The sequence below is a fragment of the Streptomyces sp. NPDC086766 genome, assembly GCF_044746005.1.
Classification (GTDB): Bacteria; Actinomycetota; Actinomycetes; order Streptomycetales; family Streptomycetaceae; genus Streptomyces.
Genome location: NZ_JBIVBI010000018.1, coordinates 1 through 114,124 on the forward strand (window position 1 = coordinate 1; position 114,124 = coordinate 114,124).

General features: G+C 69.8%; 97 protein-coding genes, 1 tRNA gene and 11 pseudogenes (1 of these 109 cut by a window edge). 56 read left to right on the forward strand and 53 right to left on the reverse strand.

Going from position 1 to position 114,124, the window contains the following annotated elements; genetic code table 11:
* Positions 1–721: 721 nt before the first annotated feature.
* Positions 722–2,746, reverse strand: a complete 2,025-nt coding sequence (locus tag ACIPM1_RS27575; RefSeq protein WP_402439102.1) for an FtsX-like permease family protein — start codon at positions 2,744–2,746, stop codon at positions 722–724.
* A gap of 102 nt (positions 2,747–2,848) precedes the next feature.
* On the opposite strand from ACIPM1_RS27575, the gene ACIPM1_RS27580 reads away from it, so the two are divergent.
* Entirely contained in the window at positions 2,849–3,055 is a 207-nt protein-coding gene (locus ACIPM1_RS27580; protein WP_402439104.1) for a hypothetical protein, read from the forward strand.
* Between the two features lie 23 nt (positions 3,056–3,078).
* On the opposite strand, the gene ACIPM1_RS27585 is transcribed toward ACIPM1_RS27580, so the two are convergent.
* Positions 3,079–3,771: an ABC transporter ATP-binding protein gene (locus ACIPM1_RS27585; RefSeq protein WP_402439106.1), complete on the reverse strand. Its 693-nt coding sequence runs from the start codon at positions 3,769–3,771 to the stop codon at positions 3,079–3,081.
* A 202-nt stretch (positions 3,772–3,973) separates the two neighbouring features.
* Here ACIPM1_RS27585 and ACIPM1_RS27590 point away from each other — a divergent pair, with 202 nt between their 5' ends.
* Together ACIPM1_RS27590 and ACIPM1_RS27595 are read left to right on the forward strand one after the other, a co-directional pair.
* A complete protein-coding gene (locus ACIPM1_RS27590) occupies positions 3,974–5,212 on the forward strand; it encodes a sensor histidine kinase (protein ID WP_402439108.1) in 1,239 nt (412 codons plus the stop codon).
* Positions 5,209–5,925, forward strand: coding sequence for a response regulator (locus tag ACIPM1_RS27595; protein ID WP_402439110.1), 717 nt, complete (start codon positions 5,209–5,211; stop codon positions 5,923–5,925). The genes ACIPM1_RS27590 and ACIPM1_RS27595 overlap by 4 nt, the downstream gene beginning before the upstream one ends.
* A gap of 39 nt (positions 5,926–5,964) precedes the next feature.
* Here the strand turns inward: ACIPM1_RS27595 and ACIPM1_RS27600 are convergent, their stop codons facing one another.
* Positions 5,965–6,183: a hypothetical protein gene (locus ACIPM1_RS27600; protein WP_402439112.1), complete on the reverse strand. Its 219-nt coding sequence runs from the start codon at positions 6,181–6,183 to the stop codon at positions 5,965–5,967.
* 12 nt (positions 6,184–6,195) lie between these two features.
* Positions 6,196–6,279: pseudogene (locus ACIPM1_RS27605) on the reverse strand (IS5/IS1182 family transposase); the annotation flags it as partial.
* A 383-nt stretch (positions 6,280–6,662) separates the two neighbouring features.
* Between ACIPM1_RS27605 and ACIPM1_RS27610 the strand changes: the two are divergent.
* Positions 6,663–7,427: an IS5 family transposase gene (locus ACIPM1_RS27610; protein WP_402439286.1), complete on the forward strand. Its 765-nt coding sequence runs from the start codon at positions 6,663–6,665 to the stop codon at positions 7,425–7,427.
* Here the strand turns inward: ACIPM1_RS27610 and ACIPM1_RS27615 are convergent.
* Both ACIPM1_RS27615 and ACIPM1_RS27620 read right to left on the reverse strand, forming a co-directional pair.
* Positions 7,388–7,657, reverse strand: a pseudogene (locus ACIPM1_RS27615) (hypothetical protein); the annotation flags it as partial. The gene ACIPM1_RS27610 and the pseudogene ACIPM1_RS27615 overlap by 40 nt on opposite strands.
* 774 nt (positions 7,658–8,431) lie before the next feature.
* Positions 8,432–8,935 carry an AAA family ATPase gene (locus ACIPM1_RS27620; RefSeq protein WP_402439114.1) on the reverse strand — a complete coding sequence of 168 codons (504 nt, stop codon included), beginning with the start codon at positions 8,933–8,935 and terminating at the stop codon, positions 8,432–8,434.
* Positions 8,936–9,113: 178 nt separating this feature from the next.
* On the opposite strand from ACIPM1_RS27620, the gene ACIPM1_RS27625 reads away from it, so the two are divergent.
* Positions 9,114–9,581, forward strand: coding sequence for a DinB family protein (locus tag ACIPM1_RS27625; protein WP_402439287.1), 468 nt, complete (start codon positions 9,114–9,116; stop codon positions 9,579–9,581).
* 73 nt (positions 9,582–9,654) lie between these two features.
* A protein-coding gene (locus ACIPM1_RS27630; protein ID WP_402439289.1) for an IS5 family transposase occupies positions 9,655–10,460 on the forward strand; the annotation gives its coding sequence in 2 pieces (ribosomal slippage) (positions 9,655–9,994 and positions 9,994–10,460; 807 coding nt in all).
* 5 nt (positions 10,461–10,465) lie between these two features.
* On the opposite strand, the gene ACIPM1_RS27635 is transcribed toward ACIPM1_RS27630, so the two are convergent.
* Positions 10,466–10,780 carry a hypothetical protein gene (locus ACIPM1_RS27635; protein WP_402439116.1) on the reverse strand — a complete coding sequence of 105 codons (315 nt, stop codon included), beginning with the start codon at positions 10,778–10,780 and terminating at the stop codon, positions 10,466–10,468.
* Between the two features lie 445 nt (positions 10,781–11,225).
* Here ACIPM1_RS27635 and ACIPM1_RS27640 point away from each other — a divergent pair, with 445 nt between their 5' ends.
* Positions 11,226–11,426, forward strand: a complete 201-nt coding sequence (locus tag ACIPM1_RS27640; protein ID WP_402439118.1) for a hypothetical protein — start codon at positions 11,226–11,228, stop codon at positions 11,424–11,426.
* A gap of 88 nt (positions 11,427–11,514) precedes the next feature.
* Positions 11,515–11,679 carry a hypothetical protein gene (locus ACIPM1_RS27645; protein ID WP_402439120.1) on the forward strand — a complete coding sequence of 55 codons (165 nt, stop codon included), beginning with the start codon at positions 11,515–11,517 and terminating at the stop codon, positions 11,677–11,679.
* A gap of 214 nt (positions 11,680–11,893) precedes the next feature.
* Here the strand turns inward: ACIPM1_RS27645 and ACIPM1_RS27650 are convergent.
* The 3 genes and pseudogenes from ACIPM1_RS27650 to ACIPM1_RS27660 all read right to left on the reverse strand — a co-directional run bounded on the left by ACIPM1_RS27650 (position 11,894) and on the right by ACIPM1_RS27660 (position 16,037).
* Positions 11,894–13,140, reverse strand: a protein-coding gene (locus ACIPM1_RS27650) for an IS3 family transposase (RefSeq protein ID WP_402439122.1) whose coding sequence is annotated in 2 segments (ribosomal slippage) — positions 11,894–12,798 and positions 12,798–13,140 — 1,248 coding nt in all. Because the reading frame shifts where the segments join, the coding sequence is not laid out codon by codon here.
* 235 nt (positions 13,141–13,375) lie between these two features.
* Positions 13,376–15,053: pseudogene (locus ACIPM1_RS27655) on the reverse strand (SWIM zinc finger domain-containing protein).
* Positions 15,054–15,119: 66 nt separating this feature from the next.
* On the reverse strand, positions 15,120–16,037 hold the full coding sequence (locus tag ACIPM1_RS27660; protein WP_402439123.1) for an IS982 family transposase: 918 nt from the start codon (positions 16,035–16,037) through the stop codon (positions 15,120–15,122).
* 157 nt (positions 16,038–16,194) lie between these two features.
* On the opposite strand from ACIPM1_RS27660, the gene ACIPM1_RS27665 reads away from it, so the two are divergent.
* Entirely contained in the window at positions 16,195–16,872 is a 678-nt protein-coding gene (locus ACIPM1_RS27665) for an alpha/beta hydrolase (protein ID WP_402439125.1), read from the forward strand.
* Between the two features lie 985 nt (positions 16,873–17,857).
* Here ACIPM1_RS27665 and ACIPM1_RS27670 read toward each other — a convergent pair.
* Both ACIPM1_RS27670 and ACIPM1_RS27675 read right to left on the reverse strand, forming a co-directional pair.
* Positions 17,858–18,067 (reverse strand): hypothetical protein, encoded by a 210-nt coding sequence (locus ACIPM1_RS27670; protein WP_402439127.1) that lies wholly within the window; start codon positions 18,065–18,067, stop codon positions 17,858–17,860.
* 176 nt (positions 18,068–18,243) lie between these two features.
* Positions 18,244–18,483: an antitoxin MazE7 gene (locus ACIPM1_RS27675; RefSeq protein WP_402439129.1), complete on the reverse strand. Its 240-nt coding sequence runs from the start codon at positions 18,481–18,483 to the stop codon at positions 18,244–18,246.
* Between the two features lie 730 nt (positions 18,484–19,213).
* Between ACIPM1_RS27675 and ACIPM1_RS27680 the strand changes: the two genes are divergently transcribed.
* On the forward strand, positions 19,214–19,798 hold the full coding sequence (locus ACIPM1_RS27680) for a GNAT family N-acetyltransferase (protein ID WP_402439131.1): 585 nt from the start codon (positions 19,214–19,216) through the stop codon (positions 19,796–19,798).
* 44 nt (positions 19,799–19,842) lie between these two features.
* Here the strand turns inward: ACIPM1_RS27680 and ACIPM1_RS27685 are convergent, their stop codons facing one another.
* A complete protein-coding gene (locus ACIPM1_RS27685; RefSeq protein ID WP_402439133.1) occupies positions 19,843–20,010 on the reverse strand; it encodes a hypothetical protein in 168 nt (55 codons plus the stop codon).
* A gap of 90 nt (positions 20,011–20,100) precedes the next feature.
* Between ACIPM1_RS27685 and ACIPM1_RS27690 the strand changes: the two genes are divergently transcribed.
* The 3 genes from ACIPM1_RS27690 to ACIPM1_RS27700 all read left to right on the forward strand — a co-directional run bounded on the left by ACIPM1_RS27690 (position 20,101) and on the right by ACIPM1_RS27700 (position 23,774).
* On the forward strand, positions 20,101–20,616 hold the full coding sequence (locus ACIPM1_RS27690; RefSeq protein WP_402439135.1) for a GNAT family N-acetyltransferase: 516 nt from the start codon (positions 20,101–20,103) through the stop codon (positions 20,614–20,616).
* Positions 20,617–21,243: 627 nt separating this feature from the next.
* Positions 21,244–22,161 (forward strand): phosphorothioated DNA-binding restriction endonuclease, encoded by a 918-nt coding sequence (locus tag ACIPM1_RS27695; RefSeq protein WP_402439137.1) that lies wholly within the window; start codon positions 21,244–21,246, stop codon positions 22,159–22,161.
* A gap of 602 nt (positions 22,162–22,763) precedes the next feature.
* Positions 22,764–23,774 (forward strand): questin oxidase family protein, encoded by a 1,011-nt coding sequence (locus ACIPM1_RS27700; protein WP_402439139.1) that lies wholly within the window; start codon positions 22,764–22,766, stop codon positions 23,772–23,774.
* Between the two features lie 49 nt (positions 23,775–23,823).
* Here the strand turns inward: ACIPM1_RS27700 and ACIPM1_RS27705 are convergent, their stop codons facing one another.
* Positions 23,824–24,039: an ATP-binding protein gene (locus ACIPM1_RS27705; protein ID WP_402439291.1), complete on the reverse strand. Its 216-nt coding sequence runs from the start codon at positions 24,037–24,039 to the stop codon at positions 23,824–23,826.
* Positions 24,040–24,050: 11 nt separating this feature from the next.
* Here ACIPM1_RS27705 and ACIPM1_RS27710 point away from each other — a divergent pair.
* The 7 genes and pseudogenes from ACIPM1_RS27710 to ACIPM1_RS27740 all read left to right on the forward strand — a co-directional run.
* A pseudogene (locus tag ACIPM1_RS27710) lies at positions 24,051–25,319 on the forward strand (ATP/GTP-binding protein); the annotation flags it as partial.
* Positions 25,316–26,242: a replication-relaxation family protein gene (locus tag ACIPM1_RS27715; RefSeq protein ID WP_402439141.1), complete on the forward strand. Its 927-nt coding sequence runs from the start codon at positions 25,316–25,318 to the stop codon at positions 26,240–26,242. The pseudogene ACIPM1_RS27710 and the gene ACIPM1_RS27715, both read left to right, overlap by 4 nt.
* A gap of 1,000 nt (positions 26,243–27,242) precedes the next feature.
* Positions 27,243–27,470, forward strand: coding sequence for a hypothetical protein (locus tag ACIPM1_RS27720; protein WP_402439143.1), 228 nt, complete (start codon positions 27,243–27,245; stop codon positions 27,468–27,470).
* A gap of 56 nt (positions 27,471–27,526) precedes the next feature.
* Positions 27,527–28,048, forward strand: coding sequence for a hypothetical protein (locus tag ACIPM1_RS27725; RefSeq protein WP_402439145.1), 522 nt, complete (start codon positions 27,527–27,529; stop codon positions 28,046–28,048).
* A gap of 734 nt (positions 28,049–28,782) precedes the next feature.
* A complete protein-coding gene (locus ACIPM1_RS27730; RefSeq protein ID WP_402439147.1) occupies positions 28,783–30,579 on the forward strand; it encodes a hypothetical protein in 1,797 nt (598 codons plus the stop codon).
* A 113-nt stretch (positions 30,580–30,692) separates the two neighbouring features.
* Positions 30,693–31,370: pseudogene (locus ACIPM1_RS27735) on the forward strand (DUF2637 domain-containing protein); the annotation flags it as partial.
* A 1,469-nt stretch (positions 31,371–32,839) separates the two neighbouring features.
* The gene (locus ACIPM1_RS27740) at positions 32,840–33,124 is read left to right on the forward strand and encodes a hypothetical protein (protein ID WP_402439149.1); all 285 of its coding nucleotides are present in this window, start codon (positions 32,840–32,842) and stop codon (positions 33,122–33,124) included.
* A gap of 116 nt (positions 33,125–33,240) precedes the next feature.
* Here ACIPM1_RS27740 and ACIPM1_RS27745 read toward each other — a convergent pair whose 3' ends face one another.
* Positions 33,241–33,615 (reverse strand): PIN domain-containing protein, encoded by a 375-nt coding sequence (locus ACIPM1_RS27745; RefSeq protein WP_402439151.1) that lies wholly within the window; start codon positions 33,613–33,615, stop codon positions 33,241–33,243.
* Positions 33,612–33,866 (reverse strand): hypothetical protein, encoded by a 255-nt coding sequence (locus tag ACIPM1_RS27750; RefSeq protein WP_356194171.1) that lies wholly within the window; start codon positions 33,864–33,866, stop codon positions 33,612–33,614. Before ACIPM1_RS27750 ends, ACIPM1_RS27745 begins: the two co-directional genes overlap by 4 nt.
* Positions 33,867–34,034: 168 nt before the next feature.
* Between ACIPM1_RS27750 and ACIPM1_RS27755 the strand changes: the two genes are divergently transcribed.
* The gene (locus ACIPM1_RS27755) at positions 34,035–34,529 is read left to right on the forward strand and encodes a MarR family winged helix-turn-helix transcriptional regulator (protein ID WP_402439153.1); all 495 of its coding nucleotides are present in this window, start codon (positions 34,035–34,037) and stop codon (positions 34,527–34,529) included.
* On the forward strand, positions 34,526–34,969 hold the full coding sequence (locus ACIPM1_RS27760) for a MarR family transcriptional regulator (RefSeq protein WP_402439155.1): 444 nt from the start codon (positions 34,526–34,528) through the stop codon (positions 34,967–34,969). The genes ACIPM1_RS27755 and ACIPM1_RS27760 overlap by 4 nt, the downstream gene beginning before the upstream one ends.
* 346 nt (positions 34,970–35,315) lie before the next feature.
* Here ACIPM1_RS27760 and ACIPM1_RS27765 read toward each other — a convergent pair whose 3' ends face one another.
* The 5 genes and pseudogenes from ACIPM1_RS27765 to ACIPM1_RS27785 form a co-directional block, all read right to left on the reverse strand.
* Positions 35,316–35,564: a hypothetical protein gene (locus ACIPM1_RS27765; RefSeq protein ID WP_402439157.1), complete on the reverse strand. Its 249-nt coding sequence runs from the start codon at positions 35,562–35,564 to the stop codon at positions 35,316–35,318.
* Positions 35,543–36,433 (reverse strand): rRNA adenine N-6-methyltransferase family protein, encoded by an 891-nt coding sequence (locus ACIPM1_RS27770; protein ID WP_402439159.1) that lies wholly within the window; start codon positions 36,431–36,433, stop codon positions 35,543–35,545. The genes ACIPM1_RS27765 and ACIPM1_RS27770 overlap by 22 nt, the downstream gene beginning before the upstream one ends.
* Positions 36,430–37,376, reverse strand: a pseudogene (gene tgmB / locus ACIPM1_RS27775) (ATP-grasp ribosomal peptide maturase). Before tgmB ends, ACIPM1_RS27770 begins: the two are co-directional and overlap by 4 nt.
* Before the next feature lie 168 nt (positions 37,377–37,544).
* Positions 37,545–37,772 (reverse strand): annotated as a pseudogene (locus ACIPM1_RS27780) (hypothetical protein); the annotation flags it as partial.
* Positions 37,773–37,947: 175 nt separating this feature from the next.
* Positions 37,948–38,670 carry a uracil-DNA glycosylase gene (locus tag ACIPM1_RS27785; RefSeq protein ID WP_402439161.1) on the reverse strand — a complete coding sequence of 241 codons (723 nt, stop codon included), beginning with the start codon at positions 38,668–38,670 and terminating at the stop codon, positions 37,948–37,950.
* Positions 38,671–38,936: 266 nt separating this feature from the next.
* On the opposite strand from ACIPM1_RS27785, the gene ACIPM1_RS27790 reads away from it, so the two are divergent.
* Together ACIPM1_RS27790 and ACIPM1_RS27795 are read left to right on the forward strand one after the other, a co-directional pair.
* On the forward strand, positions 38,937–39,299 hold the full coding sequence (locus ACIPM1_RS27790; RefSeq protein ID WP_402439163.1) for a DUF488 domain-containing protein: 363 nt from the start codon (positions 38,937–38,939) through the stop codon (positions 39,297–39,299).
* A gap of 36 nt (positions 39,300–39,335) precedes the next feature.
* Positions 39,336–39,740: an STAS domain-containing protein gene (locus ACIPM1_RS27795; RefSeq protein WP_402439165.1), complete on the forward strand. Its 405-nt coding sequence runs from the start codon at positions 39,336–39,338 to the stop codon at positions 39,738–39,740.
* Between the two features lie 139 nt (positions 39,741–39,879).
* On the opposite strand, the gene fdhF is transcribed toward ACIPM1_RS27795, so the two are convergent.
* From fdhF to ACIPM1_RS27820, 5 genes are all read right to left on the reverse strand, one after another.
* Entirely contained in the window at positions 39,880–42,558 is a 2,679-nt protein-coding gene (gene fdhF / locus ACIPM1_RS27800) for a formate dehydrogenase subunit alpha (protein WP_402439167.1), read from the reverse strand.
* Positions 42,558–44,135, reverse strand: a complete 1,578-nt coding sequence (locus ACIPM1_RS27805) for an NAD(P)H-dependent oxidoreductase subunit E (RefSeq protein ID WP_402439293.1) — start codon at positions 44,133–44,135, stop codon at positions 42,558–42,560. Before ACIPM1_RS27805 ends, fdhF begins: the two co-directional genes overlap by 1 nt.
* Before the next feature lie 356 nt (positions 44,136–44,491).
* Positions 44,492–45,235, reverse strand: a complete 744-nt coding sequence (locus ACIPM1_RS27810) for a sulfite exporter TauE/SafE family protein (protein WP_402439169.1) — start codon at positions 45,233–45,235, stop codon at positions 44,492–44,494.
* Positions 45,236–45,588: 353 nt separating this feature from the next.
* The gene (locus ACIPM1_RS27815) at positions 45,589–46,869 is read right to left on the reverse strand and encodes an MFS transporter (protein ID WP_402439173.1); all 1,281 of its coding nucleotides are present in this window, start codon (positions 46,867–46,869) and stop codon (positions 45,589–45,591) included.
* On the reverse strand, positions 46,866–47,321 hold the full coding sequence (locus tag ACIPM1_RS27820; protein ID WP_402439175.1) for a universal stress protein: 456 nt from the start codon (positions 47,319–47,321) through the stop codon (positions 46,866–46,868). Before ACIPM1_RS27820 ends, ACIPM1_RS27815 begins: the two co-directional genes overlap by 4 nt.
* 371 nt (positions 47,322–47,692) lie before the next feature.
* Here ACIPM1_RS27820 and ACIPM1_RS27825 point away from each other — a divergent pair, with 371 nt between their 5' ends.
* Both ACIPM1_RS27825 and ACIPM1_RS27830 read left to right on the forward strand, forming a co-directional pair.
* Positions 47,693–47,992 carry a DUF1540 domain-containing protein gene (locus ACIPM1_RS27825; protein ID WP_402439176.1) on the forward strand — a complete coding sequence of 100 codons (300 nt, stop codon included), beginning with the start codon at positions 47,693–47,695 and terminating at the stop codon, positions 47,990–47,992.
* A 353-nt stretch (positions 47,993–48,345) separates the two neighbouring features.
* A complete protein-coding gene (locus tag ACIPM1_RS27830; protein WP_402439178.1) occupies positions 48,346–48,876 on the forward strand; it encodes a DUF488 family protein in 531 nt (176 codons plus the stop codon).
* Positions 48,877–49,000: 124 nt separating this feature from the next.
* Here the strand turns inward: ACIPM1_RS27830 and ACIPM1_RS27835 are convergent, their stop codons facing one another.
* The 3 genes and pseudogenes from ACIPM1_RS27835 to ACIPM1_RS27845 all read right to left on the reverse strand — a co-directional run bounded on the left by ACIPM1_RS27835 (position 49,001) and on the right by ACIPM1_RS27845 (position 49,758).
* The gene (locus tag ACIPM1_RS27835) at positions 49,001–49,339 is read right to left on the reverse strand and encodes a carboxymuconolactone decarboxylase family protein (protein ID WP_402439180.1); all 339 of its coding nucleotides are present in this window, start codon (positions 49,337–49,339) and stop codon (positions 49,001–49,003) included.
* Positions 49,340–49,351: 12 nt separating this feature from the next.
* Positions 49,352–49,534, reverse strand: a pseudogene (locus ACIPM1_RS27840) (2-oxo acid dehydrogenase subunit E2); the annotation flags it as partial.
* Positions 49,535–49,605: 71 nt separating this feature from the next.
* Entirely contained in the window at positions 49,606–49,758 is a 153-nt protein-coding gene (locus ACIPM1_RS27845; protein ID WP_402439182.1) for a glyceraldehyde 3-phosphate dehydrogenase NAD-binding domain-containing protein, read from the reverse strand.
* A 236-nt stretch (positions 49,759–49,994) separates the two neighbouring features.
* Here ACIPM1_RS27845 and ACIPM1_RS27850 point away from each other — a divergent pair, with 236 nt between their 5' ends.
* From ACIPM1_RS27850 to acnA, 3 genes and pseudogenes are all read left to right on the forward strand, one after another.
* Positions 49,995–50,810 (forward strand): hypothetical protein, encoded by an 816-nt coding sequence (locus ACIPM1_RS27850; protein WP_402439184.1) that lies wholly within the window; start codon positions 49,995–49,997, stop codon positions 50,808–50,810.
* Positions 50,811–50,844: 34 nt separating this feature from the next.
* Positions 50,845–51,612 (forward strand): succinate dehydrogenase/fumarate reductase iron-sulfur subunit, encoded by a 768-nt coding sequence (locus ACIPM1_RS27855; protein ID WP_402439186.1) that lies wholly within the window; start codon positions 50,845–50,847, stop codon positions 51,610–51,612.
* Between the two features lie 98 nt (positions 51,613–51,710).
* Positions 51,711–52,098: pseudogene (gene acnA / locus ACIPM1_RS27860) on the forward strand (aconitate hydratase); the annotation flags it as partial.
* A gap of 63 nt (positions 52,099–52,161) precedes the next feature.
* Here the strand turns inward: acnA and ACIPM1_RS27865 are convergent.
* Together ACIPM1_RS27865 and ACIPM1_RS27870 are read right to left on the reverse strand one after the other, a co-directional pair.
* The gene (locus ACIPM1_RS27865; RefSeq protein WP_402439188.1) at positions 52,162–53,478 is read right to left on the reverse strand and encodes a PP2C family protein-serine/threonine phosphatase; all 1,317 of its coding nucleotides are present in this window, start codon (positions 53,476–53,478) and stop codon (positions 52,162–52,164) included.
* A gap of 165 nt (positions 53,479–53,643) precedes the next feature.
* Positions 53,644–53,988: a universal stress protein gene (locus ACIPM1_RS27870; protein WP_402439190.1), complete on the reverse strand. Its 345-nt coding sequence runs from the start codon at positions 53,986–53,988 to the stop codon at positions 53,644–53,646.
* Between the two features lie 282 nt (positions 53,989–54,270).
* Here ACIPM1_RS27870 and ACIPM1_RS27875 point away from each other — a divergent pair, with 282 nt between their 5' ends.
* Genes ACIPM1_RS27875 through ACIPM1_RS27895 form a run of 5 tightly spaced genes read left to right on the forward strand, consistent with a single transcriptional unit; the run spans position 54,271 to position 61,416 of the window.
* Complete coding sequence (locus ACIPM1_RS27875; RefSeq protein WP_402439295.1) at positions 54,271–57,927, forward strand: nitrate reductase subunit alpha; 3,657 nt, start codon at positions 54,271–54,273, stop codon at positions 57,925–57,927.
* The gene (narH, locus tag ACIPM1_RS27880; RefSeq protein ID WP_402439192.1) at positions 57,927–59,582 is read left to right on the forward strand and encodes a nitrate reductase subunit beta; all 1,656 of its coding nucleotides are present in this window, start codon (positions 57,927–57,929) and stop codon (positions 59,580–59,582) included. Before ACIPM1_RS27875 ends, narH begins: the two co-directional genes overlap by 1 nt.
* Positions 59,579–60,298, forward strand: coding sequence for a nitrate reductase molybdenum cofactor assembly chaperone (gene narJ / locus ACIPM1_RS27885; RefSeq protein WP_402439193.1), 720 nt, complete (start codon positions 59,579–59,581; stop codon positions 60,296–60,298). Before narH ends, narJ begins: the two co-directional genes overlap by 4 nt.
* Complete coding sequence (gene narI / locus ACIPM1_RS27890; RefSeq protein WP_402439195.1) at positions 60,295–61,038, forward strand: respiratory nitrate reductase subunit gamma; 744 nt, start codon at positions 60,295–60,297, stop codon at positions 61,036–61,038. Before narJ ends, narI begins: the two co-directional genes overlap by 4 nt.
* A gap of 45 nt (positions 61,039–61,083) precedes the next feature.
* Entirely contained in the window at positions 61,084–61,416 is a 333-nt protein-coding gene (locus ACIPM1_RS27895; protein WP_402439196.1) for a cupin domain-containing protein, read from the forward strand.
* Between the two features lie 182 nt (positions 61,417–61,598).
* Here ACIPM1_RS27895 and ACIPM1_RS27900 read toward each other — a convergent pair whose 3' ends face one another.
* Complete coding sequence (locus ACIPM1_RS27900) at positions 61,599–62,720, reverse strand: YbhN family protein (RefSeq protein ID WP_402439198.1); 1,122 nt, start codon at positions 62,718–62,720, stop codon at positions 61,599–61,601.
* A 1,040-nt stretch (positions 62,721–63,760) separates the two neighbouring features.
* Here ACIPM1_RS27900 and ACIPM1_RS27905 point away from each other — a divergent pair.
* Both ACIPM1_RS27905 and ACIPM1_RS27910 read left to right on the forward strand, forming a co-directional pair.
* A complete protein-coding gene (locus ACIPM1_RS27905; protein ID WP_356190506.1) occupies positions 63,761–63,997 on the forward strand; it encodes a DUF6186 family protein in 237 nt (78 codons plus the stop codon).
* Between the two features lie 79 nt (positions 63,998–64,076).
* Positions 64,077–64,418 (forward strand): DUF6256 family protein, encoded by a 342-nt coding sequence (locus ACIPM1_RS27910; protein ID WP_402439200.1) that lies wholly within the window; start codon positions 64,077–64,079, stop codon positions 64,416–64,418.
* Between the two features lie 377 nt (positions 64,419–64,795).
* On the opposite strand, the gene ACIPM1_RS27915 is transcribed toward ACIPM1_RS27910, so the two are convergent.
* Positions 64,796–66,070 carry a N,N-dimethylformamidase beta subunit family domain-containing protein gene (locus ACIPM1_RS27915; protein ID WP_402439202.1) on the reverse strand — a complete coding sequence of 425 codons (1,275 nt, stop codon included), beginning with the start codon at positions 66,068–66,070 and terminating at the stop codon, positions 64,796–64,798.
* Between the two features lie 566 nt (positions 66,071–66,636).
* Here ACIPM1_RS27915 and ACIPM1_RS27920 point away from each other — a divergent pair.
* Positions 66,637–66,888, forward strand: a complete 252-nt coding sequence (locus ACIPM1_RS27920; RefSeq protein WP_402439204.1) for an NUDIX hydrolase — start codon at positions 66,637–66,639, stop codon at positions 66,886–66,888.
* Here ACIPM1_RS27920 and ACIPM1_RS27925 read toward each other — a convergent pair.
* Entirely contained in the window at positions 66,840–69,233 is a 2,394-nt protein-coding gene (locus ACIPM1_RS27925; RefSeq protein WP_402439206.1) for an IPT/TIG domain-containing protein, read from the reverse strand. The two genes, ACIPM1_RS27920 and ACIPM1_RS27925, sit on opposite strands and share 49 nt — an antisense overlap.
* Before the next feature lie 418 nt (positions 69,234–69,651).
* Complete coding sequence (locus tag ACIPM1_RS27930; protein ID WP_402439208.1) at positions 69,652–70,626, reverse strand: helix-turn-helix transcriptional regulator; 975 nt, start codon at positions 70,624–70,626, stop codon at positions 69,652–69,654.
* A gap of 79 nt (positions 70,627–70,705) precedes the next feature.
* On the opposite strand from ACIPM1_RS27930, the gene ACIPM1_RS27935 reads away from it, so the two are divergent.
* A complete protein-coding gene (locus ACIPM1_RS27935; RefSeq protein ID WP_402439210.1) occupies positions 70,706–71,440 on the forward strand; it encodes an alpha/beta fold hydrolase in 735 nt (244 codons plus the stop codon).
* A 57-nt stretch (positions 71,441–71,497) separates the two neighbouring features.
* Here the strand turns inward: ACIPM1_RS27935 and ACIPM1_RS27940 are convergent.
* Positions 71,498–71,905, reverse strand: a pseudogene (locus ACIPM1_RS27940) (transposase); the annotation flags it as partial.
* A 207-nt stretch (positions 71,906–72,112) separates the two neighbouring features.
* On the opposite strand from ACIPM1_RS27940, the gene ACIPM1_RS27945 reads away from it, so the two are divergent.
* A complete protein-coding gene (locus ACIPM1_RS27945) occupies positions 72,113–72,373 on the forward strand; it encodes a hypothetical protein (protein ID WP_402439212.1) in 261 nt (86 codons plus the stop codon).
* 266 nt (positions 72,374–72,639) lie between these two features.
* On the opposite strand, the gene ACIPM1_RS27950 is transcribed toward ACIPM1_RS27945, so the two are convergent.
* On the reverse strand, positions 72,640–73,869 hold the full coding sequence (locus ACIPM1_RS27950) for a PucR family transcriptional regulator (RefSeq protein ID WP_402439213.1): 1,230 nt from the start codon (positions 73,867–73,869) through the stop codon (positions 72,640–72,642).
* A gap of 215 nt (positions 73,870–74,084) precedes the next feature.
* Here ACIPM1_RS27950 and ACIPM1_RS27955 point away from each other — a divergent pair, with 215 nt between their 5' ends.
* The 3 genes from ACIPM1_RS27955 (at position 74,085) to ACIPM1_RS27965 (ending at position 78,899) form a co-directional block, all read left to right on the forward strand.
* Positions 74,085–75,536, forward strand: a complete 1,452-nt coding sequence (locus ACIPM1_RS27955; RefSeq protein ID WP_402439215.1) for a class I adenylate-forming enzyme family protein — start codon at positions 74,085–74,087, stop codon at positions 75,534–75,536.
* A gap of 94 nt (positions 75,537–75,630) precedes the next feature.
* Positions 75,631–77,454, forward strand: a complete 1,824-nt coding sequence (locus tag ACIPM1_RS27960; protein WP_402439217.1) for a DUF3556 domain-containing protein — start codon at positions 75,631–75,633, stop codon at positions 77,452–77,454.
* Positions 77,455–77,483: 29 nt separating this feature from the next.
* Positions 77,484–78,899 (forward strand): phytoene desaturase family protein, encoded by a 1,416-nt coding sequence (locus ACIPM1_RS27965; protein WP_402439218.1) that lies wholly within the window; start codon positions 77,484–77,486, stop codon positions 78,897–78,899.
* Between the two features lie 469 nt (positions 78,900–79,368).
* Here ACIPM1_RS27965 and ACIPM1_RS27970 read toward each other — a convergent pair whose 3' ends face one another.
* Positions 79,369–80,109, reverse strand: coding sequence for an acetoacetate decarboxylase (locus ACIPM1_RS27970; protein ID WP_402439220.1), 741 nt, complete (start codon positions 80,107–80,109; stop codon positions 79,369–79,371).
* A 178-nt stretch (positions 80,110–80,287) separates the two neighbouring features.
* Here ACIPM1_RS27970 and ACIPM1_RS27975 point away from each other — a divergent pair, with 178 nt between their 5' ends.
* Both ACIPM1_RS27975 and ACIPM1_RS27980 read left to right on the forward strand, forming a co-directional pair.
* The gene (locus ACIPM1_RS27975) at positions 80,288–81,160 is read left to right on the forward strand and encodes a 3-hydroxyacyl-CoA dehydrogenase family protein (protein ID WP_402439222.1); all 873 of its coding nucleotides are present in this window, start codon (positions 80,288–80,290) and stop codon (positions 81,158–81,160) included.
* Between the two features lie 94 nt (positions 81,161–81,254).
* On the forward strand, positions 81,255–81,878 hold the full coding sequence (locus tag ACIPM1_RS27980; protein WP_402439224.1) for a TetR/AcrR family transcriptional regulator: 624 nt from the start codon (positions 81,255–81,257) through the stop codon (positions 81,876–81,878).
* 355 nt (positions 81,879–82,233) lie between these two features.
* On the opposite strand, the gene ACIPM1_RS27985 is transcribed toward ACIPM1_RS27980, so the two are convergent.
* From ACIPM1_RS27985 to ACIPM1_RS28005, 5 genes are all read right to left on the reverse strand, one after another.
* The gene (locus ACIPM1_RS27985) at positions 82,234–83,298 is read right to left on the reverse strand and encodes a sodium:calcium antiporter (RefSeq protein ID WP_402439226.1); all 1,065 of its coding nucleotides are present in this window, start codon (positions 83,296–83,298) and stop codon (positions 82,234–82,236) included.
* A gap of 249 nt (positions 83,299–83,547) precedes the next feature.
* On the reverse strand, positions 83,548–84,174 hold the full coding sequence (locus ACIPM1_RS27990; RefSeq protein ID WP_356190525.1) for a class I SAM-dependent methyltransferase: 627 nt from the start codon (positions 84,172–84,174) through the stop codon (positions 83,548–83,550).
* 423 nt (positions 84,175–84,597) lie between these two features.
* A complete protein-coding gene (locus tag ACIPM1_RS27995; RefSeq protein WP_402439228.1) occupies positions 84,598–85,377 on the reverse strand; it encodes a D-Ala-D-Ala carboxypeptidase family metallohydrolase in 780 nt (259 codons plus the stop codon).
* A gap of 70 nt (positions 85,378–85,447) precedes the next feature.
* Positions 85,448–86,755: a GH25 family lysozyme gene (locus ACIPM1_RS28000; RefSeq protein WP_402439230.1), complete on the reverse strand. Its 1,308-nt coding sequence runs from the start codon at positions 86,753–86,755 to the stop codon at positions 85,448–85,450.
* 604 nt (positions 86,756–87,359) lie between these two features.
* A complete protein-coding gene (locus tag ACIPM1_RS28005; protein ID WP_402439231.1) occupies positions 87,360–88,124 on the reverse strand; it encodes an MBL fold metallo-hydrolase in 765 nt (254 codons plus the stop codon).
* A 610-nt stretch (positions 88,125–88,734) separates the two neighbouring features.
* Here ACIPM1_RS28005 and ACIPM1_RS28010 point away from each other — a divergent pair.
* Together ACIPM1_RS28010 and ACIPM1_RS28015 are read left to right on the forward strand one after the other, a co-directional pair.
* Positions 88,735–89,295, forward strand: coding sequence for an alpha/beta fold hydrolase (locus ACIPM1_RS28010; RefSeq protein ID WP_402439233.1), 561 nt, complete (start codon positions 88,735–88,737; stop codon positions 89,293–89,295).
* A gap of 184 nt (positions 89,296–89,479) precedes the next feature.
* Positions 89,480–90,811: pseudogene (locus ACIPM1_RS28015) on the forward strand (MFS transporter).
* A 90-nt stretch (positions 90,812–90,901) separates the two neighbouring features.
* On the opposite strand, the gene ACIPM1_RS28020 reads toward ACIPM1_RS28015, so the two are convergent.
* Positions 90,902–91,357 carry a lipocalin-like domain-containing protein gene (locus ACIPM1_RS28020; protein WP_402439235.1) on the reverse strand — a complete coding sequence of 152 codons (456 nt, stop codon included), beginning with the start codon at positions 91,355–91,357 and terminating at the stop codon, positions 90,902–90,904.
* A gap of 571 nt (positions 91,358–91,928) precedes the next feature.
* Between ACIPM1_RS28020 and ACIPM1_RS28025 the strand changes: the two genes are divergently transcribed.
* Positions 91,929–93,680, forward strand: coding sequence for an FUSC family protein (locus ACIPM1_RS28025; RefSeq protein ID WP_402439236.1), 1,752 nt, complete (start codon positions 91,929–91,931; stop codon positions 93,678–93,680).
* Between the two features lie 374 nt (positions 93,681–94,054).
* The gene (locus ACIPM1_RS28030) at positions 94,055–94,627 is read left to right on the forward strand and encodes an NADPH-dependent FMN reductase (protein WP_402439237.1); all 573 of its coding nucleotides are present in this window, start codon (positions 94,055–94,057) and stop codon (positions 94,625–94,627) included.
* 71 nt (positions 94,628–94,698) lie between these two features.
* Here the strand turns inward: ACIPM1_RS28030 and ACIPM1_RS28035 are convergent, their stop codons facing one another.
* Entirely contained in the window at positions 94,699–95,235 is a 537-nt protein-coding gene (locus ACIPM1_RS28035; protein WP_402439239.1) for a GNAT family N-acetyltransferase, read from the reverse strand.
* A gap of 318 nt (positions 95,236–95,553) precedes the next feature.
* Positions 95,554–95,627, reverse strand: a tRNA-Met gene (locus ACIPM1_RS28040).
* A gap of 392 nt (positions 95,628–96,019) precedes the next feature.
* Between ACIPM1_RS28040 and ACIPM1_RS28045 the strand changes: the two genes are divergently transcribed.
* Entirely contained in the window at positions 96,020–97,603 is a 1,584-nt protein-coding gene (locus ACIPM1_RS28045; protein WP_402439240.1) for an FMN-binding glutamate synthase family protein, read from the forward strand.
* Positions 97,604–97,616: 13 nt separating this feature from the next.
* Complete coding sequence (locus tag ACIPM1_RS28050) at positions 97,617–99,380, forward strand: thiamine pyrophosphate-dependent enzyme (RefSeq protein WP_402439241.1); 1,764 nt, start codon at positions 97,617–97,619, stop codon at positions 99,378–99,380.
* Positions 99,381–99,660: 280 nt separating this feature from the next.
* On the opposite strand, the gene ACIPM1_RS28055 is transcribed toward ACIPM1_RS28050, so the two are convergent.
* The 3 genes from ACIPM1_RS28055 to ACIPM1_RS28065 form a co-directional block, all read right to left on the reverse strand.
* Positions 99,661–101,004, reverse strand: coding sequence for a M48 family metallopeptidase (locus tag ACIPM1_RS28055; RefSeq protein WP_402439242.1), 1,344 nt, complete (start codon positions 101,002–101,004; stop codon positions 99,661–99,663).
* Positions 101,005–101,893: 889 nt separating this feature from the next.
* Positions 101,894–102,589: a response regulator transcription factor gene (locus ACIPM1_RS28060; RefSeq protein WP_356190558.1), complete on the reverse strand. Its 696-nt coding sequence runs from the start codon at positions 102,587–102,589 to the stop codon at positions 101,894–101,896.
* Positions 102,561–103,802, reverse strand: coding sequence for a sensor histidine kinase (locus ACIPM1_RS28065; protein ID WP_402439244.1), 1,242 nt, complete (start codon positions 103,800–103,802; stop codon positions 102,561–102,563). Before ACIPM1_RS28065 ends, ACIPM1_RS28060 begins: the two co-directional genes overlap by 29 nt.
* A 357-nt stretch (positions 103,803–104,159) precedes the next feature.
* Between ACIPM1_RS28065 and ACIPM1_RS28070 the strand changes: the two genes are divergently transcribed.
* The gene (locus ACIPM1_RS28070) at positions 104,160–104,537 is read left to right on the forward strand and encodes a hypothetical protein (RefSeq protein WP_402439245.1); all 378 of its coding nucleotides are present in this window, start codon (positions 104,160–104,162) and stop codon (positions 104,535–104,537) included.
* Positions 104,538–104,737: 200 nt separating this feature from the next.
* Here the strand turns inward: ACIPM1_RS28070 and ACIPM1_RS28075 are convergent, their stop codons facing one another.
* The gene (locus tag ACIPM1_RS28075) at positions 104,738–105,295 is read right to left on the reverse strand and encodes a GNAT family N-acetyltransferase (protein WP_402439247.1); all 558 of its coding nucleotides are present in this window, start codon (positions 105,293–105,295) and stop codon (positions 104,738–104,740) included.
* A gap of 238 nt (positions 105,296–105,533) precedes the next feature.
* On the opposite strand from ACIPM1_RS28075, the gene gvpJ reads away from it, so the two are divergent.
* A complete protein-coding gene (gvpJ, locus tag ACIPM1_RS28080) occupies positions 105,534–105,890 on the forward strand; it encodes a gas vesicle protein GvpJ (RefSeq protein ID WP_356190566.1) in 357 nt (118 codons plus the stop codon).
* A 519-nt stretch (positions 105,891–106,409) separates the two neighbouring features.
* Positions 106,410–107,804 (forward strand): Tat pathway signal sequence domain protein, encoded by a 1,395-nt coding sequence (locus tag ACIPM1_RS28085; RefSeq protein WP_402439248.1) that lies wholly within the window; start codon positions 106,410–106,412, stop codon positions 107,802–107,804.
* Positions 107,805–108,183: 379 nt separating this feature from the next.
* Here the strand turns inward: ACIPM1_RS28085 and ACIPM1_RS28090 are convergent, their stop codons facing one another.
* Entirely contained in the window at positions 108,184–108,657 is a 474-nt protein-coding gene (locus tag ACIPM1_RS28090; protein ID WP_402439249.1) for an HAD family hydrolase, read from the reverse strand.
* A 768-nt stretch (positions 108,658–109,425) separates the two neighbouring features.
* Here ACIPM1_RS28090 and ACIPM1_RS28095 point away from each other — a divergent pair.
* Together ACIPM1_RS28095 and ACIPM1_RS28100 are read left to right on the forward strand one after the other, a co-directional pair.
* A complete protein-coding gene (locus ACIPM1_RS28095) occupies positions 109,426–109,833 on the forward strand; it encodes a hypothetical protein (RefSeq protein WP_402439251.1) in 408 nt (135 codons plus the stop codon).
* Positions 109,834–110,830: 997 nt separating this feature from the next.
* Positions 110,831–111,352, forward strand: a complete 522-nt coding sequence (locus tag ACIPM1_RS28100; protein ID WP_402439253.1) for a hypothetical protein — start codon at positions 110,831–110,833, stop codon at positions 111,350–111,352.
* Between the two features lie 122 nt (positions 111,353–111,474).
* Here ACIPM1_RS28100 and ACIPM1_RS28105 read toward each other — a convergent pair whose 3' ends face one another.
* Both ACIPM1_RS28105 and ACIPM1_RS28110 read right to left on the reverse strand, forming a co-directional pair.
* Positions 111,475–112,083 carry a hypothetical protein gene (locus ACIPM1_RS28105; protein ID WP_402439255.1) on the reverse strand — a complete coding sequence of 203 codons (609 nt, stop codon included), beginning with the start codon at positions 112,081–112,083 and terminating at the stop codon, positions 111,475–111,477.
* Positions 112,084–112,167: 84 nt separating this feature from the next.
* Positions 112,168–112,803 carry a hypothetical protein gene (locus tag ACIPM1_RS28110; RefSeq protein ID WP_402439257.1) on the reverse strand — a complete coding sequence of 212 codons (636 nt, stop codon included), beginning with the start codon at positions 112,801–112,803 and terminating at the stop codon, positions 112,168–112,170.
* Positions 112,804–113,166: 363 nt separating this feature from the next.
* Here ACIPM1_RS28110 and ACIPM1_RS28115 point away from each other — a divergent pair, with 363 nt between their 5' ends.
* Positions 113,167–114,124, forward strand: partial view of a NucA/NucB deoxyribonuclease domain-containing protein gene (locus ACIPM1_RS28115; protein WP_402439259.1) — the 5' portion only. Its footprint extends 50 nt past the window's final position; only the first 958 of its 1,008 coding nucleotides appear in the window; it begins with the start codon at positions 113,167–113,169; its stop codon lies beyond the right edge, outside the window.

Below are 114,124 nucleotides of genomic sequence, written 5' to 3' on the forward strand. Positions count from 1 at the left end.
ACCAGCCCGTCATCCACGGCGCCCGTCCCACTCACAGCGGCCTTCCCGGCCTCGGCGTCACTCGTCACGTCAGTCATCAACTGTCGCTTCCAGCTGGGGAGTTACACCACTCACCGTACAGACCCGAGCATGGCCGGGGGGGGAACGCCCTCGCCATTCAGGGGGCAGTAGCCAAGGATCTTTTTCCAAGCCTTCATCCGCGCGAAGGCGTGCTCGAAGCGGGCGAGGCTGTGTGTCTGTCACATCGGGCGCAGCGCTTCACCCGTACGAACTCCAGGGCGAGCCTCTCGTGCACCTGCCCCGGCTCGGCCGGGTCGGGGCACCTCGGCGCGGGCCACCACCACCCTGGCGACGACCGCCCGTCCCGCGCGAGTGAGCCACGGCGCCGACGCGGTAGTACTTCGCGCGCGCGGTCCGAGGGGTGGCCCCGAACCGCAGGTCAAGGGCCGGCCCTCGGACCGTGCGGGTCCGAACCCGTCGTGTTGCGGCCAGTAGGTCCGACTCGTGGTCGGCTCCGTTGCGTCAGACCCGCACGAGTCCGTAAGAGACGGAACCGGCCAGGGTGTAGGTCTTGTCGTAGACGCCGATCTGGCGTGCGTGAGCGGGGTTGGACGTGCGGCGGACGATCGTTTGCCAACGCTCGTCGCGCGGCGCTTCTTGGGTGCTGTCCGCGGATGCCGAGCGGCCACCACGCTGCCTTCTGGTCGTTTTGCCCCGCGCCCTATTCGGTACGCAGGGCGGTGGCGGTGCGAGTGCGGGCGGCCCAGCCAGCGGGCAGGAGTGCGCCCAGGACGGCGATGAGAAGGCCACCGAGCCCAAGTAGGACCAGGTCGGGCGTGTGGTAGACGTCGATGATGGAGGCTGGCATGTTGATTCCGGCGCTGTGTCCCATGGCGGGCACGGTCAACGCCTGCAGAGCCACTCCGGTCGGTACGCCGATGGCGCCGCCGATCAGACCGCTTACGACGACTGAGGAGACGACCATGGCAATGGTCTGCCGGGGGGTCATGCCCAGCGCCTTGTGGACGCCGAGGTCGTGGACGCGGTCGCGGGTATCGAGGACGACGGTATTGAGCACGCCCAGGCCGGCGGTGACGGCGAGCATCAGCGTGAGGATTGCGGTCAGTGTGTCGAGGGCGAGGATCACATCGCTCTTACCGGACTCGTCCGCCTGGACGGTGACGCCCAGGGGGCGCAGCGCAGTGTTCAGGGCGTTGCTGTAGCTGACCACGTCCGTGCCGGGCTTCACCGTGATGGAGTAGGTGAGGGGACGCAGGTCCGGCTCCGCGGTGGCGAGGGTCGAGGCGTCGGTGAGGACTTCCATGGCCTGTGTGTGGGGGTCGAAGACCTCGCCGGTGATCCGGACTGCGACCGCCTTGCCGTGATCGTCCAGGGTGACGGTGTCCCCGATGTGGGTATCGGTGGCAGTCAGGAAGGTGGTCGGCACGACGGCCTGGCCCGGTCCGTGGAACCAGCTTCCCGAGCCCATCCGGTAGCCGGCCCCGGAGGCGTCGCCGGTGAACGCGAAGACCGTGCTGGTACCCCTGACCCCCGCGACGGTCACCGCTGTTGTGGCGGTGCCGTAGTACGCCTTTGTCCCGGCTTGAGCGTTGATCGCCGCGGTGACCGTAGCCGAATCGGCCCGGGTCGCTTGCCGGGTGAGGGCGCCGGGACCACCGCGGGCGGGTTCAGGGCCGATGACGACGTCGGCGGTGTCGTGGTTCTTGGCGGCCTGGACCTGGCTCAAGGAACTGCCGATGCCGATGGCGAAGGTGACGGCGGTGGCGCCGAACACGATCGCTGCGACCATCGCGACCGTGCGGGCGGGGCGGGTGAAGGGGTGGGCCAGGCCGAGACTGACCGGCCGCGGAAGCGGGAGCTTGGCGGTCAGACTGGCTGCCCACTGGCCCCGGCCAGGACGAGGGGTGCGTCCGAATGCGAGCGCGTCAACGGTACGCAAGCGTCCGGCCCGCAGGGCCGCCGCCCATGCGGTCACGCCCGTCAGGCCCAGCGTCCCGGCGATCACCGCGACGTCGACCCACGGAGCCACGCCCGAGGCCGTCGTGCCGTAGACCTGGTTGGTCGTGGACAGCACCGGGATGGCGAGGAGGTTGCCCGCGACGACGCCGACTGCGGCGCCCACCGCCGCCGGAACCAGCGCCTGACTCGCGTAAGCCCGCACGACCTGGGCCGGTGTGAAGCCGATGGCCTTGAGGATGCCGATCCGTCGCACGCTCACACCGACTGCTCCGGCGACGACGTTGCCTACGATGAGCACTGCCATGACCACACCCAAGATGCCGAATGCGATGAGGAACGGCACGAACAGCGCGGTGTTACGGCCGGTGCCCTCTTTGACGTTGAGCCAAGACTGCACCCCGGTCAGCGCTCCCGGCGGGACCGCTGCCCTCACCGCAGCGCGGTCGGTGGCGATCTGCTTGGTGGTGCCGGCCGCGGCAAAGCGGTAGAGCATCTGGTAGCTGCCGGGGGCGCCGGGCGCGGTCAACGACGCGATCTGCGAAGGTGTCACCCAGCCGTCGGCGGTGTCGCTGACCGAGTGGGCCACACCGACCACGGTGAGCGTCGGGCTGCCGGGAAGGCCGGGGACCTCGAAGGTGGCGCCCAGGCGAGTTCCCGGGCCCGAGAAAGACAGCACGATCTGACCCGGGCCAGTGACCCACCTCCCCGCCGTCAAGGTGACGTCGTCGACGGGACCGCCGGGATCGGCCCGGCCGACGACCGTCATCGGCAGCAGGTCGACTCCCGCGAGGGCACCGGCGTTGGGCCCTCCGCGCGGGATGATCACCGACGTAGGGAACGGGCCGGACGCCGCAGTAACGCCTGACGCGTGCGCGGAGGTGGACAGCTGCCCGGCCGTGACCTTGCCCGCATCGAACTGCGCGGCCAGATGGGCCCCGTGCTGCCCGGCGAACGCAGTCTCGAAGGGGGCACCGGAGGCAACCAGCAGCGACCCGCCCAGAACGGACGCGGTCACCGCCATCATCGCGGCAAGAGCGGTCACCAGCGTCTGCACCCGGCGGCGGCCGACGCCTGAGCGAACGACCTTCCCCAGGGCGCTCATCGTGCCGTCTCCATCGGGGAGTCGGCGGCGATCCGGCCGTCGACGAGCTGGATCGTGCGCGTCGCGCAGGCTCGCGCCAACGCAACATCATGGGTGACCAGGACAATGGTCTGCCCGTCGGCGTGTAGGTCGTTGAGCAGCTCCCTGACATCCTCACCGGCCTTGGTGTCCAGTGCGCCGGTCGGCTCGTCCGCCAACAGCAGTGCCGGGCGGTTCATCAGTGCCCTGGCGACCGCGACGCGCTGCCGCTCACCGCCGGACAGTCGGCCTGGGTAGGCGCGGGCAAGCCGGTCGATTCCGAGCGCTTGGAGTAGTTCCGCCGCACGTCTGGCCGCTTCACCGCGCGCCATCCCGGTCAGTTGCGCCGGCAGCACGACATTGTCGGCCACCGTGAGGTCGTCCAGAAGGTTGAAGAACTGGAAGACCATGCCGACACTAGTCCGCCGGTAGCGCGCCGAGCCGGTCTCGCCGAGCTCGTCGACCCGCACACCGTCCACGGTGACCGTGCCCGTGGTCGGCTGGTCGAGTCCGGCGATCAGGTTGAGCAAGGTGGATTTGCCGCTGCCGGACGGACCGAGGATGGCCACCGCCTCTCCGGATGCGACGGTCAATGACACCTCTTGCAAGGCGGGGGGCCCCTCGTCATAGCTGCGGCTCACATCGCACAGTTCGATCAACGGCGTGGTCATGGTCGTCTCCCAGGTGGGCCTGTCTGGCTGGTCGACGCTAGGGTGGCGGCCGGGCATGGTGCGTCGGTCTCAGGAGCCATTCCCGGTACCGTGCCGGGGTGAGGCCCCACCGGTGTCATCCCTGCGATCTAGTCCACGGATGTATCGCAGGTGATCATCCAGGTGGGTGCGCGGGGCTCTTCGCAGCGGTGAGAATGAGCAGATGGTGAACCTGTCGAGCGTGGACCGAGTGCGAGAACTGACCGGCCGTACGGTACGCCCGACCGGTCAGCTGCCCCGGCCCGCTCGGCGCAGCCGGGCATTCGACGCAGCGTTGGCTGTGCTCCTCGCCGCCGACGGCATCCGCTATGTCGCGATCATGAATGAGGGGGCTGGGCCTGCCTCCTGGACCGGCCCAGCGCTCCTCGTGCCGCTCGTCTCGGCGCCCTTGGCCCTCCGTCGCCGGTATCCGCTGGCGGTGCTGTGGACCGTGACGGCGGTGAGTCCGTTGATCATGCGCGATTCCGGGGACATCGCCTTCTACGCCGGCATGGTCTGCCTCGTCGCCGCCTACAGCGCCGCAGCCTATTGCCCCCACCGGGTGCCGACGCTGGTGAGCCTGCCGGTGGCAGCCACGGTCCTGGCGGTCCTGTTCACCGACGCGCAACTGCCCGAGTTCCCGAACGGTGTGATCGCGGTCCTGGTCCTTGTCCCGGTCTTGGCCGCAGCGTACGAGTTTCGCATGTGGCGGCGGCGGGTCGATGAGGGGCGCGCACGCCTGTCCGCACTGGAACGCGAGCAGGTCGCGGCGCTGGACCGGGCGGTCGAGCTGGAACGCGCCCGTATCGCCCGCGAGTTGCACGACGTGGTGACGCACAACGTCAGCGTGATGGTCATTCAGGCCAGCGCCGCACGCAAGGTGATGGACGCGGCCCCCGACCAGGCCCGTGAGGCGCTGCTCGCGGTCGAGAGCGGCGGCCGGGCGGCGATGAGCGAGCTGCGCCAGGTCATGGGGCTGCTCACGACGGACGCCACGGGACCCGACGCGGACGCGTCGGCTGATCTCACGCCACAGCCGGGCCTCAACCGGCTGGAGGCCCTGGTCGCGGGGGTGCGGCAGTCCGGGATGGCGGTTGAGCTGACCTTGACGGGACAGCCCCGCCACGTCCCGCCCGGCGTCGAACTCGCCGTCTACCGGGTGGTGCAGGAAGCACTGACGAACACCGTGAAGCACGCGAGCGGCGCCTCTGCGGCAGTCACCGTCCAATATGCCAGCGACCAACTGCGCGTGGAGATCGTCGACACGGGTGGCCGCCCGAGCGCCGCCGCGACCGCTGGCAACGGGCGCGGACTCATCGGCCTGCGCGAGCGCCTTGCCGTCTACGACGGAACCCTGCACACCGGCCCCCGACCCCGCGGTGGCTTCCGCGTCACCGCACTGGTCCCCCTGGAGGCACCGTGACCGAGCCGCTGCGTGTGGTGGTCGCCGACGACCAGACGCTGGTGCGTACCGGCTTCAGGATGATCCTGGCGTCCGAGGGCATCGAAGTGGTTGCCGAAGCGGACAACGGTGTTGAGGCCGTCGACGCGGTCAGGCGCACCTTGCCCGACGTGGTCTTGATGGACATCCGAATGCCGGAAATGGACGGCCTCGAGGCCACCCGGCGCATCCTCAGAGGCACCGAGACGGGCGCGGACGGCCTGCGCGTGATCATCCTGACCACCTTCGACCTCGACCGGTACGTCTACGCCGCGCTGTCCGCCGGAGCCAGCGGCTTCCTCCTCAAGGACGTCAGCCCCGAACACCTCACAGCCGCCGTCCGCATGGTACGTACTGGCGACGCACTGCTGGCCCCTGCGATTACCCGGCGCTTGGTCGAGCGGTTCGCCCGCCGAGACTCCACTGCCTCGACGGTCCACCGAGACCTTGCCGCGCTCACCCCGCGCGAACTGGAAGTGATGCGCCTGCTCGCCCGGGGGCTGAGTAACTCCGAGCTCGCCGACCGCCTCCGTCTCTCCGAGGCAACGGTCAAGACCCACGTCTCCCGCATCCTCGCCAAGCTCGGACTCCGCGATCGCGCTCAAGTTGTCGTCGTCGCCTACGAAACGGGCCTGGTCAGCGTCGGCGGAACCGGGTCCGCTTCGCCGCCGCCCACCGATCGGCAGCAAATGTGACCACCTGCCGCACCGCGTCCGGACGCCCTCAGGGCTGTGTCACATGCCCATACGATCCCCAGCAGGTCTGTTGTTCGTCTCTTCCGCCGCACGAGGTCCGGGCACCGTCATGGAAGGAAGGTTCAGGCGGGCGGCCATGGCGAGGTTTGCCTCACCGTACGGGCGCACCGGCAACCAGAACAGCGGGGTCAGGCCGAGCTGGTCGGCGGGCGTGAGGAAGTCGACCCACTCCGGTCCGCCCAGGATGTCCTGGAGCATCAAGGAGCCTTTTCAGCGTTGCCTCTCCAGGGTGAGGACGGCCTTGGTGATGACGGTCATGCGGTTGGGACTGATGCGGGCTCTGCGGAAGATCTGCCCTGGTTCCGGACAACGGCGCAACCGCGCGGGAAGAGCGGTCAGACCTGTGACGATGCCGAAGCAAAGCCCCTATGCGGACACGGTCTCCTGCCCGGCGGCAGCCAGACAACGCCGCCCCGGAGCGCAGCCGGCAGATCGCACTCAGGGCATCGACACAGCGAGCCAGGCAGGATATGGGCCAGGCCGCACCCTGGGACGGCAACCCCAATCCTCACAGGCAGGATAGACACCTCAGGCGCTCAACGTGTCAAGCCACTGAGCCTTTTCCAACCTGACCGGATGGGTGGGTAGTTGGGCTGAAGGGGCGGTGTCCGGACGTGAAGAAGCTCCTGGTAGACGGGTTCACGACCAAGATCACCGGCCCCACCAGGAGCTTCCGCGTGCTTGTCTACCCGTCCGGCATCGATGTGTCCACCTCGACCCTGCGTTACCTGTCCGCTCGCCTGCGGGCGCGCCGCCAGGAACGCGGAACGCGGTGGCGTCGCGTGAGCGTGGGCCGCCAGGCCCTGCTCGTCCTCGCGCACCTGCGCTCCGGCCATACCTACGCACAGCTCGCCGCCGGGTTCGGCGTCGGCACCACCACCGCCTACCGGTACATCGCCGAGGCCATCGATGTCCTGGCCGCTCTCGCACCTACTCTCGCCGAGGCGATGAAGACCGCCTCCACCAAGGCATTCGTGATCCTGGACGGCACACTGCTGCCGATCGACCGGATCGCCGCCGACCGGCCCTTCTACTCCGGAAAGCACAAGAGGCACGGCATGAACGTGCAGGTGATCACCGATCCTGCGGGACGGCTGCTGTGGGCATCGCCTGCACTGCCCGGAGCGGTCCACGACATCAGGGCTGCGCGAACCCACGGCATCATCGACGTCCTGGCCGAAACCGGCGTGGAGTGCTGGGCCGACAAGGGCTACCGGGGCGCCGGCGGCACCATACGGCAGCCCTACTGGGGCCGCTGGGAGACGCTCTCCGCAGGACAGCAGGCCGTCAACCGCTCGCACGCGAAGATCCGAGCGCTCGTCGAGCAAGCCATGGCCACCCTCAAGACCTGGCGGCTCCTACGCAAGCTCCGCTGCAGCACCACCCGCATCACCAACCTGGTTCAGGCCGTCCTCGTCCTGCACCTGACCTGCGCAAACTGAGGTTGGAAACAGCTCACTGTGGCAAGTTCCGCGGGGAACGCAGTGCGCTCGTCGGACAGCGTGTGGTGTTTGAGGCAGCGATAGAGCTGGCCGATCATGCGGTTGAAGAGGTTCCGCTGGGCAGCCGCGTGCCAGTCCCCGTGCTCGTCGCGGCGCCGACAGTAGTGGGCTTTGGCGCCGGATGAGGCAGTGATCGCGGAGAACGCCCAGAGATATCCGACGTGGTTGAGCGACGACACTCCACCGCGTATCCGTTCGATAGCCGCGTAGCACTCACAGTCGGTTCAACCCCGCTCTTCCCGTGGCGCGTGCGCTCGGAGGCCGATAGAGGTTTCGTCACTTCCGGGTGGGGCGGCGTGGAGGTGTACGGTGCGGTCCCGGAGTCTCTCATTCAACCGGTCGGAATTGCCTGCAACACCAACCCGCAAACGCCCCTCCCGCAAGAGGGGCCACTACGAGGCAAGCGGCGAAAATCCCTGGGACGACGATCTCTTCCCAGTGGGGCGAGTGAACACTCGGGTCACCGAAGACCGCGAAGGCGAGAATCCAGAGCCACGGCCCCAGCGCGGCGCACACTCCCAGCACTTCGCAGGCGCGTGCACGCCCGAGACGAATCCCCAACAAGAGGGACGGGACAGAGCCGAAAGCCAGCATACTCAGCACGACGCTCATGCCCGACAGGTCTGTCACGTCCAGCGCGCGAGGGATCCACGGGCTGACAACGACCAGCACCGCCCACCACAAGGACGCCACGAAGAGCCCGCTCACGGGGAGCCTCCCCTTCGGTCTGCCTACCTGACGCACCGTCTTGTCGCCCATCCTCGCCCTCCCGCCCCCACCAGGATGCCCCCATCATTCTTGAACGCGTTCAACTATCAGGTGTCGTCCACTTGACCTCCGGGCAGCAGGCAACTCGCCAGCCCACCTGCGAGCGCGCCCGCCTTCGGAGCGAGATGGGCATCCGCTGGGGTGGGCGCCCCTCCCTTCCGCACGACAGCAGGTCCTCAGGTCGAGGACTGTATGACGACCTGCTCGCCCTCTCCGTGCGGTTCCTCGAATTTGGCCAGGTAGCGGTCGAGCAACGCCTCATCCACGGTGACGGAGTTGGCACCTTCCTCGCCGTTCCGCACCTCAAGGCGACGCTCCAGCGTCTTCCGGTCGGTCTTGAGGTGGACCAATTCCCAGCGACAGCCGTGCTTCTCAATCAGCGCCTTGTAATCTTCGCGGGCAGCGCGACTCCAGAAGCTGTAGTCCACCACCACATCGCGCCCGGCCAGCATCAGGTCCACCAGTTCCTGCCGCTGCTCGCGGCGGACCTCTTCCTTGAGCTGGTCAAACGCCTCCGCCTCCAGCACCAGGCCAGCGTCGCGCTGCCCAAGTCGTTGCCAGACCACCTCGTCAATCGAGAGCCGAAGGTAGCCGCGTCGCACCAGCTCCATCGCGTACGTGGTCTTGCCCGCCCCCGGAAGACCGCACATCAGCACCACCGTACTCAATTGCTGCGTCACGAAGCCAGGTTAGGGCCTGTCCGACGGATCTTGCCGGACGGCCGTACCCAAGGCGGATGAGGTGGTACTCGACGGGTTCCCGCTCATTAATCACTAGACCGTCCCTCCGACCTGCGAGAAACTCCCCTCGATGACGTAACGAACTGATACGCCTCCCACCTGGGACGAGCGCGCGCAGCTGATCACCTTCCTGGACTACGCCCGTGACACGGCGCGAGCCAAGTGCGAGGGCGTGCCCGCGGAAGACACCCGCAGAGCTCCGCTTCCGAACTCACCGCTGATGACCCTGTGCGGGCTGATCAGCCATCTGCGGTGGGTCGAGTACCACTGGGTCCAAGTGATGTTCCTGGGGGAGGAACCCGCGGGGCCACTCACGCAGGCGAGCGACGACGACCCCGACCCCGAGATGCGGACAGCGGTCGACACCCCGTTGCCCCAGCTTCTCGCCGAATATGAGAAGCAGAGCGACCGCTACCGTCGCCTGCTGTCCGACCACCACTTGAGCTCAAGGGCCAAGCGCCCCATCAGCGATGGCCGCCACGTGGACCTCCGCTGGGTGATCCTCCACCTCATCGAAGAGATCTCCCGACACAACGGGCATCTCGACATCGTGCGAGAGCTCGTCGACGGACGGACCGGCGTCTAAGAGGTCCTAACAGAAGTTGTTGATCATGTGACTGTCGGCTTGTTCGTTCGTTGTCTTTGTCGTGGGGAAGAGAGTGCCGCGGCCGTGGATCGTGTCGGATGAACTGTGGTCGCTGATCGAGCCGTTGCTGCCAGTGCCGGGGCCGAAGCTGGTGGCGGGGCGGCCGCGGGTGCCGGACCGGCAGGCCCTGTGCGGGATCCTGTTCGTGTTGCACACCGGCATCCAGTGGGAGTACCTGCCCAAGGAGCTGGGGTTCGGCTCGGGCATGACCTGCTGGCGGCGCCTGGCCGCCTGGAACGAGGCCGGCGTGTGGGACGCACTGCACCTCGTGCTGCTGAAGAAGCTGCGCTCGGCGAAGAAGCTGGACTGGTCGCGGGCGGTGATCGACTCCTCCCACGTCCGGGCGGCCCGCAGGGGCCCAAAAGCGGTCCGAGCCCGGTTGACCGCGCACATCCGGGCAGCAAGCACCACGTCCTCACCGATGGCCAGGGCATCCCGCTCGCGGTGTCGCTGACCGGCGGAAACCGCAACGATGTCACCCAGCTGATCCCGCTGGTGGACAAGGTCCCCGCAGTGTCCGGTCTTGTCGGGCGGCCCCGCAAGCGCCCGGACATGGTCTTCCCGGACCGTGGCTACGACCACGACAAGTACCGGCGGCTGTTGTGGCAGCGAGGCATCCGGCCCGTGATCGCCGAGCGCGGGCAGCCCCACGGCTCGGGTCTGGGCGACTTCCGCTGGGTTGTCGAACGCACCATCTCCTGGCTGCACGGCTTCCGCCGCTTGCGCATCCGCTGGGAAAGACGCGACGACATCCACGAGGCCTTCCTCGGCCTCACCACCTGCCTCATCACACACCGACACGTCCAACAGCTTTGTTAGGACCTCTAAGGCGTGCCGTTGCCCTCTCGATTACCACCCGCGAGCTGGCCCACCGTCATTACGATGATGCCGACCAACAGAATCACGCTGCCGGTCAAGGTGCCCCACAGCCGGGTATCCGAGTCGCTGATCACCAGCCCGAAGACCGCCTGCCAGCACAGCGCGAAGGCCACCACCAGCTGGCCCCAGCCATAGAGGTGAGGGCCGCGAACGTGGCGACGGTTCATGGGGAGCACCCAGCCACGGGCAACCGCCGCCACGCCGGAGGCGGCGATGAGCAACGCCAGCAGAACAAGAGGTATGGCGAGGTAAAGCTTCATGATCCCTCCCCTGCGCGCCAGGCCCACGCCGGACGCCAGCGTGATCATGCTACCCGCCGCGCCGCCCGTCCATGGTTTTCCCCGCGTGCCTCATGATCGACCGGACAAGTCCCCGTACGCTGTGTCGGATTTGTCAAGAGCGCCCCTCTTCACTGACACCAGTACCTGACACCAACAGGGCCGGACAGCGACGGACACCGCCGAACGACGACGGACAGCCAGTCGAGGCGCGAGACGAGTTGACCGACGTTCCAAGGGCCCCGTGATCGACCTGATAAAGATGAGGCCACACCTCAAAAGTCTGCGTTCGGGGCGGAGCACCGTCAGCAAGTAATAAACGACGAGCCACACCATGCCGGCCACGCTAGGGTCCCGGCCATGCCCTTCGTTGCGCCCGATCCCGACCCCTTTCAGGAAGTCATGACGCGAGAGTCCCTCGTTTGCCATGATCTACGACCATTGCGAGGACTTTCAGCGGCGAGGCGAGGAGTGGGAGAACGACACCGTAGAGGACTACCTCGGTGCGCTCGCCTCGTGGATCACGGACTCGCCCGGCTCGTACCGTCACCTCGGCGAAGAGATGCCGCCGAACGGCGACTGGACGTTCTTTGCGCGGGCCCTCAGCGCGGCCGTCATCTACGAGTAGCCGAAGCCACGCTCCTGCCGTACCCACCCGCACCGTAGCGTGACGTCATGGAGAACCCCGAATCAAGGTGTTTGGCTCAGCCACCGAGATGACCATTGCGGCCAACGCAGCCGGACTGCGGGAGCTTGCAGAGCGGCTCATTGGTCTCGCTGATCCTGAGCTCCGCGATGGCTACCACGAACATCTTGAGGGTGGCATCAATCTTGAGAGCGGGTCGATCAGCCTGATCTTGGAGCGGGACGACAAGGTGTAGAAGTCCCGTACAGCAGCGGAGTACAGCAACCACGACACCCGGTCCCGTCCCGTAGCGTCCTTCTGGAACCAGAGCACGGCTTGTTTGACCGTCACTGAACCTCTTTCATCTTGAATAGTCGCAGGTCAGCAGTGTGTGGACGGCCTGGATGATGGTGCCGATGCGGCGGGTGGAGATGGGCCTTCCCCCGTGAAGGTGGACACGCGTTCGTGTGTCATGCGGCCAGCGTGAGCTTAGCCGTGTGGTGCCGGCGTTCGTAGTCGTCGGGGCTGAGGTGGCCATTGGCGGACTGCCGGCGGCGGGTGTTGTAGCGGGTCAGCCAGCGGAAGACGGTCATCCTGCAGGCGGCGGCGTCACCGTAGTCGCGGGCGCCCTGGAGGGGCTCGCGTTTCAGGGACGCGTGGAAGCTCTCGCAGGCCGCGTTGTCCGCGCTGCTGCCGACTGCGCCCATCGACCGGGTGACCCCCAGCTGGTCGCAGAGGTCGGCGAACTGCCGGGAGGCGTATTGCGACCCGTGGTCGGAGTGGAAGACGGCCCCGTCGAGGCCGCCGCGGGTACCAGCCGCCATCCGCAGGGCGTCGGCGACCAGGTCGGTGCGCATGTGTGCGGCGATCGACCAGCCCACGACCTTGCGGCTGAAGCAGTCCAGCACGGTCGCCAGGTAGAGGAACTCTCCGTTCGCCAGAGGGAGATAGGTGATGTCGCCCATGTACTTCAGCCCGGGTTCGGGTGCGGTGAAGTCCCTGCGGAACAGGTCCGGAACCTGCGAGGCGGCCGGTTCGGGGACGGTGGTGCGGACCCGTCTGGGCAGGCGGATCCCCGTGATCGCATACCTTCGCATCACCCGCGCGACCCGCTTCTCGTTGACCCGCAGGCCCCTCTCCCGCAGCTCGGCGGTCACCCGCGGCGAGCCGTAGGTGCCCCCGGAGTGCCGGTGGATGACACGGATCTTCTCCCCCAGCAGCCGGTCGTCCTCCTCGCGGGCGGTGCGGGCCTCGGCCCCGGTCCGCCACTTGTAGTAGCTGGACCGGTTCAGGCCCATCACCTGGCACAGCCGCTTCACCTCGAAGGCGTCCCGGTGGTCCTCGACGAACTGGAAGCGACTCACCAACTCGTCTCACCGGCGAAATACTTGGCGGCCTTGCGCAGGATGTCCTGCTCACTGGCCAGCTTGCGTTCGCTCGCCTCCAACTCGCGCACCCTGGCTTCCAGCTGCCGGATCCGCTCGTCCGGGTCAGCGGCCGGGGCCGTCCGCCCGGCCCGGGCCGGTGCCCTTCCGCCCGCCGGCGGGGCGGCCGGGTCGACACCACGGCGTTCACGGTCCCGCAGCACCCACAGACGCAAAGTGGCCCTGTTGATGCCCAGGTCGGCGGCGATGCTCTTGTACGTCGCCCCGGGCGTGGACTCGTACAAGGCCACGGCATCGGCCCGGAACTCGTCCGAGTAGTCCTTCATCGCCATCGGCGGTCTTTCTCGCTTCCTCCGGATCAAGCAGATCCAGTATCAGCGTGTCCACCACTCAGGGGGAGGCCCCGGCCGCCGAGAGGCGGGCAGGCAGCCCCTCGACATTCCCGTGTGCCGCGGGTAGCAGCCACTGGACCTGGGCTGCATCCCGCGCGTGTAGCGGGCCGTCCGGTGCCAAGGGTGCGAGGGCAGCGTGAGGTGGGTGGACCGCATTGCTACGAGACGCCGTCCGTCAAAGACCGTGTTCGTCCCTCAGGCGCATCAGGTTCCGCTTGCGCTTTTGGGCGGTGCGCAGGGCGGAGACGTGCACGGCGAACTCGTCCTGTGTGCCCAGGCGGCTGTGGCAGTCGCGGATGCTCAACTGCAGGGCGACGAGCTGCTCGTAGACCCCGTTGCCGGTCTGCTTGGTCAACGGCTCGGCCAGACGCAGGTAGACGCCGAGCGCGTCTGCAGGACGGTCGGCGCGCGCCTGGTCGGCGAGGGTGAGCCACTGCCTGTCATCGGCGCCGGTGCGGGTAGCGGCCTGCCAGGCGGCGTCGACGTCCTTGTCGTCGAGCAATGCGTCGACCAGGACCGGGCCGCCGTACCAGCTCTGTTGCCGCTGCTCCGCGTCGGCCTGCAGTAGGGAAAGGGCTCCCCTGCGTTCGGCCAGCCAGCAGTCCGCGGCCCGCGCGGGAGCGCGCAACTGCTGGTACGCGGCCAGGGTGCGGGAGGCGCGGAAGTACTCGCGGCGCACATCGACGGTATCCGGCAGTCGGCCCGCCTGGGCGTAGCGGTCGCAGAGGTAGTCGATAAGAGCGGCGTCGACGCCGGCGAGATCCCGGGCTTCCCGGACGCCACGTTCGGCCCAACCCAGAGCCTCGTCGGAACGCCGGGCGGTGTCCAGTTCGCGGGCGATGACGAGATGCGTGCGGCCGTCCGGTGAGAGATCGGCCGCGTGCACGGCGATCAGCGCTTCGATATCGCCGCCCGCCTTGGCCAGACGCTCCATCAGTTGCTTCTCCGCCCAGCCGCGACGGTTGCCCCGCCACGCCTCGACCGCCGACTTCCGCAGCACGGCCACCCCCTCTTCGCCGAGGACATCCTCGTAATCGAGCGGATCGATGTCGGTCAGGCCGTCGTCGATGTCGCCTAGCGCATGGTCGACCAGCCAGCGTGCGAGCTCCGCGGGGTCGGGGCGTGCCGCGTGGCACGCGGCGAGGTGGGCGTCGGCGAGGTCTGCTCCGATCTGCCCGAGCCTGCCGTCCGAGTCGTCGACGCTCTCCACCGCCGCGGCCAGCTGGCGCATCATCTCCCGCGCCAGGGTGATCGCGTCGGCGGCCCGGCCGGAGCCGGTAAGCGCCCTAATCGCGGACACCGCCGTCGCTGCCTGGTCGGCGTAGGCGCGGGCATCGGCGTACTCGACGTACCCGTACTGCGCGAAGGGGCCGATGTCGAGCAGGTCGCGGACACGGGCCCGGACTGCGGCGAGGTCACCGCGGGCGCTCGCGGCCCGCACTTCCAGGCGCCGCCGCAGCTGCCGGTCCTCGGCCACCTGCTCCCGCAGCAGAGCGAGCAACTCGTCCTTGGATTGGCTGGACAGCCATCCGTCGAGATCCTGCGCCCGTTCCCGCGCTGCCTCCCGTTGTCGCGGCAGGCTGTCCCGCTGGGCGAGCACCCATAGGCTGAGGGCGACCAGGTGCTTGCAGAAGTTTCCCTCCCAGGCCGTAGGGGCAGTCGCATGTGCCGGCCAGGCCGCCCGGCCCGTCCAGGGTCAGCTGGACCTCGTACCCCTCCGTGCCGTGAACGGTCGCGGTGACCCAACCATCACCGACCTCGACCCCGAACACCGCATCCGCATACCCGAGGGCGCGCTCGAAGGAACGGGCACCGGCCAGCGCCCTGAGATTCGCCTCGGTGAGACTGCCCATGATCTCCGCCTGCTCCGGGGTGCGCACTGACCAGTCCGCCAGCCTAGATGATCGATTCCAAGGGGTTCAGTGGTCGTAGGCGGTCAATGCCCGCATGACCGGCTGTCCGGTGCGGTCGTTGTGCCACATGGCGGCAGTCAGTGCGAGGATGCGCTGCAGAACACGGACCATCACCCCGCCGGGGGTGCGGCCCCGGTGGCGTTCGAGGTCGAGCTGGCCCTTGAAGGTCTCGTTGATCGACTCGATGACCTGCCGCAGCGGCTTGAACAGTTGCGCACCGGCCCGCTCGGCCTCACCCTTGCGGGCCGGCCGCAGCAGCTGGATGTGCAAGTCTCTCGCGAGGTGGCCCTCGAAGTCCCGTCCGAAGTAGTTTTTGTCGCCGATCAACGTCTGACCGGGCCGATCTGCGAGCAGCTCGGGCTCGACCTCGAACATGGCCAGCAGCGTCTCGCGCTCGTCGGCCTTGGCCCCGGTCAGCGCGAACGCGACCGGCAGGCCGTGCAGAGTGCACACCAGGTGCAGCCGCAGCCCCCAAAAGAAGCGTGAGTGGCTGGCGCAGTAGCCGTATTCGGCCCAACCGGCCAAGTCGGAGCGTTTGACGGTCTCGCGGGAGCGCCCGCATTCCACCGGGGTGGAGTCGACCACCCAGACGTCGTCGTTCCATAGCGTGGTGTCGACCGCCAGCAGGCGTGTGACCTGCTGAATCAGCCCGGCGGCCTTGCGCAGCCGCTTGTTGTAGCCGGGCTGTTTCGGCAGGTACGGGAACAGATGCCGCAGGTTGCTGCGCGCGTAGCGGATCCAGCGGGCCTCGGAGGTGAAGCCGAGCAGTGCCGGCATGACCGAGAGCGTGACCAGTTCTGCGTCGCTCAGCCGCGGCCCTATGCCGACGTCGGGTCGGTACGGGGCCAGATGCGGCGATGTCTTTAGCACGTCGTCAGTCTTCACATAGAGTGCGGTCGCGAGGGTATCCAGATTGTTCGTCACACAATGATCATGGATGCCCTCGCCTTATCAACGCGTGGAACACCTCCCGAGCGCGGGACAACTCTGGCCCGGCAGTGGGGTGTTAGCTCGCCGCGCCTCGGATGGGCAGCGCGACGGCGTTGAGGCACCATGTTCGCTACCGAGGGGGTCACTGACGATGGCTACGTATGTGTTGATTCCCGGTGCCGCGTCCGGCCCGTGGTACTGGCACCTACTGGAGGCCGAGCTGCGTGGGCGGGGCCATGACGTGGTGACGGTGGACCTGCCCTGCGACGAGGACTCGGCCGGGCTGGCCGAGTACGCCGACACCGTGGTCGACGCCATCGGTGATCGCACCGGCCTGATCTTGGTGGCCCATTCCTTCGGCGGGTTCACCGCGCCGTTGGTGTGCGACCGCGTGCCGGTGGACCTGCTGGTGATGCTGCAGGCGCAGATCCCAGCAACGGGCGAGAGCCCGGGCCAGTGGTGGGCCAACACCGGCTACGAGCAGGCCAGGCGCGAACAAGACGAGCGCGACGGCAGGGATCCCGACGACGACACTGCCCTGTTCCACCACGACACCCCGCCGGCACTGGCCGCCAAGGCCAAGAAGCACACGCGCACGCAATCGGCCACACCGTTCATGAAGCCATGGCAACTGGCCGCGTGGCCGGATGTGCCCACGAAGTTCCTCCTGTCCAGGGACGACCGTTTCTTCCCCGCCGAGTACATGCGCCGGATCGTGCGGGAACGCCTGGGCATTACACCCGACGAGATGCCCGGTGACCACTGCCCCATGCTCGGTCACCCCATGGAACTGGCCGACCACCTGGAGGCATACCGCCCCGGGGCGTAACAGTTACACAGCTACACGCCCGTCTGACGCGTCAGCGCCGACATCACCCCTTGGAATAGATCATCTAGTCGGACCTGGTCACATTGCTATCAGGTTGCGGCGGCCCGCGGGCAGGGCGCCGGCCCAGAGAGTGAGGGGTGCCCGTAGTTCACGGCCTGCCTGATAAAGGCCGAGACCGGCGCCGTGTCCCCCTGAGGAGCGGGCCATGCGCCAGAGGGTGTGCAGAAGGCAGGGACGGCGGAGACGAGGCTGACGCGTCGGTGCCGGCCATTGAGGTGCGTCCTTCGAACAAAGCTTGGCCCAGGGCCCATTGCATCTTTTGGTAGTTGTGCTCGACGCACCGACGGAACCTGGCCAGCCCCACCAACGACGGCAGCGGCATGGGAGATAGCAGGCTCGATAGCTGGAAATCGCACCGGCTCCGCCCCTGTGGCGGGCCCCTCGACCAGCAGCCACCGCTCGCAGAACTCCGTACCTTCCGGGGCGATCGCGCCTTCGGCGGGACGTACACGCAAGGCGACGAAACGCGAGTACATGCGCTTCAGGCCGCTGCGGCCTGTGCCCGGCCGGGAGCGCTCGCGCCAGCACACAAGCCGTGGGCACGCCGGCGCCGGCCTCCATGACCAGGTTCGTCACCAGCATGAGCCTATCCGGGTACTGCGCCACCGGTGGACGGCCCGTGCCCTGATAGGAGGGGTGACTGGCCGGGCATAGACGGGATGAGCAGTGAGCTGGGAAGAGACCCCGACCGCGTAGGGCAGTCTCCGTCCTCCAGTCCCCGGCGGGGGGCTCTGGCATCGCCACAGCCGGCGTCCGCGACGACCAGAGGGACGCCCGCGGTCTCACAACTGGGTTTCATCGATCATGCCCAGTGCCAGTGGCCATTCCTCTCCGTGGCCGAGCGAGCGAGATGATCCCGCAACGATACCGGCGGGCAAAATCATCGGCGGCTGCACGATGGAGGGCGCTGGAAACCGGCCAGGGGTCATGCAGCTCGCCAGGAGCGCAGCCGGTCGGCGATCTGGTACGAGTCCAGAGCCAAGGCACGGGTGTCCTTGATCAGATCGAGCCAGAGCTCGAACTTCGTATCGACGCGCACCCCTGAGATCTCCAGGTATGCGATGGCCAGACCGTATCCGAAGAGCTCGTTGCGGGCCGGGAGCGGACGCAGCAGAACGCATTCCTCCAGGAACACCGCGGCACGCCAGAAGTCATCCGGGTGGTGCTGGTCGTGGCGCGGCGGTCGACCTTGTGGCGGGCCGCCATGCCTACCAGGATGGAGAAATCGTCGACGGTCAGGTCCTCCGGCAATAGCTCTTCCTGGCGCTCCAGGAACCACCGGTAGTCGACGTAGTACTCGCCCGACACAGGTCAGGCCGCCCGCGGGGCGTGCTTGGCCGACCTGGGGCCGCCGAACTCGGCGTCGAAAGCTACCATGGTGGCCGGGTCACCGGTGACCCGGCGGAATGTCTCGGCCCCGGCGTTCAGAGCCCGCTCGCGCTGCTTTTCTTCGGCGACCCTGGCGAGGTAGTCCTCCAGGGACACTCCTTCGGTGTCGGCGAGATCCTGCAGCGCGGCCCTGGTGGGGTCGTCGATCTCGATGTCGGCCATGCTCCGAGTATGCCGTGCAACGCGTCACCAAGACCACCTTCTCCAGAAGTAGCCGGTGAGCTGGTCTTTTACAGCTCTGCTTCCCGGCCCTCGAAGCGGCCGAAACACGGAACGGCGTCCAGCGGGTCCTTCTACGAGACGCCCACGGTGTCGTCGGGTCTGGCGTACGCGGTGTCGGCGAAGGCAGAGCGGACCGCCCCCTCCCTGGCCTGGTCGCGCTCGGAGAGCCAGACGCTTGCGCACGTCATGCAGGCCCGGAACGCAGACAGCGGCTGGTGACATGGGGCGTGTGGACAGCGAGCGTCACGCTCCGCGGCGGCGACGGAAGCGCTGGACATATCCGGGGGCTTCGCTGGGGATCACAGTCTCGGGACCGATCCGAGGCGCCTCAGGCAGCGGCCGCCATTGGTCGGCCGCTGCGGGCGCGGGCATTCCAGAGCTGGACGAGCAGACGCATGACGAGCGCCTCGATCACGGCAACCGCCACCTTGGTGAGCAGCGAGGTCAACAGATGCGGCGCGGGATGACACCTTTCGAGTGAATGCTTGACGTACGTTGCCTTTGTCCGCTGCCGTGACGTCGCATGGACGGATCCCAGGTCTGAGCAATCGCGGCGGAGTGAGGCGATCGCAGCTCGATCCGGTTTACCTGCATCCCATCAGACGTGCCAAGATCCCGACCTGGCACAAAATGCCTGATCACACAGGGGGCGGGTGTTACCGTCCCTCGCATGGCTGAACTGATCGCTCCCACGGGACAGCTGCATTCCTCGTGGCTCGCGGCGCGTGACGAGTGGCAGCCTGGTGCTCACCAGGCTGGGACTGGCCTGCGTCTGGCCGGTGACGATGACCTCGACAGCCCGGAAGGGTTCGCCTCATGGATCCAGCGGCTGCGACGGCAATCGGACCGTTCACTGCCTGTCGCGGAAGGACGCGTCCACGCCACCCACTGGTGGATCGTCGATGGCGAGAGCTACCTCGGGGCCATCGACCTTCGGCACTATCTGAACGCCTTCCTATTGGAAGGCGGCGGACATATCGGCTACAGCGTTCGGCCTTCTGCCAGGAGACGCGGACTGGCCTCGTGGACGCTGGGAGCGGTCCTACTCAAGGCGCCGGCGCTCGGTCTGGACCAGGTCCTCCTCACCTGTGACGATGGCAACGTCGGCTCAGCGCGCACCATCGAGAGCCATGGTGGCGTCCTCGAAGATGTGCGCAGCACCGAAACCGGGGTCAAGCGCCGCTACTGGATCACTCTCGACCACACTCGTCACAGCCACTCAGCCAGGGCCGCGACGCGGACGGTCCCCGCGTAGCGGACCGCGAGCTTGTCCACCTCGTGGCCACAGCGTGGTGTCTTTTACGGGGAGCCCACGCGCTGCCCGGCGGTGATCACGATGGACATGGGTTTCTGCCCCTGCTCGACGCCCACGTGCAACTTGCTGGCCAGCCCGCCGCGCGACCGTCCGATCCCGTGGTCGTCCGGCTCAACGGCGACGCTCGAGTCCGCCCAAAACTGGTGGCCCACGGTGAACAGACCCTAGCTCATCGCCCTCGTCCAGGCCGGCGCCCGCTGCGAACAAGGCACGCTCGTCGAACGTTCCCATCCGGAGGCAACGTGACCACTCTCAAGCCGGAAACCATCCGCACCGACCGACTCTCTCTACTTCCCTTGCAGGTCGGCCACGCCGACGAGATGGCCCCGGTGCTGTCCGACCCCGACCTGCACGCCTTCATCGGAGGCGCTCCGGAGAGCGCCCAGACCCTGCGCGCCCGCTACGAACGCTGGGCCGACGGCTCGCCAGACCCCTCACAGGCCTGGTGCAACTGGGTGATCCAGCTCCGCGACGCGGCCTGCCTGACGGGCACGCTCCAGGCGACGATCACAGCCGACGGTCACAAAGCCGCCGCGGAGATCGCCTGGGTGGTGGGAACTCCATGGCAGCGGCGCGGCATCGCCACCGAGGCAGCCCAAGGCCTCGTCGCCTGGCTCCGGGAACACGCCGTGCTCACGGTCACCGCCCACATCCACCCGGACCACAAGGCATCCGCCGCCGTCGCCACCGCAGCCGGGCTCACTCCCACCGACCAGTGGCGCGACGGAGAAATCAGGTGGCAGCTGACAACCGGCTGACCGTGCATCGAAATTTCTTGACGCTTACGCTTCGCCGCAGTTCGAGACGGTCCTGGAAGCGATCCGGGTGCCCCGCATCGGTCCTGGTCGACCCCGCAAGCACCCGGTCCGGGGGCGAGCCGACACGGCGTACAGCTCCCGCCACAACCAGGCCTACCTGCGGGGACACGGAATGAAGGCACCCCATCCACTCCCGGCGGACAGGATCCGCAACCGCCAGCAACTCGGCTCCCGAAGCGGTCGACCACAGAAGTCCGACAAGACCGACTACCGCGAACGACATGCCATCCAGTGAGCGATCAATCGCCTCGAACGCCACCGTGCCGCAGCCACGCAATGGGACAGTCTCGCCCTCCGCTACGAGGTGACCGTGCTGAGCGCAGGCCTCAACGAGTGGCGGTGACCAGCGCTGTCCCCACAGAGCTTGACGGTCGGGGAGACCCCGCGGGGTCAGGGGTGCACCGTGGCGCGCCTACCACAGCACCAAGCGGTCTGACTCACCACAGGGTCGTCTGCGGGAACTGCGAGTCCGAACCAGGCAGACCAGGAGCCTTCCACGCCCCACTCCTCCACAGCAATGCCGTCCAGGCGGCCTGGCATTCCGGGAGCCGTGACAGAGTGTGGGGCGTGAGTCCGGAAGATCTGATGTCGCATATGACGCGGCTTCGGCGCGCGCAGATAGGCCTGCGCAGGGCCCCGCACAAGCCCTTGCTGCTGCTGTGGCTGCTCGCCCGCTTCCACATCCGCGGCACGAGCGCGGTCTCGTACGAGGAGGCCGAAGAGCCGGTCAGCCGGCTCATCAATGACTTCGGGCCCACCCTCGCCAGCCCGTCCCGGGCCCGGGAACGTGCTGCAATGCCCTTCGTGCATCTCGAGCGCGCCCTGTGGGAACTGCACGACAGCGCCGGCAACACGCTGGGCCCGGATGTGCCCGAGCGTGGTGCCCGGCTCTGCGCGGCAGGCGCCCACGGCAGGTTGCAGCCCGACATTGAAAGGCTGCTGACGGATCCCGCCACGCTGGCCGCAGCCGTGCGACTGCTGCTGGATCAGCACTTCACGCCCAACCTGCAGCCATCTCTATGTGCTGCCCTCGGCTTGGAGCCGACCCTGCTCGACAGCGCGGCAAGCCGCCCGGTCACCCCGGCGCGCCGTGCCCGGCGAGCGGGTTTCACCGAGGAGGTCTTGCGCGCCTACGCCTACGCGTGCGCGTTCTGCGGGTACGACGGCATGCTCGGCCGCAACCCAGTCGGCCTGGAAGCCGCGCACATCCGCTGGCACGGCCAAGACGGACCCGACACCATCACCAACGCGCTCGCCCTGTGCGCCCTGCACCACACCCTTTTCGACCTCGGCGTCCTAGGCCTGACAGACGACCTGCGCATCAGCGTCTCCCGACTGTACGTCGCCCGCAGCCACGCTGGAGGCACCGTTGACGCTCTGCACCAGCACCCCCTCACTGCGCCGCGCCCCGGCCACCCCGCCCCCGGCCCGGAGTACATCCGCTGGCATCACGACCAGGTGTTCAAGCACACCAGCACAGCGTGAGCGGGATGCCTTGAGCCCTGCATCTCTTCCCGCGGGAGCCGGCCAGCGCGCCGAGCGCCGCAGGCATCAGAGGCTGCCGTCTGCGCGCTCAGCCCGCTGCGGATGTGGAAGTCGCAGTGCCTCGAGCCAGGCGGGCACCCCTCCTGCGCGCCCGCCCGGCAGACAGCCGCAGCAGTTGGGGCAGCGGGATACCGTCTTGGGCCCACTGACCAAGCCGGTCCCGGTCGACCCAGTGAACATGGTGACTGTTTTCGGCGGGATGCATGAGAGCCAGTGGGACGGCGGTTTCGAGAGCCACGTTGGGCCGTCTGTGAGGGGGATGGACAACGGCACGACATCATGATCGGCGGCGGAAACGGGAGCCGCCCCTATCGGGTGACTTCGGCCAGCCTGGCTTGGATGCGGGAGTGTCGGTGGCGGGGGTGTGGCCTCGGGCCGGTAGCTTGTGGGTCCTGGGCCCTGTCGGTCCGTGTCCCTGACAGGCGCGGTCGGGGAGGGCCCGGCCTCTTTGTGCGGTGGCGAGTGATGGGTCGGAGGTCCTAGGCCGGGCTTACGTCTCCAGCCCGTTACGTCGCCGTGGCGTCCTGCCTACTGTCCATGCCATGGATACGACAGGGACTCTGGACGAGGCGCTTGAGCGACTGCACAACTCGGGGCCCGAGCGGCTTGGGCGGCTCACCAATCACGCGCCGATGGCCGTCGAGGCCCTCGCTGCTCGCGGACAGACACGTTCGGTGCACCGCTGGCTCGACCTGTACGCACGCAAGCTTGAGGAGTTCCCGTCCCGTGTCGAGCCGGTCACGGACGACAGTTGGTCTTCCGCGCTTGGCGATCCGCGCCGCGCGGCCGACTGGATCGGCTACTTCGAGCGCGAGGTCGCCGAGCGTCCGTGGCGCGAGGTGCTCACTCAGTGGTGGCCCCGTCTTCTGCCCGGCATGTACGGCGGCTCGACGCATCCGGTGATCCGGGTGGGCCACGCCGTGCGCATGCTCCTGTCCGGTGAGATCACCGAACCTCGTCTGGCTGAACTTGCTCACGGTCTCGGCTACTGGGCCGCGCGCCACCGGCCCGTCGCGGACCTTGGCCCGCTGCCCGGCGCCGACAGCGCAGCCGCCGCTCTTGAGATGGTGCCGCCCATCGCCATGCAGGACGGCGGCTTCTCCGCCCGGCTCGACCGGGTCAGGACCCTGCCGGTGTGGGCGGCCGCGGTAACGGAACCGAGCGACGCGTACTACCGCCTCGCCGAACTGGTGCGGGCGGCAACCCACCGGTATGCCACCCACGGCCACGGCGAGGAGACGATGCTGGTACACGCGGCCACGGCTCCCAACGCTGTCCTGCGCACCCTGCCCGCGCTCCCGCACGCCCTGTGGCTATCGAGCCTGCGGGCAGCCTGGACGGCCTCCGCGGCAGTGACCGCGATGTACGTACCGGCCAGCCCGGTTGCATACGCCCCGCCCGGCACCTTCACTCCCGAAGAGGTTTTTGAACGGGCCTTGGCGCACGGCGATGAACACGTCATCAAGCTGACGGATACAGCCCTCGATGTCGGCGATGAACCGGCCCTTGCGGCGGCTCTGCGCTCCATGGAGCTGAGCGCCCCGTTGGGATGAGGCACATCCACAGCTGAACCGCGTGCGGGGGTGCGACGCGCCACGGGCGTCACTGCTTCTTGCCCTGGCGTTCGTCCCGGGTGGCCTGGTAGCGGTAGGAGTCGGTGCCGGTCTGGATGAGGGTGCAGCGGAAGGTGATCCGGTCGGCGATGGCCGCGCAAAGCCTGGGGTCGCCGAAGGTCTTGTCCCACTCGGCGAACGGCGAGTTCGTGGCCACCTCGGTCGCCTTGCACTCCTCACGCTCGGTGAAAATCTGGAACAGCAGCTTCGCGCCCTTCTATCGGCTGGGCCCACGCCGGCGGCGCCCTGATGTTCATCGACCCCCACCAAGACTCCTGGCCCCGCGCCGCCCCCTTCCTCGCCCACGAGCCGCTGATGCGGCGCATCGCACTGATCGACCTCAACGCCCGTGGCCCCACCCCCCAGCTGAGTGCGTGGAACCCGCTGGACATGCACCAGGGTCCGGCCGCCCACGAGGTGGTCGAGGCAGTCACCGACGCCTTCGCCTCCGTGCTGGGCTGGGACGACGCCGGCGCGCCGCGGGCCATCACCATCCTCACGTCCTGCCTGACCGTGCTGGCAGCCGTCAACGAGGCCGCCTGCGCCGCCCAGCGCCCCCAGGACCAGGCCACCGTCTTCCAGGTGCGCGCCCTGCTCGCCGACCCCGCCTTCCGGCACGCAGCCCTGCACGCGGTGGCCGACCGGCTCGACCCGGACACGGCAGGCTGGTGGCGCACCGTGTTCCCCACCCTGCCGGCCGACGCGTTCGCCGTCGTGCTCAACCCTCTGGCCCGGCTGGCCGCCCACCCCATCACCCGCGCCTTCCTCGGCCAGGGCCGAAGCGTCTACGACAGCCGCACCGCCATGGACAGCGGCCTCATCGTGTGGGTGTGCCCGGGCGGGACCGGACCCACCGACCGCCTGATCACCGCGCTCATCGCCCGCGACCTGCTGCGCGCCGTACGCTCACGCCGCGACACCCCCGAACAGCAGCGACGGCCCTACCGGCTGTACTTCGACGAACTGATCACCCTCACCGGCGCGGCACCGGAGACCATCGCCGCCATGTTCGAAGACTTCCGCAAATACCGGGTCACCGTCCACGGCATGACCCAACTGTTGGGCCGCCTGCCCGCTCCCGTGCGGATGTCCCTGCTGCAAAACGCCTCCACCCTCGCCACCACCACCGGCTCCCAGTCCGCGATCGCCGCTGTCACCGCCGAATGGGGCAACCAGTGCGGCCCAGACCAAGTCACCGCTCTGAACCGGTTCGAGCACTACATGTCACTGACCGTCCACGGTCGCCGGATCGGCCCCGTGAAGATCACCGGACCCCACCTCGACGACGTGTTCGCCGACCACGCCCGCCCCCGCCAGGTGCCCGCCCTGCAGCGCGCCGCCTGCGCCACCGCCCGCACCCAGCCGCTGGCCGAACTGACCCGCCGGGCCGGAAGCCAAAACGAGCGCGTTCACGCCTTCCTCGCCCACCACACCGCCGGCCGCGCAACCGCCGCAGAGCACACCCACCCCAAGGGATACCAATGACCCCCACCCGCCCCTCCCCCGTATCGCCCACCGCCCGGTTCACCCCCCGTCCGAGCGAACCGCTGCCCCATCAGATCCTGCTCGCCCTTGCCCAGCACCGGATGGCCACCACCGGCCAACTCCAGACCCTGCTGCGCCCCGATGCGAGCCGGCAGGCCCTCTCCCACCCCCTCAACCGGCTCCGCCAGCGCCACCTCGTCCACTACACCGTGCTGGCCCAATCCCACCGCACCCGCGCTTGGTACCTCACCGCGGACGGGGCCCGCCTCACCCGCGACCATCCCGCTCTGCGCGGACGCCCCCCGTATCCGATCACCTCAGCCACCGCCGCCTCCCTGAAGACCCCGCACACCCTCACCGTCCTGCGAACCCACCTCGCCTTCGTCACCGACGCCCGCCGTCTGGGCCACGAACACGGCCACCTCGACTGGACCCCGGAGGTCTCCCACCCCATCGGTGAGGGCCAGCGCATCACGGCCGACGCCCTCATGCACTACACCGTCACCGACCGCCAACAGCGGCGCAAGCTGCGCGCCTTCGTCGAAGTCGACCGCGCCACCATGAGCAGCGAACGCCTCGCCGTGAAACTCATCGACTACGCCCGCCTGTGGACCTACCAGCCACCCACCACCGGCCGCCGGACGGCCCCGTCCCGCGACGCCGACGGCGGCCTGCCCTGGCTGCGCTGGTACCCGGTCTTCCCGCGCATCCTGTTCGTCCTCACCGGCGCCGGCCGGACCACCCTGCAGCACCGCATCGACGACCTGCAGGCCATGACGGCCCAACATCCCCTCGTCGGCGCGCTCGCCCGCCAGGTGCCCCTGGGGGCCGCCGTCCTCGAGGACCTCGAACACCACGGTGCCGCCCAGCCCGTGTGGGTGTCCCTGGCCGGCGGCGGACGGCGCCCGTGGACCGAACTATGACGACGCGGAACGGCACTCCGACACCGGCTCGAACCGTTCTGCAGCAAGTGTCGGGCCGGGCCCAAGGCGCTGCCTGCACCGGCCCCCTTTCGGCGGCCCAGAAGGGAAGGCGCGGTCGAGGGCCGCGTCCACCGGATCACCATGCCCAAGCGCCGGATGGTCCGCCGCACCGGTCTCGTGCTCCTGCGCGCGCAGCTCGAGAACAGCCCGCGAGTACGGAAGCCGGTAGCTCCCACTCGACGGGCGCAGTAGCCCGAGGGAGCCTCGCCACTGCACGTGCGGGGCACGTCGGCTGCCGCACCGTTGCAGCCCGTGGGCCGCCGCTCATTGGCAGAAGAGCTCCCTCGACCCCGCCCGCCCTACGATCCTCAGGAAAGCGCATCACAGGGTGCGAGCCCCCACACGCGCCATCACTCTGCGTCCCTTCAGCGACACCTCGGGTACATCGCTGGATCGGGGGGCGGTCCCCCTTCTCCTGCTACATCCCCCTGGAGGGCTGCACTCCCCACGTCCCGTCGTGCAGCCGAGCTCGGTGCCGGGTAGCTCGCGCGGTCCCGACGAGGAGAGCAGCACAGACGGAGGCCACCGGCCTTTCACCTGAAGGCCTACCACCGCTTCCGGCACCGTCGTCGGGCATACCACCAGCGCGGCCCCGGAACAGGGCCGGCGGCGCACAGGGCAGGGCACCCGTCAAGCCGGTGTGCAGACGCCTGGCAAGCGGGCAACGAACACCCCTGCGTGACCAGTTCTCCTGCCTTCCCGCTCGGGGGTACGCGGACGCCGTCCGCGCCGGTCAGAGTGCCGGGCGAGTCACTCCTGATCTGCCGCGCGCCGCATCCCCGCCGCCGGACGCCGGCCCGCAGGGCCTGGATTGTCACAGGACGCCCACACACCTCAACCACCCCTTGAAATTTGCTGACGCGAACAACTAGGTTCGAAGCGCAAGCCCTCACAAATGCGACCTTAGAAGCCTCTAAAACACCTGTCGAGGAGTCAGTCCATGCTCAACTGGACCGCCGAAATTCGCATAGTAGAAGAGTTACCGCGGATGGTGCTTCCCGCGGGCACCCAGACGCTTTCCTGCACGGGTGACGCCTGCGTACTCACCGCCACCGAAGACTTCACCCACCAAGACCTGAATCTGATCCGCCGTCAGTTCCCCCATCGGCACGTCACCCTCGACGGCGACGTGATCACCGTGTGGCCCCGCCCGAAGGAGGAGCAGTGACGGCTTCGGACAGGCGCAGTCCCCACCCTGCAGGGCGGGCGGCCCGAACGCTCCCCGTGCTCCTGGCCACCGCCGCCGTCCTCGCCGGAACGGCCGGCTGCACCTATCGGGAGGACGCGGCCGCGGCCCAACACACCCGCCCCGCGCCCGACCGTTCCGCCCCACCGCAGCCCTCTCAAAGGCCACTGGCCACGCTCAAGGGACAGCACCGACTGGTCCTCACCCTCACCTCCGCCCGCCGAGATCCGGGCGGTTCCCTCACCGTCCGCGGCACGCTCACCAACGAGGCGAACGAGTCGACCGTCGTGTCCGCCCAGCTGGAAGGCAACGAAAGCGACATCGTCAAGAACGGGCCCTCCCTCGGCGGAGCAACGCTCGTCGACCTCCGCGAGGCAAAGCGCTACTACGTACTGCGCGACACCGACGGACGCCCCCTGACTACCACCGGCCTGTCCACCCTCGCCCCCCACGAACGCGCCTCGGTCTACATGCAGTTCCCCGCCCCGCCGGCCAGCACGAGAAAGGTGGACTTCCACCTCCCGCAGTTCGACACCGCGACCATCACCGTCACCGGGTAAACCCCATGACCTCCACCCACCCCCGCACCATCCGACACGCAACGGCACACCTGCTGGCCGCCCTCACCGCAATACTCCTGCTCACCCTTGCCCAGCCGGCCTCCCCCGCCCACGCCGCACCCAGCCCGCCGCCGGCCGACACCGCCAGCTCGAAACCGGCCGGCACCGCAGGCGACACACCTGCCTCCGGCCTGCTGCTGCCAGTCGGCCGGACTCTCGCCCCCGCCAAAGTCCTGCCCCTCGAAAAACCCCGCCTCGGCCTCAATCAGGCCATCGCCACCAGCTCCGCAGCGCCCCGCCCGCAGCCCTTTGCCCCCCGACCACCGGCAGGTCCTGCACCCGCACGGAGCCACGGCACATCCCCGGCAGGGACACACTCCCCCTCCGCGGCACGCCCGAGCAGTACTCGCTCCCCCACCGGCAGGTCCACCTCGGCAACACCGGCGCACCACTTCGCGCGGCTGCGGGCAGTCGCGGGATACGCAGCACTCGCGGCAGCAGCCGCCCTCGCCGTGGCCGCCGGGCGCCGCCTGCTCCAACGCCGCCGCGCCCACAGCAGCCACACCCCACCAGCACCCGTCCCCGGCCGATCCCAGGCGAAGGCAGAAGCCGGCCCCGGCGACCGGGACGCCCTCGCCAGGCTAGACCTGGCGCTGCGCGCCCTGGCGCACACCGCAGCACACAACCACGCAGCACCACCCCGGCTGCGGGCCGCACGCCTCAACGCCCAAAGTGTGCGCATACTTGCCGACACCCCCGGCCTCGCCCCGCAGCCGCCCTTCACCCCCACCCCCTCCGGCTGGTGGCAACTGCCCGCCCACACCCCACTGGCCGAAGCGGAACGGCCCCACGACATCGCCCCGCCCTACCCCGGCCTTCTCCCCCTCGGCACCACCGACGACGACGGCGACGAGGCCCTGCTGATGCTCAACCTCGCCCCTCACCGCGCACTCCTGCTGGACGGAGACCCCGCATCCGTCGCCGAAGTGGTGACCGAACTAGCCCTCAAAGCTGCGGCGACCTTCTGGGCCGACCACCTGGAAATCATCACCGTCGGCCTCACAAGAGATCTTCCCGCACTGCCGCCGGGCGGCCAGCACACCCCGTTGCGCCAGGGTGCCCAGGCCCTACACCACCTCAGCCAACGACTCCTCGAAGACCACCAGCACCCCGGCCCGGCGGCCGGCCCGTACCGCCTGGTTCTGGCCGCCACCCCTCTGCACGACAGCGTCGCCGGCCAGTTCGCCCGGCTCCTCGCCCAGAGCGCTACGGCATCCGCCACGCTCATCGCGCCCGCCGACACCCTAGCCCCGCACTTCCCCCACGCCCCCGTCCTCGACGCCTCCACCTCCAGGCCACAGCGCCTGCCCGGCCTGGACCACCCCATCACCCTCCTACGCCCCCACCCCGACACCGGTTACGGCAATTGCCCCGCCACCGACCACACCGACCTCCTGGCCGACCAGCCCGCAGACACCCCCAGCGATACAACCGACAACAGCCACCGGTCCGAACCCGACGGAGAGCACACCACCCGCCCTGCCACGGCCACCTCCAGCACGACGGGCATCGACGCCTTCCCCGCCCTCACGGACGCTCACCGCCGCACCCAACAGCCGTCACGCCCGCAACCATCCTCAGCGACGCAGCCAGGCACCCAACCCGATCCGGGCCCCACCGACCCCGCCGATGCGCTCACCGGCGCATGCTCAGCCGATGCTTGCCCGGCGGCCCACCGCAAGCCAGCCAACGCCGCACCCCCCACCGGGCATGACGGGCGGGCACCGGAAATCCGGGTCCTCGGCCCCATCGAAGTCGACGGCCTCGGCCACACCGGCCACGGACCCCGCACCGCCCAACTCGCCGCCCTGCTCTACTTCCGCCCCGGCCGCACCGCCGATGCCCTGTGCACCGCCATGGACCCCACCACCCCCTGGACCACCACCACCCTCAACGCCCGCGTCCAAGGATTGCGCCGCGCCCTCGGCAACGACCCCACCGGCCACCTCTACGTCCCCCGCCGCCACAGCGGCGACGACCCCTACCGCCTGCACCCCGCCGTGCGCTGCGACTGGACCACCTTCCAGCGCCTCACCCAAGACGCCCTGCACCAAGGGCCCTCAGGCCTACCCGACCTGGAAAAAGCGCTCAGCCTGGTACGAGGCCGGCCTTTCGCAGACCAGCCACCCCTCTGGGCCGAACCCCACCAACAAGAAATGATCACCGCCATCGTCGACGTCGCCCACACCGTCGCCACTCACCGCACCCCACCAGGACCTCACCACAACCTGCGCACAGCCCGCCACGCCGTCACCGTCGGCCTCGACATCGACGACACCTCCGAACTCCTCTACCGCGACTGGCTCACCATCGAAGCCGCAGCGGGCAACCGACCGGGACTCCACACGGCCCTCACCCGCCTGCAACACCTCAACCGCACCCTCAACGCCCCTCTGGAAGAGGAAACCGAACAACTCATCGCCCACCTCCTCACCCCCCACCCCGGCCACGCCGAACCACCAAGCCGATGACCACCCCTCACCCCAGCACCCGCACGGCAGTCCGCCGCCCGCAACCACCACTCACCAGCCGACACGCCCCCGAACGCGCTCCGGCCCCGCCATCCCTCAGCCAGGGACAGCGAATCCTCGCCGCGACAACGGTCACCTGCGCCCTCATCCTCGCGGGCATCGGCTTCACCGGCTCCTATACGGCCCTCCGCGACCTCGCCACCCGAAAAGGCTTCGGAGCCTTCGCCTGCCTCTTCCCCCTCGGCATCGACGCCGGCATCTGCATCACACTCGCCCTGGACCTGCTCCTCACCTGGATCCGCATCCCCTTCCCCCTGCTACGCCCCACGGCCTGGCTGCTGACTGCGGCCACCATCGCCTTCAACGCCGCCGTCGCCTGGCCCGACCCGGTCGGTACCGGCATGCACGCCGTGCTCCCCCTCCTGTTCATCATCTGCGTGGAAGCCTCCCGCCACGCCATCGGCCGCATCGCCGACATCACCGCCGACACGCACATGCAGAGCATTCGCCCCATCCGGTGGCTGCTCTCCCCCCTGCCGACCCTCCTGCTGTGGCGCCGCATGAAACTCTGGGAACTGCGCTCCTACCACCAAGCCATCAAGTGTGAGCAGGAACGCCTCGTCTACCAGGCCCGCTTGCACAACCGCTACGGCCGCGCATGGCGCAGAAGAGCACCAGCCGAATCCCTCACGCCACTCAAACTCGCCCGCTACGGCATACCCCTCAGCCACACCGTGCCAGCGGGCCTAGCAGCAGCGGGCATCAAACCCACCTCGCTGCCACTCGCTCCACGGCACATCACCGATCCAACCGCCGATCCCACTCCTCCCGTCAGGGCGGTCCAAGCTCCGGAAGGCGCCGCAAAGACCACCCTCACCGCCCCCCGCCAGACGCAGGCACCCATCGAAGAACAACCCCGCAGTCATCCAACCCAGCCCGGCACTGGCACTGGCACTGGCAACTCGGCGCACGACCACCAACTCCCGCGCGAGCGGAGCCACGGCCACCCAACACAAGGCGGAGAACGGCCGAACCCGCAGCCCTCCAGAACAGCAGCCATTGGACATCCACAGCCGGCCAACGACATCAGCAGCCCCCCGGGAGCGGCCCCTGCGCACCGCACCCGTCCCACCGAGCAGATGGAAGGCACTCCGCCCCACACACGGCAGAAGCCGCGCCACACAATTGACAGGCCCAGCCACCACTGGCACCCGCCCACACCTCCCACCGACGCGGACCCACCCCCGCACACCTCACATGACCGCCCCCAAACCCGGCCGCCCGACACAGCGCGCACACCCGCAAAGAGGCCACCCCGACCAGCGCGGCAGACAACAGTGGATCGCTACTACCAGGTCTGGCACGACTTCCTCCGCCACCACGGACGAGAACCCACCGCGACCGAACTCTCCACCCACCTCGCCCATCACGGAACCCTCGGCAAAGACGGCCAGCCACTCAAACCCAAGACACTCGCCCGCTACCTGCTCAACTTCCGCATCTACACCATCTGGGCCACACACCGCGCCCACACGACATCCCCCGACTCCCACCGGATCCTCGAAGACCTCGCCGACCACGGCATCACCACCCAATACAACAAGCCCCTCGAAGAAGCCGACCTCAACCGACATCAGTACGATTACGAACGACGCTGGCACGCGCTCACCCACATCCGACACACCCCACGCATCAGCGACGCGCTCCCGCATCGCAGTCACCGGCCAAAAGGTGCGCCCGGAAATGCCGCGACCCCGCCAGCCCAGAAGACGCCGATGCCACGCCCGCCGGGTGCGGGGGAACGCCTGAGCAAAACGGAAACCAACAAGGCAAGCGGCTGACCGTGATGACCGTGGCACCGCAGCAGGGCGGGGGGCGGAGGCTCAGCGGCCTCTACGAAGTCCGGGAGCTCATTTGGTCGTGAAGCTGGATCTCCAACACCAAGCGCCGCCGCGACAAGCTCACCCTCGAACAGCGCACCACGCTCGCCGGTCTGGGCGTCGAATGGGCGTGACACTCCCGCCGACGGGGCGTCGAACAGGCCGAATATTCCAGAGAACAAGCGTCTGCTTCCGCAGTATCGACCGCCACACCGCACACGCTCGCGGCGGCCCCGGCACCCGCCTACACCCGCAGCGACAATGCCCAGCCCACCGTCGACGAATGGGTCGCCTCCCGCATACCTGCCACACCCGCAGAGAAAGCAGCCGCCCAGCGGCTGATCAACGACACAGCCTCCATCCTCAAAGGGAAGAACTACATGGGTGACGACGTCGTCGTCACCTTCAACCCCCGAGCACAGACCATGTTCGTCACCTTCGGCCCCGGAACCTTCCCCGAAGGCCAGGGCTACCAGGACGACCCCAACTGGACCGACATCCTCCGCGGGCTGATGTTCGCCAGCTGCTCCGAAGCACGGCAAAGCTTCCACGACGACACCACCTGGCCCTACGGCCGCGCCGTCGTCGTCTACCGCGAGTCCATGGCCAGCCCGCTCATCGCCGACTTCCGCGACGTCACCCACATCGACAGCTGCCGCGTCTGACCGACCCGTCGCCTCCGGCGACACCTGGCCCCGGCCTGTTCGCCCCTGACCGAGGACTGGGCCCGCTGTCCCCCAGGGCGTGGATGGTGCAGGGGGCCGATGGACATCAGCGCCGCTCAGGTGGGGTTGAGCGGAGTAATACCCGTCCCGGTGTAAAGCTCCGGTTCAGTGGAGAGGACGGTGAGCGGCTCACCGGATTTGGCTGCCTGCCACGCGATGGCGGCCGGATGCACTGCGGGCCACTGAGTACTGGGCCAGGCCATGGCATCCCGCGCGTGATCGGTGGTGAAGGGGACGCTCTCCGCGAAGCGGAGTGCCGCGGCGTGCATGCCGGCGCCCGGAGTCTGGCGCTCGGCGGCCAGGACCGACAGGGAGGGGATCAGGAGCCGCCCGGTGCCACGTGAGGCCTCGATGTACAAGCCGGTGAAGAAGACATCCGCCTCATAGAGGGCGGCCAGAGCTGTGTGGTCCAGGATGGCAGTCAGGTTCATGCAGCCGCGCCGCCCTGATGGGCGCGGATCTTCTCCCAGGCGTCCTTCCCCGCCTGCTGGACGTGCGCGGTGTATTCGACGCCGAGCTCACGGGCAGCCTCGATGGCACGCTGTTCACGCTCAGCGTCCGTAAGCTCCTGGGCGGCCAGGTCTTCCACGAGTTCAGTGATGGTCATGCCGCGCTCGGCTGCGAGGGTCCGCAGCCGGTCACGCACCGCCTCGGTGGTCTTGATGCTCGTCGGCTTGCTCATGCCGTCGATTCTACCGCCGGTAGAATCGGGCGTCTTGGCGAGGGACGGCCCGAGCGAGCGTAGTGCTCCACGGAGCCGGTTGCTCCTGCCGCCCTGTCTGCCCGCGGGTTCTCGCGTAGCCACAGGAAACAGTAGCCATGTACATAATAGCCATGTAATCTATTCGATATGAGCAAGGATTCTCCGGGTCCCACACCCGGTTTCCTGGTGTGGCGGCTCGCCAACAAGTGGCGCGTCGCGGTTGATCGCGCGGTGGCACCGTTGGGCCTCACCCACGCCCAGTACGTGCTGGTCGCGTCACTGCACGGCATGCAGCGCGTGGGCGAGAGACCCAGTCAGCGCCGAATCGCCGACCACACCGGCCTGGAGGCGCTGTACGTCTCGAAGCTGGCGCGCGCCCTGGAGTCCGCCGGCCTGATCGAACGCACCCGCGATCCCCGCGACCCGCGGGCCGTACAGCTCGCCCTCACCGAGCAGGGCCAGGCCGTCGTGCGGCAGGCCATCGTGGTGGTCCAGGAACTGCTTCAGCAGCTGCTGGAGCCGCTCGGCGGGCGGGACGCCCCTAGGACGCGCGCGTTCACCGACGAGCTGACGACCCTGCTCGACACACCTCTCGCTCCATCCGTACCGAACGACGAGAGCACTCAAGGGGCAACACCATGACCACCACCGCACCCGTCGCCGACGCACGTGCCCTCGGCTTGGCCCACTACGCCGCCCGCGGCGTCCTGGAGCACGTCCTGGCCCGGCACGGGAGCACGTTCCAGCAGCAGATTCTCCTGCGCGCCGCCGTCACCACCAAGGCCCCGCAGACGCCGGACGATCTCATCGCCCAGGCCCAGGGCTCCCTCAAGGCCGATCCGGTCGACATCCGCTCCACTCTGGACGAGCTGCTCGCCAAGCAACTGCTCGCTGCGGACGGCGCGCACCTTCGCCCCACCAATGCAGGACGTGAACTACTCGCCGCCGTCGGCGCGGAGACCGCCCCCATCAGCACCCGCATCTGGGGCGGGATACCTGCCGAGGACCTGGCCGCCGCCGGCCGCGTCCTCGCCCTGGTCACCGAGCGCGCCAACGCGGAGCTTGCGAAGCTGGCCGTCTGACCGCAGCGTTGCATGGTTCCCAGCGGCGCTAGTTGACCTGGCGGACAGTCCGGAGTGCTTCAGTTGGCGTGTGCCGCCAACTGAAGCACTCCGTCACAAGCGATCAACGGAACGCTGCTCCATGCACGGAAAAGATCACCACCTTGCGGCTGCCCCGGTGGGCGGCGAGGCTCACGATCTTCGAGGTGATCTCGACCTCGCGGCCGCCATCCCTACGTGCGCGAGGTGCTGCTTCTTTCTCCGCCGCCAGCTGGCTGGACGCTCGTCGTAAAACGCCCGCATACAGCGGAAGGCCCCGCCCGTCCGCCACGGGGGAGACAAGACGAGCGGGGCCGGTCGTTGGGCTCTACCAGTGAAGGCTTTGGGCCTCTGCGGTGACGCGAACGGTAGCGCCCTCCACCGCTGGTGTCCCGGCGGCATGCCAGCGGCCGAGGTGCTCCTCGACCGCATCCCAGAGGGGTTCGGGACCGTCCTGCCGGACGATCCAACGGCCGCCCTCTTCGTACAGCGCGGCCCACGAGCCGGTCTCGACGTCGACCAGGACGTCCTCTTCGTGCTGGCCCTGTTGCAGCTTCAGGTGCTGCGCGGCCGGCACGGCGAACTGCGCGACGAACCGGGTCGTCCAGTCGTCCAGGACGTCGGCACCGATGACGGCCTCGCGCTCCTTGCCCGCGCCGAGGTCGGGAAGCAGCCGAGCGGCGACGGCAGATGAGGGCAGGCGAGCATGAAACTGACGTGCCCGCCCAGCACCGGCCCGGACGCCGCGCCGTCCTCGTGGATCCTCAGGCGGACCAGCTCCGATGCGTTGAGCCAGCCGCCGATGGTGGTCAGGATCTGCCCACCAGGGCGGCTCTGCTCGAGCCAGGCCGCGGGCACCGTGCGTACGGCACAGGTGGCGATGATCCGGTCATACGGTGCGCCTTCGTCAGCGCCGAGAAGGCCGTCTCCCGTCAGCAGGGCGGGGAACGTGCCGAGCCGACCGAGGGCTTCCCGAGCGCGCTGGGGCACTCCTTCGTCGTACTCGATCGAGGTCACGTTCTCGTCGCCCAGGCGCGCGCAGAGGACCGCGGTCGAGTAGCCGGTTCCGGTGCCGATCTCCAGCACGTTCATGTCCGTTTCCACGTGCAGGTCCTCGAGCATGCGCAGCACGAGCGAGGGGAGCGTGCTGGAGCTGGTCGGCTCCCGCATGATCTCGCCGCGGATGTCCGTCGGCTTGATCGTGCCCGCGATCTGCGTCACCAGGGATTCGTCGGCGTAGCAGGCTGCAAGCCAACCCTCCCCGCCCTGCGGGATCGGGGCCCAGGCGGTAGGCGATGAGCCGGGCACCACGCGAAAGAACCCGCTGCGGAGGAACTCGTGCCGGGGCACTGCCGCAGCGGCGTGCTTCCACGGTTCCGTGCGCAGGGAGCCGCTGGCCGTCATGCTGTCGATGAGCTGCCGCAGCAGCTGTTCGTGGTCGCTCACGGCTTCCTTTGCAGTAGATCGGTCAGAGCTGCACACATCGGCAGACCGGTCTCGGTTTCCAGCCAGTACCACTGACCCGAGGGGTTGCTTTCCAGGAACCACCATCGCCCTTCGGCGTCGACGGCAAAGTCGAAAGCGCCGAAGAGGAGCCCAAAGCGGTCCAGGTACTCATGGAGCGCCGGCTCGATCTCCGGTGGCGGCGTTACGGGGGTGTAGCTCAGGCGGCTGTAGTCGGTCCGCCAGTCCAGGAGGTCGGAATCGATCCGGACGCAGAACGTCCGGGGCCCGATGACGGTCACCCGGATGTCCGCCGTCTTCGGCACGAGCTTCTGGAACAGGTGCACAGTGCCGGCGACGCGGTCGTCGATGTCCTCGGCGGCCACCTCGGCGATCTTTACGACGGAGGAGACGTCGTCGACCCGATACACGGGGTTGTGCAGGGGCTTGTAGATCACGGGGCCGTGCCGCTTGATGAAGGCTCTGGCGGCGTCGGGACTCGACGTGATGAGCGTGGGCGGCACCTGGAGGCCTGCCTGCGCTGCGGCGGCGAGCCCGGACGGCTTGAACTCTGCGTCGCCGATGCAGTGCGGATGGTTCACATACAGGCAGCCGGGAAGCGACGCGATCACGCCTCCGAGGCCGTACCGGGGCTGGGTCATGGCGAACCGCGCGTCCTGCTCGTCGAGGTGCGGGAAGACGAAGCCGGTCGGGCGGCGGTAGTAAGCGCACGGACGCCTGCCAGGTCGGCCGTGCGGGACGGGGTGTCCAGGCGCCCCCGGATGCCGTCCTGGGTGATCTCTGCCTCCACCGACAGTGATGCGGGGAAGTCCCCCGAGTCGAACCGCACGACCGGGACGCCCCGGTCGTGCAGCTCGCCGATCACCACGTCGGCGGTGGGGTCGTACAGGCTGGTGACGACCAACACCGGACGCGGATCACTCACTGGTCGTTGTCGCTCCCCGTGTCGCTGTCCTGGGTGCTGCCGTTCCCGTCGGGGCTGGTTCCCGTGGAAGGGCTGGTGCGGTGCTGGTGCCGTGGCCGGGCATCTCCAGCACCTGACCAGAGCCGTCGAGAACACGGCGGTCTGGGTGTCCGGGTTCAGCTCGACCCGGGCGTGGGTGGGGGCCATCGTCGGGTACGGCGCCATGCGGCCGATGCCCCACGGCGTCGGGGTCATTGCTTGCCGGTCCATACGTGCTGGCGGCCTCAGCGGGCGTGGGGGCCGCAGCCCGCTGCCGTTCGTGGGGCACCATGCCGCCGACGCTAGTGGGTGCCACGCCCGGTAGGGCGGCGATCCGGCGGACCGTGTAGACCTCCTGGCGGTCGATCTGGTCGGCATAGTCGGCCAGGGGGGACGCTCTCAGCGCCGCTTCTCCGTTGCCGCTCTGGCCTGCTTCAAGCAGGGCGAACGCTCACGCTGATCTATCGGCCCATGCGGCACGTCGATCACAAACGCGGCGGCAGACCCTGTTTCACCTGGACCGACAACCGCGACCTGCTCATCGCGCGCGGGCCTACGGGTGCTGCCGCTTGCATGGGAGCCCGGCGACAACGGCACCCCGATGCAGCACGTTGCGGAGCATGGCGGGGGTCAGGGTGCGGGTGGACATGTTGCGCTGGCTGGGGTGGTATCCGCCGACCAGGTACACCTGCTGTTCACCGCTTGCGTCGGTGAGGAGGGCCTCGGCGCCGTGCCGGAAGGCCGGGCGAGGGCGCGGCAGCTGCCAGCCGGCGTCGGTCAGCACGGGCAGCAGTGCCTGCCAGGCGAAGCCGCCGAGCACCATGATGGCTCGCAGGGTGGGGCGCAGAAGGTCCAGTTCGCGGGCGAGCCACGGGCGGCAGGCGTCGCGCTCGCCGGTGGTGGGCCGGTTGTCGGGCGGTGCGCAGTGCACAGGTACCGTGATCCGCACCCCGTACAGCTCCAGCCCGTCGCCCCGGTGGGTGGCAACCGGCTGGGAGGCCAGCCCGATGTCGTACAGCGCGGCATACAGCGCGTCGCCGGACGGGTCGCCGGTGAAGATCCGCCCGGTGCGGTTCCCGCCGTGCGCGGCCGGGGCCAGACCGACGATGGCCAGCGCCGCGTCCGGCGGGCCGAACCCGGGCACGGGACGCGCCCAGTACTCCCAGTCCCGAAACGCCCTGCGCCTGACGCGTGCGGCCTCCTCCCTCCAGGCCACCAGGCGCGGACACGCCCGGCAGGTGGCCACCACCGCGTCCAATTCGCTCGCAGAACCCACCCGGGGAGCCGTTCGCGCGGGGAAATCCGGTGACTCGGGCGGAAGACGTCGGACGGGCACACCCTGCTCCTCGTCGATACGCCGTACGGGACGCCGGCACTCCGCACCCGGGCGCCGGTGGGGCTGACCCAGCGGAATCCTGACCGGTTCGCACGAGCCGACCCCGATAAAATAGGCGAGTCGGGACCATCCGCTGCGCAGCAGGGCACGGAGTTGTCCACCCCAATCGACGCCGGGGTGGCCGGCCGATCTGGAAGGGCACCATCATGGCCAAACAGATCACCTATCGCAGAGTTTACGAGGAGACCGCGCCGAAGGACGGCAAGCGCGTGCTGGTCGACCGGGTGTGGCCCCGGGGCATGCGCAAGGAGGACGCGCATCTGGACGAGTGGCTGCGCGATGTCGCCCCTTCCAGCGAACTGCGCAAGTGGTACGGCCACGAGCCCAGCCGCTTCACCGAATTCCGACGGCGCTATCTGGCGGAGCTGCGCGACGCCGGGCACCGCGAAGCGGCCGAACACCTGCGTGACCTCGCGTCGCACGACAGACTCATGCTGCTGACCGCGACCAAGGACGTGGACCACAGCCAGGCCGCCGTTCTCGCCGAGTGGCTGACCAAGAACCGGTGACCGATGCGCCGTCCAGAGATGTGAAGAGGGATGGCAATGCGAACGAACATCATCCGGCACGAGACCATGATGGTCAGCTACGACGTGGTCAACGGCTGGACCGTTGTCGAGGCCGACGGTGATGTGGACGCCCACACCGCCCCCATGATCCGGGAAGGCGTGATCAAACTCCTCGAGGAGGGACACCGCCACTTCGTCCTGGATCTGGGCTTCGTCACCTTCATGGACTCGATGGGTCTGGGTGTGATCGTGGCGATCACCAAACGCATCCGTGAACGCGAAGGCTCACTGCGCATCGCTTCCGTCTCCGGCCGGATACTGAGGATCTTCGACCTGAGCGGCCTGCGCGAGAGCTACGAGATCTACCCCTCGACAGCGGAAGCGACGGGGTCGGCTCCCTCGCCCGGCAGCCTCGCGCACTGGCCCCGTCCCCCCGTCTGAGAACCGCTGCCGCCTGGCCGAGTTCTCGCTCGGCTCTCCGTCCGGCAGCGGCCGTCGCCTTCACCGCCACGCTCACCCGGTGCGCCCGGTGATACGCCGCGATGGACAGGGTCGGACTGGCGGCGCTGCAGTCCTTGATTCAGGGCGCCAGGCGCACCGCGGTGACTTTGTACTCCGGGCACGAGGTGATGGTGTCGGCGTGGTCGGAGGTGAGGGCGTTCACGCCGCTGGCGGGAAAGTGGAAGGCGCAGAAGACCTGGCCCGGTGACGTCTGCGCGGTGATGTGGATGGTGAGGCGGGCCTGGCCGTGGCGGCTTTCCACGGTGACGATCTGAGCATCGCGCAGTTGGTGTCGGGCGGCGTCGTCGGGGTGGATGTCGAGGTGGTCGGTGGGGTCCAGGCGGAGGTTGTCGGTGCGGCGGGTCATGCTGCCGGAGTTGTAGTGGGCCAGGCGGCGGCCGGTGACCAGGATCAGCGGGTAGGTGTCGTCGGGCTGCTCGCCGGGCGGCAGGTAGGGGGCGGCGGCCAGGTGGGCGCGGCCGTCACGGGTGGCGAAGCGGTCGGTGTAGAGCTTGGCCCGGCCAGGGCGGTCCGGGTAGGGACAGGGCCAGCACAACGCGCCCTGGCGATCCAGGCGCTGGTGCGAGAGACCGGCGAAGTGCGGGCTGACGCGGGCGCATTCGTCCAGAGCGCCGGCCGGCGTGGGACAGCCCAGGTCGGCCCCGAGCGCGGCGGCGACGGCGTGGACGATGTCGAAGTCGGATCTGGCCTGACCGGGTGGATCCGCGGCGGGCCGGACGCGCTGGAAGCGGCGGTCGAAGTTGACGAACGTGCCGTCCTTCTCCAGCCACGAAGCGGCGGGCAGAACCACGTCCGCGCGGCTCGCGGTGGCCGACAGGAAGAGGTCCTGGCTGACGACGAGAGGGCAGGCATCCAGAGCCGCAGCCACCTGGCGGGAGTTGGGGTCGGTGGAGCAGATGTCCTCGCCGATCACCCACAGGGCACGCAGCCGCCCCTCGCGGGCGGCGGCGAACATCTGCGGGATGCGCATGCCGGGCCGCTCGGGGACGGGCACGCCCCACACACGCTCGGCGCGGGCGCGGGCGGCCGGGTCGGTGACCTTGTGGTAACCGGGGAGAGAGTCGGGGAGGGCTCCCATGTCGGAGGCGCCCTGGACGTTGTTCTGGCCTCGTAGCGGGTACAGGCCCAGGCCGCGGGCGGTGCCGACGGCGCCGCGCAGGATGGCGAGGTTGGCCAGCGCTCGCACTCCGTCGGTGCCATGCAGGTGCTCGGTGACGCCGAGCCCGTAGACGATCGCGGGACACCGTGCACGCCCGTACAGCCGGGCGGCCTGCACGATCCCGGCCGCGGGCACGCCGGTGACGGCCGCGGCCGCCTCGGGCGGGTACTCCTCGAGCAGGGCGGTCAGTTCGGGCAGTCCTGCGGCTCGCTCGCGCAGGAACGCGTCATCGATCAGCCCCTCGTCGAGCAGGACGTGGGCGATGCCGTGGCACAGGGCGACGTTGGTGCCCGGGCGTGGCCGCAGGTGGACGTCCGCGTGGCCGGCCAGTCCGACTGCGCGCGGGTCGGCGACGATCAGCGTGGCTCCGCGCAGGGCGCGTTGGAGGAGCCGGGCGCCGACGACCGGGTGGGCCTCGAGGGGGTTGGCGCCGACCACGAGGAGGCAGTCGGCCCGGTCGATGTCGTCGAAGGAGTCGGTGCCGCCCGGCAGGCCGAAGGAGGCGGTGAGTCCGGCGGCGGACGGGGAGTGGCACAGCCGTGAGCAGTTGTCGATGTTGTTCGTGCCGATCACCGTGCGCATGAACTTCTGGACGAGGTAGTTCTCCTCGTTGGTGGCGCGCGCCGAGGAGATCGCCGCGACCGCGTCCGGGCCGCCGGCGGCGACCGCGGCCCGCAGCCCGCGCGCGACATGGTCGAGCGCGTCGCTCCAGCTGGCGGGCTCCAGGCGTCCGTTGCGGCGCAGCAGGGGCTGAGTGAGGCGTTCGGGCGAGCGTTGGAAGCCGTGGGCAAAGCGGCCCTTGACACAGGCGTGCCCGCGGTTGACCGGCCCGTCACGGTCCGGCAGGACGGCCGTGACCTGGCCGTCTTCGGTGACCACGTCCAGTGAGCAGCCCACTCCGCAGTAGCCGCAGGTGGTGCGCGTGGTCGTGCTCGTGGCGGGCAGCCGGCGCGAGGCGGCGCCGCCGGGCGGCAGACCCGGCTGGAAGATCGCGCCGGTGGGGCAGGTGTCCACGCATCCGCCGCAGGCCACGCAGTCGGAGTCCGCCCACGCCCCGCCGGTGCCGGGCGCGACGACCGTGTCAGCGCCCCGGCCGGTCAGGGTGAGCGCGAACGTGCCCTGTACCTCGGCGCAGATGCGTACGCAGCGCCCGCAGGCGATGCACAGGTCGGGGTCGAGGTGGACGTACGGGTGGGAGTCGTCCGTGCCGCGCCCGCGCGTGCCCTGAGCCGTGGATGCGCCGATGCCCAGCCTTTGGCAGACGGCGGCCAGTTCGCTGTGCGTCGCCTCGACAGCATGCCGCGGCAGAGCGGAGACCAGCAGTTCCACCGCATCACGCCGCAACGCCTCCAACTCCTCACCGGCCGTCGTGACGGGAGTGTGTTCGCCGGCCGGGGTGACGCAGGCCGCCGCGATGTTCCCGCCTGCTCTCACCAGGCAGGTGCGGCAGGAGCCGACCGCGGACAACCGGTCGTCGTGGCACAGCGTGGGAAGCCACACGCCGGCCGCACGGACCGCGTCCAGTACCGAGGCCCCCTCCCCCACCTCGACGTCGCGCCCGTCGACCGAGACCCGCATCACGCCTCCCAGCTCGCCAGCCGGTCGCCACAGGCGCGGACCAGGCTGCGCACCGCGGGTGGGATGCGGCGGCCGAACGCGCACAGGCTCGCCTCTTCCATCACCCGCATCCACCGCCGGTAGCCAGGATCGGGAGGTCCGCCCGTCGCCGCCAGCCGCAGGCCGCGCCGCGACCCCACCCGGCACGGCGAGCACGCCCCGCAGCTCTCCGCGTCAGCGAACTCCCACAGGTGCCGCAGCACGTCCTCCGGCTCGACGCCGTCGTCGAAGGCGACCAGACCGGCGTGGCCGAGTGCCGCCCCGCGCGTCCTCAGATCCTGCTCGGTCAGCGGCACATCCAGCCCGCCGGCGGGCAGGAATCCGCCCAGCGGGCCGCCGACCTGCAGCACCGCCAGCCGCGCACCATGGCGCAGGCCGCCGCCGAGCTCATGGACGATCCGTTCCAGGCTGGTGCCGAACTCCACCTCGTAGCAGCCGGGCCGGGTGAACCGCTCCGCCAGGCACACCAGTTTCGTTCCCGTCTGCCCCGGTACGCCGCGCCGGGCGTAGGCGGCGCCGCCGTGCCTCACGATCCAGGGCAGGGCGGCCAGTGTCTCGACGTTGTTGACCACGGTCGGCGCACCCCACAGCCCCGCGTCGGTCGGATACGGAGGGCGGGCCCGGGAACACCCCCGCCCGCCCTCCAGTCCCGCGATCAGCGCCGTCTCCTCACCGGCCACATAGGACCCGGCTCCGGCCGCCACCCGTATGTCCAGCGTCACCTCGCTGCCGTGCACCCGCGCCCCCAGATGCCGATCCGTGTAGGCGCGCTCCACCGCAGCCCGCATCCGCGCAAGCGCCCTGGGGTACTCCGACCGCACCAGGACCACCCCCTCGCGGGCTCCACAGGCCAGACAGGCCAGCGCCAGCCCCTCCAGCACCCGGTCCGGGTCCTCCTCCATCAACAGCCGGTCGGCGAACGACCCCGGATCCCCCTCGTCCCCGTTGGCGACGACCACCACCCCTGGGCGGCCCCGGACCGCCGCCCATTTCGCCGCCACCAGGAAGCCCGCCCCACCACGCCCGCACAGCAGGGAGGCTTCCACTTCCGCCTGGATCTCGTCGGCCGTGCGCGCCGCCACGGCCTGCGGCCACGCCTGCCAACCGGGCTCACCCGCCAGCACCCCGCCGAGCAGCACCGGTTCCCCGGTGGCATCCACCACAGGAATGCCGGGATCCTCGCGCTCCTGGCGTCCTGCGATCTGGTCGACGAGCCCGGCACCGGTGCAGGGCAGCTCCCCGTCCAGCGCGGCCGGGCCGGTGTAGCAATAGCCCAGGCAGCGCACGGCCTGCAACGACACGGCCCCATCAGCGCTTACGTCGCCAGCGGGGACACCCAGCTCGCGTTCCACCTCGCTCAGATTCCGTCCGCCACGGGATGCGAAGCACGCCGTCGCCGTACACACCCGCACGTGACGACGGCCGTGCGGCGCCGCCAGGTCGGCGAAGTAGCCGGCGGGCCCCAGACCGGAGGCGTGGGGCAGGTCGAAACGCTCAGCGATCCCCGGTGACCACGCCTGCGGCGGCCCCGCGGTCATCGCGCGCTGCTCGGCCAGCGCATCCAGCAGCCCCTCCCCTACCCGCCCCCGGCGCCCGGCCAGAGCACGGAAAGCATCGAAACGGTCAGCCCTGCTCACCGCCCCATCGTCGCCGCCCCCTCGTCGTGCCGCATCCGGACCGGCCCTCACGACATGAGGAACGCCGCACTCGAACGCGTTGCCGGCGATCAGCCGGGAGACGGACCTGCACCCAGCCGGAGGCGTTCACGGTCCGTAGGTGAATGTGGACCTCACGCGCCGCACGAATACAACCTGCCCTGGGCGCGCGTGGGGCAGGCCACCTGAACTCCCCCCGGCCGAGCCGTCACCATGACGGCTCGGCCAGCAGACAGGGGTCACTTACGGACGATCAAAAGCACGCAGGCCAGGAGGGCGAGGGCAGCACCGTAGATACGGGTGAGCCATTCCGGGTTGGACCGGATCGCAAGACGGGCGCCGAAGTAGGCGGCCGGGGTGGCCGGCGCGGCGTAGGCGAGCACGACCAGCCAGTCGATGTGCCCGAGCGCCCAGTGGGTGACCGTACCCGGTACTGCCAGAGCAGCGGCGACGACCAGCGACGTCGCCAGCGCCCGCTTGATCGGCAAGTGCAATACCACCAGGTAGAGGGGAGCGAGCAGAAAGCCGCCGCTGTTGGCCAGCAGCCCGGAGAAGACCCCCACCACAGCCGCGACCATGACCATCCGCACGCGGAAGGCCCCGGTTTCTTCCGCACGCTCTCTCGGCTCGTGGGGGAACAGGACCAGCCGTACGCCGATGGCCGCGACAACGCCTTCGGTGATCCGTACCAGGAGCGGGCCGCCCAGGTACGGGGTGAGCAGTGCCCCGCCCACTGTGGCAGGAAAGCCGATGGCGACGCTCCACGTCACAACACGCCGGTCGGCGTATCCGCGTTCCCGATAAGCTCCCGAAGCGGCGAGTGCGATCGGAAGGGCGGCCGGGAGGGGCGAGGCCAGGGCCGCGAAGGCCGGTACGCCGGAAGCATGCAGGAGCGGGGTACCCACCGCCGACCCGCCTGCACCGAACAGTCCGGCGAAGAAGCCCACCCCGCAGCCGATCAAGACGATGGCCCACCACGTCACCAGGCAACCTCCTGAACCCCACCCCACGAAGGAGCACCGGCGAGACAAGGGGTGACATTCTTGTATTTTCCCCCGGCCAGACGGGAACGCCCGCTCGTAGCGGGAACGGGTGCCGCCTCGGCGGCGTGCCTGGCCAGCACCGCGAGCGTTCCGGAAGAAGAAGCCCCGGCTGCACCGCAGCGGGGGCTGCGTGCGGGACTTGCCGGCGGACGAGCCCGGCCCGCATGACTGATCACGCCGTGCGGGCACGACGGCCGTCCTCGCCAGTGGTAGCGGGCCGGCGTACACCGCCGCGGTTGCTCCGCACCCTCCCGGGAGCCGTCGGTCCGCGGCGGTTGCCGACCCCGCAGGGATCAGGTGCGGTCGGTCTCGGTGAGGGGCGGCGGGTGGCCTGGTGCGGCCCGGGTTTGCAGGAAACGGTGCTGCGGAGGGACACGGGGCAGGGCGAACAGGCCGAGGACGACGGCGGCCAGGCAGGCCGCGGCGCCGAGGCCGAGCCCGGCACGGGGGCCGAGCTGCTGGGCGACAGCTCCGACGACGGGTCCGCCGACGGGTGTGCTGCCCAGAAAGGTGACCGACCACAGGGCCATGACCCGGCCTCGGAAGACCGGGTCGGCAACCAGTTGGAGGGTTGTGTTCCCGGTCGCCAGGAACACAGTGCTCGCCACACCCACGCACCCCAGTGCCGCCAGTTCGAAGGGCAGCCAGGGGATGACTGCCGCCACGGCGAGAGCGGCGGCGAACCCGGCTGCGGCCCCGACCAGTGGGACGACGCCGGTCTTTCCGTAAGCGGCCACGGCGAGGCCGCCGACCACGGCGCCCACCCCCATGACCGCCGTCATGAACCCGTAGGTGCGTGCATCACCGTCGCCACTAGTACGGGCCAGCAGTGGGATGACCACCTGGAACTCATAGGCCAGCGTGCCGATCAGAGCCATCATGGCCAGCGGCGCCCACAGTCCCGCCATGCCGCGCACGTAGCGCAGCCCCGCGACCAGCTGGCCCGGTTCCCTCATCAGTGCCGGGTGCGGTTGAAGCCGATCGATGCGCATCACGCGCAAGGCCAACAGCACGGCGGCGAAACTGGCGGCGTTGGCCAGGAAGCACACGCCTGTCCCGACGGAGGCGATCAGGATGCCGGCCAGGGCCGGCCCGATCGCCCTCGCCGCGTTGGTCATCACACTGTTGAGGCTGACGGCGTCGCGCAGGAGCTGCGGCCCGACCACCTCGGGTACGAACGTCTGCCGGGTGGGATTGTCCACCGCGTTGACGGTGCCCAGCGCGACCGCGAGGAGTACGACCATCCACAGCCGCACGACGTGGGTGACGGTCAGCAGCCCCAGCAGCAGGGCCAGGACCGCGAGGGCGGCCTGGGTGGCCATCAGCAGACGGCGCTTGTCGGCGCGGTCGGCAAGCAACCCACCGTAGGGGCCCAGGAGCAGCACGGGCAGGAACTGCGCGGCCACCACCAACCCGAGCACCGTGCCCGAGCCGGTCAGCTCGAGCACCAGCCAGGACAGCGCCACGGCCTGCATCCAGGTGCCGACAAGGCTGACGGACTGCCCGGCGAAGTACAGCCGGAAGTTCGCCACCCGTAGCGCGGCGAATACCCCCTCTCCGCCGAGCCGGCTCATTCCGACGTCACGTCGGCGGGGCCGCGGATGACGACGACCGGGCACTCGGCGTGCTGGACGAGGTGCTGGCCGGCCGAGCCCGGCAGCGCCTGGGGGAAGCCGCCGTGCCCGCGGTTGCCCACGGCCAGCAGCTCCGCCCCGCGGCCGGCGTACAGCAGCACGCTCGCCGGGTTCCCGTACACCACCTGGGGCCGGATCTCGACCGGCCGGTGACGGACGCAGGTCTCGTCGATCGCCTGGGTGAGGATCTCCGCCACGTCGTCGGCGCAGTCGGCCCCGGCGGCCACCGGGCCCGCGCCGTACCACGGCGGATCCTGCCAGGCGGTCACCGCCTCGACCACGCCACCCGTCAACGCGGCCTGCCGCACCGCCCACCGCAGGGCGGCCTTGGGCGGGTCGGAGCCGTCGACCCCCACCACGATCCGCCGGGCCGGTTCCGCTTCAGTGTCCACCGCACACCTCCTCATCGGTGCTGCGACCCGCCACGCGACCATCATCGCCGCCTATGACGCGCAGGCCATGGGAAGCCTCTCCCCGCGTACCACCGTCGGGCACCGGCACCGCCGCGCCCCGGCAGCACCCACCCGCGTGAATCAGCCGAGAGCTGCATGCTTATCCGGCCTTCGCACCTGTGAGGGACAAATCTCGCCCGTGCACGGTCCGCGGGACGGCCGACGGGCGCTGCTCCCCTCGTTCGGCGCAAGCCCGCTGGTCGTCGGCGGTGCCTGCGACCACGCTCGACCTGGTGGCCCCATAGTCACCCCCACCGTCTGCCGCTTGCCCGCGGGCAAGCCGGAGAGAGACACCCGAGGAGACCGTCGTCATGGAGATGCCCGCCGTAACCGAGTGCGCGGTCGAAAACTGCGCTTACAACCGTGACCGCGCCTGCCACGCTCTGGCCATCACCGTCGGCGACCCGGCCGGCGTACTCGTCCGGCACGCGCACTGCGACACCTTCACCACCTCCCCGGGCAAGGGCGGCGACCCAGCCGTGACCGGACGGGTCGGCGCCTGCAAGATGTCGGACTGCCGACACAACACCGATCTCGAGTGCCACGCCCCCGGCATCACCGTGGGCTACCAGCAGACCGACGCCGACTGCCTGACCTACGCTCCCGCCTGAGCGCATCGGCAATCAGACGGGAGCCCGGCAGCACCCTGGAGGAGGCACCCCGTACCAGAGGAGGAGCCCGAGGAGGCTGATCGTGGCGGCCCTGCAGATGGCCGGCTTCTTCTCCGTCCTGACTACCGCCGGATGGCACCTCGGCGCCCCTGTCGGCGAGGGAACACCGCTCCACCACGCCCATCCGCAGGCCCTCACGATGAGTTTCCTCGGCATGATCGCAGGCCAGATCGGCACCGCCGCGAGATCGTCTCACTGGAGGCCCTCGAACACAGTCGCGAGGAGTCCACCCTCGCCGCCTCGGCGGCAATCAAGCGCACCCCACACGCGGGATGCACCGCACATCGTCAGGGATGACCCCGGTGACGCTGCTGACGTTCGGGCATGGCACTGCGGGACACGAGCAGTTGGCCGCCCTGCTGCACGGCGCCGGCATACGGGCCGTTGTCGACGTACGGACCGCACCCGGCAGCCGGCACAACCCCGACGTGGGCCGGGAAGCACTCCGACGGTGGCTGCCGCAGGAGGGGATCGACTACCGCTGGGAGCAGCGGCTGGGAGGCTTTCGGAAAGTGGCCCCTGATTCCCCCGATGTCTTCTGGGAGAACGCCTCCTTCCGCGGATACGCGGGTCACACCCGCACCCCGGACTTCCTGACAGCCATGGATGAGTTGCTGCGGCAGGCGGCCGACGTCCGCACCTCCGTCATGTGCGGTGAGTCCCTGTGGTGGCGCTGCCACCGGCGGATCATCGCCGACTTCGCCGTTCTCGCGCGTCACACCCGAGTACTGCACCTGGCCCACGACGGCCGGCTCACCGAGCACCGTCCGACAGCGGGAGCCCGGCTGCGCGCTGACGGACTGCTCGTCTACGACCGCATGTGACCGCCACCCGCGTCGAAGCCCTTGTCGGTCCTGCCGGGCAGGATGAGCATGACCCGTCATGAACCGCGGACGTACAGGGCTGCCCGGTGGGCCACCTCCGCGTCCTGGCCCACTCCTGCGCCTATCAGCGGGGTGCGGCCTCTCCCATCGCGTGCAGGGCGAGCGTGGAATGGGCGTAGGCGCCCCCGGCGCGCATCTCGGCGGCGACCCAGATGGCCTCCATGATCTCTTCCGGGCTGTTGCCCTTGCGCTGCGCGAGGCGTGTGTGCCCTTGAATGCAGTACGGGCACTGCGTGACGTGGGCGACGGCCACGGCGATCAACTGCTTGGTCTTCTCCGGCAGGGCTCCCTCGGCGAACACAGCACGGCTGAAGTTCTCGAACGCCTCGTTGACGGCCGGGGCGAGTTGGGCGCGGCGGGCGCCGATCTCCGGTGTGGCCGGATGGTAGACGGACTCGGTCATGAGTGCCTCCAGTTACACGGCAATGCGCATCGGCTGTTCGAGTAGTGGCTTGAGGTCGGTGAGGAAGACGCCGCCGGGGGCTCCGTCGAGGGGCCGGTGGTCAATGGACAGGGTCAGGGCCATCAGGGTGCCTGCGGCAAGTTCGCCGTCGCGGACGACGGGTTCGGGGTGGGCAGCTCCGACGGCGAGGATGGCTGCCTGCGGGGGATGACGGCGGTGAAGTCAGGTGCACTCCAGGACCACATCGATGCCCAGTTCCTTCCACGTCAGCAGGGCCGGTCGTGCGCCAGCAGGTAGGCGAGATTGTCCACCTGGATGAGGTCGTTGACGGCCGCGACCTCTACGCCGTCCACGTCGTGCAGGATCTTCAGCGCGGCACGGCCGATGCGGCCGGGCCCGTTGACGGCGACCTTCGGCATCCAGAAGTCCCTCCGGTGCTCGCTGATGCCCTCTGCCGTCGTATCACCGCGCGAGTGGCCCCGGCAGGCGGACCTACGCCATCCGCGTGCGGTACCCGCTGTCGCGGCCCTGTCCTACGGCGTAGGGAACGTGCGCTGAAATCGCACGGTCTGCCCTTGTCCGGCAGGCTTGAGCAGAGAAGAAGGCTCCCGGTGACCGGATCGGCAGCCCCAGCACCGCGAAGGGAGGCCGGGCGGTGGGAACAGCAGGCGGCGCCCCAGCGGGGATCCGATCTCCCGGGCGGGCCGCGATCACCGCGCGGACGCTGCGCAGAGACCGCTGGTGGGCCTACCCGCTCGCCTCGTTCACCGTCCTGGCCCTCTTCGTGGCCTACGCGACCTATGCGGCGCTGGCGAACCGGGACTACTACGCCGATCCCTATCTGTCGCCGTTCTACTCGCCGTGCCTGTCCACCCACTGCGGGGCGGTGCCCGGCTCCCACGGGGCACCGCACCTGGGCTGGTTCGGCACCTGGTGGATCATCACCCCGGCTGTGATCATCCTGATCTTCCCGCTCGGATTCCGCCTGACCTGCTACTACTACCGCAAGGCGTACTACCGCTCCTGGTGGCTGGCACCCCCGGCGTGTGCGGTTCCGGAGCCGCACCGCCGCTACAGCGGGGAGACCCGCTTCCCTCTGTTGCTGCAGAACGTCCACCGCTACTTCCTCTACGCGGCCCTCGTCTTCAACGTCATCCTGACCTGGGACGCGGTCATCGCCTTCGACTTCCGCGGACGCGTCGGCATGGGTCTGGGCACCCTGGTCCTGGTCGTCAACGCCGTTCTGCTGTGGCTGTACACCCTCTCGTGCCATTCGTGCCGACACGTGGTCGGCGGACGCCTGAACAACTTCGCCAAGCATCCCGTCCGCTACCGGGCGTGGACCTGGGTGTCGCGGATCAATCCGTACCACGGCCGGTTCGCCTGGGCCTCGCTGATCTGGGTCGCCCTCGCCGACGGCTACGTGCGGCTGGTCGCCAGCGGCGTGATCCACGACCCGCGGTTCTTCTGACCTCCATTCAGCCCGCGGAAAGGGGGCATCGGCCATGGGGCGCGATCTGCTGCTCCGCGTCTGGCGCGGCGACACCTCGGGGGGCTCGCTCGTGGAGTACACCGTGCCGGTCGAGGACGGTGAGGTGGTCCTGGACGCCGTCCTGCGGCTGCAGGCCACACAGGCCACAGACCTCGCGGTGCGCTGGAACTGCAAGGCCGGCAAGTGCGGCTCGTGCAGCGCCGAGATCGAGGGCCGCCCCAAGCTGATGTGCATGGCGCGGCTGTCGACCCTGCCGTCCGACAGCATCACGGTCACACCACTGCGGACCTTTCCCGTCATCCGCGACCTGGTCACCGACGTGGGCTTCAACTACGCCAGGGCCCGGCAGGTTCCCTCCTTCACCCCGCCGCCTCATCTGCGGCCCGGCGAATACCGGATGCGGCAGGAGGCTGTGGAGCGGGCGCAGGAGTTCCGCAAGTGCATCGAATGCTGGCTGTGCCAGGACGTCTGCCATGTCATCCGTGACCATGAGGACAACAAACCGGCCTTCGCCGGGCCACGGTTCTTCATCCGCCACGCCGAACTCGACATGCACCCCCTCGACACCCTGGACCGGCGCGGAATGCTGCGCGAGCAGGACGGGCTGGGGCTGTGCAACGTCACCAAGTGCTGCACCGAGGTCTGCCCCGCCGGAATCAGGATCACCGACAACGCGATCATCCCGATGAAGGAACGCGTCGTCGACCACCGCTATGACCCGCTCGGACGCCTGATCCGCAGCTGGCGGCGCCGCCCGGGACGTACAACCGGCGAGGACTGAGCCATGCCCTGGGCCGGCGTGACGGTGCCGCCGGTAGTCAACACGCATGATCGGCCTCCTCCTTACCGCGTTCATCTGCGCGGAACGGGCGGCCCAGGGTGCTGGTGATCGCCGGAAAGGAGTACGGCTCGGGCTCCTCGCGCGACTGGGCCGCCAAGGGCACCGCCCTGCTGGGCGTGAAGGCCGTACTCGCCGAACCCTACGAGCGCATCCACCGCTCCAACCTCATCGGCCTGGGTGCCCTGCCCCTGAAGTTCGCCCCCGGAGAGAACCCCGCATCACTCGGTCTGACGGGCGAAGAGACCTACACCGTCCGCGGCCTGGCACGCACCGAGGCCGAGGCGCTGCCGCGCGAGGTCACCGTCACCGCCGACGGCCCCAGCCGGCACCATCCGGTTCACCGCGCGGGTACGCATCGACACCCCGACCGAGGCCGACCACTACCGCCACGGCGGCATCCTGTCCTACGCCCTGCGCACTCTCCTGACCGCCCCCGGCCAGGGCGACCGCCCGCGAAGTCCGGCACGTCAAGCGGCCAGGGTGTGTGCCTCACCGTGCTGGACCCTCCGAGGGGGTGCGCAGGGCGAGCAGGGCGACGTCGTCGTCGAACACCTGCCGGCTCCGGCTGATCAGGGTGTCGCACAGTGCTTCCAGCGGGGCTGTGGCCAGGCGGGCGGCCCGCTCGGCCAGGTCGTCCAGTCCCGTGTCGATGTCCTGGTCGCGGCGTTCGACCAGCCCGTCGGTGAACAGCAGCAGGGTGCTGCCGGGCGGGAGGACTTGTTCGTGGCTGAACCTGGGGACGGACGCCTCGATCCCCACCGGGATTCCGTGACGGGCGGGTGCCAGATAGCGGGTGGTGCCGTCCGCGCCGACCAGCAGCGGCGGCAGATGCCCCGCGTTGCTCCAGCCGAACGTGTACTGTCCGGCCTCGCCGCGGCCGGCCTCGATGCGGCCGAACACCAGGGTGGCCGTGGGTGGCTCCTCGAACATCGTCAGGGCGTGGTCCAGCCGGGACACGACCTGGCCGGGCGGCTCGCCCCGGTCGAAGGCGAGCGCCCGCAGCATATTGCGGATCTGTCCCATCAGCGGGGCGGCCTCCACGTCGTGCCCGGTCACGTCGCCCACCACCACACAGGTGGCGCCGTCCGGCAGAGCCAGGGCGTCGTACCAGTCCCCGCCCAGCCGGGGCAGCTCCGAGGCGGGCTCGTAGCGGGCGGCGACCTCAAGCGGCGCAAGATCGGGCAGCACGGGCAGCATGCGGCGCTGGAAGTGCTCGGCAGCACGTCTGAGCTGCTCGTACAGGCGGGCGTTTTCGAGACTGACGCCCGCGGCACTGGCCAAAGCAGTCAGCAGACCCTCGTCGTCGTCATCGAAAGGCGTACCGTCCACTTTGTCGGCGACGTAGAGGTCACCGTAGACCGTGCCGCGCACCATGAGCGGTGCGCCCAGCAGAGTCCGCATGACCGGATGCCCGGGCGGAAAGCCGGCCGCCCGAGGGTGGGCGGCCACATCCGCCACCCGCAACGGCTCCCCGTCGTCCACCATGGTGTGCAGCAGGCCATGGCCCTGCGGCAGGCCCATCGCAGCGCACAACTGCGGATCATCGATACCCACGGTGATCAGGTCGATGACCTTGCCGCTCTCGTCGAGCACGCCCAGCGCCCCGTAGTGCGCGGCAACGAGGTCGGTGGCCGCTTCCACGATGCGGCGCAGCACGGTGCGCGTGTCCATGTCGGTGCTGACCGCCCCGACCGCGTCGAGCAGGTGCCGCAGCCGGTGCCGGTCCAAAGCACGCTGCGGGGGTCGCGCGACCACCCGGCCTCCGGCCTGTCCCCGCCTCCACCACTGCCACGGATTGTGCGCCATGGTGCTTCCTCCCGGCGCCGGGCGCCGTCGTTCTGTCGCCCTGCCCTGTCACATTACGCGCTCACCTGGTCGGAAGCAGGGCGCAGCGGTGCGCCGCCTGCCCCCGTCTCAGGAGGCCGCTGCGTCCGGTTTTCCTCTGTGGCGCCGACCATACGTGGAGCAAGGTCAGGGCCCGATGGCGACGGGGCAGTGCGCGTGGCGGGCCATCCACGCCGGTACAGACCTGATGAGGTGGTGCAGCCGGTGCTCCGGAGCGCCGAGCACGAGTGCGTCGGCCTGGTGTTCATCCATCGGACGGGCCGGCTCCGGGGCCGCATCGCCCATGCAGGCGGCGACATGGACGTCCAGCCCGGCGGGCGTGGCCGCGGGGAGCGTGCCGGCGAGTTCCCTGCGCAGCCAGGCCAGCGCATCGGCTTCCCGCTCCTTCACAGGAACGGCGACCGTCTCCGGGTCGTACTCCATGGATTCCGCGGCGTCGGCTGCGGGCGGCGAGGGAACGGTGCGAGGCAATCCGGTGACCTGGAAGCCGAGATGGAGGTGAGGGCGTGCTCGTACCGACGCCTGGCCTGCACACGGGCCCTCGTACTTCCGTCCTCGAGATTCTGGTCTGCCCTGTATACGGGCTGACGGAGTGTCTGCTCGTTTCGGCACGGCCATCCGCAGAGCATGGTGGCCACCGCCCTCGGGGCCGGTCACGCACCGGGGCGCACACGGCACGAGTAGGCGGCTGCAGCAGCTGAGGAGGCGAATGGTGTGAGCACCGATCGGGTCGATGCCGCGGCCGAGCGGCTGATGCGTACGGCGCAGTACTTCTTCCCCGGCACGCAGTCGCCCGACCGGCGGATGCTGTACCGCGAGGGTGGACGGGCGGCCGAGGAGTTCTACCGAGAGCGGTGGCGCCACGACCGGGAGGTGCGCTCCACGCACGGGGTGAACTGCACCGGATCGTGTTCCTGGCGGGTGTTCGTCAAGGACGGCTTGATCACCTGGGAGACGCAGGCGACCGACTACCCGTCGGTCGGCCCGGACTCCCCGGAGTACGAGCCGCGGGGATGCCCGCGCGGCGCCTCTTTCTCCTGGTACACCTACTCGCCCACCCGCATCCGCTACCCGTACGTGCGCGGCCCGCTGCTCCAGCTGTGGCGGCAGGCGAAGGAGCGGCACACGGATCCGGTCGAGGCGTGGGAGTGGGTGACCTCGGACCCGGAGCACTGCGCCGCCTACAAGCGGGCCCGCGGCAAGGGCGGCTTCGTGCGCTGCGACTGGCAGGAGGTCACCGAGTTGGTGGCGGCGGCACAAGTCCACACGGTCAAGCGGTACGGTCCGGACCGGATCGTGGGTTTCTCCCCGATCCCGGCGATGTCCATGGCGTCGTACGCGGCCGGTACCCGGTACCTGTCGATGATCGGCGGCACGATCTCCTCGTTCTACGACTGGTACGCCGACCTGCCGATGGCCTCGCCGCAGGTGTTCGGTGACCAGACGGACGTGCCCGAGTCCGGCGACTGGTGGAACTCGGGCTACCTGATCGTGTGGGGCACCAATCTGCCCGTCACCCGCACCCCGGACGCGCACTTCATGACCGAGGCCCGCTACAAGGGGCAGAAGGTCGTGGTGGTCTCCCCGGACTACGGCGACCACACCAAGTTCGCCGACGACTGGCTCGCGGCCTCCCCGGGCACGGACGGTGCGCTGGCCATGGCCATGGGGCACGTCATCCTGAGCGAGTTCTACCGCGACCGGGAGGTTCCGTACTTCACCGAGTACGCCAAGACCTACACCGACCTGCCGTTCCTGGTGCGGCTGCGCGGGCGCGACGGTGGCGGGTACGTGCCGGAGAAGTTCCTCACCGCCGCCGACCTTCCCGGCCAGGACGGTGAGGAGGAGGCGGGCGAGTTCAAGACGGTTTTGCTGGACGCCCGTACGGGCGAACCGATGGTGCCGAACGGGTCGCTGGGTTTTCGCTGGATGTCCCAGGACGGTGGCCCCCGGTGGAACCTGAACCTGGAAGGTGCCGATCCGCTGCTGTCCCTGCACGGTCGGCCGGACGGCGAGGCGGTGGCCGTCGACCTGCCGCGGTTCGACGCCGGGCCCGGTGAGTCCGGCGGGGTGCTGCGGCGCGGTGTGCCGGCGGTGCGGGTCGGCGGGCATCGGGTGACCACCGTCTTCGACCTGGTGATGGCCCAGTACGGGGTGGCCCGCGAGGGACTGCCGGGTGAGTGGCCGATGGGGTACGACGATGCCGACGCGCCCTGCACGCCGGCCTGGCAGGAGGCGATCACCTCGGTACCGGCGAAGGCGGCCGCCCGGGTGGCGAGGGAGTTCGCGCGCAACGCCGAGCGCACCGGCGGTCGTTCGATGATCGCGATGGGGGCGGGCACCAACCACTGGTTCCACTCCGACCAGATCTACCGCGCGTTCCTGTCGCTCGTGATACTGACCGGCAGCCAGGGTGTGAACGGCGGGGGCTGGGCGCACTACGTCGGCCAGGAGAAGGTACGTCCGCTGACCGGCTGGTTCCATCTCGCGTTCGGCCTGGACTGGCAGCGGCCCACCCGGCACATGGTGGGCACGCCACTGTTCTGGCTCGCCACCGACCAGTGGCGCTACGAGGCGTTCCCCGCCGACACCCTGGCCAGCCCGCTCGGGCAGGGCCGACTGGCGGGACGTACCCTGCCGGACTGCAACGCGCTCGCCGCCCGGCTGGGCTGGATGCCCTCCCACCCCACGTTCAACCGCAACCCGCTGGACGTGTGCGACGAGGCCGAGCGGGCCGGCAAGGACGTACCGGAGTACGTCGTCGAGGAGTTGAAGGCAGGGCGGCTCAGTTTCGCCACCGAGGACCCCGACGATCCGGTCAACTTCCCCCGGGTCCTGCTCATCTGGCGGGCGAACCTGTTCGCGTCGTCGATGAAGGGCCACGAGTACATGCTGCGCCACCTGCTCGGCACGGACGACGCCGTCACCGCCCCTCAGACCCCGCCCGACCTGCGGCCCAAGGACATCACCTGGCGTGAGCAGGCCCCGGTCGGCAAGCTCGACCTGTCGGTGGCCGTCGACTTCCGCATGACCAGCACCTGCCTGTTCTCCGATGTGGTGCTGCCGGCCGCGACCTGGTACGAGAAGTACGACCTGTCCTCCACCGACATGCACCCGTTCGTGCACGCCTTCAGCCCGGCGATCGCACCGCCCTGGCAGACCCGTACCGACTTCGACATCTTCCACACCATCGCCGCCGAGTTCTCCCGTCTGGCCGCCACCCGTCTCGGCGTGCGGCGGGACGTGATCGCCGCCCCGCTGGCCCACGACACGCCGGACGAAATGGCGCAGCCGCACGGGCGGGTGCGCGACTGGAAGGCCGGCGAGTGCGAGCCGGTGCCGGGCAAGACGATGCCGAAGCTGATCGTGGTGGAGCGCGACTACACCGCGGTGGCCGAGAAGATGGCCGCCATCGGTCCGCTGCTGGACAGTCTGGGCACCACCACCAAGGGCCTGACGTGGAAGCCCGAGCAGGAGATCGACTACCTGCGCTCCCGCAACGGAACCGTCCGCGGCGGCATCGCCGACGGGCGTCCCTCGATCGCCCGCGACGACCAGTTCTGCGAGGCGATCCTCGCTCTGTCCGGCACCACCAACGGCCGCCTCGCGGTTCAGTCACTGCGCGCGCTGGAGGAGCGCACCGGTGTGCACCTGGCCGACCTCGCCGAGGAACGCTCCGGCGACCGCATCACCTTCGAGGACACCCGCATCCAGCCGCGTGCCGTGATCACTTCGGCGGAGTGGTCCGGCACCGAGTCCGGCGGCCGCCGCTACTCCCCCTTCACCGTCAACGTCGAACGCCTCACACCCTGGCACACCCTCACCGGCCGCCAGCACTTCTACCTCGACCACGACTGGATGGCCGAGTTCGGCGAACAACTGCCCGTCTACCGGCCGCCGCTGAACATGATGCGCCACTTCGGCGACCCGACCCGCTCACCGGACGGCCACCTGGAGCTCGTGGTGCGCTACCTGACCCCGCACTCGAAGTGGTCGATCCACTCCGAGTACCAGGAGAACCTGCACATGCTCACCCTCTTCCGCGGCGGCCCGGTGATCTGGATGAGCCCGCTCGACGCGGAGAAGATCGGGGTGGCCGACAACGACTGGATCGAGGCGTACAACCGCAACGGGGTCGTGGCCTGCCGCGCGGTGGTCACCCACCGCATGCCCGAGGGCACGGTGTACATGTACCACACCATGGACCGGCACCTGAACGTGCCGAAGACGGAGACTTCCGGCCTGCACGGTGGCGGCGACAATTCCCTGACCCGCCTGCTGATCAAGCCGACCCACCTGATCGGCGGCTACGCCCAGTTCTCCTACGCCTTCAACTACATCGGCCCCACCGGCAACCAACGGGACGAGATCACCGTCATCCGGCGGCGCAGCCAGGAGGTGGACTTCTGATGACCCGTGGCGGAGCCACCATTGGACGGGTGATGGCGCAGGTGGCGATGGTGATGAACCTCGACAAGTGCATCGGCTGCCACACCTGCTCCGTCACCTGCAAGCAGACCTGGACCAACCGGCCCGGATCCGAGTACGTCTGGTTCAACAACGTCGAGACCAAGCCCGGCGCAGGCTACCCGCGCCGGTACGAGGACCAGGAGAAGTGGAAGGGCGGCTGGACCCTGAACCGCCGGGGCAAGCTGAAACTCACGGCCGGCGGCCGGCTGCGCAAACTGGCCACCATCTTCTACAACCCCGACCTGCCCTCCCTCGACGACTTCTACGAGCCGTGGACCTACGACTACCAGAGCCTGACCACCGCGCCGCTGTCCGACAGCTTCACCAGCGCCCGTCCCAAGTCCCAGCTCACCGGCCGGGATATGCGCCCGGTACACGGCCCGAACTGGGACGACGACCTCGCCGGAGCCGCCGAGTACGCAGGCGCCGACCCGAATCTGAAGGGCCTGTCGGAGCGGGTGCGGATGCAGTTCGAGCACGCGTTCATGTTCTACCTGCCGCGGATCTGCGAGCACTGTCTCAACCCCTCCTGCGTCGCCTCCTGCCCCTCGGGCGCCATGTACAAGCGGGAGGAGGACGGCATCGTCCTGGTCGACCAGGACCGCTGCCGCGGCTGGCGGTTCTGCGTCTCGGGATGCCCGTACAAGAAGGTCTACTTCAACCACCGCACCGGCAAGGCGGAGAAGTGCACCTTCTGCTACCCGCGCATCGAGGCCGGGCAGCCCACCATCTGCTCCGAGACCTGCGTGGGCCGGCTGCGCCACCTGGGCGTCATGCTGTACGACGCCGACTCCGTCCTCGAGGCCGCCTCGGTGAAGGACGACAAGGAGTTGTACGAGGCGCAGCTGTCGGTGTTCCTCGACCCCGAGGACCCCGAGGTGCGGGCGGCGGCGGAGCGTGACGGCATCGCCCACGACTGGGTCCAGGCCGCCCGGCGTTCCCCGGTGTACGCGCTGATCAAGAAGCATCGGGTGGCCTTGCCGCTGCACCCGGAGTACCGCACCATGCCCATGGTCTGGTACGTCCCGCCGCTGTCCCCGGTCACGGACGCGGTGCACGCCACCGGCTACCACGACGACGACCCCGACCGCGTGTTCGCCGCCATCGACGCCCTGCGCATCCCCATGGAGTACCTGGCCAACCTCTTCACCGCTGGAGAGACCACCGTGGTGGAGGGCGTGCTGCGCAAACTGACGGCGATGCGCGCCCACATGCGCGCCCTCCAGCTCGGCGACCCGCCGGACCAGGATCTGCTCGACTCGGTCGGCGCCCACGGCGCGGACATCGAGGACCTGTACCGGCTGCTGGCCATCGCCAAGTACGACGACCGCTACGTCATCCCCCGGGTGCACGCCGAGGGCTCGGGCGCCCTCATGGCCCAGCACTGCTCCCTGGACTACCCCGGCGGGGTCGCAGACCTCGCCGCCCACGACGAGGACCAGCTCACCCCCGCCCCGCCGCCCCTGCCAGGCCTGAACCCGTCGGGCGGCGGCAGCCAGTTCCGCGACGGCGACGGAAAGGTGCGCTTCAACCTCCTCGGCTGGAACGGCACCGGCCCGGCCCCCGGCCTGTTCGGCGACGGGAGCGGCCGATGATCCCCCGCCGCGCCCGCCGCCCGGCGGCCGACACCCCCCTGGCGCACCGCATCGCCTCGGTCCTCCTGCGCTACCCGGACGAGACGATGCTCGCCTGCCTCGACGACGTCACCGCCGTACTCCCCGCCGTCGCCGACCCGGCCGACCGCACCCGGCTCGCCACCGCCTGCGACCACCTGCGGCGCCTGCCCTCCACCGAGGCCGCCCAGCAGTACGTGGACACCTTCGACCACACCCGGCGCCGCAGTCTGCACCTGACCTATTACCGGCACGGCGACACCCGCGCCCGCGGCATGGCCCTGCTCGCCCTGAAACACGCCTACCGCCAGGCCGGCCACGAACCACCCGAGGCGGAGCTGCCGGACTTCCTGCCGCTGATCCTGGAGTTCGCCGCCCTCGCTCCCGAGCCCGGGCACCGCATCCTGCTGCAGTGCCGGGCCGGACTCCAACTCCTCCGGCAGGCGCTCCACGAGCACTCCACCCCCTACGCCGGCGTCCTCGACACGCTCTGCGGCCGGCTGCCCGAACCGGCCCGCCATGAACGCGACGCCTGGCGAAAGCTGGCCGCCGAAGGACCACCGGGCGAACATGTGGGACTGGAGCCCTTCGGCCCACCGGAACAGACCGGCCCGGAACCGTTCGCCCCGCCCGGGCATCCGGCACCATCCGCATACCCGACGCAGAGAGCGTCCCTCAGTGCGAAGGAGGGCCGGTGAGTTCCTGGGACCTGTGGTGGTGGGTCATCCTGCCCTACCTCGCCCTTGTCACCTTCGTCGTCGGCCACGTCTGGCGCTGGCGCTACGACCAGTTCGGCTGGACCAGCCGCTCCACCCAGTTACAGGAACGCCGCCTGCTGAAATGGGGCGGACCGCTCTTCCACTACGGCACCTTCGCCGCCATCGCCGGCCACGTCATGGGCATCCTCATCCCCGAGTCGTTCACCCGGTGGCTCGGCATCCCCGAGGACACCTACCGCCGGTTCTCGTCCATCGGCGGCACCGTCGCCGCGCTCGCCGTCATCCTCGGCGTGGTGATCCTCGCCTTCCGCCGCACCACCGTGCCCAAGGTCCGTGCCACCACCAGCCCCGTCGACTGGGTGGCCCTCATCCTGCTCGCCCTCGTCATCATGCTCGGCATCATCCCCACCATGGGCATCAACCTCCTCGGCGCCGGCTACGACTACCGCCGGAGCGTGGCCCTGTGGTTCCGCGGCCTGTTCGCCGGCAACCCGGACGTGGCCGCGATCTCCCACGCCCCGCTGATCTACCAGGTCCACGCCACCGCCGCCTGGGCCATCCTCGCCGTCTGGCCCTTCACTCGGCTGGTGCACGCATGGAGCGTCCCACTGTGGTACCTGTGGCGGCCGTTCGTCCTCTACCGCTCTCGCACCGCCGCCCACCCCACCGAACCCGGCACCAGCGGACGCCGCTGGCGCCGCATCGGCGTCCGCTACTGACCCGAGCCCACACAAGCTCTCCGACATAGAAACGGCAACCGCGCCATGCAGAAGCTCTCCCTCGACGCGAAGGCCCGCGAGCACCTGGAACGGGCCGCGGCTTCGTCCACCGGCCGCAGCGCCGAGACCCTCTACGGCGGTCACGAACACACCCTGCGCCAGACACTCATCGCCCTGCGCGCCGGCACCACCCTGGCCGAACATGAGAACCCCGACGAGGCCACCGTCCTCGTGCTGCGTGGCCGGGTACGGCTGCACAGCGGCGACGAGGTGTGGGAGGGCATGGCCGGCGACCTGCTCTTCGTACCGCCCGCCCGGCACAGTCTGGAGGCCCTCGAAGATGCCGCCGCACTGCTGACCGTCGCCAAGTCCGCCTGACCTCCGCGTCTTGCACGGACGTGGCCATGTACCCCGTCCGGCCGTTCCTCTGCGGGGAGCCGGTGCGGCCGGCGTACTCCACCACGGTGCCCATGCCGTTGTTCCGGTCGTCGGCGGCCAGATCCCCCAGGATCCACACACCGGGACGATCCATCGGGTTTTCAGCCGACGGCGACACCCGGTCAGGTTCCAGGCTCGTGCGGGGGTGTTCGGGGCGGCTGGCGCGGGTCTGACGCTTGGTCCGCCGGGCGCGCGGAGGACCGGTCCGTGTGGAAGGTGACGCCGATCCAGCCGGCCCAGCCGACCGGCTGGAGCGCCCAGTAGCTGATCGCGCGGTACAGCAGCGTCGCGGCGATGGCCGGTCCGGGAGGCAGACCGTACAGCACGAGCAGCGCGGACAGGCTGGCCTCGATCACCCCGAGGCTACCGGGTGTCAGGCGCAGGCTGCCCGGGATCTGGGTGAGCGTGTACGCGAGCAGGAGTCCGTGCCAGGGCACCGGAACGCCCAGCGCCCACAGGCAGGCGGCCAGGCAAGCCGCGTCCAGGACCCAGTTCATCAGCGCCAGTGCGGCCGGCCGCAACCACGGCCGGAAGCCGGGCTGCAGGCTCCGGGCCTGCTCCACCACGCGCTCCAGCGCCAGTTGGGCCCGCGCTACAGGCCCGGACCGCAGGCCCGCGCCCGTCCAGGCCCGCCGCACCGCCGCGCGGAAGCCCGCGAAGCGGGACAGGCTGAAGACCACCAGACCGGTCACCATGGCCAGTGCCAGGAGACCGGCGATCGGCCGCACCACCGTGGCGGCCCCAGCGGCACCGACCGTGAACATCCCCACCACGATCAGAATCCCCAGAGCGAGCGCCGACAGCGCACCGGCGATCACCAGCACCGCGGCCGCGAGGACCGGCTCCACCCCACGGCGGGTCAGCTGCCGGTACACCCAGGCGGTGGCGAAGGCCGCCCCGCCGGGCAGGGCTCCTGCCACGGCGTTGGCGGCCACCGCGATCACGGTCATCCGCCGCAGGCTCCACCGCACCCCACCCGAGAGCAGCAGCCGGTGGGGCACGGCGGCGAAGCACACGATCGACAACGCCTCGCACCCCACGGCAACCGCCAACTCGGGCACGCGCACGCGGGAGATGAGATCGAACGCCTGCGCTAGCTCGTGCCGCCGCCAGAAAGCCACCCAGGCCGCGGCCGCCACCAGCAGACCGGCACCCACCCACCACACCGGTCCCGGCCGCATCGGACGCCGCCCTGTCTCCCAGCCCTCGCGGTCGGCCGCCGCGGACTCCGGCCGCTCAGACACGGGCCGTCACCACCAAGGGCCGGCACGACGCCGACACCGGGCAGCGGCGACGGGCCCGCGGCCCACATGAGCCGGACGCCGACCACAACCACCGACCGTCACCGCCACCGACCGCGTCCAAAACCCGCCACCGCGGTGGCGGGCAGCAGGGGCAGCGGAGCGCCACCGGTCATTCACCGCTTCGGTCCGGTCGGTGCGCGCGGTAGTGGTCGCGCCGGACCAAGCGGTACTCACCGATCCACCGCGGGATGGAGCGGACTCCCGGGACGAACGGCAAACAGGACGAACGCCAGGCTGAGCAGCGCCATCAGCGCCCAGCCAGGGCATCGACATGGCCCGAACTGCGGAACGGCTCGACCTGACACCACAACGCGTACAGCCCCAGCCAGGGCTGGCCTGGCCCGTTGCCCGTCTCGTTCGTCATCCCCCCCGCGCGATCGTCCGGGCCCCGGGAGCCCTCTCGCGCCACGCCGCTCACCGCTGCTGCCGGCCACGCGGGAAGGCAGCAGAAGCGCCAGCACGAAGACGGTCACCATCAGGGAGACGACCACGAGGTTCGCGGCCGAGATCTGCACCACGCCCCAGTGGATGGAGTATCCGGCGCCACCCAGATCCACGGGGCGGACAGGCCACCCCCGGGGTACGTCGGTCCGTCGGCCATCGCAGCCCCTCTCCCGGAAAGGTGTTCACCCCGCGAGGACTACCCGCCGACCACAACCGCCCCTGACCATGGCTGCGCCATCCGGCGCAACACTTTCGCCCTCTGCGGTCTCAGGCCATGGGCGACCGTCCACTCTGCGCCGCCGTCGGCGTGTCGGCGGAAGGCGAGCGCCTGGCCGCCCGCATCCTCTCCAGATGTCCCGTCCGGGCGCCCAGAGCGTTCGGAGACGAGGTGACGGGCCCGACCGGACGCACGCCCTTCCTCCTGATCCCGCCACGTGGGACCGCCGCGCGCCGCAGGAACCGATACGGGCGGCTGCTGAGACGGAACCCATGAGGGACGGCGGCTGGACGGGCATGCATGTGTGAAGGAGGTCGCGGTGGCGAAGCATCCGTTGATCGGCTATCTGGTCTGGGCGGTCTTGTTCGGCGCCCTGTTCGCCTGGGAGGGTATCGGCCTGCTGCGTGCCGATGACGCTTTCCCCACCCTCAGTGACGCCCTGCGAGCGGTCATGCGCTATCCGATGGGGCGGTGGGCGCTGTTCGCGGTGTGGTTGTGGTTCGGCTGGCATGCCTTCGTCCGCGGGTGGCACTTCCTGCTCCGGGACGGGCAGTGAGAGTCGGATCAGTCCCGATCCCGCCGTCCGCCGGAGGGAGAGACCTGTCCTGATCCCACTCCGCCTGAACGTCACCCTCATGCTGGTCGGCTATCTGCTGGTCATGGGGTGCCTCGCGCTCGGCCTGCGCGTTCTGCGCCGAGGCGCGAGGCGGCCCGTTCCCGCGCCCCCTGGTAAACGGGGCTGGCCTGCCGTGATCCGCAAGGTGGCCGGCACCGCCGTCGGTGGCTACCTGCTGCTCATGGCCGTCGTAGTCGGCTACTACCAAGGCGTGGCGCGGGTGGGCGGCCATTTCCTGGCGAGCGCATTCACCGGCTGTGCGCTGCTGATCGGGACAGCCCTCCCCATCCTCCTTGCCGCATCCTGGTTGGCTGAAAGGCGCGCGCGGGCTTCCCGGCGTGCCGGCCGCCAGAGGGGATGAGTCGGACGATGCGGCCCACAAACCGACTGACGGGGAGGAGCGTGGCACTCGACCATCACGACGATCGCTGCCCCGCGTGGAGCCCGGCGCCGAGCACCGCGTCCTGGTCATGGATGCGGGCAGACTCGTCGGGATCCTGTCGCTGTCGGACATCAGCCATAACCTGGCTGATGAACGCCGCCCCGAGGCGGTGAGAAGCTGATCGCGGAGCCCTCGGCCAGCGGTCCGTCCGCGCCGGCACCGTTGGGGTGCTCGGCCCGCGGCGCCCACCGCGTCAGTCGTGCCGGGACGTAGGCCAACCCGCCAACCCGGTCCCCTCGCCACCGGGCCCCGCTCGACGTCCTCCGACACCACCGGGAAGCCGGCCGCCTCCTGCTTCACCTACCGTAGATACGGCTCACGTTGTCGCGCGGGGCGGGCCGGGACGTGCCGGCCGGTCCTGCGGCGAAGCCGTTCAGCAGGTTCTGTGTGACCTTGGTGACGAACTCCCTGGTGCGGGTGTCCATCGAGTGGTCGCGGCCGCCCTCGGCGGTCCCGGCCATCAGACCCTCCACCCAGCGCATCGTTCCCGTCGCGAAGACACCCGCGCCGCTGGGCACCGTGTAGTACGCCGAGTCCGAGTGGCTGTGGCGGCCTTTGCACACCAGCGGAGAGTGGGCCACGATCTCGACCGGCGCCGGAGTCGGGAAGCTCGGGGTGACCCGGTCGTACTCGACCCCGACCAGGTGCGCGAAGCGGTCCCCCTCCCTCACCCCGGTGCCCTGGAAGACCCAGTGCCCGGCGTTCTCCACCCTGTAGGGCGCATCGGTGGGGAAGCCCTCATAGATCACGCCGGTCAGAGAGGACTCCGGGTCGGCACCGGGTCCGACGCGGAAGTCGGTGGTGGCCATCGCCGGGTGCCGCTCCAGGTACGGGTCGAGGCGGTAGTCGGTCTTGTAGCAGACCACCGTGCGGATACCGTCGCGCGGGCCGGGCTCCAGACGGACCCGCCGGAAACAGGTGTTGGCACCGAGGAAGGCCACGTTGGTGCCCGCGTCACGGGCCGCCGTGACGTACCGGCGCTGCTCCGGCGTCCAGTACTCGTCGTGGCCGAGTGTCACCACCGTGGTCGCACCGCGCAGCACCCGGGGGTCGAGGTGGACATCGACGCCGGTGGTGTACGCCAGCGGTATGCCCAGGCGCTCGGCCAGGACCACCGCGGCCCGCTCGTAGACCAGGAACTTCTCCGCGCCGGTCCCGTCGTACGGACGATCGAAGCTGACCGCCAGTGACCGGGAGGCGTACGAGCCGTCCTCCCCCAGGTAGAGGCTGTAACCGCCCCACCGGTTGTACGCCTGCCATGTCGCCGGGGCGTGCATGAGCAGTGTCCGGCCCACGGCTGTGGCGGAGCGGACGATCAGCGGGACGTAGCGCTGGTGGCCGCTGTCGGCGTCCAGTCGCAGCAGGTAGGCGCCTTCCGGCCAGCCTTCGGCCCGGACCGACAGGCTGCGCTCCCAGTCGGCACGCACGGTCCGGGTGTCCCGGCTCACCCGGCTGCCGCTCTGGACCCGCCCGGCGGTCCGGCCGGACCGCCAGACCAGCTGGGCCTGCGCACCGCCGTACCAACCCACCCGGTACGCCGAGACGCGGAATCCCGGCGCGGTGGTCGACACGTACAACCCGAACTCCTCACCGGGCCGGACGCTGATCCTGTCCGCATACCCCTGAACCGCGTCGGCCGGACCGACCGATGTGATCGACCAGTCCCCCTCGGCCGCAGGGGTTCGCTGCGCCGTGCCGGGCCGGTGAACACGCGACGCGGCAGGATCACAGCCGCTCACCATGGCGGCTGCCACCCCGGCGGCGCCCGCCGCTGCAGCGCTGAGGAAGTGCCGCCGGTGAAGCCCACCGGGATCCTGACGAGCCTGGCCCTCCGGATTGTCAGTCATCGCACCGATCCCGTCCGTCCCGCGCACCTTTCGGCCTGCCGCGACAGCACGAGCCTGCGTCAGCGCACGCGGACGGGCAAACCCTGGCTGAGCCATCCCGACTGTGCGGTAGGTGCTGACCGGCTGGCCGGAGCCGGGGCAAGCCTTCAAAATCACCGCTTCGGCCGCTGCCGGGTCGGCGTAGGTACGACCGGAGCAGTGCCGTGGCCGGTCCTCGATGTCGGCTGCCGGCCGGGAAGGCCAGCAGCCGGTATGCATCCCGGACTGCCGGACATCGATGGGTCCGAGCCGTGCCGACAACTGCGGGCGCCGCGATCGGGCAACCGCCTCGCGTCATTCGCAGGTTGCGCGCCGGGGCGCGCGGCGGTCACCCCGGCGGAACCGTCGACAAGGGCGAAGGCCCTGAGCAGTGCGCCGCGCAGGAGTCACTGGAGGAGACCGGCCTCGGCCGGACGATGCACGTAGGCACCTGCTGCCAGGACTTCGCGCCGTTTCAGTCTGGGGTGTGGGTGAGGGGTGCGGTGGTGGTGGAGGGCAGGTAGCCGGAGGTGCCGGTGAAGGCGGCGGTGTAGGTGGCGGCGGTGACCGCGTTCGCGGGCACGTGGACGTCGGTGCGGGTGGCGATGCCGTCGGCGTCGGTGACCACCGCACCGGCCGCCAGGGGGCCGGTGGCGGTGTTCACCGTGAAGGTGACGGTCTGCCCGCTCACGGGCCGACCGGTGAGCGCGTCGGTGAGGGTGGCGCTGAGCGAGGGGATGACAGTCGACGGACCCGAGCGTCGGATCACCGCGGGCGCCGCGGTCAGGGTGGTGGGGTCGATGTAGGTGAATCCGCCGGGCACGACCGCCGTGCCCCCCGCCGTGGTGACCACCACGGCAGCCGCGCCGGGCGTTCCCGACGGGGTGGAGAGTGTGACGGCGGTGTCGCTGCTGCTCTCGATGGTGGCCGGGGCGCCGTTGAAGGTGACCAGTGTGGCGCTGGACAGGCTGCTGCCGGTGATGGTCGCCCGGGTGCCCCCGGTCGAGGGACCCTGGCTGGGGCTGATCCCGACCGGGACGGGCAGTGGGACGTAGGTGAAGGTCAGCGAGTTGCTGGTGCCGCCGGGGGTGGTCACCACCACAGTGGCCGGGCCGGGGGCGCCTGGCGGGGTGGAGACCGTGATGGTGGTGTCGCTGTCGCTGTCGATGGTGGCGGGCGCGCCGTCGAACGTCACGCTCGTGGCACCGGACAGACCGATACCGGTGATGGTGACTTGGGTGCCGCCGGTGACGGTTCCCTGACCGGGGCTCACTGCGGGGGCTGCGGGCGCCAGCAGATAGGTGAAGCCGCCGGTGATCGAGGCGCTGCCGCTGGTGGTCTCGACAGTGACCGTGGCTGGGCCCGGCGCTCCGGGCGGGGTGGTGGCGATCAACGCGGTCCCGGCGAGGTTGTAGAACAGGTCCGTGGCCGGCCGGCCGCCGATGAGGACAGTAGCGCCGAACAGGCCGCTGCCCGTGATGACCACCTGCGTGCCACCCGCAACCGCGCCCTGTGCGGGAGTGATCCCGGTCAGAGTGACGGCCTGCGTTGCGACCGCGAGACTGTGGGCCTCGCCGGCGGAGATCGCAGTGACGGTAGTGCCGGTTGGGAGCTGCACCACCACCGGCATGTGCCTTTCAGTAGTGGTGCCGTCCCCCAGCTCTCCAGCGCTGTTGAGGCCCCAGGCCAGGATCGCGCCCGTCGAGGTCAGTGCCAGGCTGTGGGAATCACCGGCAGCGACGGCGGTGATCGTGGTGTCGGCGGGAAGCTGTGCTGCGACCGGGATACTGCTGTCGATGGTGGTGCCGTCGCCCAGTTGCCCGTTGGAGTTCCAACCCCAGGCGAGGACTTGGCCGGCGGAGGTCACCGCAAGACTGTGGACGTAGCCGACGCCGATCGCCGTGGCGGTGGTGTCCGTGGGGAGCTGCACTTCCCTTGGAACAGTCACCGGGTCGGTTGTACTGCCGTTCCCCGACTCTCCGTGGAAGTTGGAGCCCCAGGCCAGGATCTGACCGGTGGAGGTCAGCGCCAGGTTGTGGAGGTAGCCTGCGGCGATCGCCGTGGCGGTGGCGCCGGCGGGGAGTTGTACTTCCACCGGGACAGAGCTGCCGGCTGTGCTGTCGTTTCCCAACTCTCCGTTGGAGTTGAGGCCCCAGGCCAGGATCTGGCCGGTGGAGGTCAGCGCCAGGCTGTGGCCGGCGCCGGCGGCGATCGCGATGACGGTGGTGCCGACGGGAAGCTGTACCGCCACCGGAACAGAGCTGTCGGTAGTGGTGCCGTCCCCCAACTGCCCCCACGGGTTCCAGCCCCAGGCAAAGACTTGGCCCGTCGAGGTCAGTGCCAGACTATGGGCTTGCCCGGCCGCAACCGCGGTGACTGCGGTACCGGCAGACAGGTGCACCGCCACCGGAACACTGGTGTCGGCCGTGCTGCCGTCCCCCAACTGACCGTAGACGTTGAAGCCCCAAGCCAGAACCCCACCCGTGGAGGTGACCGCCAGGCTGTGGGCGTACCCGGCACCGATCGAGGTGACGCTGGTACCGGTTGGGAGTTGCACTACCGCCGGAACGCTGCTTTCGGTCGTGGTGCCGTCTCCCAACTGCCCCTGGCCGTTGTAGCCCCAGGCCAGCCCGCGGCCGACAGGAGAGAACAGTTGTACCTGATGTCGGGACAGCGGGGCCGGCCCGGCGTTACGCGCGCCTGCCGACGGAAGATCTGAAGCGGCCCACCGTCCGAACGCCGCCGGGCCTGGCGCGGTGATGCTCTGTGTCTTGCCTGCCGGTGTCACTGTCTGGAAGGGCGACGGACTGGGAGTCAGCAGACGTCGGCCGGGAACAGGCTCCGGCGCGGGCGGCTCAAAAGATGTCATGGGAAAGCCCCTTGCGAGTGCGGGGCCGCCCTGGTTCGCGCCCGGATCGCGGTGTGGGACTTTGCCGAGCGCCCCGGCCCCCTGCGGCAATGGCCCAATGCACCCTCCCCGGCAGTAGAGGGGTAGCACTGGGCCGCCCCCCGAGAGGAATGGGTGACCCATGGGTTCAACTGTTCCCGCTCATGCCCGTTCAACCCGCCAGAAAACACTATGCAGAGTTATTCATACAATAGGTACAGTTACTTCTGAGCTTAAAGTCATCGAGGGGGATCTCGAGTTTCGACCCCCAGTTAATCGTCGTATGACTTTCCTCTGACAGCCGAAGCGCAGCCATTGGTGCACCTCGCCTGTGGTGGCAGTGATCATCCTTGAGGGCGCGGTCTGGGGCTCGAAAGCCCTGTCGCGGTAAATCCCCAATTCACTGCGACAGTTCCCCTGGCGTGCGTTCGGCTGCTGCCGTGAGCTGGTCGGCCAGATCCTTGAGAGCCACCCGGAGTTCGTCGGGGCGGTGGATGGTGAAGGGCCATTCGAGAGAGGCGAGCATGTGTGCCATGCCATCGAGGCGCTCTGCGCGGGCACGCATCAACACGCCGGCGGTTCGGGCGGTGAGTGTGACAGCCGAGCGCGGCAGGCGGCGGGCTATCTCGTCGAGGGGGCCGTGGATGGTCACCTCGACCTGCCAGCGGTAGGGCCCCTGGGCGAGGTTCGCGGTCAGGTGGGCGACTGGGTCGAAGCCGTCAGGGATGTTGAACGTCTTCGTGCGGGGATGGACGGAGGCGACGCGGTCGATGCGGAAGGTCCGCAGGTCGTCGCGGAGGTGGTCGTGGCCGACCAGGTACCAGCGGCCCGTGTGGAAGACCACGCCGTAGGGGTCGACGTCGCGCTCGGTCTGCTCCTGCCGGCCGGACTGGTAGCTGATACCAACGGTCGTACGGCTGCGGGAGGCTTGGGCCAACGCAAGCAGGACACTGCTCTCGGGTGCCTGCGCGATCACGGCGTTCGCGGTGAAGAACAGGGTCTCCCGCATGGCGCAGAGCGGCTCCCGCAGAGCGTCCGGAAGCACCCGTTCGATCTTGGCCCGGGCGCCCGCGCCGGCCAGCACGGCCGTGCCCATTCCGAGGCGTTCAGCCGCTAGAAGTCCGAGGACGACGGCGAGGGCCTCGTCATTGGTGAGCACCAGGGGCGGCATCCGATAGCCGCGGGCCAGCCGGTAGCCGCCATAGCGGCCGCGCTCGGCCTGCACGGGGATGCCCAGGTCGCGCAGGTGGGCGACGTACCGGCGGACCGTGCGGGCGTCGGTGTCCAGCCGGTCTGCCAGCTCAGGCCCGGTGAGCCCGGCGTTCGACTGGAGAAGTTCCAGCAGGGTCAGCACACGGGTCAGGGGAAGCGACATGGATCTCTCGACATTTCAGGGCTAGTTATGTCCTGTATCGACTCTACGCTCCCCGCAGCACTCACTTCAGGGAGATCACATGGCCACCTTCGTACTCGTTCCCGGCGCCTGGCTCGGGGCGTGGGCTTGGGAAGACACCGCCCGCGCTCTGCGGGAGCACGGCCACACGGTGCTGCCGCTGACGCTGACCGGCGTGGCCGAGCGTGCGGAGGAGGGCGGGCCCGAAACGGACTTGGATACGCACATCGCGGACATCATCGACTTCGCCGAGAAGAACGATCTGCGCCAGGTCACCCTGGTCGCCCACAGCTATGCGGCCGCCCCCGTCAGCGGGGCAGCCGGGCGTCTCGGCGAGCCGCTGGAGCGAGTGGTCTACGTGGACAGCGCCCCGTTCACCGCGGGCATGCGGATGCTCGACCTCATGCCACCGGAGGCAGCGGACCAGCTGAACCAGCAGGTCACGGCCCATGGTGATGGCTGGCGGCTGCCGATGCCGCCCTTCGAGGTGCTGGGCCTGTCCAGCAGCCTCGACGGACTCGACCAGGGCCAGCGGGACATGCTCAGCGCACGTGCCACCCCTCAGCCGTTCGGCACCTACACCCAGCGACTTGCCGGACCGGTCGGCCCCGTCCCCAGCGTGGACTGTGTTCTGGTCGCCTGCCACGACTTCCAGGGGCTGCTGCGCAGCGGAGTGCCGACACTTGCCTTCCTCAACCACGCGCCGTGGCGGCGCTTCGACCTGTCCACCGGGCACTGGCCGATGCTCTCGGCACCCGCCAAGCTCGCCGACGTTCTCCACACCGCCGTCTCCTGACCGAGACGCATGCACCGCTCAATGCTTGACCACGCGATCGTTCGCGCGCTGCGGGGCCGCGCTCAAGCCCTGGCCGGCGAAGTGCTGGACGCACCGGCGGGCGATGTCCCGGGCCGGCCACCTCCTCTTGCTCGCACAGGCCCGCTCGCCGAGGATCATCGCCGCCCGGCAGCGCTCATGGTCGGACGTCCCGACTTTCGGGAGGTAGAGCGCCCGGTCCACCAGGGCCAGGCCCAAGCGGGTGGCGTAGGCGGCGAACACGCCGATCTGACAGTTGTCGATCTTTCCTGAGGTGCCGGTGTACTGCCGGCCGGCCCCGGCCGAGGTGGTGCCCTTCATGATGAAACCAGTGTCGTCGGTGATCGGCACACCGCCCGGTCCGAGCCGTTCGGCGACGTAGGCATGGACGTCGTCACGCAGGCCGTTCGCGTCCCGGACACCGCTGTTCAGCAGCCGCTGAAACCCGCACGCCGTGGATGTTGCCGTGCGGGCATCTCTCGGACACTGAATATATGACCATTTGAGCCGAATTAAGAATTAATGGGCGTTCCATGATGCGCGGAGTTTCCCCGAGATCCGACGGCACCAGAAGGTGAGGATCAGTGCGCATCCGGGCGAAATGGTCCGGGAAGTGTCGGGGCGTCAGCTCCGGCTCGCATGAAAGGACTGACCATGATCAACGGATTGAAGAGGGCCGCGGCCCTGGGGGCGGCGACGGTGGCCCTGGCCGCGGGCGCAGTGGTCGGCACGGTCGCCACCGCGTCGGCCGCGCCGCAGCACGACCGGCCGCCGGTGGCGTCGCACCACTGCGTGAGGATGGCGGGTCAGGGGACGCGGATGTGGCACCCCACGTTCCGGGACCGGCACCACCGCTGGTACGCCGGTTACTGGACCCGCGTCTGGCACCCCGTCCAGCGGGAGTGCCGCCGCTGACCCTGCAACCACTGCCACCGGCCCGCGCCGGCAGCCGCAAGGGCGGCGATCGGACCGGCCACGGCACGTCCCTCTCCAGGCGTGCCGGGGCCCGCCCCGAGTTCATTGGCCGGTGACGAGTCGCTTCGCCCGCTTCGCGATCGCGGGGAGCCGGAGGTCTGCCGGACGATGCCCGGTCATTCAGCGGCCTGGAGTGCGGCAACTGAGCAGGGTCGGCAAGCGGACCGGCGGCAGCAACGGTGATCGCACCCCCGGACAACCGACCGTCACCCGATTCTGCTGTGGAGGAGGTCGAACACGCGCAGAGCGACCTCGACCTCCAGTCGCCCCGCGGAGAGCGGCTTGCCCCTGATCTCCTCCGCCTTGCGGATCCGGTAGTGGACGGTGTTCTTGTGCAGGTGCAAGCGGCTGGCGGCCTGAGTGTAGCTGCCGTTGAGCTCCAGGAAGACGCGCAGGGTCTCGCGGAGCTGTTGCGTGGGCGCGTCGTTGGAGGTGAGACCGGCCAGGACCCTGGCTACCCAGCGGCTGATGTCCTCGGAGTGCTCGGTCAGGAGTGCGGCGACGGCGACGTCGTCGAATTCGAGCAGCCTGTGTTGCTGGTCGTGTGCGGTCTCGGCGACGGCGCGGGCGCGCTGTGCCTCCCGCAACGAGCCCCGGAAGCCGGCCAGACCGCGTCCGGGAGCACCGAGCGCGATGCGCAGGCCTTCGCTCTTCGCGAGAAGCCCTCCGAGCAGGTCCCGGTCGATGGCGGGTTCCGAGGGTGAAGTGATCCATGCCCACAGGGTGCGGTCGTCGGCGAGCATGGTCAGGGGCGCTCGGCCGGTGGTCTCCTGAAGGAACCGGGTCGCGTTCTGCAGGATCCGCCCGGCGTCCGTGGTCGTGCTGGGAACCCACGCGGTGGCGGCCTGGTGCCAGTCGCCCATGGGAACGTCGAGCAACTCCTGCGCTGCCGCCTCGGTGATCTGATCGTTGTCGAGGACCAGGCGCAGCTGCGCGGCGCGGGCGGCTCCGGTGCGGCTGTCCCAGCGGCGTCGCTCGGTCTCGTAGATGTCGATGAGGCCCTCGACGACCTGGTCGATGTAAAAGTTGGTGCGCTCGGACAGCTCCGAGACCGTGGCCAGGACGGCGGTGGTGTCGGTGTGGCCGAGGCGACCGAGTGCGTCGAGCGCCCACTGCACGAACCGATGCTCTCCGAGGCGATAGGCACGCAGCAGCGCCTCGAGGGAGAGGTCGTGCTGGGCGAAGCGGCGCGCGTACTCCGCCGCGGCGGGTGGCACGGTGATCCGGTCGAGGGGGATGCTGTGCGCCAGCATGTCGACGATCGCGACCAGGTTCGCCGACGTGCTGGCGATCATGAGCCTGCGTACCGCCTCGTCGTGCCGGAACTCCGGGATGACCTCGACGAAATAGTCCGTCATCTCGGTGGTCAGCCCAGGCAGGCCGGTGTCGATGACGCCGGCGACCTCGGCGACTACGGCGTCGACTTCGGCAGGCATGCGGGGACTGTAGCGGCGACGACTTCCGGGTGCCAGGTCTTCCCGCTCACTCGGCCGGGCCGGCGGCCCCGCGACGGCTGCGTGAGTCACAGGGCGCTGATTGTGCCCTCGTCACAACCAGCGCCGTCGGGTTCGTGGTCAACGCCCATGTTCCGGATCACGCAGGGGCTCATAGCTTTCCCCTACGCAGGTCGACGACGCGGAGGGGCGATTCCATGCATCTAGCGGGGCTTCCGGACGAGCGGGGTCGAAGGGCACCCGCCGGCCCGTGCGTGGCCGACGACTCCGTCGTTCTGGACAATGCCGGTTTCCTCGAGTCCGTCCGCGCCGCGGCCGCGGTCCTGAGCCGAAACGGGATCGGCGAGGGCGATGTCGTCGCGGTTGTACTGGCGAACCGGGTCGAACTGGTCGTGGTGCTGTTCGCGGCCTGGCGGCTCGGCGCCGCAGTCACTCCGGTCAACCCGGCACTGACCGAGTCCGAGGCCGGTTTCCAGATCGGTGACGCCGGAGCAAGGGTTGTAGTGGGTGAACGGTCCCACTCTTCCCTGGTAACGCTTGATGTGGCAGACCTCGCCGGTGGCTCGGGTTCCCCGGACCTCGGATCGGGATCGCCGAGGGAGGACTCGCTCGCCCTGCTCATCTACACCAGCGGCACCACCGGCCGGCCCAAGGGTGTGATGCTCGACCACACCAACGTCCGCGCCATGTGCGAGATGATCGTCGCCGGGCTGAACCTCGATCGGACCGATCACAGTCTGCTGGTCCTGCCGTTGTTCCATGTCAACGGCATCGTGGTCAGCGTCCTGTCGCCACTGCTGGCAGGCGGTCACGCGACGATCGCCGGCCGGTTCCGGGCGCAGACCTTCTTCGAGGTCGTGGAGCGCGTGCGGCCGACGTACTTCTCCGCCGTGCCGGCGATCTATGCGATGCTCGTCGCCCTGCCCGACTCGGTCGAGCCGGACTCGTCGTCGCTGCGCCGGGTGATCTGCGGGGCCGCACCGATGCCCGCCGAGCTGATCGCCCGCTTCGAGGACCGCTACGGAGTCCCGATCGTCGAGGGCTACGGCCTTTCGGAGGGCACGTGCGCGTCGACGCTCAACCCTCCGGACGGGCCGCGCCGCCCGGGAACGGTGGGAGTGCCCCTACCCGGTCAACAGGTGGCGCTGATGGGCGCGGACGGCCGATTCGTCACCGAGGGGCCCGGGGAGGTCGTGATCAAGGGTCCGAACGTGATGCGGGGCTACCTCAACCGGCCCCAGGAGACGGCCCGGACGGTGGTCGACGGCTGGCTGCACACCGGTGACATCGGCCGGTTCGACCACGACGGCCATCTCGTCCTGGTCGACCGAATCAAGGACATGATCATCCGTGGCGGGGAGAACCTCTATCCCAAGGAGATCGAGAACGTCCTGCACGGCCACCCGGCCGTGGCGGAGGCAGCAGTCGTCGGAGCGCCGGATCGGGTGCTCGGCGAGGTTCCGGTCGCTTACGTCGCGCTGTACCCGAACGCGCAGACGACGCCGGAGGACCTGCTCGAGCACTGCCGCGGGCAGCTCGCCCGGATCAAGCTCCCCACCCGGATCGCGATCGTCGACGCACTGCCGAAGAACCCGGTGGGAAAGATCGACAAACCGTCACTGCGCCGAGTCGTGACCCCGGCCGTCTGAGCCGGAGAAAACCGCGGAAACCCTCCTTCGACGGAGCGAGGGGCTGGTCGTCGTGTCCGCAATCCGACCCAGGGAATCGTAAGGAGAACGAACGATGGGGTTCAAGACGGGGGACTTTCCTCCAGTCGATCTCGACACATTCCTCGACAAGCCGCTCCTCGAGCGGACGAAGGCGTTGGCCCTGCACTGGGTCGAGTACGGCTTCGGATCACCGAAGATGATCCCGACGACCTACGTCGTCAAGATCCTGTTCCTCTACCTGTTCGCCGGCATCGCACTGATCACCTGGACGTCCGGTGTCGGCCCGTTCTGGGACGTCGCGGGCTGGTGGAACGAGCCGATCGTCTACCAGAAGCTCATCCTCTGGACGGTCCTCCTCGAATCCGTCGGTGTCGCCGGCTCCTGGGGGCCCATCGCCGGCAAGTTCAAGCCCATGACCGGAGGGATCCTGTTCTGGGCCAGGCCCGGCACGATCCGACTCCGGCCATGGAAGCGGGTGCCGTTCACGGGCGGTGACCGGCGGACGGTCGGCGACGTCGTCCTGTACCTGGGGTTCCTGGGCACACTGCTGGCCGGCGTCGTGCTGCCGGGGATGCCGTCCGCGTCGCTGTCGGCCGTGCTGCCGGACAACGGCTCCGGGCTGGTCGCCCCGGGTCTCGTGATCGCCGCCATCGTGCTGTACGTACTCAACGGCCTGCGCGACAAAACAGTGTTCCTCGCGGCGCGCGGTGAGCAGTACCTGCCCGCCCTGGTCTTCTTCGCATTCCTGCCGTTCGTGGACATGATCATCGCGGCGAAGCTGCTGATCTGCGCCGTGTGGATCGGCGCCGGGGTATCGAAGTTCGGCCTGCACTTCACCAACGTCGTCCCACCGATGGTCTCCAACAGCCCATGCGTCCCGGCCAAGTGGCTCAAGCGTGCGCACTACAGGGACTTCCCCCGCGACATCCGCCCCTCGAAGCTCGCGACCTTCATGGCGCACGTCGGCGGCACCCTGGTGGAGATCGTCACGCCGCTGGTGCTGCTGTTCTCGCAGAACTACCGGCTCACCCTGGCGGCGGCCCTGCTGATGGTCGTGTTCCACCTGTTCATCACCTCGACCTTCCCGCTCGCCGTGCCGCTGGAGTGGAACATCCTCTTCGGCTACCTGGCGATCTTCCTGTTCCTCGGCCACCCGGCCTGGGACGGCTACGCGGTGACCGACATGTCGTCACCCTGGCTGGCCGTGGTCATCGCCGTCGCGCTGGTGTTCTTCCCGGTCCTGGGCAACCTCCGTCCGGACCTGGTGTCGTTCCTGCCCTCCCTGCGGCAGTACGCCGGGAACTGGGCCTCGGCCTTGTGGGCCTTCGCACCGGGCGCGGAGGACAAGCTCAACTCCATGGCCCACCGCCCGACCCGGAACCAGGTCGATCAGTTGCAGGAGATGGGCTACCCGCCCGCGGTCGCCGAGATCACCATGCAACAGACGATCGCCTGGCGCTCCATGCACAGTCAGGGACGCGGCCTTTTCTCCGTCCTCGCCAAGAACCTCGACGACCTCGACGAGCGCACCGTCCGCGAGGGGGAGTTCACCTGCAACTCGCTGATCGGGTTCAACTTCGGCGACGGCCACCTCCACGACGAGACCCTCGTCCAGGCCGTCCAGCGCCGGGTCCGGTTCGCCCCCGGTGAGCTCGTGGTCGTCTGGGTCGAGTCGCAGGCCATCCACTCCAAGGTCCAGCACTACAAGGTCATCGACGCCGCTCTCGGGGTCGTGGAGCGTGGCACCTGGAAGGTCTCCGACGCGGTCGCCGCCCAGCCCTGGCTGCCCGACGGCCCGATCCCGCTGAACGTCACGTGGCAGGCTGCGCCCCCGGCACGGACGACCTCGGACTCGCGGGACGACGAAACCGACGCACCCGTCGCCACCCAGGTCTGAGCGACGCGCGGAAACGAAAGGTCGAGCAGATGAGCACAGCGGTCGTGGTCGGCGCCGGGCCCAACGGGCTCGCCGCCGCCGCCGCCCTGGCCCGGGCCGGGGTCGACGTCACCGTCCTTGAGGCAGCCGACGAGATCGGCGGTGGCACCCGGTCCGGCGAGGCGATACTGCCCGGGCTCCTCCACGACCACTGCTCGGCCATCCACCCGATGGCCGTCGGATCGGGCTTCCTGCAGAGCCTGGACCTGCAGCGGTACGGACTCCGCTGGCGGCTGCCCGAGATCGACTGCGTACACCCGCTCGACGACGGCTCGGCGGGTGTGCTGCACCGCTCGGTGACCGCCACCGCAGTCGGTCTCGGCGCCGACGGTCGGCGATGGCGACAGCTCTTCGCAGGGCCGTCGACGTCCTACGACACGCTCAGCGAGGACATCCTCGGGCCGCTGCTGCGCGTCCCGCGACACCCGATCCAACTGGCGCGCTTCGGCATCCCGGCCCTCGTCCCGGCGACGCTCCTGGCGAGGACGTTCGCCAGGGAGCAGACGCGGGCCCTCTTCGGCGGCGTCGCCGCCCACGGGTTCCGGCCGCTGCACCATCCGCTCAGCGCCAGCATCGGACTCGGCATCCTCACCGCCGGGCACCGGCACGGCTGGGCGGTCGCAGAGGGCGGCTCCCGACGGATCACCCACGCGCTGGCCGCCCTCATCGTCGACCTGGGCGGGAAGATCGAGACCGGGGTACCGGTGCGGTCGGTGTCGGAGCTCCCGCGGACCGACGTGACCGTGTACGACCTGGCGCCGTCGGCCGTCGCCGACATCCTGGGCGACCACCTGGCCCCACGAATCGCGCGCGCCTACCGGCGCTTCCGACGCGGGCCCGGCGCCTTCAAGGTCGACTTCGCCGTCGAAGGCGGCGTCCCCTGGACCGCCGAGCCCGCCCGCCGTGCCGGCACCGTCCACCTCGGCGGAGGCTTCGCCGAAATCGCGGCGAACGAGCAGGCAATCAACGACGGCCACATGCCGGCCCGGCCGTTCGTGCTCGTCGGGCAGCAGTACCTGGCCGACCCGCAGCGATCGGTCGGTGACATCCACCCGGTGTGGAGCTACGCCCATGTGCCCTACGGCTACACGGGCGACGCCACGGAGGCGATCACCGCCCAGATCGAGCGGTTCGCCCCCGGCTTCCGGGACCGGATCGTCGGGACCTCCGTGCGTACCACCACGGAATTCGCCGAGCACAATCCGAACTACGTCGGCGGCGACATCATGACTGGAGCCAAGACCATTTCTCAGCTCGTGTTCGGTCCCCGCCCGACGCTCAACCCCTACGACACGGGGCTCCCGGGCCACTTCCTCTGCTCCGCGGCGACACCGCCGGGCCCCGGAGCCCACGGGATGTGCGGAGCCCACGCCGCCGCACGCGCACTCGCCCACCTCCGCCGCTGACCCGACCCGCACAGCACTTCGCGCCGCACGGTCGCGGTGAAACTGCTCTCCCCCGGCTCCGACCCACGACCCGCAGGCGCGAGCCCCCTTCCGGCGCGAAGCCCACGCGGCTGCCCCGCTGACCCATATCCGGCCAAAGCCACCATCCACGGCGTCACGGAAGAGCCGCACCCGGACGGCCCGCGCCCCTACCTCGTCAGGGAGCACGCCCAGGGCCCACCCTCGCCCACGTCGTGCGGACGGGCGGCCTCTGCCCGTCTCCGACGCCGTCAACGCGGCACGCGCGGTACTTGGGGCGTCGCGCCGGCTTCACCGGGCCGAGCAGGTGACGGTGAGCGCGACCGCGAGCAAGCTGGGGATCTCACGCCACGGCGGGCTCCGCCGACTCCCCCGGACGCCGTTCGCCCTCCCACACCTCACAGGAGGAGGGCCGCCCGCCGGGCGGAGTGTCACCAAGAGTAGCCAATCACTACTGAACGTCAAGATAGTCGTGCACGGGCGTCATGGGGGCCAGGGTGAGGTCGGTGACGATGTGGCTGGCGGAGACGATCTCAAGGACGGGGAGGTCGGCCAGAGGCGCCATGACGTGGGCGGACAGCTGGAGGCGGGCGGGGCCGGCATAGGCCTCCTTGACCGTGACGTCGCTGATCTCGGTGCGGACCAGCCGGCAGGTCTGCAAGCGGCCGTCGAGGCCGGGGACGATCTTGACCGCGAAGGTGGGGGCGGTGATCTGGCGGCGGGCCTCTTCCATGTCCAGCGGCTGCCACTTGTAGGGCATCGTGGCGGTGGCCACGCGCTGGGTGCCGTAGTCGAGGGTGCCCACCAGGGCGCCGTGGTCGGCGAACAGGGCCGGGGTGCCGATGGTCTTGGGGTAGGCGCTCAGTTCCCGGCCGGCGGCGGTGGCCGCGAAGTTGTCCAGGTGCATGACGTGCAGGTACTCGCCGCGCTCGTCGCCGAGGCGGACGGGAATGACCTGGCCGGACTCCAGGTAGGGGCCGTACCCCTCCACGTCCCCCATCTTCATGACCTCGAAGCGCACCAGCGGCTCGTCGATCTCGAGCGGTTCGGGGACGACGGCGCGCAGCGCTTCGGGGTCGGTGCGGTAGACCACGTTGAGGTACTCGCGGTCGGTGAAGCGCGTGAAGCGGGGCGGGTAGACGGGGGCGGTCAGCGGGGTGCCCGCGTGGCGGCGGACCTCATCGGCGCGCATGGGTGTTTCTCCCGGTGGGTCGGAGGGTTGCGAGCGGGGCGAGGGGTTTCCTCCACGCCTCGGATACGCTGTGTATCGGATACATGGTGTATCCGATGGGGGGTGGTCCGCAAAATCGGCTCCCCAGGCTGCGCTCGCGTCGCGGTCCGCCCCCGGCCGAACCGGAAGAAAGATGGTCATGGCCTTCACCCTCCCCACCGACACCGCCACCCGCCCGGTCGCCGTCCTCGGCGCCGGCACCCTGGGGCGTCGTATCGCCCTGATGTTCACCACCCGGGGCGGTCACGTCCGCATCTACGATCCCGCGCCCCAGGCGGGGCAGGACGCCTGCGCCTACGTCGAGCAGCATGTGGCCGAGGTCGCCGCCGGAGTCGAAGGCGGCACGCCCGGCACGGTGAGCGCCACCACCGACCTGGCCCAGGCACTGGCCGGCGCCTGGCTGGTGGTCGAGGCGGTACCCGAGCACCTGGAGCTGAAGAAGCGCGTCTTCGCCGACCTGGACCAGGCTGCGGACACCGACGCGATCCTGGCGAGCAACTCCTCGTCCTACCCGAGCAGTCAGTTCATCGACCACGTCACCCGCCCGGAGCGGGTGGTGAACATGCACTTCTACATGCCGCCGGCGAAGCGTGCGGTCGACCTGATGTCGAGCGGTCACACCGAGCGGGCCGTCCTCGACCTGCTCCTGCGCGAGCTGCCGCGCTACGGCGTCTTCCCCTTCGAGGCCCACCAGGAGAGCACCGGTTTCATCTTCAACCGCATCTGGGCGGCCATCAAGCGTGAGGCCCTGGCCGTGGTCGCCGAGGGAGTCTCCACCCCGCAGGACGTCGACGCGATGTGGGCGCTCACCCTCGGCACGAAGGGCGGTCCGTTCCGCGCCATGGACCAGGTCGGCCTGGACGTCGTCCTCGACATCGAGAACCACTACGCGGCGAAGAACCCGAACCTGCCGACCGGCCCGCGCGAACTGCTGCGCCGCTACGTAGACGCCGGACACCTCGGGGTGAAGACCGGCCGCGGCTTCTACGACGACTACCAGCACGCGAGCTGACGGCCTGCGCGGCCGCTGGACGGGTGGGCTGGTCGCTTACGCTGGCCGCGGCCGCGCAGAGCCGTTCCCCACCGTCACGAAAGGGGCCCCCGACGTGCCGAAGTCCCCGACCAAGCGCCGACCCCTGACCCGCGCAGCGCTCACCGAGAGCGCCTGGGCCCTGTTCACCGAGAAGGGCTTCCACGCCACCTCGATCAGCGACATCGTCGAGCGCGCCGGGCTGACCCGCGGTGCCTTCTACTCCAACTACCGCGACAAGGAGGAACTCTTCCTCGCCCTGTACGACGTCCACACCGACCGTCTGCTCGCCGACCTCCAAGCGGCCGCCGTCCAGCCGGAGCCCGGCACGCACCCCATCGTCCAGTTGTGTGAACACATCGCCGGGCGCACTCCCGTAGAGCGCCAGTGGTTCCTGGTCTCCATGGAGTTCACCCTGCACGCGGCCCGCAACCCAGCGATCGCCGAGCAACTGGCCGTCCACGAGGACCGGCTCGCCCACGGCCTGTCCGAGGTGCTGACCACGGCACTCGGCCGCTCCGGCGCCCGATCGCTGGTCCCGGCCGGAGATCTGGCCCGGCTGCTCATCGCCCTGTTCGAAGGTCTCACCGCCCAACAGCTGATCCACGGCCCCGACCACGGCTTCGAGCACCTCACACCCCGCCTCATCCACGCCCTGACCGCCCCCGCCGAGCCCGACACGCCCCCAACCCGCGCCTGACCATTACGCGTGTGCAGACGCGCCGCCTGTCGGGGAGTCGTCCTCCCACGTGAACGGCACGAGGCCGTGACCGCCACCGAGCCCCTTGGTCCGGCCCGCTCTTCAAGGACGTCGGGGTCGCGCCCTGCAAGCGCGAGCGTCTGGCGGGTGTCGGCGTGGGCCCGACGCCGCACGGGTCGTAGACTCGCGGGCCCTTCGCCCCCTCGTTACAAGACAGCCGTTGCCACGCATCACCGGGTCTACTTCGATGAGTTCGTCGATGCGCCCGATGCCGGCCGGGGACTTGATCTGCTGCTGAAGCATGAGGCGGCAGGTGATGAAGCAACGCCACCGGCATCGTGCCGACGAGCGCCAGTCAGGTGGCGATGGTGGCCAACCCGGCGATGCCGATGAGGTAGACGACGATTGCGGTGATGCTGTCGACGCCCATCCGTGCGTACTGGCGCCGGGGCCGGAAGATGAGCCCCGTCATGTAAACGACGGTGAGGATGATGCCGAGTGCGGTGAGGTAGACGTCGGTGTCGTGTGCGGCGGGCAGGGTCGGCTTGCCCGAAATCACGGTGGCCAGGAGAAACAGCACAGGCAGGAAGGCGTTGCCCCCGAAGATGTCGCTCACGGCGAGCTGGTAGTCGCCGAGCTTCGTGGAGGTCAGGCCGGTGCTGATCTCGGGCAGGGAGGTGGCCGCGGCCAGCACGGTCGCTCCGAACAGCACGCCGCTGAGGCCCTGACGGGCGAAGAACTCCTCGCCGCTGCGCTCGATCACGACGCCGGCAACGAGGGTGGCCGAGGCAGCGGCAGCGAAGACGAGCGCGGCCCGGCCGGTGCCGACGCCCTGGTCGGTGGCGGCCTTCTCCTTCTTGCCGCGGGAGTGGCCGCGCGGCTCGGGCTGGCTGTCGGGGGCGTCGCCGCCCTCCCGCCACGGCAGTCCGCGCCCGGCCCGGTCGAGCAGCACCAGGCCGATCAGCCACAGCGCGGCGATCGCCACCGAGGCGGGGGCCAGGCGGGCGGCATGCAGGTGGGGTGAGAGCTGGGTGCCCATCACGACGACGGCCAGGATTACTACTACGAGAGCGCCCTCGAGGACGAGTTGGAGGCTGGCAGCCAGGCGGGTCAGCGGAGCGCGCGGGCGTACGCCGGCGGCGTCCAGGATGGCCAGGACGACGGTCTGGATGGCGATGCCGCCCAGGATGTTGCCGACGGCGACGTCGAGTTGGCCGGCCAGGGCAGCGCTGACGGTGATGGCGATCTCGGGCAGGTTGGTGGCGATGGCGAGGAGGACCAGGCCGCCCAGCGCGCTGCCCAGGTGAAGGCGTTGGGCGAGTACGTCCGTGGTGTCGGACAACTTGACACCCGCGTACCAGATGACGGCCGCACTGGCCACGAACAGCAACAGCAGCGCCGGTGAGCTCAAAGATCCCATGCCGCAGCGAGTACCCGATGACGGCCCTGGCACGGCATCTGTGGCACCGACGTCACCCCGTCCGTCTTCAAACCATGGGACCGACGGGCCGCCTCGAAGTGAACTCGCGCAAACTGCTCTTCCGCACCCCCGCCCCACGCCCCCACGCCGCCACGCCCCCAGAGATCACGCAAGAACAGCAACAGGCTGCCTTACCCGGGGAGCCGGCGACAGTCGACTACGAGATCCCGCCCGCCGGAAGGCCGTGCGCTAGCGGCGGGCCAGCAAGTGGGCGTCGAGGAAGCCCCGCTCGGAGGCCGGGTCGTGGAGCAGCCTGGCGAAGGTGACGAGCCCGGCCCCGGCCAGCAGCTCGGCGAACCGGTCCGCCGGCCAGCTGTAGGCGGGCGTCACCTTGTGGTCGAAGCGGATCGGCTCCGGCGCGTCGGTCGCGAAGAACGAGACCAGGAGCAGGCCCCCTGGTGCCAGGACACGCGCCTGCTCGGCGAGGAGCGCGGGCAGTTCTCCAGGAGGCGTGTGGATCATCGAGTAGTGGGCCAGCACTCCGCCGAGCGTGCCGTCCTCGACGGGGAGGGCCTCCATCCGCGCCTCGTCGAACTGCAGCGCCGGATGGGCCCGCCGGGCGTGGTCGACCATGGCTGGGGAGAGGTCGAGCCCGAAGGCGTCCAGCCCCAGATCGTGCAGCATGGCCGTCAGATGTCCGGGTCCGCAGCCTACGTCGGCCGCCCGTGTGTTCCCCGTCCCACGCACCAGCTCGGCGAAGGTGCCGATCATGTTCCGTGCGAACGGCCGCGTCTCCAGCCCATTGGCGAACATCGACGCATACAGCTCGACGACCCCGTCGTAGGCCGCCCTGGTCTCATCCTGGTGCTCCGCCACGGGAAGGAAGCTAACACCCCCCGTTCGCCGCTGTCGCCCGACCCTGTGCCGAATCCCGCGCCGTCGCAGTGGACTCGCTCGGGTACGACGACGAGACCACCTCCCAGGCCCGCATTGAGATCAGCAGGACCTGGAGCGAGCGATGCGCCGCCGGCGGTCACAGCCGGTCACCAGCCGACCGGGGCAGGCCCGCCGGCGCGGCCGCGGGCTCTGGTGGTGGAGCTGCCGGACGGCTGCCGCGCGCTCTCGCAGCGGCCGGCGCCTCAGGTGTCGGCGGCCGTGGTCGATCTCCTGTCGGCATCACGCGGTGCCGGGGCCGGGACGGATCACCGTCGCACGCCTCGGGCCGCCGCCCGCCGCGGCGGCGCGAACCGCCGGACCCGCCGCGGCGGCCCGCAGGGGCGGCGGTTCGCGGACCGCGGATCACACCACGCCGCTCTCCCACCACCACGAGCCCGAGCCGTACGAGGGGTACTGGACGCGGCTGTCGACGTGCTGCCACGAGTGCGTGTACGCCTCCAGGCCGGAGAAGCCGCAGGTCTCGGCGATCCGGTAGGTCTGCAGAGTGGTGTAACCGGAGACCACGATGTCGGCGGCGACGCCGTACACGTGCATGCTGTTGGACGCGCCGCCCACGGCCGCGTTGTGGGAGACGCTGCGGAAACCGGAGTTGATGGTGATGGCGCTGTTGCCCACCTTCTTGCGTACGGCCTCGAGCTTGTACATCAGCCGGCGCACGTTCTCCTTGACCTCGGTGGACCCGACCTTGCCGCCGCTGAAGCCCGAGCCGTCGGCGGAGTAGAACTCGCTCCAGTCGAAGTGCGCGGTCGAACCGTCGCTGCTCTCCAGGCTGTTGAGCACGCTCTGGGTCTGCGGCCCGACGATGCCGTCCGCGGTCAGGCCGTAGGCCGACTGGAAGCGCTGCACGGCGGCAGTCGTAGCCGGGCCGAACGCGCCGTCCCAGGCCACATACGTCTGCTGGGCGCTGGAGGCGGCCCAGCCGCCCACACGGATCTGCAGCTCCACCACATCGGAGCCGGAATCCCCCTGCTGGAGGGTGCGGCTCCACCCGTAGGCCGAGGCCGGTCCGGCCGATCCGAGGTCGGCCGCGGCCGCGAGACCGAGCGCGGCCGCCACGCCCGCGGCGCCCCGGAACAGGGTGCGGCGGCCGATGGGGCGGCCCGGGTGTCCTGCTGGATTCATGAGTTCTCCTTGTCTCGACGTCTGGTCCGCTCGACGCCCTGTCCCGGCCTGCCGGTTCGGGCGGTCCGTGTCAGGCGACCAGCGCCTGCCAGGTGTTGGAGCCGACGATGCCGTCGACGGTGAGGGAGTGCGCGGACTGGAAGGAGCGCACCGCACTGTCGGTGGCCGGCCCGAAGGAGCCGTCCACGGTCAGCGACGCGCCGTGCGCGACGAGTTGACTCTGCACGGCCCTGACCGCGGGCCCGGACGAACCCTGCTGCACGGTGACGATGAGCGCCTGCCAGGTGGCGGGACCGACGATGCCGTCGACGGTGAGGGACTGCGCGGACTGGAAGGAGCGCACCGCACTGTCGGTGGCCGGCCCGAAGGAGCCGTCCACGGTCAGCGACGCGCCGTGCGCGACGAGCAGGTACTGCACCGTCTTGACGCGCTCACCGGTGTCCCCCTGCTGCACAGTGGGCCAACTCGCCGTCGGCGGCGGGTTGTACGTGCTGCCCTTGGCGAAGGCCTGGAGATCCGACAGCGTGCCGTTGAAGGTGTCCTGGTCTCCGGGGAAGGTACCGGAGTCGGCGTACTGCCACAGCGTCTGGGCCGACCAGCCCGCGGGCAGGGAGCCCGGGCTACTGGCGTAACGGGCGATCCACAGGGGGTTGGTAGTACCGAATCCGCCGTAGTTGCCGGTGCACGTGGTCCACCAGTCGGTGGTGGTGTAGATCGTGGGATAGCGGCCGGTCCGGGTGCGCACCTCGTTGCTGAAGTCCCGGATCCAGGACACCATCGCGCTCTGGCTCAGCCCGTAACAGGTGGCGCCGTAGGGGTTGTACTCGATGTCCAGCGCGGGCGGCAGCGTCTTGCCGTCGGCGCTCCAGCCGCCGCCGTGGCCGACGAACCAGTCGGCCTGCGCGGTCCCGCTGGAGTTGCCGGGCAGCGCGAAATGGTAGGCGCCCCGGATCAGGCCGGCGTTCGCGGCGCCGTTGTACTGCTGGGAGAACGAAGGGCTGGTGTAGGTGGTGCCCTCGGTGGCCTTGACGTAGGCGAAGGCGGCACCGGCGCTGCTGACTGCGGCCCAGTCTACGGAGCCCTGATAGCCGCTGACGTCCAGACCGGCCGGGCCGGTGCTCGCGGCGGCCGCGAGTGTGGCGGAGCGGGAGCCGCCGCCGAGGCGCTGGAGTCCGGACCCGGCGTGGTCCTCCTGCGGATGCGTCATGCGGACGGGCACGGCTCCCCCGCCGGCCGGTGTCACCGAGGCGGAGGCGGGCAGGGCGAGCGTGCCGACCAGGGCCACGGCCGTCAGTACGGCTGCGAGGACCGGCGGCAGGCGGAACCGGCGCCTGCTGGCCCTCTCTGATTCGAACCGCGACAGGACTGCTGCGAGCATGCTTCTCCCCCGAGTTCAGGCCGGCGTCCGCAGGAGGTGGGAATGGGGCTGCGGCGGACGGATGCGAGTGCGGTACGCAGACCGGCGCGCGGCATGACGGCGCGAGAGACGGCGGGTCGGCATGTCGGTGCGGTCTGCGGTGGTGTGAGAGGTGGCGCGCGTGCGTTTGAGGTGTCTCTGACAACAAGCTACGCGCGTGGAACCCGTGACGGAAGATGGCTGCCGGGACCGGTGCGGCCGCCGGAGCTCGGCCGGCCGCGCCCCTCTTCGGCCCGACCGGTGACCGTCCGCACCGGATGCGCGGGCCGGTGACCGTCCGCACCGGATGCGCGGGCGGCCGACGCACGGTGCCCTCGACAGCGACGGACGGCCACGATCCGGCGGCAGGCCACCCGGGACGTACGACGTGACGCGATATCCGCCTGCCCGAAAGCCGACCACTCTCCGTCCGCGCTGAGAGCCGAAGGCGAACGAACCGACCGGCGCTGGTGCCACTGCAGGCACCCAGGAGATGCCGTAGAGGAGGTCTCCCGGCGGGACCGTCATCGAGGCGACCAGCTTGGTCAGGGCGTCGATCCGGTAGACCCGCCAGACCACCCGGGTCCTACCGCCCTCGGGCCTGCTCCAGGTTCGAACGGTGGACGCCGGAGAGCCAGTCCTCATGCGGCCCCAGACGCGCGTCGACCGGTTCCGCTCCTCGCCGCAGCGCATCGATGTAGGCATGATCCGCGGCGAGGCGGGCCGCCACCTCGGGACCTTCGGCAACGGCGCCGTGGCCGGGAACCACGACATCGACGTGCCCAGCGGCCTCACCCAGCCGGTCGAGCGCGGCCTCGTAGGCTCCCATCTGGTCGTCTTGGCGAGAGTCGAAGAGCGGGATCAGGACGTCGGAGAGCATGTCGCCGGCGATCAGGACGCCACGGTCCGCGAGGAGGACCGCGGCGTGGCCGACAGCGTGCGCCTGATGCTCGATGATCTCGCCCGGCACCGGCCCGCCGTCCGAGGGCAGCGGGGTGACCAGCGCGACCAGGTCGACAGGGACGCCCGACGCGCTCTCCGCCGCCATCGCCTGCGCCCGCTCGCGGGCTTGACCGGCAACGTGGGCGGCGGCGGGGGTGGCGTAGCGCGGCACCTCGCCGAACCGGGAATGCCAGAGCAGGTGGTCCCAGTGCGGATGGGTGGAGAACCCGGCGGCCACGGGAATGCCGAGCCGGTCCACGTCATCGGCGAGCTGGTCCAACTCTGAGCCATCGATGCCGGGATCGATCAGGATCAACCCATCCTCCCCGCGCACCGCGACGGAATTGGTCCACACCCACGCGCTCTGCCGGACCCAGACGCCCTCGGCCACCTGATTCAACTTGCCCATCTTCACTCCCATCGGTTGCTCACAGTGCTGAGACTGCGATCCGCAGCCGCATTCATCGCTCTCCGCCCGCTGGGCGCGACGTTGTGGCGGCGCGGGCGTGCGTACACCCGGCGTCTTCCCGGATCAGCCCGCGGGTTCAGGCCCGTTGCGGAGGGCCGAGCCTTTCGATGACCTCGCGCATATCCGCCTCGTCGGTGACGTCCTGATCGGGCTGTGAGGCTGTCGTTCCGCTGGTGCGCCTTGGGCGACAACAGCAGTTGGTGAGAAAGGTGCTGGCCCGGTGTGGTGGCGGAGGCTACTTTCAGACGATGCGGATCCGAGCCCTGTGCCGTGTCGGGCGCCGCGGCGGGCGAGGTCCGACACGATGACACGGGACCGGACTCGCTTGCGGTATCGGTCGTGTTCCTCTGTGCGACGCGAGGGCTCCGGCCGCGCTCTACGTGCCGGCGACCCACCGCCGAATCCGGCCGTTCAGGCCTCCGCTCGGGTGGTGGTTCGGCGTAGCGGGGCCGTCGTGACGCTCGACGAACCCTATCCACCCCTGCGGGTGTTGGCACCGGCCGGCAGCGGGTCCCAGACCGGCTCCCTACGAGGGCAAAGGACGATCGCCATGACAGGAACTCAGCAGATCTTGTTCATCCAAGGCGGCGGCGCGGGCGCGCACGATGAATGGGACGACAAGATGGTCGACAGCCTGAGCGGAGAGCTCGGGGACGAGTACGAGGTCCGGTACCCGCGTATGCCCGACGAGGGCGACCCGAGTGACGCCCTGTGGAGCCCGGCGATCCGACGCGAGATGGCAGACCTGGAGGACGGCGCGGTCGTGGTCGGCCATTCGGTGGGCGGCACGATCCTCGTCCACGCACTCGCCGAGCAGCCGCCGGAGCGCAGGCTCGCTGCGATCGTGCTGATCGCCGCCCCCTTCGTCGGCCAGGGTGGCTGGCCAGGCGACGAGTTCGAGCTGCCTGTCGATCTCGGCGCGAGGCTGCCGCACGGCGCGCGGGTGCATGTGTTCCACGGACTGGAGGACGGAACCGCCCCACCGTCGCATGCCGATCTCTATGCCCGCGTGATTCCGCAGGCACAGGTGCACCGGCTGCCCGGGCGCGATCACCAGCTGAACAACGATCTGAGCGAAGTGGCCGACGCGATCAGTTCCGACAGCCCCTGAAATCTTCGGCGCACGCCCTCTCCTTGATCGGCCACACCACGACGACGGCCGGCATCGCAGCGGACCCTGATACCGGAGGAGCGACGGCAGGTACGTTCGACCCATTCGATGGCGTAGACGAGGTCGTTCTGCACAGCAGAAAAACCTGTCCCGAAGTGAGAAAAGGACCTCACTCTCTTCTGCCATGACGCAGACCACATACCCGGCGGCACGCAAGGCCTCGTTCCTGGTGACCGCCCTGTGCTGGGTGATCGTCGTCTTCGACGGCTACGACCTCATCGTCTACGGAACCGTCCTTCCGAAGCTCCTCCAGGAACCCGGTTGGCACCTGACCAAGTCCGCCGCCGGCCTGCTCGGCAGCCTCGCCTTCCTGGGCATGCTCGTCGGCGCCGTCCTCGCCGGCGTGCTGGCCGACAGACTCGGCCGCCGGCGGACCATCGTCGGCTGAACCGCCTGGTTCTCCTTGTTCACCGCACTGTGCGCGTTCGCCCCGAGCCCCGAGGTGTTCGGCACCCTGCGTTTCCTCGCGGGGCTCGGCCTCGGCGGCCTGGTGCCCAGCGCGAACGCGCTCGCCACCGAGTTCGTCGCCCCGCGCCACCGGTCGATCGTCTCCACACTGATGATGTCCGGCGTCCCGATCGGCGGAAGCGTGGCGGCCGTTGTGGGCATCGGCGTCCTGCCCCGGTTCGGATGGCAGGCCATGTTCCTCATCGCATTGCTCGCGGTTCTGGTCGTCATGCCGCTGTGCCTGAGGTCGCTGCCGGAGTCCCCCATCTGGCTCCGCTCCCACGGCGAACACACACGGGCCGCCGAGATCGAAGAGCGGTTCGGCCTGCCCTCGGATCACCGCCACAGCGCCGTGACGCAGACACCGCGTCTGCGCTCGCTGCTGCGTCCGCCGTACACAGTCGCCACCGCGCTCTTCTCACTGGCGACCGTGGTGACGCTCTTCGCCTGGTACGGGCTGGCCACCTGGCTGCCCCAACTGATGCGGGAAAGCGGCTTCGGCCTCGGGTCGTCCCTGACCTTCCTGTTCGCGCTCAACCTCGGCGCCGTGCTGGGCTCGCTGGTGACCGCGTGGGGCGGAACCCGAATCGGCCCCGTCCCGACAGCCGTCATCGCCGCCCTTGCCGCAGCCGCCGGTCTGGCAGTTCTGCTGCTCCATCCGCACTCATCCGTGGCCTACGGCGCGCTTGTGCTCGCCGGCGTCGGCACGCACGGCACCCAGTGCCTGATCATCGCCGCCGTCGTCAACCACTACCCACCCCACCTGCGGGGGCCGGCACTGGGATTCTCACTCGGCTTCGGCCGGATCGGTGCGGTCCTCGCACCCCAGGCGGGTGGCTGGCTGCTCGCCGCCGGGCTCGGCGTCAACTCGAACTTCCTGGCCTTCGCCCTGGCCGCCGCAGTCGCCGGCATGTTCCTGCTGCTGTGCCCGCGCCCGTCCCCACGGACGGACGCGGCCGCTGGCGTGGCCGCCGTCGAGAGCGAAGGAGCCGTTCACACGTCTCCCTAGCCTGGGTCCTCCCCGCCGATGTTCATGCGGGTTCCTTCTCGGTCTTCCCAGCGCCGCAGTGATCGCCCGCGCACTGCCGTTCGCGCAGGGTCAGTTGGGTTCGGCCCGGCGCCAGGTGAGGACCGAGTTGACGGTTCTGCCACTCGACCTGATGGGTGATGCGGTGCTCAGATGCAGCGTGTCGCCCTCGAGTCTCACCACGCGCGGCTGTGTCTGGCCGGTCCAGTTGGGGAACAGGGACACGAACATGGAGTGGGTGAGGGTCTGCTTCTCCTCGTCTACGTGGAACGGCCCCGAGTAGGCGATGTAGGAGGTCGCTTCCGCCGTGTACTCCTCCGTCGTGCCGTCGAACCAGTCCCCGGAAGCGAAGCCGGAACGGTCGGGCCTGGACAGCTGCGCGGACATGTACCCGTCCGGGGTGTACATGATGATGCCCTGCGGTTCATGGCCCAGCGGCTCAGAGGGCTCCGACCCGTCGACCGGGGTCTCCCGGTACGACACCAGCTTCCACGCACCGATCAGCCGACTGCGCAGACCCTCAGCCATCCCTGCCTCCATCGAGCATCGAACAGTGCACCGCTTCCATCGCCGTCACGGCATCCGCGATGTACGCCGCCAGTCGAGGAAGACCCTTTCCTCCCGCCGCCGCAAAAGCGCCTCTCCGCCAAGTCGGTAGCGTCAAATCGACATGTCGGCCGACATCGCCGGTGAGCCGGATTCAGCCCGCCTGTGAAGATGGTCTCCGCGCCGACCGGAGTGCGCTCGGGCCGCTACGCCATCCGGTGGCCCGGGACCAACCGGTATCCCGTGAGACAACCCGAGCGCTCATCCACGGCACCGCAGCACAGCGAACACCTCCGGTACCCCAGGGACAGTCGCGGGAGCACGATTGCTCATGCTCCAAGGGGTGACTCTCGCGGAGAACACGATGTCCCGCGGCGCAGGGCGAGCGTCGGAACGCCGTCCGTGCTGCTCTGGAAGCATGCCTCGAGGACCCGCAGCGTCACCGGCGCCGATCCCGCCCGCGCCACGGCCGGGCCCGATCGGGATTCGCCCTCTGTTCGCGCTGCGTGACGCGAGACGGCGGTGGCCGTTCGCGGCACGCGCGGGACTTTGCATGGGCGTGCCGGTCTTGACCGGCTGGGCCGCCGGCGACACCGCGGCCGGTCTCCTGGCGACGATCGGCGGCTTCACCGCCTTGTACGGCAGCGGCCTGCCCTACCTCTACCGCGCGGGCAGGCTTGCGCTCATCGCGGTGTCCCTGGCATGCGCGGTCGGGATGGGCGTCTGGGCTGCCGCTGTCGTGTGGGTCGGGGTGCTCGTGGTCGCCCTCATCGCGGTGGCGGCGACCCTGCTGTGCAACGCCCTGGCCGTCGGTCCGCCCGGGGCCTACATGGTCGCCCTCGCCTGTGCCGTCGGCACGGCGATGCACGCCGGACATCTGAGCCCTTGGCCCACCAGCCTGCTGGTGCTGGCAGGCGGCGGTTTCGCATGGCTCGTCCATATGTCCGGTGCTCTGCTGTGGCCGCGGGGTCCGGAGAAATCCGCGGTCGCGGCCGCCGGTGACGCGGTGGCGCGGTTCGCCGAGGCGGTGGGCACTCCCCGGCAGGACACCGCCCGGCACTGGGCCGCCCTTGCGATGCACGAGTCATGGGCGGCGCTGATCAGCTACCAGCCGATCGGCATCACCCCGGACAGCACGGTGTCCAGGCTGCGCGGGCTCAACCGCGAACTGCACCTCGTCTTCGCCGACGCCATGCGGGCCGCGGCCCACGACGCCCCCATGGACCATGCCGTACCCGACCGGGCACGACGGCTCGCCGCTCAGGCGCAGCACCCGTCCTCGGCCGGGACCGTGGCCGGCCAGGAGGAGATCCCGATCGGCGGCCCCAGACCGCTCGACCTGCTGCGGCAAGCGGTCACGACCGGGTCGGAACAGCTCCTCGTCACCCTGCGGGTCGGCGCTGCGGCCCTGGTGGCCGGAGGACTCGGTGCCGTCTTGAGCCTGGACCACGCCTACTGGGCCATCGCCGCCGCGGTGCTGATGCTGCACCAGGGCTCCGACTGGGTCCGCACGAGGCAGCGCGCCTTGGAGCGGCTGGTCGGCACATGCATCGGGCTGTTTCTCGCGCTGGGCGTGCTCACGGCCTACCCCACCGGGCTGTGGCTTGCGCTGACCGTCGCGCTGCTGCAATTCGCCATCGAGATGCTTGTGGTGCGCAACTACGCCCTGGCTGTCATCTTCATCACCGCCCTGGCGCTGACCATCGCGAGCGGCGGACAGCGCGTCGACGACCTCGGTGGACTGCTGCTCGCCCGCGGGGTCGACACCGCGCTCGGCTGCGCCGTGGCACTCGCGGTGTTCCGGGCGACGATGCGGGCGGAGGAGGCGGCACACATCCCGGCAGTGATCACTCGCACCCTGGAAGCAGTCGGTGCAGTATCGGACCATCTGGCCGAGAGCGCGGTCACCACCCCGGGTGCCCGAGCTGCCCGACGCGATCTCCAGATCCAGGCCATTGACGCACTCCAGGCCTACGACGCGAGCGTCAACTCCTCGGTCGCCCGGCGCAGGGACGCGGAGCTGATGTGGCCCACAGTGGTCGCCACCCAACGGCTGGCCTACCGGGTGCTCTCCGCCTGCTGGGCGCTGGAGCAGGTCGGCAGCGGCAGTGAGGCCGCACGCCGGGTGTCCCGCTCGCTGTTCGGTGCCCGCGGCGCCGAGCAACTGCACCGAGCACTCACCGCCCTTGCCGGCGCGATCCGTACAGGAACCGCGCCGACGCCGCTCGGGGAGGTGCCCGCCTTCGTGTCCACCGAGCTGTCGACCTTGTACGAGTCCTTGGTGCAGACGGCCTCGGGCGACTGACCCGCTTTCGCAGCGGACAGGTGCGCAGTCCTGCGAACTGCTCGCCACAGGGGGCGACCGGACGGCCCGGCTGGACGAACTCGAGTCACTGCGGCCGCTCGAGCCCTGACGGTGCGATCCACCGCCGGACACGACACCACATTTCCTGGGGAGCGCCGCGAGCTCCCGCGGTCGGCGTCTGTGCTCGAGCCCGCGTTCCCCGGCCTGAGGAGGGCGGCGACGGGCGGCCCCGTCGAAGCCGCGCGGCTCATCCGATCGGCCCCCGTGGGAACGTCGAACACCCGGCAGCGTGTTTCCCTGCAGTCAGGGACCATCGGTCCCTTCGAAGCCCAGGTGTCCTGAGTGCGCCCTGGTACGCAGCGAATCGAGGGTAAATGACTACGTACAAGGTGGGGTACATCATTGGAAGTCTGGCCAGTCGATCGATCAACCGAACGCTCTCCAAAGCCCTGGTCAGGCTGGCACCTCCCGAACTGGAATTCACCGAGATCCCGATCAAGGACCTTCCGCTCTACAGCTACGACTACGACAGTGACTATCCCCCCGAAGGCAGGGCGCTCAAGGCTGCCATCGCCGCCGCCGACGCCCTCCTCTTCGTGACGCCGGAATACAATCGCTCGATCCCCGGCGCGCTCAAGAACGCCATCGACTGGGCCAGCCGCCCTTGGGGGGACAATTCGTTCACGCACAAACCTTCCGCCGTGATCGGAGCCTCACCGGGGTCCATCGGAACAGCAGTGGCCCAGCAGAGCCTGCGCAGCGCCCTGAGCTTCTGCAACTCTCCCCAGATGAACGCACCGGAGGCGTACATCAAATTCATCCCGGAGGTATTCACCAACGACGGCGAGGTGAACGACGCCGGCACGGAGGAATTCCTCCGTAGGTTCATGCAGGAGTACCGGGACCATATCGTCCGAGTGCTCACCGTGCTCCCACCCAGGAACTGATCTCCTGCGTCTGGCACGCGCGGGTCGCAACTGTCCGTTCCTGCGCCAGCGGGAACCCGGGTTCCTGCTGTTCATGCCCGGGGTGTCCAATCGTCCGCGAGCAGGCCGAAGATGGCCTCGTCCGCGTACGCGCCGTACACCCAGGCGGAGTGCCGCAGCGTTCCCTCGCGCAAGAAGCCCGCCCTGGTCGCCGCTGCGATCATCGGAGTGTTGTCCGTGAGGGTCTCCAACTGCAGGCGCTGCAGTCCACGTACGGCGAATCCGTATGCACACAACGCCATCAGGACATCGACGCCGAGCCCGCGACCGCGGAACGCGGGCCGCAGGGAGACCCCGACATGAGCCGTCCTGCTGTGCAGGTCGATGCCCCACAGCAGGGCCTCGCCGGCCAGCTCCTGCGACCGCAGTTCCACCACGGAGAAGCAGGCCGCCTCGTCGGAAGGCTCAGCCACTACGTAGGGCGACTGCCCCGAACCCGGCGAGATGGGCCGCCACGGGCGGGAGTCGGCCCGTGACCGCGTAGCCACATCGTCGTACAGCTCGGAGTGGAGAACCGGGACATCGCTCTCGTGCCGGGCCCGCAACCCGATCTTCTCACCACGTATCACAGAGCATTGCTATACGAGAGGGACCAGCCGATCAACCGCCCTACTCCGACGGGCTCCACGCCGGTCGCGGTTCATGCCAGTCCCACCGGGGTGAACAGACACTCCGGCTCGTCGGGCGTCGTGCCGCCGAAGGCGGCCGTGTCGGATGCGCCGGACAAGCCGCAGGACTCCGGCAGCGGGGTTGTAGATCCTCCGGGGCCGCCTGCCTTCGCGCCCCGGGTCGCCCATGGTGCCTGCTCGCTACCGGCCGACTGCTCGGGTGCTCGTTCCGCGAGGGGAACGCAGAAGGGGCCCGCGCTTACGGGCCCCTTCTTCTCGTAGCGGGGACAGGATTTGAACCTGCGACCTCTGGGTTATGAGCCCAGCGAGCTACCGAGCTGCTCCACCCCGCGTCGGTGATGCCACTCTACATGATGGATCATGCGGCACTCGGTGGGGGTGTAGGCCGCCGCGGACGATGTTCTCTGCCTGACGTCCTTCTGGCCCCGGACCAGGTCGAATGTGACGGCGTAAAAATCACGCCGTCTCCTGGAGGCCCCGGTCTCGTCAACCTGGGGGCGGCGTGCCGGTCACGGGCTGGGCCCGGGGGGGGTGACGGGCCTGTTCGGAAGCCTGCGTCACGCCGCAGCGTGCTGGTGGTCCCGGGTACCCCACCGGTTCGGTGGCCCAAGGCAAGCTCTCGACCTACGGCTGCCGCCCCCCTCACCACATCCGCGCAGGTCCTTGACGGTCTCTTGGCAACCGCGCGGGACATGGTGCGCGTTTGCCGGGAAACGAGCGGGGAGTGACACGCATAGGATTGGTCGTCCTCACTCTGGCCGCGGCACTCGCGACGATTGCCGCCGCCGGCTGGATCTCGCCGTGGTGGTGGTTCGCCGCCGTCCCACTCGCCCTGCTGGGACTGCTCGGCGCGTGGGACCTGCTGCAGCGCCGGCATGCGGTGCTGCGCAACTACCCCGTCCTCGGGCACGCCCGCTTCCTCCTGGAGGGGATCCGGCCCGAACTCCAGCAGTACTTCGTCGAGCGCAACTTCGACGGCCGCCCCTTCGACCGGGATGTGCGCAGCATCGTCTACGAGCGGGCGAAGGGAACCGACGCCGAGCAGCCGTACGGCACCGAGCGGGACGTCTACCAGCCAGGCTACGAGTTCCTGGTCCCCTCGATGGCGCCCAGCCCGGTCCCGAAGACGCCGCCCAGGGTGCGGATCGGCGGCCCCGACTGCGACCGCCCGTACGACATGGCGCTGCTGAACGTGTCGGCGATGAGCTTCGGCTCCCTGTCGTCGAACGCCGTGCTCGCCCTCAACGGCGGCGCCGCGGCGGGCGGCTTCGCTCACGACACCGGTGAGGGCGGCCTGTCGGAGTACCACCTGCGACCGGGCGGCGACCTGGTCTGGGAGATCGGCACAGGCTACTTCGGCTGCCGCACCGACGACGGCGACTTCGATCCCAAGGAGTTCGCCGACAAGGCCGCGCACGACCACGTCAAGTGCGTGTCACTCAAGCTCTCCCAGGGCGCCAAGCCCGGCATCGGCGGCGTCCTGCCCGGAGCGAAGGTCAACGCCGAGATCGCGCGGGTGCGGGACGTACCCGAAGGGCAGACGGTGGTCTCGCCCCCCTACCACCGGGTGTTCTCCACCCCGCGCGAACTCGTCCGCTTCATCGCCCATATGCGGGAGCTCTCCGGCGGGAAGCCGACCGGCTTCAAACTCTGCCCGGGCTCACGCCGGCAGTTCCTCGCCGTGTGCAAGGCGATGATCCAGGAGGGCACGGCCCCGGACTTCATCGTCGTGGACGGAGCCGAGGGCGGCACCGGCGCGGCACCACTGGAGTTCGCCGACCACGTCGGCACCCCGCTCACCGAGGGGCTGCTCACCGTGCACAACGCGCTCGTCGGCGCGGGCCTGCGCGACCGCATAAGGATCGGGGCGAGCGGCAAGATCGCCACCGGCACTGATCTGGTCAAACGCATGGTGCAGGGCGCGGACTATGGGAACGCGGCGCGGGCGATGATGTTCGCCGTCGGCTGCATCCAGGCGCAGCGGTGCCACACCAACACCTGCCCCACCGGGGTGACCACGCAGGACCCCTGGCGCGCCCGCGCCCTCGACGTCGGCGACAAGACGCAGCGCGTCCAGCGCCTGCAGGAGGCCACCGTGGCCAGCGCGCTGCAGATCATGGCCTCCATGGGCGTCACCGACCCCTCGCAACTGCGTCCGCACATGCTGCGCCGGCGCATCGACCCCTACACCGAGCGCTCCTACGAGGAGCTCTACGAATGGCTGGCGCCAGGGCAGTTGCTCGCCGAGCCGCCCGCGTCCTGGGCTGCCGACTGGCACGCCGCCGACCCCGACCGTTTCACCGTGTGATCTGGAGGATCCCTTGGCCCGAACCGTTGCCCGCGTGATCGTGGACGCGCTGAGCGAGCTCGGCGTGCGCCAGGTCTTCGGCGTCGTCGGCGACGCCCTCAACCCGCTCACCGACGCCATCCGCACCACCGAGGACGTGGAGTGGGTGGGCTGCCGGCACGAGGAGGCGGCGGCTTTCGCCGCGAGCGCCCAGTCACAGCTCAGCGGCACCCTCGGCGTGTGCATGGGCACCGTCGGACCCGGCTCCGTCCATCTGCTGAACGGCCTCTACGACGCGGCCAAGAGCCATACGCCGGTCCTGGCGATCGCCGGTCAGGTGCCGCTCGCCGAAGTCGGCAGCGACTACTTCCAGGAGGTCGACAACGACGCGCTCTTCAGCGACGTGGCGGTGTTCCGGGCGACGGTCACCTCCCCCGACCAGCTGCCGCAGATGCTGGAGTCGGCGGTGCGCAACGCGCTGGGCCGCAAGGGCGTCGCCGTGCTCACCGTGCCGGGTGACCTGGGCGACCGGGAGCTGACCGCCGACCGGCCGGCCCGCTTCTCTCTGAACCCGCCCGTCACCAGGCCGGAGGAGTCCGCGGTGCGCCACGCCGCGGAGCTGCTCGACCGTGCGGAGCGCGTCACGCTGCTCGTGGGCCGGGGCGCCCGCGCGGCACGCGAGGACGTACTGGCCCTGGCCGACCGCCTGGCCGCGCCGATGGTGCTCACCCTGAAGGCCAAGGAGGGCTTCGAGGGCGAGACCAACCCCTTCCAGGTCGGCCAGACCGGACTCATCGGAAATCCCGCGGCGGCCTCGGCGCTGGAGGACGCGGACACCCTCCTGCTGCTGGGTACCGACTTCCCCTACCGGGACTGGCTGCCGGAGGGCCGGACGGTCATCCAGGTGGACACCGAGGCCACCCACATCGGACGCCGGGTTCCCGTCGACGTCGGGCTCGTCGGCGACACGGGCGCGACCGTCCGGGACCTGCTCGGTCACCTGACCGCCGTGCCTCCCGGTTCCGAGGGCGCCCGCGACCGCTCCCACCTGGAGGGCGCGCGCAAGGCCTTCGAGCAGTGGCGCTCGGGCCAGGCCCGGCTCGCCGACCCGGCGCACGACAAGGGCCTGGCCGGGCGGATCCGGACCGCGCTGGACAACCGCGACCACGACATCCGCCCGGAGGCACTGGCCGCCGTCATCGACCGGCTCGCGGACGACGACGCGATCTTCACCTCGGACACCGGCATGGCCACGGTGTGGCTCTCGCGCTTCGTCGAGATGCGCGGCGAGCGGCGCCTTCTCGGCTCCTACAACCTCGGCTCGATGGCCAACGCCATGCCGCAGGCGCTCGGCGCCCAGTGCCTGGACCGGTCGCGCCAGGTCCTGGCCTTCTGCGGCGACGGCGGGCTGAGCATGCTCCTGGGCGACCTCATGACCCTGAAGACCAGCGAACTCCCCGTCAAGCTCGTCGTCTTCGACAACCGCCGATTGGGCATGGTGAAGCTGGAGCAGGAGCAGGCCGGCCTGCCGGAGTTCGGCACCGTGCTGGACAACCCCGACTTCGCCGCCGTCGCCACGGCCATGGGCATCACCGGCATCCGCGTGACCGACCCGGCCCGACTGGAGGAGTCCGTGCGCCGCGCCTTGAGCACCCCCGGGCCCGTCCTGCTCGACGTGCTCACCAACCCGGACGAGATCGCCGTCCCCGCCAAGCCGACCGTCGAACAGGGCTGGGGCTTCGCGGTGGCCAAGATGAAGGAGATCGTGCGCAGCCACGGCGACTCGGACGCGCACTGAGCCCGAACATCCGCGGTCGTGCGGGCCCGGCCGGCCTTCCCCACGCGGGGCGCGCCGGCGGGCCCGGCCGGTGCCGGAGGCGGTCACGGCGGCCGCCGAGCCCACGCGCCGGACTCGGCGGCCGTGACCGTCGCCGCACAGGACGCCCGGCTCCCCCTGGAGTCAACCGGCCGCGCCCGCGGACGCACAGCTGAGCCACCGTGAACCCGCGGACGCGCCCGCCTTCCAGGGCAGTGAACCGCGAACTGGCCTCACAGGTGCCCGACGTGAAACTTCTGGTTCAGCGGATGATGTTGTGAGTGAGACCCGCCTCCAGCAGGGCGCGCAGAGGGGCGGTGTCGGGCGTGTCGGCGACGGCAGCGTCGAGGGCGTCGTCCATGCCCTTCTCCCAGGCCTCCGGCAGGACGAGTCCGGGCTGCCCCGACCACGCGATGTCCGGGGTGGCGTGTCCGGCCTCGGCGAGGCGAAGGTGGACCATGCCCGCGAGCCCGTCGAAGATCTTGGGCCGGATGAAGTTGCGGGCGGACGGCCCGGTCAGGCGCGCCGCCTGATGCGGCTTGGGCATGCGGTCGGCGACAGCCATCCACAGCAGACCGCGGTCGAACGCGTCGAGGATCTCCTCCAAGCCGGGCAACCTGTCGTTCGACACCCCCTCGGCCGTAGCCCCTCGACGCACGCTCACCGTACTGTCCGCGCCTTGCGCCGACGAGCGGAGCGCCCTGCTCACGGCGACCCGCAGCGGCCGGGACCAGCCCTCGGCGTCGGCGACCGCACGGGCCATGACGAGGTCGTCCCAACTCATGCGCCGCAGTCGCGCCTCCTCCCGCGGCAGCGTGCGCGCCTCCAGGGCGGCGAACATCCGGTCCGGGTCGTGCAGCAGGGTGAGCGCGGCCGGCTCATCGCCCGACCCATCGGGCCGGTCGTCGGCGGGCAGCTTCTCGATCAGGGCGATCCGTTCGGCAGTCGGCGGGTGCGAGTCGTACTCGTGCGGCCGCGGCGGACGCTGCCCGGCAGAGAGCGCCGCGAGCCGCTCCCCCGTCCGGGCGGCGAGCAGCCGTCGGAAACCGCCGTACACCTCGCCCACCGGCGGCAGCGCTTCCAGCGGCCCGCCCATCGCGGCGTACGTCTCCAGGTAGTGGGTGTGCGCGGCGGCGAGCACCGGAAGATTGCGCAGCGCAGCGGCCGTCGCGTCACGGCCCGCGTGCCGGGCGGCTATCCGGTCGGCGGCGAGCTCCTGGTGGCGGGCTACGGACTGCGAGGTCCGCAGGAACATCCGGGCGTAGCCGACGTACAGGGCGCCGATCGCGTAGTGCAGCCGGGTGCTGCCCTCGCGGAAAACCCCCACGGTGTGCAGTACGGCTTTCCGGCAGCGCCTCGTGACACCGCCGAGCCGGGTGTCGAGGTTGCCGTAGTGCCCGGACTCGTGGGCGAGGACGGCCCGCAGCTGGGGGACGGTCAGCCCGGCGAGCAGCGGCAGGCCCAGGAACATGCGGCGGCGTCCGGGCAACAGCCCCAGTAGGCGGTTTTGTTCCGCGACCCCCGCGTTGACCTCGGCCAACAGGTAGAGCTCGTCCGGCGGCCGCTCCCCCGTCACTTCGGCGGCGGCGCGCACCTGTTCCCACAACTCAGCCTCATCCTGGGGCGTGACCGCGACCGCGTGTGGCTCCGGGCCCAGACGCCCGGCCCGCAGAAAATCGAAAGATCCCCCACAGGGCTCGGCCGGCCCACATGGGCGAACAACGCTCGCGGATCCTATATCCGGGTTTCCCAGCAGGTCCGCCGCGCCTGCGTGGGCCAAGGCAGAGGCCGCTCTCAGAGCCCCTTTCGGTCGGCCCACCGAAGTACGTCGGCCGGCCCCCTCCGCTCGGAATCGACAGCCGCGCCGTGGCCGCCCTGTCCGCGGCGGGGTCCGACAACAGGCCCGTGAGACGGGCGACTCATGCCGGGCCGCCGATCCCGACATCGCTCCATCGGGTTCAGTAGCCTCACGCCGCGCGGCACCGGGACGGCCTGGGAGGGGCATCGGGGGGAACCGTCCGAACCGCGGTGCCGGCTTCCGCACGGAGAGGGGAGGACTGTTGGCGAGCGCCATGGCCCTCGTCGGCCGTCAAGACCGGCGTGCCGATGTTCTTGGTCTTGCTGACCCACTGCGCAAGCGTGAGCCGTCCGGCCGAGGGAGCGGGTGTGCGACGACGGGGTGGCACGTGGCCGCGCCGGGATCGGCCGTCCTGGTGCCCGTGCTGGTCGCGGTACGTGTCGCAGGCCAGGAAATCTCGTAGGAGGGTCAGGTGCGGCGCCACGGCTGCCAGGCGGTCGTTCGTCCGGCGGACCGCCGTCGTCCGGTCGTAGTCGCTGGTCCGGCTGGGGGCTTCGATCATGGTGAGACCTCCGTTCGCTATCTCACCTTCGCCCAGCGAGGCCCCCTCGCACATCGTCCTCGCGCAGTGATTCCCGGGTACCACGGCCGCAGTATCCGGGACGCCTGCCTACAGCCGGAGCAGACGTGCAGGGGACTACGTGGGTACCTCTGAACGCGACGGTTCCGGCGCCGCGCCGACCAGGCCGCACTGGTAGGCGATGACCACGAGCTGGGCCCGGTCGCGGGCCGCCAGCTTGGTCATGGCCCGGTTGACGTGTGTCTTGGCGGTCAGCGGGCTGACGAACAGGCGCTCGGCGATCTCCTCGTTCGACAGCCCCAGGGCCACCAGCCCCAGGACATCGCGTTCCCGTGGCGTCAGGCACGCCAGCCGCTCGTGCACCTCTCCTGGGCGGGGGTTGGGCTGCGCCAGGAAGCGCCTGATCAGCGCGCCTGTGGCCGCGGGCGACAGCAGTGCATCGCCGGCGGCGACCGTGCGGACGGCCTCGACCAGTTCCTCGGGGCGCGCGCCCTTGCCCAGGAAGCCGCTCGCTCCGGCGCGCAGCGCTTCGGCCACGTGCTCGTCGTCCTCGAAGGTGGTCAGGATGAGCACCCTCACCGCTGCGAGATCCGCGGACTCGCTGATCAGCCGGGTGGCGTCGAGGCCGTCCATCTCCGGCATGCGGATGTCCATCAGCACCACGTCCGGGTGCCGGCTCCGCGCCAGCTCCACGGCCTCGTGACCGTTGGACGCCTCCCCGACCGTCTCCATGTCGCCGGTGGAGTCGAACAGCATCTTGAAGGTGCCCCGCAGCAGAGCCTGGTCATCGGCAAGCAGTACGCGAATCGTCATGCCCGTCCCTTCTTGGTGTCTCACCGATCAGCAGGCCGGGGCGCAGCGGCAGGTCGGCCGTCACGCTGAAGCCGCCCTCAGGGCGCGGTCCCGCGTGCAGCCGGCCCCCGACCGTGGCCACCCGCTCACGCATCCCGACCAACCCGTGTCCGGTGCCCGCGGGCGGCGGGGACTGCCCTGCGGTCCCCCCGTCGTCCTCGACAGTGATCGTCAACCGTTCGGGGTGATGGTGCAGGATCAGCCGGGCGTGGTCGGCCCCGGCGTGCTTGCGCACATTGGTCAGGGCCTCCTGAACGATGCGGTACGCGGCCAGATCGACCGCCGGCGCCAGGGGGGCGGCGGTGCCGTGCCGGGTGTGGCTGACGCCCAGGCCGGCGCGTTCGAAGGACGCCAGAAGCACCGGGATGTCAGCCAGGCCCGGCATGGGGTTGCGAGGCGCGACCGGATCGCCGGACTGCCGCAGCAGCCCCACGGTCACCCGTAGCTCGTCGAGCGCGGACCGGCTGGTCTCCCTGATGTCCTCCAAGGCGGTCAGTACCTGTTCCGGTTGCTGCTTCGCGAGATGGGCGGCCACTCCGGCCTGGGCGTTGATCAGTGCGATGTGGTGCGCGACGATGTCGTGCAACTCGCGTGCGATACGCACCCGTTCGGCCGCCACTCGCTGCTGCGCCTCTTGTTCCCGCGTGCGTTCGGCGTGTTCCGCCCGTTCCTCCACGGCCGCCACGTAGGCGCGGCGGGAGCGTAGGCCGTCGCCGATGGCGGCGGGCAGCGCCGTCCAGGCCAGCAATGCCGCGTTGTCGGGGTTCAGCCACGAGCGAGGGGCCCACAGGATGGCGAAGCCCACCAGGATGGCGGCGGAGGCGCAGGCGGCGGTCCAGGTGGTACGCCGGTCGGTCAAGAGGGCCACGGTGTAGACGGACAGCAGAACCGGGCTGATCACGAGCGGGCTCTCCCGGAACCCGAGGACCAGGAAGCCCACCCCGCAGCCGAGCGCGACGGCCAATACGCCGATCGGGTGGCGGCGTCGCCAGATCAGCGCCGAGCAACCGACGCCCGCCAGCACCAGGGCGGTCCAGCGTAATAGGAACCGGTGCTCGTGCGGTTCGATCGAGGCAGCCACCACGGACAGCAGGAACAGGACAGCCAGGCCCAGCGCCTCCCTCACACGAATCCGGGTCGACGCCTGCCGCCTTTCGTCGCCGATCAGCACCATGCCCCCACCGTAGGGTCGACGGCCGGATCGAGCATCACGTCGCCACTCCCGCCCACCGGGTGCGGACGGGGACGGCACCGGCCTGTCCGCCTGGCTACGGCGGGTTCCGGACCGGCCGAAGGGCACGGGCGCCGGTCACGTTCCCTGGAAGGGAGTGCCACCGCCGCTGGACGCGGCCGTCAACGCCCTCCGATACCGTGATCACACCAGCCACTACAAGGCCATCTCATCTCTGATGAGCGACAGTTGTAACATCACCCGGCGGCGGGGCGGGCCGACCGTCGGGACGCCTCCTCGGGCACACCACTCCCGGCGGAAGGCGAACCCGTGCCAGCAGAGGAAGTACGGCCTTCCCTCATGGAGAGGAAGGCCGGGTATAGCGCTGCCGCCTGGCTGATCGGTTGGGTGGTCTTTCTGGGATCCGGGTATCTGACCTCGCTGCTGCTGTTCAGTACCTGGGCGAACTGCGACATCGGCACCAACGGTGTCGATCAGCTCTTCGCATTGGTGCTCACGGCGACCGGCATGGCGACGGCGTCAACTGTGCTGTGGGCCGTTATGCGCAAGGCGACGAGTCGTCGAAGGCTGCTCCTGCCGCTGGTGTTGACGGCTCTCGCCACGGTAGTACTGCTCTGGCCGATGTCGGCCGTGTGGTACGTGTCGCCCGGCCATCCGGAGAGTATGTGCGAACCCGGCGGCAGGCCCGCGGGGTGGCCCGGTTGGCTCCCCTTGTGAGGCGGGCCAGGTGCGGCGTCGACCGCCCACCATCTTCCGTGCCACCAGCCAGCGGCGCGCTCGATGAGCGTCTCCGCTGCCACGACACCCTCGCACAGATCGCGGCCGGCTCCGGGGCCTCCGTGGGCACCGCCCTCGCCTACGCAGCCGCAGTCACGCCGACGCCACGGGAAGACCTGACCTGCCGAGGCCGGCTGGGCCTATTCACCAGGCCACCCGTCGCCTCGTATGCGGGCGTGGAGGTGTTCGTCATGCCACCCGTCCGCGTGCAATAGGGCGCCTCGCATGGTGCCTTCCAGGGCGAAGCCGGCCTTCGTCGCCACCCGACAGGATGCCGGGTTGGCCACGGAATGAGTGAGGCGCAGCCGGTGCAGGCCCAGGTCATCCATCGCCCACCGGCTGAGGCACACAGCGGCGGCGGCCATGACGCCACCACCACGACCAGTCGGCAGCATCCAGTAAAGGATCTCAGCGCTCCCGCCCTTGAGGTCGATGTCCCCCCAACCGATCAAGCCCATGGGGCGCTCACCGAGCCGCGCGACGGCCCAGATCGCTGCCTGCTCGGACGCCCAGCGCTCACCCCAGCGGCCGATCTTCGCTCGGGCATCCTCCGGGGAGACATCACGCCCTGGCCGGCTCCACTGCTGGATATCCGGATCCAGACCGGCATCCACGAGGGTCTGGGCATCGTCGGGCCGCCACGGGCGCAGTTCCACGTTCTCTGTGAGCCGGAACACCGGTTGTGCGATCCGGCTCATCCGGCCTGCGGGTACCACGGCAGGTATCGAAGGCATCACCGCTGCATCATCCCGACCGGGACTGCCCCTCGACGTCCGTCGCGAGGACCAGCGGCAAGTGCTGACAACTGAAGCCTCCCGCCGGACGCTCCACCGGACCGCACCCCCCGCATCCCAGAAGTCCCCGAGCCATGGTCGCTCGGCGTGGGGGAAGAACGCAGGTAGAGAGCGGAACTCATAACACGAGGGGTTGATCGTGATGACGGTGGCAGCGCGGCAGGGCGGGGGCGGAGGCTCCAGCGGCCTCTACGACGTCCTGGAGCTGATTCTCGACCGGGGACTGGTGATCGACGCGTTCATACGGGTCTCCCTCGTCGGCATCGAGATACTCAAGATCGACGTACGGGTCGTGGTCGCCAGCGTCGACACCTACCTCCGCTTCGCCGAAGCCTGCAACCGCCTCGACCTGGAGTCCGGCCCCCGTAAGCCGGCCGGACTGACCGAGCTGCCGGGCAAGATGAAGGAAGAGGGCGCCCGCGGCGTCGCCAAGGGAGCGCTGTCAGGCGCCGCGCAAACGATCTCGGAAGCCTTCCGCGAGGGACGCTCAGGAAAATGAGCACTCACCCCGGCGGTGTCGCCCACTCCCCCGCCCCTTCCACACGGCTCCGCCGCCGGTGAGAGCGCGGGCCCATAGAGCCGGGCCATGACGGCACCCGCCCAGCCCCGCCGCCTGCCGCACGACCTGGCAGGCGGCGGGGGCACTGGGTAGCCGCTCTCCGCCGCGCACGACGGCAGGAGGGCAGAAGCCGTCCGCCTCCGACGGGCAACGGGCACGGAGCCCACAGGGCCAGGCCCGCCGGCGTAACGGCATCCACCCCCAGGACGGCGAAGACGCCGCCCGCCGCCCGCCGCCCGCCGCCTGCCGCCTGCCGCCTGCCGCCTGCCGCCTGCCGCCTGCCGCCGCAAGCGAAGTCGCCTGCCGTGCGACACACGGCAGGCGAGCACCGGGACATCGGAAGCGCGAAGACCTACGGCCCAACCTGCGCCACTCCTTGACCGACCGGGCACCGGCCAACAGAATGTGCACGCTTGAGAGCGCTCTCAAAACGAGGGCGTCAGCACCTGGGAGGGGCCCATGTCCGGCACGGCACGCAATCACCTCACTCGACGGGCGCTTCTCGGCGCCGGGACGGCCACCGCGGTGCTGTCCCTGGTCGGCGCCGGTTCGGCCGTCGCCGCGGACCGAGCCCCGAAAGCCGCGGTGCGGGCCGGTGCCCGGGCGCGCGGCTACGCCTTCCTCGACGCGGCCATGGACGCCTACCCGGAGCACGGCACGACGCGTCTGGCCCAGAGCTACACCGACCAGGCGGGTCTGTTCAGCACCGCCTTCACCTACGACAACGCCCTTGCCGTGCTGGCCTACCTCGCGCAGCCCGGCCACGCCGCGCGGGCCAGAGCCGTGGCGCTCGGAGACGCGCTGCTGTACGCGCAGACCCATGACCCGCAGCACGACGACGGCCGACTGCGTCAGGCGTACAACGTGGGCCCGTACGTCTACTACGACGGCTCGCCGCAGCCGGACGGGTTCGTCCGCGCGGACGGCACGGTGAACGTCGGCACCCAGTTCGGCTTCACCGGTACGGCCGTCGGGGACATGGCGTGGGCGGGCATCGCGCTGGCCGCGCTGGCCGGCCGTACCGGAGCGGAACGTTTCCTGTCCGGCGCCGTCCGGATCGGCGAGTGGGTGGAGGCCAACGCCCGCACCGACGAGCCCCTCGGGGGCTACAAGTTCGGCGTCGACGGGTCCGGCGCGAAGCTCCCGTACAGCGCCACCGAGCACAACATCGACCTGACGTCGCTGTTCGGGCGGCTCGCCCGGCTGACCGGCGAGCGGGTCTGGCTGGAGCGGCGCGCCCGCGCCCAGGCGTTCGTCCACCGGATGTGGGACGCCACCGGCGGCTTCTTCTACACCGGCACCAACGACGGTGTCACCGTCAACACCTCCCCCGTCCCGGAGGACACCCAGACCTGGAGCTACCTGGCCCTGCGCGAGCGCTGCCACGCCGGATCGCTCGACTGGGCCCGCGCGCGTCTGAAGGTGACCGACACCGCGGACCGCCTCAACAGCACGGTGCCCGCCGGTCAGTCCTACGAGGGCGTCACCTTCAGCTCGGCGTCCCTGGTGGCGGACGAGAGCGCGCCCATCGCGCCGTACCAGCCCAAGCCCGACCGCAACGGCGTATGGTTCGAGGGCACCGCCCACCTCGCTCTGGCCCTGCGCGAGCGTGACGCGCCCGGCGACGCGCGGCGCGCGGCGCGCCTCCTCGCCTCCCTGGAGCAGGCCCAGGACCGGCTCGGCCAGGGTCAGACCGTGGGAGGCAGGGCCCTGCCCGAGCGGTCGGGCGTGGTGTCGGCCAGCAGCCCGCTGGACACCGGTTTCGGCTTCGGCTACTACCCGTACCGGCACACCGGCGCCACTGCCTGGTACCTGATGGCGATCGCCCGCGCCAATCCGCTGCGCAGCCACTGAAGTCCCGGGCAGCCGCTCATGCTCGCTGTGTGACTTCGCCCCCGCCGGGACGACCTGATCTCCGCCGATCGGCGGCCGGCCGGCCGCCTCGCAGGCCGAGGTCGAGCGGGTCCGGCGCGACAGCCGCGGTGCCGACCGGCGCACCACGGACCTGATCGGCACGCCCGCGACCTGCGGGCGTGCCGATCAGGCGTGCACTACCGGGACGGAGCGGAGTTCACCGCCCTCCGGGAGGATCGCCGAGATGAGCCCAGAAGGGGCCACGGGATGATCTCGAAGCCCCGAGCGCCCGGAGCGCCGGGAGGCCTGAGCCGTTGCATGCCGCGGCCCCGGCCGATACGTAATCCCACCTCCCCGCCATCGCGCATGGCCGTCGCGGTCATCGCGGAGGCTGGGCGTCGCGCGTCTGCCGTTCGGTTGCCAGGCGGAGGACGTCGGCCAGGCCGCGTTCGCCGGTGCGGTTCTCTGCGGGCAGGATGTAGGTCCGCAGGCCGCAGGCGGTCGCACCACCGTCACGGACCGGGTTGTCGCCCACCATGAGCGTGGCCCGGGGCTCGGTGCCGAGGTCGGCACACGCCTTGAAGAAGAGGCGCGGATCGGGCTTCTCGCGGCCGTGCTCGTAGGAGATGACACAGCTGTCGATCAGGTGGCTCATCCCGTGGTGGGCGAGGTGGGCGCGCAGTTCCCAGGCGAAGTCGCTGACGACGCCGATGCGGAGGCCGCTGGAACGGAGCGCGCGCAGAGTGGGCTCGGTGTCGGGATAAGGAATCCAGGCATCCGGCGCGGTGAGTTCCCGGTAGGCGGCCTCCTCCACGCCGCGCAGGAAGTCCACGTGGCGCCACCACCCGCGCATGGCCTGCCGGTGCCGCTCGGGAGACAGGTCGCGGCCCCGCTGCAGTACGACGGCCGACGGCAGTTGGAAGGCGGTGCGCAGCTGGCGGGATATCTCGGCCTCGGACCCGGGTTCCCGCCGGTGCCGAAGGTAGTGTCCAGGTCGCCCGGCACCGCGCGCGCGGCTCCTGGGCAGAAGAGCACGATTGCCGCGCCGAGGGCTCTTACCGCCCCGGCCCGGATCCATGACCGACAACTCCCGCCCCCCGTAACGGCGGACCTCGGTCCACTCGCCGTTCTGCTCGGCCACCTTCTGGGGAAGCGCGCCCGTCTGGACGAAGGCGTGGGGGCTGCCGTCTCAACTGGAGGAGCGGGTCCGGCGCCGGGGAAAGGCCAGGATCCAACCGTGCATGGTCGCGGCCGACATGCTTGCCCGGAAACCGTGCGCTGTCGGCGGCGCAAGGACCGGTCGCACGGAGCGTCGTCAGGCTGAAGTCCTGGAAGGTCCTCCGCGGAACCCGACAGCCCGGACCGCCCGCCGTCCATCTCCCCTGCCGTCCTCGCTCAGGAACGTCAGCGCCGAAGAGGCCCGGTAAGCGCGTCACGCCTACCGGTCCTGACTCGACCTGACCCTTTTGGTCAGGACCGAAAGGAATAGCGGTTCGAGCCCGTCACTCAACAGACTGTCTCTCAGTCAGCAGACGCGGGACTTCCACAGCAGGAGCGTTCCGCCAGCGCTGTCTCAGCCCGGACCAATAAGTCGGACTTTCCAGCAAAGGATCGCCGTAGCATGATTCTGAGAAACACTGCGCAGAGGCTGATCGTCATGGCCGCGATGATTTTCGGCCTCTTCGCCGCAATGTCGGTGCCGGCGAACGCGGCGTCGGGAGGCGGGTGCGGCAGTTGGGACAAGACTGATGCCTGCATCAGCAAGTCGGGGAACTACGTGTACGCAGACTTCTACCAGAACGTCACGCCGGACAGCAGCATGTACCGGGCCGTCCTGACGATCGTCAACAAGGGCGTAGCGGTCAAGTCGGCAACGTACTACCTCACCAAGACCGGGAGGTTTGGCCCTATCAGTTACAACGTCGCCACGCTTCCCGCGACCAGCGGATCCGCCTACTCCCGCGTGCAGGTGTACACGAACACGGGAGCCCTCCACTACACCATCTACAGTCCAACGCTGTACTACTAGCCCCGATGTCGCAGGACGGTCCGCCGACAGAATCGGCGGGCCGTTTCACATTTCGTGGCCGATGGCGGGCAGGCCGGGAGGGCCTGGCACCGGCCCCACAGCCCGGTACCTGATGGCGATCGCCCGCGCCAACCCGCTGCGACGCCAGTGGAGTCCGGGACCCTGCTCATGCCGGCTGGGCGTCTCCATAAGACAGTAGGCCACGCGACTCTCCCTCCCCACAGCAGGGCTTATCGAGATAAGTGAGCCCCCAGAAGGCGACCGATTACGGCTTCTATCAGTAGAGCGGGTACGGGTTGTAATTGCAGTATTGCCCTTGCTGCAGTTGACCGTTGGTGTCGATCCACGTAAACGTGTAGCAGTCCTTTGACGGGGCAGCCGAAGCCGACTCAGCGGCCGCGCATGCGATCCCGGCGGCCAGTGCGGCGGAGATAGTCCCGAGTGCGAAAGTTCGTATGATCCGAATTATCATTAGAACCACGTACTTTCCTCACATAAGCTGGTCCTTTTCCTTACTACCACGACACCTGGATCTCCGCCACTTGGCACGACTGGGGTGCGCTCGATGAGGCGGCGCCCGCAAGTCACGGCATTGGCCCCGACGCCGGCGGAACCTGTTCGAGGCCGTCACAGAGCGCATCGCTGGCGCTCTTGCCGGGGTGGAACCGCCACGCCGGGTACGGCAGTTCCTCCTCGCCGCGCAAGAACTGCTGGACCCTTGCCGAGCACGCCGGACAGGCATTCCCCCGCAGTCTGTAGCACCTGCCTCCCCGAGCCGAGCGAGCCGCCGACGCAACCTGCGGCGGCGTCCGTGGTTTCGTCATCAAGTACCTGCGTGACGACGACAGCACCACCAGCCCGAGGACGCTGCAGACGGTGCGCGCGCATCCAGGTTTGGACCAGCAGTGTTCCCGCCGTGTTCCCGCCGGTGTGTGAGCAGGCGATTACGCCTCCGTGAAGCGAAGCTGAGGGTATGAGCATGAGAAATGAGCGTCCGGTGAGTGCCGAACAGATCAATGCAGCGTTGAGCGCTCTGGGGGCTGTACCGGTGACGGATCAGGAAGCGCGCTCCGAGGGATTGCAGGAAGGCGACCGCCTGCGGCTGCTGGGCAATCTACTCGCCAAGACAGAGTTGGAGATCACCACCGCGACGCGTCTGTCCGAGGAGGGGGAGATCGAGGACGTCCTCGACACGATGCTCGGGTGGGCGGATCAACTGGGCCCCGATCCCGGCCTGGCGGTCAACGTCCTGACGAACAGACTTCAGCGCACTGCCATGCAGGTCTCGGAATCCGAGGCGGAGGAAACCCCGCCGGGGCGGGAGGCGTCCTTCGCGGCGGCGATGACGGCGTTGTACACCTTCAGTGCCCAGCTGCACGCCGACCGGGGTGACATCGAGGGGACCCGCCGGGCTCTGGGCGGGGCGGAGGAAGCCCTCATCGACATCATGCAGGGCATGCATGACCTGCGTGTGGCCATCGGCGACACGGCCGAAGAGGACGAGGGATCAGCGGGTTGACGTCGGGGATCCGGAGAACCCTGGTTGCCGCTGATATCGATCACCCATTCGTGCGGACTGAGACCTCACCGCTGGCGGCGAACCGCGTGCAGCGAGGCGGCCGGGCGAGACCGGGGCACCTCTCAGAGGACGTCGCGGATGAGATCGGGTTCATCCGGCTCCGCGTCGTGCCGGTGGCCGCCTTCACCGAACAGCTCGCCGAGGGCCATGGCCGGGAACCGCAGGGGTTCGTCGCGCCCTTCCAGCCGGATCCGTACCCTCCACTGGCCGTCACGGTGCTCGAGGAGCACGTCGACCCAGTCCGGCCCGAAGGCCTGGAGACCCACCAGTTCGGGGCCGCCCTCGGGACCGTAATCGCGGTGGGTCGGCAGCGAGGCGAGGTCCTGGATGAGCCACGCCAGGTGGGCCCAACCCGGGGATGCGGCGTCCGGCATCCAGTACCGGCCGGCGCGCTCCGTCTCCTCGGTGGGGATGGCGCGGCCGTCGCTGGTGGCGCCACGCCGACGGGAGGCCTGCGTGTCGCAGAACTCGAAGGTGCGCGTGGACACGTCCATGCGGCGCAGCTCGATCCCTTGTGTCCCGGCGCGGAAAACGAGGTCGGAGACGCTGAGAAGAAAGGCCGCCGTCGCGTCGTCGGCGGAGGGCCGTTCGCTCGGTCCGTTCGCGGAGGGCGATTCGTAGGAGCCGACCGTCATCGTGCGCGTCCGGCGCCTCTTTCCGCGCGCCGTCATGATGCTTCCCCTCGGGCTCGTGCGGATGCCGCCCCGGCTGGTCTTCCGGGGCGGCATCCATGCTAGCGATCTCCTGACGCATGCTCAGGTGATCGGGACGAGGCTGCCCTTGCTGACCTTCAGTGGCTTGTAGGAGAACACGTACTGGTCGCCGAGGGTGGTGTTCAGAGGCGTCATACGCGGCTTGAACTTGGTGTTCACCCAGGTCGGACACTTCTCGGTGCCCACGCAGAAAGCGGTGACCGCGCCGAAGAAGGCGAACCGGCCGCGCCCGCCGGTGGGGGTCATCGTCTCGTCGGTGGCCAGCAGCATCTTGCGGCGGTCGACGATCTTGCAGCGGCTGCCGGAGCATTTGACGTGGTGGGCCCAGCCGGTCAGGTTGTAGCGGGGGCCCTTCAGATGATCGATGTTGGGCGACTTGGCCAGCCAGCCGACGATGCCGTACTTGGTGATGTTGTGCTTCTTCTTGATCTTGGTCCAGCCGAAGCCGACCATCTTGCCCTTCTTGTTGCGGTAGTACTCGCCCAGGCGCAGTGGCAGCTGCTGCTTCTTGCTGCGGGAGTAGTCGAACTCCTTGAGCACCTTCAGCTTCGTGAAGGCCTTGGCCTGCACCGACTGCGTCTGCTGCGGGGCCTCGTTCTGCACCGCGTCGGCCGGCGCGGCACCGGCGAGCAGAGCGGCCGCCACGGCGCCGACGCCCGCCATAGGCATCTTCTGCATGCTGTCCTCCCCGTGATCGTCCCCCTGGACAAGGGGGGACGATCACCGTAAGGAAGCGGCAGCACTACTCTCCATTGTCTCTTTGTGCACATCCCTTTCAGGCAGTCTCAGGCCTCGGCGACAGGCTCACCGCTCATTCCGATATGAGCGGAGGCCGAGCAGGCGGCCCCGCGTCATCGAGCGGACTACGCCGCGACGACCCTCACCATTAACGCTGCTGACCGAAAGCCGACTTGTCCTAACAGGCAGTGCCCCAAAGAGCAATAGTTTTACGAGCGTTGAAGCGCATAACGTGCTCGCCTCACGGACGGCGGCCCCGCCGCGGGGCCGCCCTTCCATCAACGAGGGGACACACACATGCGCATGAGCGCGCCCAGAAAGGCCGTCATATCCGCCGGTCTCGGCACCCTCCTGCTCACCGGCGTCAGCACCGCAACCGCGCAGGCCGCACCGGCGCAGTACAGCATCACCGTCGCCCCGGCCGTCAAGACCGTCTACGCCGCTACGGACGCCGCCGCGAGTTGCAGGCTCAACACCATCACCATCACCCGCACCAGCATGTGCATGGATGTCGGCGCCCGCGTCGACCTGCGAAAGAACGGCAAGCCGGTCGGCTCCGCCTCCTTCGACATCAAGCACTCCATGACGCTGAAGACCAACAAGCTGAAGTGGTCGGAGAGCTTCACCGTCGGCAAGGCCAGGCTCGTCAACGCCGGCGGCATCCACGTCGCGGTGTCCGTCGGCGGCGGCAAGGGCGTCAAGACCGCCGTCAAATTCCCGCAAGGGTCCACCCTCGGCCCAGCCCACAAGGGGACGGTCGGCTACGCCGCCAGCGTCGGGAAGAAGAAGCAGCTCAGCAGCCCGGCCTCCTACCGGTTCACCTTCACCAAAGCCGGCTACACGGCCGGCGGCTTCACCTACAAATCCGCCAAGTACCGCTGCGACGACACGTTCTGGGGCCCCAAGAAGCGCACCAAGAACCCCGGCTGCGTCTTCCCGTCCGCCTCTCCCGTCTTCACCCTCTCCCGCAGCGACGCGAAGGTGAGGCAATCCGCCAACCACATCCTCGACGCCCAGCGCAAGATCGCCGGTCACCCGGGCGCCTCCACCCCGCTGCACCGCATCACCAGCGAGAAGACCATCAACGCCCACCGCAAGGCCATGTGCGCGAGGGTGCACAACCCCGACCCCAAGAAGTACGACTGCGACGAGTACCCGTTCGCCGCCAGCAAGGAGGGCGGCAACCCGGCCCGCGGCAGCACCCGCATCATCTCCGCCGGTGACAACCGCAGCGCCGGCGCCCGTCTCGGCGGCTTCTACA

Bases quoted from the DNA above. Each gene is read 5' to 3' on its own strand.
- ACIPM1_RS27575 (WP_402439102.1), bottom strand. From the start codon at position 2,746: ATGACGGTCGTCGGCCGGGCCGATCCCGGCGGTCCCGTCGACGACGTC.
- ACIPM1_RS27585 (WP_402439106.1), bottom strand. From the start codon at position 3,771: ATGACCACGCCGTTGATCGAACTGTGCGATGTGAGCCGCAGCTATGAC.
- ACIPM1_RS27590 (WP_402439108.1), top strand. From the start codon at position 3,974: ATGGTGAACCTGTCGAGCGTGGACCGAGTGCGAGAACTGACCGGCCGT.
- ACIPM1_RS27600 (WP_402439112.1), bottom strand. From the start codon at position 6,183: ATGCTCCAGGACATCCTGGGCGGACCGGAGTGGGTCGACTTCCTCACG.
- ACIPM1_RS27635 (WP_402439116.1), bottom strand. From the start codon at position 10,780: ATGAAGCTTTACCTCGCCATACCTCTTGTTCTGCTGGCGTTGCTCATC.
- ACIPM1_RS27640 (WP_402439118.1), top strand. From the start codon at position 11,226: ATGATCTACGACCATTGCGAGGACTTTCAGCGGCGAGGCGAGGAGTGG.
- ACIPM1_RS27645 (WP_402439120.1), top strand. From the start codon at position 11,515: ATGACCATTGCGGCCAACGCAGCCGGACTGCGGGAGCTTGCAGAGCGG.
- ACIPM1_RS27665 (WP_402439125.1), top strand. From the start codon at position 16,195: ATGGCTACGTATGTGTTGATTCCCGGTGCCGCGTCCGGCCCGTGGTAC.
- ACIPM1_RS27675 (WP_402439129.1), bottom strand. From the start codon at position 18,483: ATGGCCGACATCGAGATCGACGACCCCACCAGGGCCGCGCTGCAGGAT.
- ACIPM1_RS27680 (WP_402439131.1), top strand. From the start codon at position 19,214: ATGGCTGAACTGATCGCTCCCACGGGACAGCTGCATTCCTCGTGGCTC.
- ACIPM1_RS27700 (WP_402439139.1), top strand. From the start codon at position 22,764: ATGGATACGACAGGGACTCTGGACGAGGCGCTTGAGCGACTGCACAAC.
- ACIPM1_RS27715 (WP_402439141.1), top strand. From the start codon at position 25,316: ATGACCCCCACCCGCCCCTCCCCCGTATCGCCCACCGCCCGGTTCACC.
- ACIPM1_RS27720 (WP_402439143.1), top strand. From the start codon at position 27,243: ATGCTCAACTGGACCGCCGAAATTCGCATAGTAGAAGAGTTACCGCGG.
- ACIPM1_RS27740 (WP_402439149.1), top strand. From the start codon at position 32,840: ATGGGTGACGACGTCGTCGTCACCTTCAACCCCCGAGCACAGACCATG.
- ACIPM1_RS27745 (WP_402439151.1), bottom strand. From the start codon at position 33,615: ATGAACCTGACTGCCATCCTGGACCACACAGCTCTGGCCGCCCTCTAT.
- ACIPM1_RS27750 (WP_356194171.1), bottom strand. From the start codon at position 33,866: ATGAGCAAGCCGACGAGCATCAAGACCACCGAGGCGGTGCGTGACCGG.
- ACIPM1_RS27755 (WP_402439153.1), top strand. From the start codon at position 34,035: ATGAGCAAGGATTCTCCGGGTCCCACACCCGGTTTCCTGGTGTGGCGG.
- ACIPM1_RS27760 (WP_402439155.1), top strand. From the start codon at position 34,526: ATGACCACCACCGCACCCGTCGCCGACGCACGTGCCCTCGGCTTGGCC.
- ACIPM1_RS27790 (WP_402439163.1), top strand. From the start codon at position 38,937: ATGGCCAAACAGATCACCTATCGCAGAGTTTACGAGGAGACCGCGCCG.
- ACIPM1_RS27795 (WP_402439165.1), top strand. From the start codon at position 39,336: ATGCGAACGAACATCATCCGGCACGAGACCATGATGGTCAGCTACGAC.
- fdhF (WP_402439167.1), bottom strand. From the start codon at position 42,558: ATGCGGGTCTCGGTCGACGGGCGCGACGTCGAGGTGGGGGAGGGGGCC.
- ACIPM1_RS27805 (WP_402439293.1), bottom strand. From the start codon at position 44,135: ATGACCGCGGGGCCGCCGCAGGCGTGGTCACCGGGGATCGCTGAGCGT.
- ACIPM1_RS27815 (WP_402439173.1), bottom strand. From the start codon at position 46,869: ATGAGCCGGCTCGGCGGAGAGGGGGTATTCGCCGCGCTACGGGTGGCG.
- ACIPM1_RS27825 (WP_402439176.1), top strand. From the start codon at position 47,693: ATGGAGATGCCCGCCGTAACCGAGTGCGCGGTCGAAAACTGCGCTTAC.
- ACIPM1_RS27830 (WP_402439178.1), top strand. From the start codon at position 48,346: ATGACCCCGGTGACGCTGCTGACGTTCGGGCATGGCACTGCGGGACAC.
- ACIPM1_RS27835 (WP_402439180.1), bottom strand. From the start codon at position 49,339: ATGACCGAGTCCGTCTACCATCCGGCCACACCGGAGATCGGCGCCCGC.
- ACIPM1_RS27845 (WP_402439182.1), bottom strand. From the start codon at position 49,758: ATGCCGAAGGTCGCCGTCAACGGGCCCGGCCGCATCGGCCGTGCCGCG.
- ACIPM1_RS27855 (WP_402439186.1), top strand. From the start codon at position 50,845: ATGGGGCGCGATCTGCTGCTCCGCGTCTGGCGCGGCGACACCTCGGGG.
- ACIPM1_RS27865 (WP_402439188.1), bottom strand. From the start codon at position 53,478: ATGGCGCACAATCCGTGGCAGTGGTGGAGGCGGGGACAGGCCGGAGGC.
- ACIPM1_RS27875 (WP_402439295.1), top strand. From the start codon at position 54,271: ATGCGTACGGCGCAGTACTTCTTCCCCGGCACGCAGTCGCCCGACCGG.
- narH (WP_402439192.1), top strand. From the start codon at position 57,927: ATGACCCGTGGCGGAGCCACCATTGGACGGGTGATGGCGCAGGTGGCG.
- narJ (WP_402439193.1), top strand. From the start codon at position 59,579: ATGATCCCCCGCCGCGCCCGCCGCCCGGCGGCCGACACCCCCCTGGCG.
- ACIPM1_RS27895 (WP_402439196.1), top strand. From the start codon at position 61,084: ATGCAGAAGCTCTCCCTCGACGCGAAGGCCCGCGAGCACCTGGAACGG.
- ACIPM1_RS27910 (WP_402439200.1), top strand. From the start codon at position 64,077: ATGCTGGTCGGCTATCTGCTGGTCATGGGGTGCCTCGCGCTCGGCCTG.
- ACIPM1_RS27925 (WP_402439206.1), bottom strand. From the start codon at position 69,233: ATGACATCTTTTGAGCCGCCCGCGCCGGAGCCTGTTCCCGGCCGACGT.
- ACIPM1_RS27930 (WP_402439208.1), bottom strand. From the start codon at position 70,626: ATGTCGCTTCCCCTGACCCGTGTGCTGACCCTGCTGGAACTTCTCCAG.
- ACIPM1_RS27935 (WP_402439210.1), top strand. From the start codon at position 70,706: ATGGCCACCTTCGTACTCGTTCCCGGCGCCTGGCTCGGGGCGTGGGCT.
- ACIPM1_RS27945 (WP_402439212.1), top strand. From the start codon at position 72,113: ATGATCAACGGATTGAAGAGGGCCGCGGCCCTGGGGGCGGCGACGGTG.
- ACIPM1_RS27950 (WP_402439213.1), bottom strand. From the start codon at position 73,869: ATGCCTGCCGAAGTCGACGCCGTAGTCGCCGAGGTCGCCGGCGTCATC.
- ACIPM1_RS27955 (WP_402439215.1), top strand. From the start codon at position 74,085: ATGCATCTAGCGGGGCTTCCGGACGAGCGGGGTCGAAGGGCACCCGCC.
- ACIPM1_RS27960 (WP_402439217.1), top strand. From the start codon at position 75,631: ATGGGGTTCAAGACGGGGGACTTTCCTCCAGTCGATCTCGACACATTC.
- ACIPM1_RS27965 (WP_402439218.1), top strand. From the start codon at position 77,484: ATGAGCACAGCGGTCGTGGTCGGCGCCGGGCCCAACGGGCTCGCCGCC.
- ACIPM1_RS27970 (WP_402439220.1), bottom strand. From the start codon at position 80,109: ATGCGCGCCGATGAGGTCCGCCGCCACGCGGGCACCCCGCTGACCGCC.
- ACIPM1_RS27975 (WP_402439222.1), top strand. From the start codon at position 80,288: ATGGCCTTCACCCTCCCCACCGACACCGCCACCCGCCCGGTCGCCGTC.
- ACIPM1_RS27985 (WP_402439226.1), bottom strand. From the start codon at position 83,298: ATGGGATCTTTGAGCTCACCGGCGCTGCTGTTGCTGTTCGTGGCCAGT.
- ACIPM1_RS27995 (WP_402439228.1), bottom strand. From the start codon at position 85,377: ATGAATCCAGCAGGACACCCGGGCCGCCCCATCGGCCGCCGCACCCTG.
- ACIPM1_RS28000 (WP_402439230.1), bottom strand. From the start codon at position 86,755: ATGCTCGCAGCAGTCCTGTCGCGGTTCGAATCAGAGAGGGCCAGCAGG.
- ACIPM1_RS28005 (WP_402439231.1), bottom strand. From the start codon at position 88,124: ATGGGCAAGTTGAATCAGGTGGCCGAGGGCGTCTGGGTCCGGCAGAGC.
- ACIPM1_RS28010 (WP_402439233.1), top strand. From the start codon at position 88,735: ATGACAGGAACTCAGCAGATCTTGTTCATCCAAGGCGGCGGCGCGGGC.
- ACIPM1_RS28020 (WP_402439235.1), bottom strand. From the start codon at position 91,357: ATGGCTGAGGGTCTGCGCAGTCGGCTGATCGGTGCGTGGAAGCTGGTG.
- ACIPM1_RS28025 (WP_402439236.1), top strand. From the start codon at position 91,929: ATGGGCGTGCCGGTCTTGACCGGCTGGGCCGCCGGCGACACCGCGGCC.
- ACIPM1_RS28030 (WP_402439237.1), top strand. From the start codon at position 94,055: ATGACTACGTACAAGGTGGGGTACATCATTGGAAGTCTGGCCAGTCGA.
- ACIPM1_RS28060 (WP_356190558.1), bottom strand. From the start codon at position 102,589: ATGACGATTCGCGTACTGCTTGCCGATGACCAGGCTCTGCTGCGGGGC.
- ACIPM1_RS28065 (WP_402439244.1), bottom strand. From the start codon at position 103,802: ATGGTGCTGATCGGCGACGAAAGGCGGCAGGCGTCGACCCGGATTCGT.
- ACIPM1_RS28070 (WP_402439245.1), top strand. From the start codon at position 104,160: ATGGAGAGGAAGGCCGGGTATAGCGCTGCCGCCTGGCTGATCGGTTGG.
- ACIPM1_RS28075 (WP_402439247.1), bottom strand. From the start codon at position 105,295: ATGAGCCGGATCGCACAACCGGTGTTCCGGCTCACAGAGAACGTGGAA.
- gvpJ (WP_356190566.1), top strand. From the start codon at position 105,534: ATGACGGTGGCAGCGCGGCAGGGCGGGGGCGGAGGCTCCAGCGGCCTC.
- ACIPM1_RS28085 (WP_402439248.1), top strand. From the start codon at position 106,410: ATGTCCGGCACGGCACGCAATCACCTCACTCGACGGGCGCTTCTCGGC.
- ACIPM1_RS28090 (WP_402439249.1), bottom strand. From the start codon at position 108,657: ATGCGCGGGTGGTGGCGCCACGTGGACTTCCTGCGCGGCGTGGAGGAG.
- ACIPM1_RS28095 (WP_402439251.1), top strand. From the start codon at position 109,426: ATGATTCTGAGAAACACTGCGCAGAGGCTGATCGTCATGGCCGCGATG.
- ACIPM1_RS28105 (WP_402439255.1), bottom strand. From the start codon at position 112,083: ATGACGGCGCGCGGAAAGAGGCGCCGGACGCGCACGATGACGGTCGGC.
- ACIPM1_RS28110 (WP_402439257.1), bottom strand. From the start codon at position 112,803: ATGCAGAAGATGCCTATGGCGGGCGTCGGCGCCGTGGCGGCCGCTCTG.